Below are 115,343 nucleotides of genomic sequence, written 5' to 3'. Positions count from 1 at the left end.
TCATTATACCATTCACTAAGCCCCACCGTAAAATGGGCTTGGGTGTTGGTTTCTTTAAAAAAGCACAGAATTAGCAGCACAAATATACTCCGTTTAGGGCGTTCTGTTTTACATGAAGAACGTAAATCCATTAAAAAACGTGAGAAACAAAAGCGTGAGGCAATGCATAATCTCTATTATTTAACAGACATTGCTTTATATACTTTTGAAAGTCGTAAAGCAGAATTAAAAATAATGGTAAAGATGAGGTTTGGTCTTTACATTTACGACTTCATATTCTCCCCTAATTAGGCTGCATACCGGTTTCAGAGATTTAAGTCTTCCAACCTACCGTATGTTTCCAGCCTCTCCTCAAATTTTTTTTTAAACAAAAGCTATTATGGAAATAAAAAATATGAATTCGCAAAAGTACTTTGATTACCTAAACTTCAAATGAAATAGCACTTAAGAAGTTATTATAACTCTTATCAAAAAATGAGAGGATAAAATGCCTATAATGTACAAGCATTTTGTCCTCTCACATCAATAATTAACTCCATTTAAAAGCCAATTTTTAAAGTTAGCTATGCGCAAAAATATCCACTTCCGCCCATCCTAAAAGGTCAAGCCTAGCTCTCATAGGCAAAAATTGAAAACACGCCTTGGCAACACTTTCTCGTTCTTCACGTCTCAAACGTTCTTCAAATATAACTTTTAAACGATGCAAATATAACACATCCGACGCAGCATATTCAATTTGTGCCTGTGATAACGTTTCTGCCGCCCAATCCGAAGATTGTTGCTGTTTAGAAATATTCACATTTAGCAATTCATTACAAATTTCTTTCAAGCCATGGCGATCCGTATAAGTACGCGTGAGTTTAGAAGCGATCTTTGTACAAAAAACAGCCTCTGGCATAATACCAAATGTATGCGCTAAAATAGCAAGATCAAAACGCCCAAAATGGAATATTTTTACGACTGCATTATTTTCAAGAAGCTTGACTAGATTAGGTGCATTCTTTTGTCCTTTAGCAATCTGTATAATATCGGCAGTACCATCTCCAGAAGAAAGCTGAACAACACATAAACGATCACGATGCGGTTGTAACCCTAAAGTTTCGGTATCAATCGCAATGGCATCAGTTTTATAATTGTCTAAGTTTGGTAAATCACCTTGATGAACGCGAATCTCAGCCATTTACCCTCCTACTTGCTAAAGCAGCAAGAATACGCGCCCAAGACCGCTGCCCCTTATGAAACGATTTTAAATTATACTTTTCATTAGGAGAATGAATACGGTCATCAGCCAATCCAAAACCAACCAAAAGAGTTTCCATACCAAGAATTGACCGAAAATCTGCTACAATTGGGATCGAGCCCCCCATGGCTGTCAAGACAGCAGGCACTTCCCACTCTTGTGATAAGGCATCCTTCGCCTCCTTGATAAAAGATGAATCATCAGAAATCTGAAGTGCCGGAGAAGAACCGTGATTCTTAAATTCAACCTTACAATCAGCAGGAATTGAACTACGTACATAATCACGCAACGCTTGGCGTATTTTCTCTGGATCTTGCTTATGCACCAAACGACACGATACTTTTGCACTCGCTTGAGAAGCAATAACCGTTTTCATCCCTTCCCCTTCATAGCCGCCACTAATACCATTAATTTCCATGGTAGGACGTGCCCATACAAGCTCTAAAATGCTCCGCCCTTTTTCACCAGCTGGAACGGAAAGTCCTATAGGATCAAGAAAATTTTCAGCAGTACAATTAAGAGCATTCCATGATTGTAAAATATGGGAAGGTGTTTCTTCTACACCATCATAAAAACCAGGAAGTGTTACCCTATTATTTTCATCGTGAAGTCCTGCTAAGATTTTCGTTAAAATACGAATGGGATTAGCTGCTACTCCTCCAAAATAACCAGAATGCAAATCACGATCAGCTGCTGTGATAATAATCTCTTCTGCCATAATTCCCCGAAGAGAAAGAGCAATAGATGGTGTATCCGCATCCCACATTGACGTGTCACAAACCAATGCATAATCTGCCTTAAGTTCATCTTTATTTTCTTTTAAAAAAGGAATAAGGGAAGGAGAAGCGCATTCTTCCTCACCTTCACATAAAATAGTAACCTTAACAGGAAGCTGCCCTGTTGCTTTCTTAAATGCACGACATGCTTCAATAAAAGTCATCAACTGACCTTTGTCATCTGAAGCTCCACGAGCACAAATAACTTTCTCTCCATCTCTCTCTTTTAATGAAGGTGTAAATGGATCATCCTCCCATAAACTCAATGGATCAACAGGTTGAACATCATAATGTCCGTAAAACAACACATGCAAACAATCATCTGAAGGTCCTGGATGATGCCCAACAACCATTGGATGACCCGGTGTATCACGTCGTGAAGCCTCAAAACCGATGCTTTTTAAATCCTCTACTAACCAATCAGCTGCTTTGCGACATGCATCCTTGTAGGCCGAATCTGTAGAAATCGATTGAAAACGTAAAAGAGAAAAAAGGCGTTCAAGGCTCTTTTCTATATTTCCATCAAGATGTGTTAGTACTTTATTCAGCATAAAAAACCCCTTAAGCCTTGTGTAATTATATTATAGATACGATGACTTTAAGCCTCTTGTAAGATTTTGCAAGACACCTTATTCATTTTTGGCATTGTGAGCAGTAAAAACTTGAACGTCCAGCCTGTAAAATACGCACAATAGGCGTTCCACATTCCAAACATTGCTTGCCTTCTCGTCCATAAACTGAAAAAGCATGTTGAAAATAACCAAGTGAACCATCTATATGCATATAATCACGTAGAGAAGAGCCACCAGATAAAATGGCTTCAGAAATCACATTGCGTATATTTTGTGCTAAAGAATCTGCAAATTCACATGCACGCACCGTTTTTGATGCCAATGTAAATGCACCACGTTGTGGAGACAAACGACTCCGCCAAAGTGCTTCACAAACATAAATATTCCCAAGACCTGCAACAATAGACTGATCAAGTAAAACGCTCTTAAGAGACATTCTTTTATTAACAAAAGCCTTTTGTAAATAACGACCAGAAAACGAATTACTCATAGGTTCAAGCCCTAGCTTATTTAAAAGTTGGTGTTCATAAAGCTTGTCCGTATTGACTAACAGCATAAATCCAAAGCGACGCACATCATTATAAATAAGATGATAAACTTCACCATCCCTTGTTTGAATACCCATGACAAAATGATCATGCTTAATCAATTTACTTGTCGTTCTTAAAAGATCGTTCTCTATACGCCATGAACCAGACATTCCTAAATGACTTAAAATCGTTTCATTCTGAGAAAGATGAAATAATAAATATTTCGCACGCCGACCAAGTTCTATAATTGTTCTGCCAATAAGGCGCTCAGAAAAAGCCTCAGGAAAAGGAAAGCGTAAATCTCTACGATTAAGTTTGACAGATACTATCTTTGCATCAGTTACAACAGGCTCAAGTCCACGACGAACTGTCTCTACTTCAGGAAGTTCAGGCATCTCTCTTCTTTAATAATTATACACTTTCCAATTGTATCAACAATAAATTGACTTCTTTTCTCCCCTCAAAGAACAAAGACTTTCTCTACATCTGTTCTATAAACGACTTAAATTCTTGATGAGTGGATTTCACTTAGCTTCTTACTCATGTGAGTCACTTAATTAAAGGCTTTATAACCAAACCCTGCCTTGAATATTCACTAGGCATTCTAAAATACTTAACGTATCAATGAGGCTTACACCCCATCCTACCTCAAATGACGATATTTGAGGGCATAGCAGGATTAAGCCCACTCACCCTTACGAAATACAGGAACTCTTACACTATCTTGGGTAATGCCATCTATATCAATTTCGCCAGAACCAATCATCCAATCAATATGAATGACACTTTTATTACCACCACGTGCTGCAATCTCTTCTGACGTCAATGATGCCCCATCTAAAAAACATTTGGAATAACACTGTCCTAAAGCAATATGACATGCAGCATTTTCATCAAATAAGGTATTATAAAAAAGGAGGTCACTCTTAGAAATTGGTGAAGAATGGGGCACAAGAGCAACTTCGCCCAATCGACTTGCACCCTCATCGCTTTGCAAAACCTGTTGCAAAACTTCCTGCCCCGTTGATGCACGGGATTCAACAATACGCCCTGCTGCAAAACGTACTTCAATATTATCAATCAGTGTTCCTTGATAGGAAAGTGGCTTTGTTGAGCGAACAAAACCTTCAACCTTATGAGCATGAGGAGTCGTGAAAACTTCTTCTGTCGGAATATTCGGATTGCAAATAACACCATTTTGAGCAACGGATGCACCACCATGCCATTCATGATCGTCTGCCAAACCAACAGTTAAATCAGTCCCTGGTCCTGTAAAGTGTAAAGCAGAAAAACGCTGCTCATTAAGCCAAGATGACCGTTTCTTTAAATTCTCGTTATGGACAAACCACGCATGTATCGGATTTTCTTCTGTAACACGTGAAGCAGAAAAAATTGCATCGGCTAATTTTTTAAGCGCCTCATTCAGTGGTAAAGAAGGAAATATTGCCTCAGCCCATCCTGCTGTTGGATAAGCAACAATTGACCAATTTATAGCAAAATTCGATATTTTTTTGAGAGCAGGCTGGTAAGCTAGTGAAGTCGCCTTATTCAAACGCGCAACCTTATCAAAATCTTGATTGGAAAGGAGCAAAGGATTATCACCAACAATCGCTAAACGCGCTGCCCCATTTTCAAAAGCCTTCGCCATTCCCTCATAAAGCCAAGAAGGAGCACAATCAAAACTAGTTGTATGAGCATTTTCAAAACGTGTAAGCGATAACATATCATCACTAAAAATTGGTGTAATGACACCAGCACCAACCTTATAAGCATGATATGCAATACGCCGAACAAAAGGTAATGCTGAAACTGGAGCAGTCAAAACAAGATCTTGCCCCTCTTGTAAATTCAACCCCACTTTTACTGTAATTTCTGCAAGACGATTAAGCATTTCAGGCGAAATTGTCTCATGAATATCAAAGTACATTACCAATACCCTTCTTTAAATAAAATGCGTTCTTTACGTCGTCATATTATAAATTGTTTTTCAGATCCTTTGAGTTCACTTTCTCTACGTATATTTATGCAGATCATTACCGCTAAAAGGTTCACTTAATTGATAAACCGCAATGGGTGTATAACCCTTTTGGTCGTAAAAAACTTACCAGTTTCTGTGTCGTTTTTCTAACATTGCAACAATTGCATTTAACTGATCTGATGAAGGCAAAGCCATAATCGTTGTATTTTCCTCTTTCCTAGCTAGATTTTGAGGTACAGAGGCAGGAATAGGAACTTTATCAAGCTGTACCATAGCAAAAGACGCAGGATGTGCCGTTTTGGACTGTGCTACTTCTATCGAAGGAGATGCTCTTTTCTCTGCCTTTTCTCCTCTACTTTCTAAGCCTTCATCTATAAAGCTTGGCGCATGACCAGAACGTTCTTGAGCAAAAGCATAAGCAACATCATAAGGGCGATTATTTGTAGGAACTTGAAGTTCCCCATCACGTGATCGTTTTTCATAAAAAGCATTTCCCCCTGCAACCTGAACATAATGCATGTTTTTATACGGAAAAGACAAACCAGCGGTATGAAAAAACTTAGCGTGTCTAACTTTTTTATCTCGCTCACCCCGTAAAACAGCATCAGCCGCCTCTCTTACACGAGCAACAGATGCTTTCTCCGTCATAGGACGCGTTAAAACACCAGGAGCAAATTGCCTATATTGACCAACAACACCACAAATCGTCTTAGGATAGGCGGTTGAATTAACACGATTCATAACAACCGTCCCAACGGCAATCATTCCTTCACGGCTTGTGCGATTTGATTCAAAATACATCGCTCGCATAAGACATTGACGCTCTGTCAATGGATACGTAATTGTTTTTGTCTTATCATTACTTACTTTGCCAGTCTCTAAATGATTTGAAGCACATCCCACAACAATTAACGGCGCTACACAACAGGTAACAAAAACATTCCAACGATTTTTTTTCATCTTATGCAACACATTCCTATAATCTCTGAGCTATTCAAGTTTTGAAATGAGCTTTAAATGTATCTCTCAATAAAGTACATAGTTAATTGTTACCACTTAGTAAAATTTTAATACAAGAGGTAATCAAAAAGTATTTATGCAAAATAAAAAATAAAAAACTCTTAATTTACAGATTAATATTGTTATTCTTCATGGTCCAATATAGGCCATAATAACCCACACATTCCAATGACAATAAAGTAACACTATCCACTTTTTCTACATACGAAAAAATTTGGATACCAAAACTCTTTGCATCGATATTAAAAAAAACAATACAGATATCCCCTTTAATATAAAATTTTCACAAAATGATCTGAAAGGAAATTCCCCTAAAAAACTCCCCTCCTGCCACAATACGGGTAATGATATCATCTAGTATACAAATATGTCAAACCAAGAGTTAGCAATCTGCCATGCTTCTCTGAAAAAACTCTTCGTTGCTTCTTTGTGCTTTTCCATAAGATGGTTATCTTATTCTTTCTATAGCTGCACTGTAGAAAATACTCATATATCTACAAACTGATTTTATATATATAAGAAAAATTTTAATCTATTTTCTTCTCACCTACCCCAACTTTATAAGTAAGGTCATCGCGAGGACGATCAGAAGACATATGGTAACCCGTTATGATATAATGCAGCATTTCAGCAATATTCGTAACATGATCACCAATTCGTTCAATATTCTTTAAACAAAACAGTAAGTGCGTACAAGCCGTAATATTGCGCATATCTTCCATCATATACGTCAAAAGTTCACGAAAAAGAGAAGTATACAAAGCGTCAATCTTCTCATCACGCTCACGCACAGCGTCAACACGCTCTAATAGGCGACTCGTATAAGCATTTAAGACTTCTTTTAATTGATTGAGCGCTAAAGCTGTAATTGTTTCAAGCCCATGATAAACAGAAGCAGATTGGCGTATTTCTGAAAGTGCAACAGTCCTTTTAGCAATGTTTTTGGCCATATCCCCAATCCGCTCCAGATCAGAAGAAATACGAATGGCTCCAATAATTTCACGCAAATCAACAGCCATCGGTTGGCGTTTGCAAATAATAGCAACCGCTTTTTCATCAATGTCACGTTCTGCTTCATCTAAAAACACATCATCGGCAATCACTGTCGTTGCAAGTTGAAGATCACTACACACAACCGATGCGACAGAACGTTCAATCATCCTTTCTGCATGGCTCCCCATTTCTGTAATCCTTGCTTTTAAATATTTTAGTTCTGCATCATAAGAACGGACAGTATGGTTCATAGACATATCTTACACTCCTCAATTCACCTATCCAAAACGCCCCGTAATATAATCTTGCGTCCGTTGCTCTTTTGGTGAGGTAAAGATCATTTCAGTCGCACCAACTTCTACTAAATGCCCTAAATGAAACATAGCCGTATATTGAGAAACACGTGCGGCCTGTTGCATGGAATGCGTTACGATAACAATTGTATAATTTTGCCGTAATGCATCGATAAGCTCTTCAATCCGTGCCGTCGCAATGGGATCAAGAGCTGAACAGGGCTCATCCATCAAAATAACTTCAGGACTAACTGCAATAGCACGCGCAATACACAAACGCTGTTGTTGCCCCCCTGATAAACTGGTTCCAAGATCATGAAGACGGTCTTTTACTTCTTCAAACAAACCTGCCTGCCTCAAACTCTTTTCAACTACATCATGCAATTCAGAGCGCGTTTTAACTAAACCATGAATGCGTGGGCCATACGCAACATTCTCAAATATAGATTTTGGAAAAGGACTGGGCTTTTGAAAAACCATTCCAACACGGGCGCGCAATTCTACAACATCAATCCTCTGGTCATAAATATTCTCCCCATCTAAGGTAATAAGACCGGTTGTTTTAGCGCCCTCAATCGTATCATTCATACGGTTAAAACAACGCAAAAAAGTCGACTTTCCGCATCCTGATGGACCAATCAGAGCTGTTACTTTATGTTCAGGAATATCAAGCGTAATACCATGGAGTGCTTCTTTGTCTCCATAAGAAACCTTCACATCCTGACCTCGCATTTTAATCTTCATTACAAAAATTCACCTTACAAAAATCTTATCAAAGCTGTTGTTTTATTAAAATTACTGGCGGCGTTCAAATCGTCGACGTAAAAAAACCGCAGAAATATTCATGATCGCAAGAAAAATCATTAATACAATAATAGCACCTGATGTCTTTTCAACAAAAGCACGCTCTGCTTCACCCGCCCACATAAAAATTTGAACAGGCAAAGCTGTTGCTGGATCCATGGGGGTTGTAGGAATATTAACAACAAAAGCAACCATTCCAATCAAAAGCAAAGGTGCTGTTTCACCCAAAGCCTGCGCGATTCCAATAATTGTGCCTGTCAAAATACCAGGCGCAGCTAAAGGAACAACATGATGAAAAATCATTTGTGTTTTTGATGCTCCCAGTCCTAAAGCTGCTGCACGAATAGAGAGAGGAACAGCACGCAGAGCAGAACGTGTTGCAATAATGATCGTGGGAAGAGTCATGAGCGCTAAAACAAGACCACCAACAAAAGAGGCTGAACGTGGTAATCCTAAAAAATTAACAAAAAAAGAGAGTCCTAAAAGACCAAACACAATTGAAGGAACAGCTGCAAGATTATTGATATTAACCTCTATAAAATCTGTAAATTTATTTTTGCGTGCATATTCTTCCAAATAAAGAGCCGTTGCTATGCCTATCGGAAGTGAAACTAATAAAACGATGCCTATCATATAAAGAGAACCAATGATCGCAACACCTAATCCCGCAGTCTCAGGACGACTTGAAGCGCCAAATGTAAAAAAACCAATATTAAATGTTTTATAAAGCGTACCATCACGCGCTAAACGCTTTATCCATTCTACTTGTCGATTAGAAACCTTACGGTTTTTTTCTGCTACGCGCAAATCAATCTGTCCCTTATAAGCAGAATCAATATCCGCAGATGCCAAAACTTTGATTTTTTGCGTTGTGCCAATCAGTTTTGGATTCTTTGTCACCATTTCACGCAGTTGAACACGGATACCATTTGAAAACATACGGTTAATGTCCCGCAGAGAGGCTCGATCATTTTGATCTATATTCAGTTTCTTTACTAAAGCATTGCGTACAAGAAGTGGATAATTCGCCGTCATGAGTACTTGCGGTTTTGTTTTACGTTGACCACTTGGATCAATGATCTTTTCATCCAAATAAATCGATAATGTCATTTCACTTTGAAAAAAAGCTGTATAGCCTTGACTAATGATAGACCATAAAAGCGCAAATAAAAAAAACAAACCAATAAAAATGGCAATCAAACCATAGGCGCGAAAACGACGTTCAGCCCAATACCGACGCTTGAGGCTAATATTGCGACGAGGAAAAAAATCTTCATTCATTCATATTGTTCCCGATATTTACGCACAATATAAAGAGCCAGAATATTCATCAAAAGTGTCATAACAAAGAGCGTCATCCCTAAGGCAAAAGCCACCAGAGTTTGTGGAGAATTAAACTCAAAATCACCGGTCAATTGATTAACAATCTTAACAGTCATCGTAGTCATTGCTTCGAACGGATTGAGTGTTAAGTTTGCTGCAACACCTGCTGCTAAAACCACAATCATTGTTTCTCCAATTGCACGCGATGCCGTCAACAAAATGGCCCCCATAATCCCTGGAAGCGCTGCTGGTATAACAACTTTTTTAATTGTTTCAGATTGCGTTGCTCCTAAACCATAAGAACCTTCACGTAAAATGCGTGGAACAGCCGTAATAACATCATCAGATAAAGAGGAAACAAAAGGTATCAACATAATTCCCATCACAATTCCAGCGGTCAAAACACTTTGTGCCATAATAAAACCACCTCCATCTGAGAGAGACGCAGAGAGATCACGTAAAAATGGTCCTACAACCTTCAAAGCAAAAAAACCATAAACAATGGTTGGGATTCCAGCAAGAACTTCCAACAATGGTTTTACAATTGCTCGCAATCGCGTAGAAGCATACTCAGCCATATAAAGAGCTGAAAATAACCCTATAGGTACAGCAAAAAGCATAGCGACAAATGCAATATAAAGCGTACCAGCAAGAAGCGGTATTAAACCAAACTGTCCACCTTCATCGCTCGAACCGCTCGCGGAAAAACGCGGATCCCAAACTGTTCCTAAAAAGAAACTTGAAAAGGATACAGACTGAAAAAAGCTTACTGTCTGAAAAAGCATAGAAAGCGCAATGGCTATTGTTGTTAAAACTGCAACAATAGATGCACAAATTAATCCAATAATAATAAAAGATTCAACCTTATTGCGCGCACGTTGATGAGGCGCAATTTGCATCATTCCACAGATAAAACCAAAGGACGCAATAGCAAAAAGGAAGCCATAACCTATAAACTTAAGCTTTTCAGAAGAGAATACCCACGACTGTGCTATTTTGAACACATCATCCGATGCTTCATGAGGTAAAATCAATCCCTTCGCGAGTAATTGTGCCTGCACTTCCTTATAGGAAGAGGTAGAAAGATTCCCCTCAAAGCGATAAATCTTTTTGACGAGACTTCGAAGTGTCTCCCAAAGTAGATCGTGATTTACAGTCCCTGTTACATGCGCACTATACGCCCCAAGTTCTCGAGAGGCATTATATTCTAAATAAATTGTACTCCCAGCATCCCAAAAAATTAAAAAAATAAAAGCTGGGATAACAGTAATCAAAAATGTCCACCAGCCATAATAATACGCACGAGAATGCATTTTATGCTGTCTGTATTCAAGAGTGCGTGCTCGCATATAAGAAATACAAAAGCCACAAAATCCAAAAATCAATAATAGCAAAACAATGAAGGAAATGCGCATTTTATCTTTCAGTTTTTATAAAAAATAGCACCAAAATTTCCTATCCCAGAAATCCAACAAATTATTCCCTGCAAATTATTTCAATGTCATTATTCGACCAGCAGAAAAATCAGAACGCTGTGCTTGACGCTCCTTTTCAGGAGAAACAATCAAACCATATTCAGCCAAAGGACCCTCTGGACCAATCATTTGATCAGAAAGAAAAAAGTCAACATATTCTCGCAAACCTGAAACAATACCTAAATGTGCTTTCTTAATATAGAAAAAAAGCGGACGAGAAACTGGATATTGTCCACTAGAAATTGTCTCAACTGTTGGCGCAAAACCGTTAATATCGGCAACCTTTAGCTTATCAGCATTATTTTGATAAAAAGACAAACCAAAAATACCAACCCCTGTTTTATTAGAAGTTAGACGCGCAAATGTTTCAGAATAATCACCATCAATATCAACCGCTTTTCCATCCTTACGTACCGCAATACAAGCAGTGTGTATCTCCTTATCATCCATTCCTAAAGACTTCATCACCTCAACTGCCCCACTCTCTTTACACCCCTCAGTAAGTAATTTTTCCTCAAAAACTTCACGCGTCCCATGCTTCTCTCCAGGAATATACGCTGCTATCGTCCAATCAGGAAGAGCACTATTAACTGCACTCCATTTCAAAACATTATTTGGTTGCAATTTTCCGTCTATAATAATTCGAGCAGCAAGGGCTTTATAAACATCTACTGGCTGTAATTTCCAATCAGGACCCTTAATATCTGTTGCAAAAACAATGCCATCATACCCAATACGTATTTCCTCAACATCTTTTACACCAGCATCAAAACAAGACTGTAATTCACTCGATTTCATTACTCGCGAAGCATTAACAATATCAACGGTGTTCTCCCCAATACCACGGCAGAATTCCTTAATGCCAGCTCCTGTTCCACCCGATTCGATAACAGGAACCTTAAAATGGGGATAAATTTCTCCAAATGTCTCAGCAACAATTTTTTGATAAGGTAAAACTGTAGATGAACCAGTAATCTGTATTTGATCGCGCGCATTGCCTCCATTTGCTGACAGCAGTAGCGTAAAAATCAATCCCACTCCAATTGATAACACTCTGTTCATCTATAAACTCCCTAAAAATTGAGGACAAAGCCTCTTAATTTATATCATACAGTCATTGTAGTTCACATTTGCAACATAACAAATATAAAAAAGCAACATGGATCATTTTTTTAAAACCATGTTTTGGTCCTCTGTCAAATAAATTAATTTGAACGCCTGAACTCAATAACATCCCAAAACAAATGAGCAACATCTGTACCGCAGAAGCGTTTAATTTCACGAATTCCCGTAGGAGACGTCACATTAATTTCTGTTATATAATCTCCGATCACATCAATCCCCACAAAAAGAAGACCACGTTGCTTTAAGGCTGGACCAATGCGTTCACAAATCTCATAATCACGTTTTGTTAACTCAACATTTTCCGCACGACCTCCAACATGCATATTAGAGCGCACATCTGTTTCAGTCGGAATTCGATTAATAGCTCCAACAGGTGTACCATCAAGCAAAATAATCCTTTTATCTCCTTTTCGTACTGCCTCTAAATAGCGCTGAACAATAAAAGGTTCGTGATAAATTTCTGTAAACATTTCCAACAATGATGCTAAATTGCGATCATCTTGTTTTAAATAAAAAATACCAGCGCCCCCATTTCCATAAAGTGGTTTAACAATAATATCGCCAAATGTCTCTCTAAAAGCTGTTATTTCTTCAATATCTTTGGTAATTAATGTTTCTGGCATCAGATCAGAAAATTCAGTAACAAAAATTTTTTCTGGACTGTTGCGTACCCATGCCGGATCATTCACAACAAGTGTTTTAGGATGAATACGTTCTAACAAATGTGTCGTTGTAATATAATTGAGATCAAAAGGTGGATCTTGTCGTAAAAGAACCACATCCATATCTGTTAATTCCGTGCGAACAGGCTTTTCTAATTGATAGTGGCTTCCCTCTTTATCATGTACAATCAATGGCTCTAATCGTGCAATCACACAACCATCGCACAGAGATAAACGATCTGGTGTATAATGAAAGAGAGAATGTCCACGTTCTTGTGCTGCTAAAGCGAGTGAAAATGTCGTATCTCCTTGAATCCGAACTGTTGAAATATGATCCATCTGAATAGCAATTTTCATAAATAAATCCTCCCTATCCTAAAAGCAGACTGGTCTATGCACCATAAACTTAGTAAACAATAAAAGAACTATGACAAGAGAAAATTTATGACACAAGAAACAGATATAAAATTAAATAACAAAGAAATCGAACGCTATGCACGTCACATCATTTTGCCTGAGATTGGTGGTGCAGGGCAACAAAAGCTAAAAAAAGCACGTGTTCTTGTTGTGGGTGCAGGTGGTCTTGGTGCTCCTGTCTTAACCTATTTGGCTGCTGCAGGTGTTGGAACCCTTGGAATTGTGGATAACGACATCGTTTCACTTTCCAATTTACAACGCCAAGTTATTCATAAAACAAATGCAATAAACAAAAGCAAAACAGACAGTGCTGAAACCACTATAAAAGCAATAAATCCCCATGTTGTAGTTGAAAAACACACTCTACGCTTAGATAAAAGTAATGTGGGTAAACTGCTCAATGCTTACCACATCATTGTTGATGGAAGTGATAATTTTACGACACGCTATCTTCTTGCTGATCACGCTGCCCAATGCAAAAAACCTTTAATAAGTGGTGCTGTAGAACGTTTTAATGGCTCATTAACCGTCCTTATGCCGTATAAAGACAATAATCCTCACTATCGCGACTTATTTCCCACCCCTCCGGCTCACGGAACTATCCCAACATGCGCTGAAACTGGAATCATCGGTGTTTTACCTGGTGTTATTGGAACCCTACAAGCAATGGAAGTTATTAAAATGATCACAAACATCGGAGAGCCATTAGTAGGAAAAATTCTTCTCTATAATGGATTATTAGCGCAATTTAATATTATTACTTATAAACGCTCAAATCATAAAGAAAATGCCATAGTTATTAAGAAGCCTGGAGAATCATGATTATGTCCCCTCTCCTAATAATTTTGGCACTCTTGCAATACGTGAAATACTGATGTTTTGTCATAAGTCATCGAAACGCTGTAACTAATGAAAATTATTTATCACAAATATGGAAAACCGTTTGTGAAAAAATAATTCTCTATAATGAATTATCAACATAATTTCATGTCATCGTCTATAAATGGACAGAGACTCGTGCAAACTTAGCTGCCATTAGTATTCTTGTGTAAAAAATTTTCGAAGTAGATAAAAATACAATCAGCAGAACTCTATTCAACTATTTTACTATTCACACATAAAAATTGCCTCACATGAAAGTACTTACTTCAAACCATAACCTATAAATAATTAATCTAAGTCATATTTTAGTGATCGATACTATAAAAGGTCAATGATTTGTATCTACACCTCTAACTTCAAGAGGAAACGTCTATTCATCAAGCATCATAAAATGCAGTTTAGGATTATTGCACGTATAAGAACAATCAATAGTCTCTGTTCATAAGAAAAATACATGGTGTATAGAAGGATTAAGATAAACCTCATGGAGAGCTTTAATTACATAATTATTGCGTTCAGAAACAGAAAGCTGCGGCTCATGAATTGATAATCCTTGAACAATAATTTCACAGACAAGCATATGTAGAAAAAGTGAAGCAAACAAATCTTAAAAACCAATCTGCAGATGACAGCATAAAGAGTACATTTTTATAAAAGATCTCTTTAAAACAAGCGCGTAAATATGCAACGTTAAATGTGTTCTGTTTTGCGTGAGGAGCGTTTCCCTAACAAAACATCAATGAGAGCTCTTTTGATAACCGTAAAACTAAAATTACAAAAAAAATCAGACTTCTTTCTAAAATTAACATCTATGATATAAGTTAATTTGGCTCTTTCGCTTTATTATTATCCATTGGTAAAGGAACAGGATGATCGGATAAACTGCGTAAATAAAGCAAAAGATCGGCACGATCTTGGTCATTTTTAATTCCACGAAAAGACATAATGGTCCCAGGAAAAGCTTCACGTGGAGAGTGTAAATAACGATCTAACGTTACAAAATCCCATTTTTGATCAAAATGAGCACGCAATGCCCGTGAATAAGCAAAACCTGCTGCTGATGCCAAAGGGCGGTTAACAATCTCCCAAAGAACTGGACCAACACGCCCTGCTTCATTGCGTCCAGAAGTATGGCATATGGCACATTGGCGAAAAATTTTACGGCCATTTTCAAAATTTCCTTGTTGAAGACGGCTATTTAGTGATAGGGAAAAATCAGGTGCTTTTTGTTTTTCTTTAAATGTATCATTCTTGGCAATTGTATGATAATATTGGACTGATGTAGGATGATCGTAAATGATATTGCTGAGTGTGAAAATCCCCACAATAATGACCAGTACACATAAACAAGCACAAATAAAATAAATAAATCTCAGGCGATTCATAAAAACTCAAATATTCACGGTTTCATTACCATTTTTAGTTTAAGCTTTTTCTTTATAACACACAACATCATAAATGCATCACAGATGACATTTGGAATCTTACAATGACTCTTGAACCAATTATTCTTATTCCTGCCCGTATAGGCTCAACCCGTCTTCCTCAAAAAGCTCTCGCTGAAATTGGCGGAAAACCGATGATTGTTCATGTCGCAGAACAAGCCAAAAAAGCTGCAATAGGGCGTACAATCGTTGCAACAGATCATAATGATATCGCTAAAGCTGTTGCAGATTATGGGCATGAATGTATCATAACACGAGGCGATCATAAATCTGGATCTGATCGTATTTATGAAGCTTTGATGCGTATTGATCCGGAACAACGTTACAATACCATTTTAAATATACAAGGTGACTTACCAACAATAATGCCTCGTGAAATCATTCATGCTTTACGCCCTTTAGAAAATAGCTTTACTGATATTGCAACCTTGGGTGCTCAAATCATTGAAGAAAATGAAAAAAGAGATCCCAATGTCGTCAAAATCATTGGTACACCGCTTTCTCAAAATCGCCTTCGTGCTCTTTATTTTACGCGCGCCACAGCACCTTATGGAGATGGTCCTCTTTATCACCATATTGGAATATACGCTTATCGGCGCGAAGCACTTGAGAAATTTGTATCATTCAAACCCTCTACACTTGAGATGCGTGAAAAACTTGAACAATTACGTGCATTAGAAAACAATATGCGTATCGATGTGGAAATAGTCGATACAATTCCCTTAGGCGTAGACACACAACATGATCTCGATAGAGTTCGTGGGATTTTAGCATGAAAATAATTCAACAAACCAATAAAATTTCTTTCCAAGGAGAATACGGCGCTAATTCCCATATTGCTTGCTCCAATATGTTCCCCAATATGGATGCTGTTCCCTCTGCTACTTTCGAAGACGCCCTTAATTTAGTGGAAAGTGGCCAAGCTGATCTTGCTATGATCCCTATTGAAAATACTCTTGCGGGACGCGTTGCAGACATTCATCATCTTTTACCGCAATCATCTCTTTATATTATTGATGAATATTTTTTACCTATCCATTTTCAATTAATGGTTTTGCCCAGCGTTACATATGACGAAATTAAAACCGTCCACAGCCATACGCATGCCCTTGCACAATGCCGAAAAATCATACGAAACAACGGTTGGAAACCCGTTGTTTCGGCTGACACTGCTGGAGCTGCAAAATTTATTAAAAAAAATGCTAAACGTTCACAGGCTGCCTTAGCTCCTCTGATCGCAGCAGAACTCTATGGACTTGATATTCTTGAAAGAGATGTTGAAGATAACCCTCATAATATTACCCGTTTTGTCATCCTTTCACGCTTCAAACGACATGTTCCCAAACCTCAAAATGGCGAAAAAATCATCACCAGCCTTCTTTTTCGAGTGCGCAATGTCCCCGCTGCTCTCTATAAAGCTATGGGAGGATTTGCAACGAATGGTATCAATATGACAAAATTAGAAAGCTATCAAATTGGTGGAAATTTCAATGCAACACAATTTTTTGTTGATATTGAAGGACATCCTGAAGACCCGATGATGAAACTTGCCTTAGAAGAATTATCTTTCTTTTCTGCAGAACTGCGTATTATCGGTACTTATCCAGCACAAAACGATCGAGCATCGTATATATAAAAGCAATTAAACTGCCATCATTCTTTGCTGATACCGAAGGATATCCTAAAATCCTATAATGCAATGTGTCTTGGAGAAACTCGTTTTCCTGTGCAAAACGCGCTTTATCATGAGGCTAAAACAGAAAAAGAATAATAATATCCGCTAACAGAATATATAAATTGCTTCGATAATGTTTTTTGACAATTTACATTATGGTAAACAGTAATTCAACACGTACAAAAACCTATATGAAGAAAAGCAATAATCGAAAATGAAAGCACTTGTATCATCCATTTCCCTTCATCTCAAAGAAAGATTCTTAAGAAAACATAATCATTTCCTCTAACAGTTTATCCTAATAAAGATAACGAACTTCTAAATTAGCTCATAAAAACAATTTAACTTATCATCAGAGTATATTGAGACAACAGGTCTTTAAATCTCTTGAATTTAAATAATTTTCAACGTGCTTTTTATAAAGCTAGAAAATGCTGTTTAACCCTGTTTTTTGAATTACGTTTGGATTTTCCTATTTATAAAATCTGATTTATGATTCATTTTGTTCAAAAAGGAGAAGATAATGAAAAAAATCTTCATGCAAGGATTATTAACTGCAAATATTCTCACCTACTCTACTGTTGTGTTTGCTGGATTTGGCGAGAGAGAATGGAATTTTGCGCCAAATGAAACCGTTACAATTGGTGCACCCGATACAATCGAGCAAGGTGCTGAATATGGTTGCGAAGCATTTAAACCTGAAAAAGTATCCTTTACTTTATCATACTCATCTCCTTCTGACGTAGAAAGACTACACATCGTTGCAGACGATGAAAAGAACATAATACATGATAAAGAATATAAGATCTTTACGCTCAAAGATGTAAAATCCCTCGATATAGGTTTCCCTTCATCAGGATATTATACTTTTAAAAATATTACTAAGGAAAACGTTACTGGAATAGATTGTGATGCTGGAGATTTCTAATAATATTTCTCATCAACATCTAAGCTTCAGTACAATTATCCTGTTTTTTGTTTTTTCAAAATCTGGCGTAATGAATTATTAAAGCTGGATTTGTGGGAAGGCTTTTTTATAGATATATAAAATCAATATTTAAAGAATTTTTTCAGCAATTTAAATTGTTCTGTATTCTCTACAATCAGACTCATTTTTAAATTAGTAAAACAAGTTCTGCCTCTATAATAGATTCAGCTTAAAGCGTTATAGAACGCATTTACATAAATCACTTAGATTAAGAAAAGAAGTAACATTTTTGTCTATAGGCATGTTTCTCATTTTGCCTAATAGAATAAATTAGAAAAATGAATAGAGCTATTCCAAATACAAGCGCGTCACTGCGATCCATACGAACAACCTTCAGTACATTTTTCAGTGCTCTTTGTGCTAGAAACTACATTCTATTTTAAATCATATTCATCCAAGTTTATAAAACCAGTATTGCCTTATTCTATAGCTCTTAGTGTTGCATCTTCTCTTGCATGAGTACAGCCCCTTGAAAAATATATGAAATCTTTTCTCAAATAAGAAGAGCCCATACGTTTATCCCTCTGGAATATACAACAAATCAATGTTTATTAATAATTAAGGGAATAAAAACTCAAGAAAAAAAGCGATAACATCTACTCAATATTTAATATATGTTAAAAGAAAAAATATTACGTATTTGATATTCTCATTCACTATAGCAACAAAGGGTAACTTTATAAGTTATTGAACCATCATGATAAATTATTTATTTTCATATTAAATCAATTAAAATCGTTTCCTTGAAAGTTACAAATGGGAATGGTGTGTGAGTAAAAACGATTAAAAAAAGGAATAAAATGCTTCTTATAAAGCCTCTCAAGTGCAAGGGATCACAACATTGGGGTTTGTTAAATAGTATGAGGGCTCAATGTCTACTTTTATTAAGCATAAAGAGGATAGTGCACAATGGATTTATACCTCAAGGGAAGGGATTTATACCTTAAGGGAAGCATGTATACTATTACGAGCGGGGTTTGAAATAGAGTATTGAGCAATAGCTCTTTAAAAAGCCTGTGAATGTACAACATTAAGTTATTCTGTTTGAGATGTTCTGTTTTTTTGTGAGAGAAGCAACACCATTAAAGCTATATTTATAATTATTTAAATAGCACTCTTCCCCCCTAATTTTCGAATGTTAGCCAATTACATGATCTATCTGCTTTATTTGCTTCTTTGACTGTTGTAAATTTTTGATGGTTCAATTTCGTAAGTTTTAGAACAAACGTATCTACCTTAAAACTCTTACATATTGCAGCGAATGAAAATAATTATACATTCAAATTATCCTAAGAGAGCAAATATCTTCATACCAAATAAATATAAAGAGCTACTGTTATGAAAACTGATAAATCCACAGTCTCTTTGTTGTTTATATGTCAATAAATTAAACACAAAAGAAAATTCTTCATCGTTCTTAAGATATTTTTCGTTTCTGAGCTTGATTTTTCATTCCAAATCGACAATATGAACTTGGGAGGTTGGTGGTGGACGAACTACTCGCCAACTGGGTCAGGTCTGGAAAGAAGCAGCTCCAACGAGTTCTGGTACGGGTCATCGTTCCAGCCTCCTATTTTGCTGAAGAAATTATTTTTTATGCTGTCTTTTAGCGAGGTATTTTTAATCTTCAGAGCGGCATTTGTATGCAGCAAATGAAGGGGTTTGATTATTTTTAATCAAATTATCCTATAAATAATTTGATTAAGAAAAAATCCTTTTATATGAGACTACAGTATTGATCTATGCTTTTGTATATCAAAATGTACGCATAAAAAACTTCGAAGTTGGAAATATTCATGGAAAATGTACCGGTAGAAACAGCCTATCGTGTTCTTGCTCGTAAATATCGACCTCAAAACTTCTCTGACCTCATTGGTCAGGAAGCTATGGTGCGTACTCTCACCAACGCCTTCGAAAAAGGTCGTATTGCACAAGCGTGGATGTTAACAGGGATTCGTGGCGTAGGTAAAACCACAACAGCACGTATTTTGGCACGTGCGCTTAATTATAAAACAAAAGATATTGACCAACCGACAACCGTATTGGACTCTCTTGGTGAACATTGCACACAAATTATCGAAGGACGCCATATTGATGTTATAGAAATGGATGCCGCTTCTCATACGGGCATTGATGATATTCGTGAAATTATTGAACAAATACGCTATCGTCCTGTTTCTGCACGTTATAAGGTTTATATTATTGATGAAGTACATATGCTCTCAACACAAGCCTTTAATGGTTTATTGAAAACTCTTGAAGAACCACCGTCCCATGTGAAATTTATTTTTGCCACAACAGAAATTCGCAAAGTTCCTATTACAATCCTTTCGCGTTGCCAACGTTTTGATTTGCGACGGATTGAATCAAAAACTTTAAGTGCACATTTGCACCAAATTGCGAAATATGAAAAGGTAGAAGTAGAAGATCAAGCACTCTCTATGATTGCCCGTGCTGCAGAAGGATCTGCACGTGATGCATTATCCATTTTTGATCAAGCGATCGCCCATAGCAATGGCAATGTCAATGCCATTGCGGTGCGTACAATGTTAGGATTAGCGGATCAAGCACGTATTATTGATCTTTTTGAATTTATCATGAAGGGCGATGTTGTCAATGCATTACATGAATTACGCAGTCAATATGAGGCAGGTGCTGATCCTCTTACTGTATTGACAGAACTAGCCGATTTTAATCATCTGGTTACACGTTTACGTTTTACACCAGAAATAGTGGAAGATTTCTCACTGACTGAAGAACAACGTTTAAGAAGCTTAAACTTTTCAAAAAAACTTTCCGTTCCTGTTTTATCCCGAAACTGGCAAATGTTACTCAAAGGTTTACAGGAAGTTAATCAAACTTCACGTCCGCTTCAAGCCGCTGAAATGCTTTTAATTCGTCTTACTCACACAGCTGACTTACCAACTCTTGATGAAGCTTTAAAAAAGCTTACGCAAGAAAAAACATCTCTCACACTGGTTAAAAACTCTTCTCATCAAGAATCTACAAATGCAAATAATATAACAAAAGAAACAATGGCCGAAGCCCATGCTTCCTCGAACATTTCAAATACATTACCAGATCAATCAGATTTAAAAAAACCATTAGATCATTCCTTACAACCGGAAAGTTTAGTTAAAAATAAAACGCCTGACAACACAAAAGCCCAAGAAGTAACAGAAAGTCTTGAAACTTCTCAATCTATTGATCTTTCTGAAAAGAGTGCAAATTTAACGCATTCTGTTACGCAAACAACAGAAAAGATTACTCAACCTAAAACTCTAGTGATTAATTCTTTGCACGATATTGTTCAATTAGCCGAACAGCATAATGACACTCCTTTCAAACTCCTTGTTAAAGAATTTATTCATCCTGTTTCTTTTGAAGCTGGGCATATTACCTTAAGACTTTCTGAAAATACCCCACAATTTCTTGCTCATGATATAGAAAAAAAGATATCTCAATGGACTGAAAAACGCTGGACAATAAGTTTTGTTAATGAAGGAGGTGGACCAACCTTACAGGAGGAAAGTATAGCGATTCAAAAGACTCTTTTTTCCAATGCAGAAACAGATCCCGATATTGCGAAAATCCTCAACCATTTCCCAGAAGCAAAAATTGTCGATATTCGACTGAATAAAGAAGAAAATGATCTTGATTTACTCCCCAATACCTCTAAAAATGCTGATATTTTTAAAAATAAAAATGATATCAATGATGAATAAGGATACCTATTCCTATGCGTGAAATGATGGGCATGATGAAAAAAGCCAAAGAAATGCAAGAAAAAATGCAGAAGATTCAGGAAGAAATAGCTAATCTGCAAGCTACCGGCACTGCAGGGGGTGGTCTTGTCAATATCACTTTAAGTGGCAAAAATATTATAACAGCAATTCAAATTGATCCTTCATTACTCAAACCTGAGGAAGCTGAAATTCTCGAAGATCTCATTATGGCAGCTTATAATGAAGCCAGAACAAAAATCGAAGTCGCAATAGAAGAAAAAACCAAAAGTATAACGGCAGGGCTACCGCTCCCTTCAGGTTTCAAGCTTCCATTTTCATGAAACGGATTTTTCCCCGTGGGACAAAAATATGTCTAAATACATTGCAGGACCTGAGATTGAACATCTCATTCAGATTTTATCACGTATACCAGGTCTTGGCCCACGTTCAGCACGTCGTGCTGCGCTTCATCTTATCAAAAAAAAAGAGACATTGCTGGAGCCATTAGGAGCAGCTATACAAGCAGCTATAGAAAAAGTCGGCATTTGTTCTGTTTGTGGAAATGTCGATACCATTGATCCTTGTTCGATATGCACAGATTTACGCCGCGATGATACAACAATTATTGTTGTTGAGGATATTGCTGATTTGTGGGCTCTTGAGCGTGCAAAAACTTTAGCCGCGCGTTATCATGTATTGGGTGGACGACTCTCCCCCTTAGATGGAATAGGTCCTGACGAACTCAACATTGCCACCTTAATACAACGTGTTGTACAAAACCCCATTACGGAAATTATTCTTGCTGTCAATGCGACCGTTGAAGGTCAAACAACTGCCCACTATATCACCGATCAGCTTTCCAATTTTTCAGTTAAAATTACGCGACTTGCTCATGGTGTTCCTGTAGGAGGCGAGCTTGATTATCTTGATGATGGAACTTTAGCAGCAGCTGTACAAGCACGAACAAATCTTTAAAACTTTTTCTTCTTAACCTTTAGCTCTTTAATGACGGAGGAATATTCAAATGCTAAAGAAAAAACTCTCATTTTTCAACAGCTTTGGTCCTGGTATTTTAGTATGTTTATTCATATCAGCTTTAGCGTATGGTTTAGAAGTCGTGGAAAAGCAGCTTTTTGGGCAAGCATGGCTTGAAAGTCTTGTTTTAGCAATCCTCTTAGGATCTGTTATCCGTAGTTGTTTTACTTTGCCAACATATTTTCAAAAAGGTATAACTTTTTGTGCTAAAACACTTCTTGAAATTGCTATCGTACTTCTAGGAGCAAGCATTAGCATTAACGCAGTGCTTTCAGCCGGTTGGAATTTGCTTGCAAGCATCATATTCGTTATATTCGTAACGATTATCCTTAGCTTTGCCATTGGTCGAATCTGCGGGCTCTCTAAACATTTAGCAATGCTCGTTGCTTGCGGAAATGCTATTTGTGGTAACTCAGCCATCGTTGCCGTTGCACCTGTTATTAAAGCAAAACACGAAGAAGTAGCTGCATCAATTGCTTTTACTGCTCTTTTAGGGGTTCTTATTATTTTATTTCTCCCTTTTTTATACCCACTTTTGAATTTATCATTTAACCAATACGGTGTGCTTGCAGGCATGGTTGTTTATGCCGTACCACAGGTCTTAGCAGCAACAGCGCCAATATCTTTTGTGAGCGTTCAAATTGCAACAATTGTCAAATTAGTACGTGTTCTCATGTTGGGCCCTGTTATTTTTACTCTATCAATCATTTATCGCCGATCAGCACAAACACGCCTGCGTCTACACACCCTTGTCCCATGGTTTATCATCGGTTTTATTATCATGATGCTTATTCGTTCAAGCGGACTTATTCCTGAAACAGCTATAAACCCGATTAGACTTATCGCTCAACTGTTCACGGTCATTTCAATGGCAGCTTTAGGGTTAGGTGTTGATATCCGCTCATTAAAAAAAGCAGGATGGCGCGTTATTTTAGCTTCAACGTCTTCCATACTCCTTCTTGGCGCTTGTAGCCTTATCATGATAGGATTGATTGATCTGAACCATATAACATTTTGAAATATGCATTTATTATTTTTTTCACCGAGGCATGCAATCAATCCAAGGACTCACTAATATTAGAAGCAGTTTTTTCACAAAAGCAGCAAAAGTTCTAAAAACTGCTCATTATTCTATACAAAAAATTGAAAGAGCTGTGATATTAAGCGAAAATTATCAAATTTGCTTTTTCAATTAGCTTTTCAGTCTATAATGATTTGCAATGACGTAGTATTAAAATACGTAACCCATGCAAAACAATGCTATTTCTTTCATCTGCTCTCATTACTCTGAAGCTTTTATATAAAGACTGATAGAATATGCTCTTATTTGAAAAATAATGTGGATCATGGCTTCCCCCCATTTTTAAATTACTTTTACTTACTATGTAGTACAAGTGGCATCATCGTACTATTTGATAGCTTAAAATGTTGTGACAATCCTTACATTTAAACGATTCGTGAAAGGGGTTTTTATTCTTTTCTTCAACAATTTTTATTCACACGCTAACTCCACTTGTAATTTACAAGCCAATAACTTTAATTGTTTCATTATAGGTAGATTTAAAATAAGGGAATCTTACAATATTCAAACTAATCATTCAAAAAGTGAAAACAAATAAGAATCAAATCAACATCTCGTTCTATCCCATAAAAAATATTGCTGCTTATTGGCACTAGTAACTTTCTTACAAATAAAATATACAATAATAAAAAGAGTAAAAAAATGCAGCAGGCCTTTTGTTTATCATATTATTCAACTACAATATTTTTATGCTTATCCTTGCCATAGACACTGCTTCAATCTATTGCGCTGTTGCGCTTATTCGTCATAAATCTGTTATTGCGCGTATCGATGAGCGCATGAACAAAGGGCATGCTGAAAAACTTATTGGGCAGATTACACAAATAATGACACAAACCAATATGACTCTTGATCAAGTTGAGCGTATTGCTGTCAATATTGGACCTGGATCATTTACTGGTGTGCGTGTTGGTGTTGCAACAGCACGCGCTTTGGCATTAGCACTTGAAATACCAGCTGTTGGAGTGAGTGCCCTTGAAGCTTTAGCAGCACAAGTCATAAACAGTAAAAGTACAGCATCAGCAATTACTGTTGTTATTGAAGCAGGGAGAGAGATGTTCTATCATCAAAATTTTCATAATGATCTCACACCTTTGGAAGCGCCGAGATTAAAAACAATTGAAAATATCATCGAAGATTTGCCCCAAAAAACCCGACTGACTGGCCCAGCTGCTGATGTCGTTGTGGAGCATATTAAAAACCATAAAATAAACGAAAAAATTGTCCTAGAGAAAATCCCCTGCGAAGCGGCTGATATTGTAAGCTATGCTTATCTTGCTGCAAACAAACAATCAAAAAATTCGCCTCGTCCACTCTATCTACGCAGCGCTGATGCAAAAAAACAAACCAATTTTGCTTTACCACAAAAAAAATAATGTCCAAGTTTTCATTGACAAAAAAGAATTTTGGAATTGCTCCACTACAAGTTAATGATAGTGCTTCTCTTCATCAAATTCATCAACATTGTTTTACCCCTTCTTGGAAAAAACAAGCTTTTGATAATTTCTTAACAGATCACTCTATCTTCGGATACAAAGTTTTTCTCATTGAGAGCTCTGATCAAATTTTAGGCTTTTGCCTATGCCGTCTCATCCTTGATGAAGCAGAAATCATCACAATTGCTGTTCATCCTCATTATCGTCAACAAGGAATTGGTACCTTTCTTATCGATCGTACAGTTCACCATCTTCACGACAAGGGTGCTATAAAATTATTCTTGGAAGTAGAAGCTACAAACCTTTCTGCTTTGAACCTTTATCAACGCTTTGAATTTCAAAAAATTTCTAAACGTCTTGCCTATTACCCGTCAAAAAATGGTCGTGGTGATGCAATTATCATGCAAAAAACTTTTAAGTAAATAGATTGAGATTTGTGTAAAAAACATTTACACATGCGCTATGAATAAAGTAAATCCTAAAAATACGCCTCCTGTTGCTCCTAAAAAGGTTTTTATCAAAACCTATGGATGTCAAATGAATGTTTATGATAGCCAACGGATGACTGATAGTCTCAGTTCGCAAGGCTATGTGACAACACAAATTCCCAATGATGCCGATCTTATTCTTGTGAATACCTGTCATATTCGTGAAAAAGCAGCAGAAAAACTTTATTCTGATCTCGGTCGTTTGCGCGTTATGCGTCAAGAGCGCACACCTGATAAACCCCTGATGGTTGGTGTAACGGGTTGTGTTGCACAAGCTGAGGGAAGTGAAATTTTGCGCCGTGCTCCAACAGTGGATCTTGTTATTGGTCCGCAAATGTATCATCGCTTGCCAGAATTGTTAGAAAAAGCCAAACAAGGAAAAAAAATTATTGAAACAGACTATGCTGTTGAAGATAAATTTGCTCATTTGCCGCCCCATAATAAACATGCAGTAAGAAAACGAGGTGTGAGCGCATTTTTAACAGTACAGGAAGGTTGCGATAAATTTTGCACTTTTTGTGTTGTGCCCTATACACGCGGCGCAGAAATATCACGATCCGTTGAGCAAATTACTGAAGAAGCCCTTCAACTCATCGAAGCGGGCGTCAAAGAAATTACGCTGCTTGGACAAAATGTCAATGGTTGGCATGGACAAAGTGCTGATGGCAAAACTTGGCGTCTTGGCGATCTTCTTTATCATCTTGCAAAACTCGATGGTTTAAAGCGTTTGCGTTACACAACCAGCCACCCACGTGATATGGATGATAGCCTTATTGCCGCGCATCGAGATCTTGATATGTTAATGCCTTACCTCCATCTTCCTGTTCAATCAGGTTCAGATCGCATCTTAAAAGCTATGAACCGCCAACACCAAAGCTCTCATTACCTTCATCTTATCGAAAAAATTCGAACTGCACGACCAGATATTGCCTTTTCAGGCGATTTTATTGTAGGGTTTCCAGGTGAAACAGATGAAGATTTTGAAGAAACCATTAAACTTATTCAACAAGTACAGTACAGTTCAGCTTATTCTTTTAAATATTCCCCCCGTCCTGGAACAGTGGGAGCCACAATGAAAAATCATATTGATGAATCAGTAAAAGATGCTCGACTTCAACATTTACAAGCCCTTCTTCTTGAGCAACAAAATGCGTTTTTGCGTTCTAAAATTGATCAAAAAACAAATGTTCTCATCGAAAAACCTGGACGTCACTCAGGGCAAATGGTAGGGCGTTCCCCTTGGCTTTTACCTGTTGTCGTCGATACAGAAGCCTCTACAGGTAGCGTGATAGAAATTCATATTAAAAATGCAAGCTCAAACAGTTTTGTTGGTGAAGTGACAAATAGATAAACATGCCTCTAAGACCTTGTTAAAATAAATATTTTAGAAAACTCTTTTATTCTAAAAGAAAATGATTACATCTAAAGCATGCAGTTTTGTAAAAAATTGTCTTTTATAAAATTTACTTAACAAAATGTGCAATATTTATGTAGATATGGAGAATAGGCTGAAAGCTTCAACCGAAAAAATAAAGCGTATTGAAGAAAAAGTAAATATGTCCCTTGAAAAGGCTGATACCTTGAAACAAACAAGCGCTTCAGATCTGAGCCAAGTTGTTTTGATTTTCGAAAATAATAAATATGCAAAAGCAGTTTTTGGTAAATTTGACGAAAATCTCGCTTATATCGAAAAAAAACTCGAACTTAGTATTCATCCGCGTGGTAATGAAGTCTTAATCCGTGGAAATATTTCTGTTATAAAACGTGCGCAATATGTATTGCAGCAACTTTATGAACGTGCCAAAACACATCAAGAGCTCACTTTATCAGATATAAAAGGAGCGCTTGCTATGGCAAATATACCAAAGAAGCAGAAAGAAGACACACGAACACACAAATCTGCAACGAAACGTATACCAGCACGATTGAGTACCCATAAAAAAATAATTCATGCAAGAACTCCAACACAAGATGCTTACATACGCGCTATGGAGCATACTGAACTTGTGTTTGGTGTAGGACCAGCAGGAACAGGTAAAACATATCTTGCTGTTGCTCATGCTGCTATGCTTCTAGAACGTGGTATCATTGAGCGAATTATTCTCTCACGTCCAGCTGTTGAAGCTGGAGAACATCTTGGTTTTCTTCCTGGTGATCTCAAAGAAAAAGTCGACCCATATTTACGACCACTTTATGATGCTCTTTATGATATGATGCCTGCTGAAAAAGTCGATCGCATTTTAGCTTCTGGTGTCATCGAAATTGCTCCTCTTGCCTTTATGCGCGGACGAACACTTGCCCATGCTGCTGTTATTCTTGATGAGGCACAAAATACTACGCCCATGCAAATGAAGATGTTCCTCACACGTCTTGGAGAAGGAACACGTATGATTGTTACCGGTGACGTAAGCCAAATTGATTTGCCTACAGGGCAAAAGTCAGGTCTCATTGAAGCAATTCGCATTCTTTCAAATGTAGAAAATATTGCAATTGTACATTTTGATGAAAAAGATGTTATACGCCATCCACTTGTTGCTGCTATCGTTCGTGCTTATGATCGTAATTCCGAGATAAAAAATATAAAAAAATCATTCGCATGCGATGATGAACATGATGCATTAAAAAATGAGTTTGATTCATCATGATTATTATTGATATAATGGTTAAAAGCGCAGGGTGGAATGATGAGAAAATGCTTTATAATATTACTGAAAAAGCATTAATGACGACTATGCATCATGTTTCATTGGAAGATGTTGTAAGCGAGATTAGCCTGCTTTTTACGGATGATGAACATATGGCGCAAATCAATGCACAATGGCGCAACAAAAACAAATCTACTAATGTATTATCCTTTCCTGCTTTTCCACTTAAAGCTGGAAATCGACCTGGTCCCATGCTCGGTGATATTATTATTGCCCGAGAAACTGTTGTTTTCGAAGCAGAGAAAGAAGGAAAAACATTTCAAGATCATTTAACGCATATGATTGTTCATGGTATCTTGCATCTGCTTGGTTATGACCATGAAACTGATGATGAAGCATATAAAATGGAAAAGCTCGAAAGAGAAATTCTTCAAAAGCTTTCTATAAAAGATCCTTACGCAGAATTGTCTATCAATGATAAAATTTAACTTTTAAAATCAATATTACCAGCATACCATTTAAAGCCTCTTATTTATCTATTATAAAAAGAAAGTCTAGAAGATCTCAAAACCATGGCAAACAAAATAAATGCACAAAATAATAGTCAAGCATCTTCTAATAATGAAAAAGACCCCTCTCAACAGACGAATCATACAGAAAAATATTCCCTGATGAATCATTTATTTTCATTCTTACGTGGCCGTAATTGTGCATCTACATCACTGCGCGACGATCTTACCGTTGCACTCACGACTAACAATGAAAAAGATACCGACCTCTTCTCACCTGAAGAACGTACTATGCTGCATAACATTTTACGCTTACGTGAAGCACGCGTGGATGATGTTATGATACCTCGTTCTGAAATCGAAGCATTAGAAATAAACACCTCTCTTGGAGAAACTCTTAAATGTTTTGCAAAAATTGGTCATTCTCGTATACCCGTTTATGCTGAAACTTTAGATGATCCACGCGGCATGATCCATATCCGCGATATTCTTAACTACATGACTCGCTTTATTATCAACCCAACAAAAACCGAACAGAAATCCGATTTGCTTCAATTAAACCATACAGACTTGCATACTCCAATCGGTGAATTGGATTTGATCCGAACAGTTCTTTTTGTTCCAAGTTCCATGCTTGCAAGCAAATTATTAACACGGATGCAAACTACACGAACACAAATGGCTTTAGTTATTGATGAACATGGAGGAACAGATGGTCTCGTTTCAATGGAAGATATTGTTGAGTTAGTCGTTGGGGATATCGAAGATGAACATGATAATGTTGACAATGCTATCGTACGTGAACCAAATAATAAATGGCTCGTTGATGCAAGAACTGAACTAGAAGATGTGGAGAAAGCTCTTGGTCCTGATTTTATCGTAGGGGAATATGGTGATGAAGTTGATACTATTGGTGGTTTGATCGTCTCCATTCTTGATCGTATTCCTGCCAAAGGTGAAATTGTCGAAGCTGTACCTGGCTATAGATTTCGTATTTTAGAAGCTGATAAACGCCGGATTAAGCGATTGCGTATTTTTCGCATTCCAAGAAATGAGAATCTTGAAAACAATGCCATCCCTAAAGAATAGTCCAGCGTCTTTAAACCATTTCATCGTTTTTTTGTCCTCTGTTACCGGTTGGAAGCGCCAAGCATGGATATTTCTGTGCGGTGCTCTTACTTCTTTTGCACTTCCACCCTTTTATTTGACACCTCTTTGCTTTTTAACTTTCCCTCTCTTTATTGTTTTACTTGACTCAATACGGGCTACTAAAAACAATAAAAAACATTTTTTTACTTACGCTTTAAGCTGTGGAACCTTTGGTTTTAGTTATTTTATTTGCGGACTTTGGTGGCTATGCAATGCTTTGTTAACAGACCCAGATTCTTTTGGTTGGGCAGTCCCATTAGCCATTTTAGGCCCCCCACTCTACCTTTCTCTTTATTGGTTTTTTTCTGGTTTCATTGTCGGTTTATTATGGACAAAAGGAATAGCACGCTTTTTTGTTTTAGCCTTTGCATTAGGATTGGCCGAGTGGTTGCGTGCATTTTTATTCACAGGATTTCCATGGAATGCTCTTGGCTATACAGCCATGCCAACCCCAATGTTTATGCAATCTGATGCAATAGTGGGACTTTACGGAATAAATATTCTTGCTGTATTAGCCTACAGTTTGCCAACTGTTTTATTAACGGATGAAAAAAAGAAAGCAGCACTTTCTCTTTGCTTATCACTTATATTCATTCATAGTGGTTTTGGGTTTTATCGTCTTCATACTATAGAAAACACAGCTGAAAATCAAAAAAATGCTTATTGGGTGCGCATTGTTCAAGCTTCCATCCAACAAAATATAAAATTGCGTGATGATACACGAGAAGCTATGTTGGAAGCACATCTGAATCTAAGTGCAATACCAACAACCGATCAAAACTCAGAACCAGATTTTATCGTATGGCCCGAAGCTTCCATTCCTTACCTTCTCTATGATAACTCATCTATCACAATGCGCATTGCCTCTCTTTTAAAACCTAAGCAATGGGCTATTGTCGGAGCAATACGTGCCAGCAATGATCTACCTCATTCCCAAACACAATATTTTAATACAATTGCAGTCATTAATGCTCAAGGTAATATTTTAAACACTTCCGATAAACTTCATTTGGTTCCTTTTGGTGAGTATCTTCCGTATCAGAATCTATTGAAAAAAATTGGATTGCGTACCCTTGCCGATAATATTGGTGGATATAGTGCTGCAAGTGTGCGTAAAATTGTTACAATGCCAAACGGATTTTCTTATCTACCCTTGATTTGTTATGAAGCAATATTTCCCCATGAAATGACTTTTAAAGGCTCCCCGCCTCAAGCAATTATTAATATTACAAATGATGCATGGTTTGGTGTAACACCGGGCCCCTATCAACATCTTCAACAAGCACAGCTTCGTGCCGTTGAACTGGGAATCCCCCTCATACGGGCAGCCAATAATGGAATATCAGCTGTTATTGATTCTTATGGACGAATCGTTGTAGCTCTTCAACAAAATGCTGTGGGCATTATTGATTCGCAAGTTCCATCATCCATCACCCCTATAGGAAGCAATGAATACAGAACTTTCTCTACTTTTATCTTATTCATCCTTATGCTATTGTGTCGTGTTGGTTTTGGTTTTACAAAACAGCTTAAGTGATTCAAGTGCTCCTTGTACGGTATTATGTTGCGTGTACCAGTAATATTGGGAAAAAATATTACATATTATTTTAATTATATGATAAATCAGCTTCGTATAAATATGATGTTGGTTTAGAAGAAAAGTGCTGGAAATTAAAGAGTTGCATTATGACCGAAACTAGAAAAAAACCTGACCCTATAGATATCTATGTTGGAACTCGTATCCGTTTACGTCGTAATATTTTAGGACTCACTCAAGAGAAACTAGGCGAAAAATTAGGAATTACTTTTCAGCAAATCCAAAAATATGAAAAAGGAACAAACCGTATTGGTGCCAGTCGTCTTCAAGCGATAGCGGAAATTATGGATGTTCCTGTTTCTTACTTTTTTGATAAAGGTATTACCTCCCAGCAAGTAGAGGGGTTTGCTGAAAGTGATCACAATTTTATAGACTTTTGTTCTAGCAGCGAAGGGATTCAGCTCATGCGCGCTTTTACAAATATATCTGATGCTAAAGTGCGTCGAAAAATTATTGACTTGGCAAAAGCGCTTTCTGAAGAAGATTTGACAAATAAGCTATAAATTAAAATTATATTTTTCCCCTTTTATTCATATAAACTTTCATTGACGATTTGCTGTAGAATTAGCCAATCGTAACAACTTTAGTAAGCAATTAATTAAATCGTTGATTTTCTTTTTTGAAGGAGTTCCTATGCCGCATCAAGATTATCTTTTTACGAGCGAATCGGTATCGGAAGGACATCCTGATAAAATTTGTGATCGTATTTCTGATGAAATCGTTGATATGGTCTATAAAGAAGCTGAAAAAACGGGTACTGATCCATGGTTAATACGCATTGCCTGTGAAACTCTCGTCAGTGTCAACCGTGTTGTTATCGCTGGTGAAGTGCGTGTTCCCGATACGCTATTAAAAAAAGATAAAAATAAAGAATTTATCTATGATGAAACTGGCTTTCCACTCATTAATCCTACGCGTTTTCGTACAGCAGCGCGCCGTGCTATTCGTACCATTGGCTATGAACAAGCAGGATTCCATTGGAAAACTGTTAAAATTGATGTTCTTTTGCGCCCTCAATCAGCTGACATAGCAAGAGGGGTTGATAATGCTACGGATCGGCATGGTGAAGAAGGCGCAGGAGATCAAGGCATCATGTTTGGATATGCCTGCCGTGAAACACCTGATTTCATGCCTGCGCCAATTTATTATGCGCATAAAATTCTCAAACTTCTTGCCGCAGCCCGTCATAAAAGAGAGGGAGAAGCTGGAAAATTAGGACCTGATGCTAAAAGCCAAATAACCATACGCTATAAAAATGGAAAACCGATAGAGGTCACATCGATTGTTCTTTCAACGCAACACCTCGATGAAAGCTGGGATTCCAACAAGGTACGTACAGTGGTTGAACCTTACATTCGCCAAGCTTTACATGACATTCCCATTGCGGCTCAATGCAGTTGGTATATTAACCCAACAGGAAAATTTGTCATTGGTGGTCCTCAAAGCGATGCCGGATTAACAGGACGCAAAATTATTGTGGATACTTATGGAGGCGCAGCACCCCATGGAGGTGGTGCTTTCTCAGGAAAAGATACAACAAAAGTTGATCGTTCTGCAGCCTATGCGGCACGTTATCTGGCTAAAAATATTGTTGCTGCTCATTTAGCCGAGCGATGCACCATTCAACTCTCTTATGCAATTGGTATTGCACAACCTTTATCTATTTATCTTAATCTTCATGGAACAGGAAAAGTCGATGAAAAAGTTATTGAAGAAGCCATTCGCAAAATAATGGACCTTTCACCGACCGGTATTCGAAAACATCTCGACCTCAATAAACCTATTTATGCAAAAACAGCTGCCTATGGTCACTTTGGACGTAAACCAAAACACGATGGTTCGTTTTCATGGGAAAAAACTGATCTCGTGAAAACGCTTCAAAAAATGATCCAAATCCCATGATTAAATATAATACACGCAAGAGTGAAGCATTTTTTGGACGTCGACAAGGAAAACAGCTTCGAAACAGTCAGCTTACACGTATAAAAATGCTTTTTCCCAATTTTAATATTGATTTAAATGTCCCTCCTCCTTCAAACCTTATATCCTTATTTTCAAGTCAAGTAAGGGAAGTTCGACTTGAAATCGGCTTTGGTGGAGGTGAACATTTACTTCATGAAATGGAATATTTTCCAAAAACTGGTTTTATCGGCGTCGAGCCCTTTATCAATGGCATGGCAAAAATATTGTTGTCTCTTGAACAGCATCAAAACCATCAAAATCATCTTCGCCTCTATAATGATGATGCTACACGCCTCCTTGATTGGCTCCCTGATAACTCTCTTGATGGAATAGACCTCTTCTATCCTGATCCTTGGCCGAAAAAGAAACACTGGAAACGACGTTTCATCAACATAAAAAATCTTAACCGTTTTGCTCGTGTTCTTAAAATGGGGAAACTTTTTCGCTTTGCTAGCGATATAGACAGTTATGTAAACTGGACTTTGTACCATTGTGCACAACATGATCACTTTGAATGGAAAGCAGAGAGCCCTCAAGACTGGAAACTCCCTTATCCACTATGGAAAGGAACCCGCTATGAAGCAAAAGCTTTACGTGAAGGACGAACGCCTACCTATCTTACCTTTATCAAGAAATAAATGATCAAGCGCTTTTCTCATAAACAACTTGAAAAATTTTGAATTTAAGAGTATCAATAGTTAAATTCTTGGTCTTATGATGAAGGGTGGGCCGTTGGACCCGCTCTTTTTTAATATCATAAAACTGATGAAAACAACTTGGATAAAATGTATGAACGAAGCTGAAAAAATAAGCAATCTTGACGAACCACGCCTGTTTGAAGAAGATGGTATCGAAACACAGGTTGCTGCTCTTGTCATACCACTACTTAAACCTTTAGGTTTTCGTTTGGTTCGTGTGAAACTTCTTGGTCAAAATGGTTTAACACTTCAAATTATGGTTGAACGTGCCGATGGTTCTATGACCGTAGAAGATTGTGAAACTGTTAGTCGAACTGTTTCCCCCCTCCTTGATGTACAAAATATTATTGAACGCAAATATCATTTAGAAATCTCATCACCTGGAATTGATCGTCCATTGGTAAGGAAATCTGATTTTTTTCATTGGCAAGGGCATCTTGCAAAAATTGAAACCAAAATAACAATTGATGGGCGCCGAAAATTTCGCGGGACACTTACAAATATCACGCAAGATGGATTTATTTTAAATACTGATAAAGCTGCTTATGGAGAAGCCATGTATACCCCTATTTCCTATTGTGACATCATAAATGCACATTTAGTGCTTACCGATGAGCTTATTCGCGATGCATTGAAAAAAAATAAAGATTTAAGACAACAATTCATGGACGAAGAGACAGTTAACGACTCTATACAGACGTTCAATTTCAAAAAATAATATCACAGGGGATACCCATCGTGTGGCACAAAGAAGGAGAAAATTGATGGCTACAAGCGCTAACAGGCTTGAGATTCTGCAAATTGCAGATGCTGTTGCACGTGAAAAGTCAATCGACCGTGAAATTGTCATTTCTGCGATGGCTGATGCTATTCAAAAAGCAGCACGTTCTCGTTATGGTCAAGAAACCAATATCCGTGCTGAAATCAATTCTAAAACAGGTGAAATTAAATTACAGCGCCTGCTTAAAATCGTTGAAGTCGTTGAAGACTATACAACGGAAATTACTTTGTCTGATGCTCTCAAACATCAAACAGAAGCAAAAATCGGTGATTTTTTTGCTGATCTTTTACCTCCTATGGATTTTGGACGTATCGCAGCACAATCTGCTAAACAGGTTATTGTACAAAAAGTACGCGACGCAGAACGTGATCAGCAATATGAAGAATTCAAAAATAAAGTTGGTGAAATTATTTCTGGTACAGTTAAGCGTGTGGAATATGGTAACGTTATCGTTGATCTAGGGCGTGGTGAAGCTATTGTGCGCCGTGACGAATTAATACCTCGTGAGTCATTCCGCTATGGAGATCGTATTCGTGCTTTTGTCAATGATGTACACCGTGAAACGCGTGGACCGCAAATTTTCCTTTCACGCACACATCCTCAATTTATGGTAAAACTTTTCACTATGGAAGTGCCAGAAATTTATGATGGTATTATAGAAATCAAATCTGTTGCTCGTGATCCTGGTTCACGAGCTAAAATCGCCGTTGTTTCACGCGATGGTTCCATTGATCCTGTTGGAGCATGCGTTGGAATGCGAGGAAGTCGTGTACAAGCTGTTGTTGCTGAATTACAAGGCGAAAAAATTGATATTATTCCTTGGTCGCCTGATGCAGCAACATTTGTCGTTAATGCACTGCAACCTGCTGAAGTTTCAAAAATCATCCTTGATGAAGATGCTGAACGGATTGAAGTTATTGTGCCAGATGATCAACTTAGTCTTGCTATTGGACGACGTGGACAAAATGTTCGCTTGGCTTCGCAACTAACAGGATGGAACATTGATATTTTAACGGAAAAAGAAGAATCTGAAAATCGTCAAAAAGAATTTACTGAACGAAGTAAATTGTTTATGGAAGCCTTAGAGGTTGACGAAATGATCGGACAGGTTATGGCATCAGAGGGCTTTTCTTCTATTGAAGAAATTGCCTATATTGATCTTGGAGAAATCGCTTCTATTGATGGTTTTGACCATGATACCGCCGCTGAAATCCAAAGTCGTGCCCGCGAATATCTTGATCATAAAGAAAAAGAACTTGATGAAAAACGCAAAAAGCTCGGAGTTTCTGATGAATTGCGAACACTTCCTGGAATGACAAGTGCTATGTTGGTTGCTGTAGGTGAGGATGGTGTAAAAACAATAGAAGACTTTGCTGGCTATGCCGTTGATGATTTAGCTGGTTGGAGAGAACGCAAAGAAGGTCAAACACAGAATTTTCCTGGTATTTTAACCCCTTTTGACATTACACGCGCGGATGCAGAAGCTATGGTTTTAGCTGCACGTGTACAAGCAGGCTGGATAGACCAAGCTGATCTTGTTACAGAAAATCCTGTAGAAGATGACAATTCTCCAGAAAATGAAAAAACAGATGATTTGGATGTGGATACACTTTAAATGAATGAACGGACTTGCATTGTGACCAGAAAAAATGCTTCAGCACAAACGCTGATCCGTTTTGTTATTGGTCCCAATAACCAAATTGTTCCTGATCTTAAAGCGAAGTTACCAGGGCGAGGCGTTTGGATTTCTGCCCATCATACTGTTATCGAGAAAGCAATCAAACAAAAAGCTTTTCATAGAAATTTTAAAACAGATGTTGAGGTTGCGCCAAATCTTGTGCATGTTGTTGATACGCTTTTACTAAAAGCCGCTCTTTCAAGCCTTTCCATGGCACGAAAAGCGGGAGCAATTGTTATGGGAGCAACAAAGGTTGACGCTGCTATCCGCTCTGGTAAAGTTATTCTTGTACTTCATGCTAAAGAAACAACAGAAGATGGGAAACGAAAAATTGCACAGGCCATCCATTCAATACAACAACAAACAAATCGGACTATAAAAACCATATCTTTATTTACAAGTGATGAAATGAGAGTAGCTTTTGGCTCTAATCCTGTAATGCACGCGGCCTTATTGGACACAAAAGCTGCTGAAGGATTTCTCAAAACGACATATAAATTGATCAGCTATCGTGACGACAAGCATAGTAAGCCTAGTGAGATGACGGCACAAGCCGTGAAGGAAGTACAATGAGTGAAAATAACAACGACAAAACAACCGTCAAGAAGACACTAACTCTCAAGAGGTCTGTCTTGGAAACAAGCACGGTCAAACAAAATTTTAGCCATGGCCGTACGAAGGCTGTCGTTGTCGAAACCAAACGGCGTAAAATTACGCGACCTGATGAAAAAGCTGAAACCGCACAGCCCATTACAAAGCCGCATGTGGCCGCCCAGCGCTCTAAACCGCGTTTTGAGGGAAAAAAGCCTCAAGAATCTGTGGCCAAAAGTAATCTTTCATCAACTGAAATGGAAGCGAGACTTCGCGCGTTAGAAGAAGCACATATCCAAGAAAGAATAACGCGAGAACAAGCCGAAGAAGAAGCAAGACGCGCTAAAGAGCGTGAAGAAATTTTACAGCAAGAAATTAAAGAAAAAGAAATAAATCTCCAACAAGAAGAAGAAATATCGCCAGTCCAGACTCCACCTGTTCCCCCTCTCATTGAACAGACAGATATTTCTATTGCACCTAAAAATACAACCGTGGTTGAAAAACGCAAAATAGATGAAAATAAAGAGGAAGAACGGCATAGTCGACGTGCTAATCCTGCTAAATCAGAAATACGTGTACCAAAAGTTGTCAAAGGAGCTGATGAGCGGCGACGCGGAAAGCTAACTCTGAATAGTGCATTGGATGAAGAAGGAAGCGCACGTGGGCGCTCAATGGCTGCAATGCGGCGTAGACAAGAAAAGTTTAAGCGTGCACAAAATCAAGAACCAAGAGAAAAAATTTCTCGCGAAGTTGTTCTTCCTGAAACGATTACCATTCAAGAGCTCGCACAACGTATGACTGAGCGTTCTGTTGATGTGATTAAATTCTTGATGAAACAAGGACAAATGATGAAACCTGGCGATGTCATTGATGCAGATGTTGCCGAACTCATCGCTGTTGAATTTGGACACACTGTTAAACGTGTTTTAGAATCTGATGTAGAGGAAGGTATCTTTAATATAACAGATAATCCTCAAAACATGCAGCAGCGCCCCCCTGTTGTAACCATTATGGGCCATGTTGACCACGGAAAAACTTCTCTTTTGGATGCTATTCGTAAAGCAAATGTTGTTTCTGGCGAAGCAGGAGGTATTACGCAGCATATTGGTGCCTATCAAGTAGAACAAAACGGTCAAAAAATTACTTTTATTGATACACCAGGACATGCTGCTTTTACGGCTATGCGTGCACGTGGAGCTCGTGTTACAGATATTGCTGTTCTCGTTGTAGCTGCTGATGATAGTGTTATGCCTCAAACAATTGAATCAATCAATCATGCGAAAGCCGCCGGTGTACCTATCATTGTTGCTATCAACAAAATTGATAAACCAGCTGCAAATGCACAAAAAGTGCGTACAGAACTTCTACAACATGAAGTGTTTGTTGAAACTATGGGCGGAGAAACGTTGGACGTTGAAGTTTCTGCTAAAACTGGTCAAAACCTTGATAAACTTCTCGAAGCTATCCTTCTTCAGGCTGAAATGCTTGATCTGAAAGCAGATTCTCAACGAACTGCAGAGGGCGTTATCATTGAAGCCAAATTAGATCGTGGACGTGGATCTGTTGCAACAGTTCTTGTTCAAAAAGGTACATTACACCCTTCTGATATTATAGTTGCCGGAAATGAATGGGGTCGTGTGCGTGCTTTGATTGACGACCATGGACGCCATGTCAAAGAAGCCGTTCCCTCTACACCAATTGAAATTTTAGGCATGCAAGGAACACCACAAGCAGGAGACCGTTTTGCTGTTGTCACACATGAAGCAAAAGCACGTGAAATTTCTGAATACCGTCAACGATTAGCGCGCGATAAAGCTGTTGCGCGGCAAACTGGTTCGCGTGGTTCTCTTGAACAGATGATGACAAAATTGCAAACGACTGGTGTTAAGGAATTTTCCCTTATTATAAAAGGGGATGTGCAAGGATCAATTGAAGCAATCGCTTCAGCATTGGAAAAACTCGGAAATGATGAGGTTCGTGCGCGTATTGTACATGCTGGTGCTGGAGGAATTACCGAAAGTGATATTTCTCTTGCAGAAGCTTCCAACTCTGCTGTAATTGGTTTTAATGTTCGAGCCAATAAGCAGGCACGTGATTTTGCTAGAACACAAGGAATTGAAATTCGTTATTACAACATCATTTATGATCTTGTTGACGATATCAAGGCTGCCATGTCTGGATTACTTTCACCAGAACAGCGTGAAACTTTCCTTGGTAATGCTGAAATTCTAGAAGTCTTTAACATTACAAAAACTGGAAAAGTTGCAGGATGTCGTGTTACAGAAGGTAAAATAGAACGAGGAGCCGGTGTTCGCCTTATCCGCGATAATATCGTTATTCACGAAGGAAAGCTGAAAACACTCAAACGTTTTAAGGATGAAGTCAATGAAGTGCAAAGTGGCCAAGAATGTGGAATAGCCTTTGAAAATTATGAAGACATGCGTGCAGGAGACATCATTGAGACCTTCCGTATCGAACATATTAATCGCACATTATAAAATAATCCAATAACTTTACTTTGTTGTAAAATGAAAAAAGTTATTAGGTTTTATACACAATATCTTTTTTTCCTTATCTGAATGGTCAAAAAAGAGATCTTGTAGCAAGGATAAACTTTGATGAAAAATGCAGGGCCATCACAACGGCAACTTAGAGTAGCAGAGCAAGTGCGTCATGCAATAGCGCATATATTACAGCGTGATATTTTGCTTGATGATATCTTGAAAGATATTGTTATTTCTGTCTCTGAAGTACGCATGTCACCAGATTTAAAAATTGCTACTTGCTTTGTATCACCTCTCAGCACTCTTAAAAATGCTTCTCATACCGATATTGGTGATACCCTCAATAAACATAGTCGTTTTCTCCGTGGAGAAATCAGTCATGCGTTGCGACAAATGAAATATATGCCAGAACTGCGTTTCCGACTTGATAATAGTTTTGATAATTTTTCAAAAATTGATGCCCTCCTTCGCTCGCCTGAGGTTGCTCGCGATCTTCACCATAGTGATAAAGATGAGGATTAAAAATATGGCGCGGCAACACAAAAAAAAAGGGCGTCCTGTTTCTGGCTGGGTCATATTTGATAAACCAAAAGGAATGAAATCAACAGAAGCTGTCTCACAAATCAAATGGCTCTTTCATGCACAAAAAGCAGGACATGCGGGCACACTTGATCCTCTTGCTTCTGGTCTCCTTCCCATCGCATTGGGCGAAGCAACCAAAACCGTCCCTTACGTGATGCAAGGCAAAAAAACTTACCGTTTTCATATCGCTTGGGGAGAAGAGCGTTCAACAGATGATCTAGAGGGCGAAATAACGAAAACTTCTCTCAAACGTCCAACACAAGAAGAAATACTTGCTCTTCTTCCTCAATATACAGGTATTATTTTGCAAACGCCTCCACAATTTTCAGCAATAAAAATTGCCGGAAATCGTGCCTATGATTTAGCGCGTGAAGGGGAAGTTGTTGAAATTCCGCCTCGTGAAGTCGAAATAGAAACTTTCAAGTTATTAGAAATGCCTACCAAAGAGCACTCTGTCTTTGAGATAACCTGCGGAAAAGGAACTTATGTGCGGTCTTTAGCACGCGATATGGGACGTGATCTAGGTTGCTATGGGCATATTGCTGACTTAAGACGTGTTTCCGTCGCACCTTTTGATGAAGAAGATCTCATTACATGGGACGAACTAAAAGCGGCCATTCCGCTAAATAAAAACACTACAGATGAAAATAATCGTTCTTTTGAAAAAAACTTCACAACACTTGATGAGCTCTTAATTGAAACAAGCGCTGCATTGGATTGCCTCCCTCACTATATCCTTAATGAAACTCAAGCGCAGAGAGTTATAAGGGGTCATTCTATCCTCTTGAATCATCACAAAGTACCTCTTGATGAAGATGAGATTTTTGTCCTCTATAAAGAACAACTTCTTGCAATTGGCACCCTCGACAAAAGTTTATTTAAACCGAAGCGGATTTTCACAATTTAATCGATTCTTTTCCACCACCACCTTTTGCGGAAAGATATTTTTCTCTATCAATTAAGAAAAATATGGTGCTTTTCATTGTCTATATTTACCGTATTCATATCAAAATTTAAGTCCGTGCTATCAGCTAACACCACCACACACTTTTTCCTCTTAATGTCGTAATAATCCTTGCATTTGAAAGGATTCATAAGAGAATTTTTATTTCTTTTTCAATCGTTTTTTACTCACACTTTAGCCCTCGTTTGTAATGTGCAAGCGAAGATTTAGACTGATTTACTCTAAATATATTTGGAACGAAAAAACTTAAGATTTTCAGGACTATCATTCAACATGAAAAATGATAAATAATCATTAAAATCAATTTATTAACTATTTAAGCCGTAGTTTTTTGTTATGATTATGCTAACAAATTGATCGAAATAATATTAACATATTTAATATTTTACAAAAACTGTTTTAACCCTAAGGGAGATGATCAGAGGAGACTTTTAAAAGCATCTCATTGGCTTGGGGTATTGTTTGGCGTTCAATCATACGGTGCACTCTTATGCCGTTAGGAGCACAATTTAAATGACGCAAACGCTTATTAACTTCTGCATCCGCTTTTGTACGACGATGATTATGGCGTAAATAATCTACCCATGTTGGCATATGATAAGCCTCTGTCCAGTATTCAGGTCTTTCAAGATCTCGTAAAAGGACCCACTGACGCGCACCATCACGTAACCGGATATGGCGTCGACGCGTCATCACTTTGAGAAACTCTTCGAGATCATTTTCATGAATTTGATAATCAATCATTATCATGATCGGGCCACTTCTTGCTTTAAGGTCGAGTAATAATTCCGGCTCTCTAAAATGATCAAGAGGATTTAAATCTATCTGAGGAATTTCTTGAATTCTAAATTTTACTCCCGCAAGAGCACCAAAAATCAAGAATAGAGAACAAATACTTAAAGCAATTGTTGGAGAATAACCATCAGCTAAACCTCCCCAGATTGCACTTCCAATAGCCATCCCCCCATAAGACGCCGTTTGATAAAGTGCTAAAGAACGTGCTACAACCCAGCGTGGTGTAGAGAGTTGTACAGATGTATTAAACAATGATAATGCCAAAACCCAACATAAACCTGCAGGAAATAAAGCAATATGGCTTATAATCAGTGACCTGCTGATTCCCAATAAAAAGCAAGAAAAGGCGAAACCAATAAATGCACTTGCAATAATTGTTTCTGAACGAAAATGATGCCGTACAACTGCATTAATAATACCTGCTGTCATGGCTCCTAACCCAAAACAACCGAGCAGTGTACCATAAAGAAGGGCATTTCCTCCAAGAACTTTATGCACAACAATTGGCAAAAGTGCTAAAATCGAAATTGCTCCTACACCAAAAAGGAACGCTCGAACCATAATACTTAGAAGATTAGGTGACATCGCAACATAACGCAAACCATCTGAGACAGCTCCTAACAGCCTTTCTCGTGGCAATGGATTGTTTTTATAATTCGACTTCCAGAAAAATAACGCACCGATAAGAGGAATATAGCTTATAGCATTAAACAAAAAAGCAGCCGATGCCCCCAAAGTTGCAATAATAGCACCACCAATAGCAGGGCCAACACTCCGCATCAAATTAAAGCCGACACTATTCAAACTAACAGCAGCAGGAATATTTTCCCTGCTCACAATATCTCCTATCGTTGCTTGCCAAGAAGGATTATAAAAAGCTGTTCCACATCCAATCAAAAACGTAAAACATAACAAAAGCCAAGGTGTTAGAAATCCCATATAGGCTAAAACAGATAAACTCATGGATATGACCATCATCATAATCTGCGCACACAACATAATTTGACGCCGATTAAAATTATCAGCTAGTGCCCCTGCCATCAAAGAAAACATAACAAGTGGTAATGTTGTGGCACTTTGAACAAGCCCAACCATGGAATGCGAAGAACTAATCAACGCCATTAACCATCCTGCTCCAACAGCCTGTATCAGTCCCCCTAAATTAGAAATAAGAGTAGATGACCATAAATTTCGAAATACCGAATTACGAAAAAGTTTTAATGTTGAAATGCTCTGCATCTTTTCCCTCCAAATCGGTATTTATCATCTTTGTTACCACACACGCGCTCATAATCTTTGTATCAAAAGGATGCATAATTCTTTAAAAGACTTCTCATAAAACTCTATTTAAATCAATATTTCAAAACAAAAGCTTTTATTTAAAGAAAGACTTCAAAATGCTGTCAAGGACTAGTATTTTAACCTTCTTTCCTATATAAGGACGAAAATAGGTAAGAGTCTTCGACTCTTCTTGTTTCCTCACAGACCCTTGCTGAACGACATCTCGGCTATGGGTGACTTTATGTTTCTTCGTTTTTAGAAAGGATAATACGATGTCGATTACAGCTGAACGTAAACAAGCTCTTGTCGCAGAATACGCAAACAAAGTTGGTGATACAGGATCACCAGAAGTACAGATTGCTGTACTTTCTGAACGTATTTCTAATTTAACAAACCACTTTAAATCTCACAAAAAGGATAATCATTCTCGTCGTGGTCTTTTGAAGATGGTGTCTCAACGCCGGCGCCTTCTTGATTATCTTAAAGGAGTTGACCAAAATCGTTATCAGACACTTATCAAGAAGTTAGGTTTGCGTCGCTAAAAGAAAAATGGTGGTGGTGTTTTAAAAAACCACCCATTTTTTCAACGTGTTGCTTTTAATTAAGAATTTTAAAAACTGACAAGTTATTATGGGATAGGACTGCTCATCATCGTTTCGCATTTAAGGCAGTTTACTTCTCTTTTCTCGTAACAAAGATAAAAAGTATGTTGTCCACCCCAGAGCTTGGAAATATGCTACGCAAAACCAGAATGTGAGCAATCAAAGATTTAAACACTGGTCATTAAGGATAAAAAATGTTCAAAACGCACAAGATAGAAATTGAATGGGCCGGGCGTCCTCTCACCCTTGAGACAGGGAAAATAGCACGTCAAGCTGATGGTGCAGTGATTGCTACCTATGGAGAAACTATTGTCTTAGCAACCGTTGTATCAGCCAGAAGTCCAAAACCAGACCAGGATTTTTTTCCACTCACTGTTAATTATCAAGAAAAATCCTATGCTGTTGGTAGAATACCTGGGGGCTATTTAAAACGTGAAAGTCGACCAAGTGAAAATGAAACTTTGGTTTCACGTTTGATTGATCGTCCAATTCGTCCCCTTTTCGTTGAGGGATATAAAAATGATACACAAGTTATTGTTTCCGTTATACAGCATGATCTCGAAAATAATCCCGATATCCTTGCGATGATTGCATCTTCTGCCGCATTAACCCTGTCAGGTGTTCCTTTCATGGGCCCTATAGCAGGTGCCCGCGTTGGCTATTGTAATGGACAATATGTTCTCAATCCTCATATCGATGAAATGCCTGAAACAAAACTTGATCTTGTTGTTGCTGGAACAGAAAGTGCTGTTTTGATGGTTGAATCAGAAGCACAAGAATTACCGGAAGATATCATGTTGGGTGCCGTAATGTTTGGTCACAAAGGCCTTCAACCCGTCCTTGATGCCATTATAAAGCTTGCTGAAGTTGCTGCAAAAGATCCTCGTGATTTTGTTCCTGAAGATCTTTCTGAACTTGAAAAAGCAATGCAGAAAATGGCAGAACAGGATATACGAAAAGCTTACACAATTACTGATAAGCAAGAACGTTATGCTGCAATTGATGCACTAAAGACAGAAATCCTCAATAAATTTATGCCAGAAACAGAAGAAGACTGTAAGTTCAGTACCGATCAAATTGCAACCGTATTTAAACAGTTGCAAGCAAAAATTGTTCGCGGGAACATTCTTGATACCCAAAAGCGGATTGATGGACGCAATCTTTCTACCGTGCGCCCTATCCAATCAGAAGTAAGTATTTTACCCCGCACACATGGATCAGCACTCTTTACCCGCGGAGAAACACAAGCTATTGTCGTTGCAACACTAGGAACTGGTGAAGATGAACAATATGTTGATTCCTTAACGGGAATGTATAAGGAAACATTCCTTCTCCATTACAATTTCCCACCATTTTCAGTGGGTGAAACAGGACGCCTTGGTTCTCCTGGTCGTCGCGAAATTGGACATGGTAAATTGGCATGGCGGGCAATTCACCCCATGTTGCCAACGAAAGAATCTTTTCCCTATACCATTCGTGCTGTCTCAGAAATTACTGAATCCAATGGATCTTCTTCTATGGCAACGGTTTGTGGGACCTCACTTGCTCTCATGGATGCTGGTGTTCCTTTAGCACGCCCTGTTGCTGGTATTGCTATGGGCTTGATTAAAGAAGGAGAACGCTTTGCTGTTCTTTCTGATATTTTAGGGGATGAAGATCATCTTGGAGATATGGATTTTAAAGTCGCAGGAACAGAAAATGGTATTACTGCCTTGCAAATGGATATCAAAATTGATGGTATTACCGAAGAGATTATGAAAATCGCGCTTGAACAAGCTAAAGGTGGCAGAATCCATATCCTTAATGAGATGGCAAAAGCTTTAACCAGTGCACGTGCTGAGCTGAGTGAATTTTCTCCACGAATCGAAGTTATGAATATTTCTGTCGATAAAATCCGGGATGTTATCGGCTCTGGTGGTAAAGTTATTCGGGAAATCGTGGAACAAACTGGAGCAAAAATTAATATTGAAGATGATGGTACCATTAAAATTGCTTCTGCTGATGCTAAAACCATTGAAGCAGCAAAACGCTGGATCCATTCTATTGTTGATGAGCCTGAAGTTGGTACTATCTACCAAGGAACAGTTGTAAAAACCGCAGAATTTGGTGCATTTATAAACTTCTTTGGTTCTCGTGATGGACTCGTTCATATCTCTCAGCTTGCATCAGAACGCGTCACCAAAACAACCGATATTGTAAAAGAAGGTGACAAAGTTTGGGTTAAATTAATGGGCTTTGATGAGCGTGGAAAAGTTCGGTTATCAATGAAGGTTGTTGATCAAAAAACCGGAAAGGAAATCACCGGTGATAAAGCGATAAATGAAGAAACGTGCGTGGATGAAAAAAAACAACCTGAAAATAAGCGCCGCCGTAAGAAAAAAGAAGAGTAAGTTTTTCCTCTTAGCGTATCATGAAATGCCATCCCAACATTGGAGTGGCATTTTTCTTTGAAAGAGTCATATGTGTTATTATTTTTGCCTTTTGAAAATCATGAACTCCCGTATCCTGATCCAAACCAATGTTGGCTAAGTTTCGGTTTAACAGAAATTCCCGCTCCAGAATGGGCACAAAATTTAAAAGTTATTACGCCTTGGCGACCAGATTTTTTAAAATTTGTCGATACTCAATTTCACTGCTCTCCTCAAATAGACAAAACCTTCAGCTATGATGGTGCATTTTTACATTTGAGCAAATATCGTGGTTTTAACCAAAATTGTTTTCTTGATTTATTAGAATGCGTTAAACCCAATGGATGGATTGTAATCAGTGGGAATAAAACTGCTGGTGCTGCTTCAATGATGAAATGGGTCAAAACAATTGTGCCCATCACCAATAAATTATCTAAAAATCATGGTCTTGTATTTTGGTTGCAAGTTCCTCAACAAATTGAGAGACATAACATTGCGCAATTACGCTCACCACCGCTCAATTTTGATAAATTTCAAACCACTTCTGGTATGTTCTCACACGGACGTATTGATCCAGGATCTGCTGCGCTTGCTTCTTATATGCTCAAAGTTATTTCTGGAAAAACGGCTGATTTTGGTGCTGGATGGGGCTATCTTTCTCACGTTGCACTTGAAAGAAGTGAAAAACTCACCACTCTCGACCTTTATGAAGCAGACTACAACGCTTTGACAGCAGCAAAACAGCACCTGAAATCCATAACAGCTCCTTTTTCAATTCATTTTTATTGGCATGACCTTGTGCATGAACCTATCACAAATCTGTATGACACAATCATTTCAAATCCACCGTTTCACACACAACAAACGACAGATGTTTCATTAGGAAAAAATTTTATTATAAATGCTGCAAAGTGCTTAAAACCAGGCGGCCGTCTGCTTTTTGTTGCAAACCGCCACCTGCCTTATGAAACATTATTAAAAAACATTTTCCGCACAGTGTTGATACATGAACAAGCCCTTGGTTTCAAAATTATTGAAGCGCGTAGATAAAGAAAACAAGCGATAACTTTCAAAGAATAAAACGTGAAAGATCGATATCAGCAGCAAGCTCGCCAATAGATTTTCTCACATAATCGGCATCAATTGTAAACGATGTTCCAGCTTTATCAGGTGCCGTGAAAGAAATTTCATCCAAAACGCGCTCCATCACTGTTTGCAAACGACGTGCCCCTATATTTTCAATCCTTGCATTTAAATCTACAGCAATATCTGCTAAAGCATCAATTGCATCATCAGTAATTTCCAAATGAACCTCTTCTGTTGCCATAAGAGCAATATATTGCTTAATCAAACTAGCTTCTGGTTCTGTTAGAATGCGCCGTAAATCTTCTCTTGTTAAAGGGTTGAGCTCCACACGGATGGGCAAACGTCCTTGAAGTTCCGGTAATAAATCAGATGGCTTAGAAACATGAAATGCACCTGAAGCAATAAAAAGAATATGATCTGTTTTGATTTGCCCATATTTCGTACTAACTGTTGTTCCTTCAACCAAAGGCAAAAGATCACGCTGAACGCCCTCACGCGAAACCGCAGCACTAACTCCACCATCCCTAGTTGCAATTTTATCAATCTCATCAATAAAAACAATACCGTCATTTTCAGCAACACGAAGCGCTTCTTGAATAATTTGCTCCTGATCAAGGAGTTTTTCAGATTCATCATCAATGAGCGGCTTAAAAGCATCCCTTACTGTTGTCTTACGGACTTTTGTACGACTGCCCATTTTGCCCAAAATATCTGATAAATTCATAATACCCATTTGTGCCCCAGGCATACCAGGAATATCAAAGGTTGAAGCACTATTGCTATTATTATCGGCAACTTCAATTTCAATCTCTTTCTCATCCAATTCACCTTCACGCAATTTTTTGCGAAAACTATCACGGGTAGCGGGGCTGGCTGTTTTACCAACAAGGGCGTCTAAAACGCGCTCTTCAGCATTCACGTGAGCCTTTTCTTTTATTTCATCCCGTTTCTTTTCACGCACAAGAGAAATAGAAATTTCAACAAGGTCTCGAATAATTTGCTCAACATCACGTCCCACATAACCAACTTCAGTAAATTTAGTTGCTTCTACTTTAACGAAGGGTGCTCCAGAAAGTTTTGCTAAGCGACGTGCAATACCAGTTTTACCAACACCTGTTGGCCCTATCATTAAAATATTTTTTGGCATAACTTCTTCACGCATCGGCTCATCAAGTTGTTGTCTACGCCACCGATTGCGCAGTGCAATAGCTACAGAGCGTTTGGCATCATTTTGGCCAATAATAAAACGATCAAGTTCAGAAACAGTCTCACGAGGGGAAAATACAACACACATTTAAATAGCTTTCTCTAAAGAAGATAATTCTGCATCCAATGTTTCAATCGTAAAATGATCATTGGTGTAAACACAAATTTTAGCGGCAATAGCCATAGCTTTACGAGCAATAGTTTCTGCATCTAAATCCAAATCCATAAGTGAACGCGCTGCTGAAAGAGCAAAATTTCCTCCAGAGCCAATTGCCATAACCCCATCTTCTGGTTCTAAAACATCACCAAGCCCTGTTAGAGCCAAAGTTACTTTCTTATCAGCCACGAGCATCATTGCTTCGAGACGACGCAAATAGCGATCTGTTCGCCAATCTTTTGCAAGTTCGACACATGCACGCATAAGCTGATCAGGATACTGCTCAAGCTTTGTTTCCAATCTTTCCAGTAATGTGAAAGCATCTGCCGTAGCACCTGCAAAACCAGCAATAACCACTCCGTTCTTTCCAAGACGACGCACTTTACGTGCATTGCCTTTCATAATTGTCTGTCCAAGAGAGACCTGACCATCACCGGCCATCACGACTTTGCCACCTTTTCGTACCGTAATAATTGTTGTACCATACATTATGTCTGGCTTATGTTCTGTCATAAGGGAACTCCTTAATATTAACTTTACTTTTTAATATTGATTTCTTTTCATACAATGTAAAACTCAATTACTATTGTCCTATTTAAGAACATATACAACAAAACACAATGATTCAGCATAACTCAATTTGTTGAAAATGGAAAAATGATATCATTGTTGTCAATGTAAATTACTGCTAAATAGCTTTATATAAACAGTTTGTGCCTTTTAGAGGAAAATTATGAAAAAAATAGCCATAGGAACCTTAGGTGGAACAATTGCAATGACTGCTGATCGTTTTGGTCACATGCAACCGACTTTAACTTCAGATAACCTCATAAAAAGTGTTCCTGATTTAAATAACGTTGCTGATATTCATGCACAGACATTAATGCAAATACCAAGTGGATCTTTATCGTTTCAAATTCTTTTTGAAATAATCGAGTGGGCAAAACAACAAATAAATGCTGGTGCAGAAGGTATTGTTTTAACACAAGGGACTGATACTCTGGAAGAAACAGCTTTTTTTCTTTCTCTTTATTGGAAGGAAGCTGAACCACTCATCATAACCGGCGCTATGCGCATGCCTCATGAAGCAGGCGCAGACGGCCCCGCTAACATTTTAGCAGCCACTCGTGTCGCAGCAGCCACACAAAGTCGTAACAGGGGCGTTCTCGTTGTCATAAATGATGCAATTCATTCACCTTATTGGCTCTATAAAAGCCATACCGTCAAAGTCGAAACATTTCAATCAGGTCTTGCAGGTATTTTAGGAACTATTTTAGAGGGAAAACTTATTTATTTCAATGATCAAAAACTTTTTCCGACAACGTTTGATCTTCCCCAAAACCACGATCATCAAATTGCACTCCTCTATTCCTCTTTATCATCTGGTGCACAATTAATGAAACTATGCCTCGAAAGTGGGTATTATGCTGGTGTTGTTATTGCTGGTTTTGGTGCAGGACACTGTAGTTTTCAAGAAGCAGACCTTGTACAACAATATGCACAAAAAATACCAATCATTATTGCTAGTCGTTGTTGTAATGGCTCAACAACTCGTATAACTTATGGCTATAAAGGCTCAGAAATCGATATGATTGCTTCTGGTGCTCTCATGTCTGGTTATTTATCAGCCGTAAAAGCGCGTCTACTTTTATGGGCTTTTTTAGCGCAAGGGCACTCATTAGCACAAATCCGTGCGAACTGGAATGACTGGACTATAAGTTAATGAAAAATGATCTATTATCTTAAAGAAGAGAGTATGCAAAACAAAACTTATTTGAAAATCAAGCCGCTCATCTGTCTACTTTTAATCGATTGCTGCGGCAAAAAATTCTCGGCCAATACAAATGATTGATACGACTATACAAAAAATTAATCAGGAAGATAATCTGGTTAAATCCGTTTCTGACCGATATTCACCCTATCGTGTTTTTACTGCACAAGAATGGTCAGAGTTTCGTGCAGACACACCTCTTACTTTGACTTTTGATGAAATTAAGCGTTTACGCTCTATTGATGATCCTATCGATCTTAAAGAAGTCCAACGCATTTATCTTTCTTTATCGCGTCTGTTATCATGCCATGTTGAAGCAGTACAGGAACTTTTTCACAAACGTCAGCAGTTTCTCCATCAAGAAGAGAGTAGAAAAACGCCCTTTATTATTGGAATTGCTGGTTCTGTAGCAGTAGGAAAATCAACCACGGCTCGCATTCTTCAAGAACTGTTAAAACGATGGACATCGAGCCTTAAAGTTGATCTGATTACAACGGATGGTTTTCTCTATCCTAACACAATCTTACAGCAAAAAAATCGTATGAATCGTAAAGGATTTCCTGATTCCTATGACATTAAAAAATTGCTGTGCTTTCTTTCGGCTATAAAAGCAGGTATCGGAAATGTTCGTGCCCCGCTTTACTCACATATGACCTATGATGTTCTAGAAAATCAGACAATTACCATTGATCGTCCTGATATTTTAATTATTGAAGGTATTAATGTATTACAGGTCAGTGATCTTCCTAAAGATGGGAAAGCTATTCCTTTCGTATCAGATTTTTTTGATTTTTCAATCTATGTCGATGCTGAAACAGAAGTCATTCGTCACTGGTATTTGGAGCGCTTTAAACGTTTGCGTAAAACAGCTTTTCAAAACCCTGAATCCTATTTTCATCGTTATGCTCTGCTCAGTGAAAAAGAAGCCTCAAAAATCGCTGAGGATCTTTGGCAAACAATCAATTTAAAAAATTTACAAGAAAATATATTGCCAACACGACCACGATCCAATCTCATTCTACGAAAAGGAAAAAATCATTTGGTCGAGTATGTCGCACTTAGACGACTATAAGGAACTCATAACTATGCAGCACTATCACGTTCATTTTGCCTCAACGCGTATCGATAACAGTTGCCCTATCATCTTGGTAAACCAAAGAACTCTTGCCAACCTATCACTTGATGCGGCAACAACAGCATGGATAAAAGTTAATGACTTTACTGGTAAAGCAGGACAAATACTCTTTGTTCCTCACGAAACTGGGCATTTAAAAAAAGTTTTATTTGGAATTGGCAATGGTAACGATCCCTTTATCACAGGACGTCTTGCTCAAAAACTTCCTGCTGGTCAATGGCATTTAGAAGGTACAACCTCTGATGAAATAAATGCCTATCTTGGATTAGCATTCGGTAGTTATCAATTTAATCGCTATCGTCAAAATTCTTCTTTCAAATCATTATCCTTCCATGTCAATGAGGCCATTGATCTTAATGAACTCCAACGAATTTATGAAGCTGTCTTTTTCGTCCGTGATCTCATCAATATTCCAGCCAATGATATGACCCCTGATGCTCTCGAAAAAGAAGCACGAAAACTAGGAAAAACTTATGGTGCTCATGTCCAAAGTATTTGTGGAGATGATCTCTTAACCCATAACTTTCCAATGATTCATGCCGTAGGACGAGCAGGCAGTACTTCACCACGACTGATTGAATTATATTGGGGGCAAGAACATCATCCTAAAATAACATTGGTGGGCAAAGGGGTAACTTTTGATACGGGAGGGCTCAATATTAAATCAGCCAATAACATGTTGCTTATGAAAAAAGACATGGGGGGTGGAGCAAACGTTTTGGGATTGGCTAAGCTTATCATGGATGCCAAATTGCCTTTCCGTCTACGTGTTTTGATTCCAGCTGTAGAAAATGCAATTTCTGCCAATGCTTACCGACCAGGTGATATTCTCAAAAGTCGTAAAGGCTTAAGTGTTGAAGTAGGTAATACAGATGCTGAAGGGCGACTTGTCCTTGCCGATGCACTCGCCTATGGTGATGAAGAAAGTCCACAATTCATGCTTTGTATGGCTACTTTAACAGGGGCAGCGCGTATAGCATTAGGACCAGATCTTCCCGCATTTTATTGTAATGATTCAATATGGGCACAAAAAATTTCTGAATCTGCTCACACTGTTTTTGATCCTCTTTGGCAAATGCCCCTTTGGAAACCTTATCAAGAGATGTTATCATCACCAATTGCTGATCTTAACAATGTAACTGGAAATAGCTTTGCTGGCTCTATAACGGCTGCTTTATTTCTTAATTCTTTTGTTGAAAAAGCTGAACATTTTGCACATTTTGACCTTTATGGATGGGTTCCAAAAGAAAAACCAGGATATCCTATTGGTGGATCAGCACAAACTATTCGTGCCCTTTATAATATTTTTAAAAATGAAGTTTGACACACAATATCCACAAAGATAAACAATTTTGCAGCTTAAAGAACAATTGCTATCGTCTTAAACGGTGTTCTTAGTTTTATTTGATAATAAAAACCTTACTAATACAATTTTCATAAGTTTGGTTAAAAGGTAAGAAGTAACAAAATGAAAAGAAAAAAGATGATCTCTAAAGATCCAAGGCTTTACGCATTCAGAGATGATCTAGCGGACCAACGCCTTGAAACAGAAGTTACAGCTCAGCGCTTTGTTCAAGGTGAAAAAAGACGTGTTAATACAGCGGTTGCTGGACTTTTTAAAGAAAGTAGCAAAAAAAGTGAAAGACAAACAGAATGCTTATTGGGAGAAGAACTTCTCATTTTTGAAGAAGGCGAAACGATGTCGTGGGGGCAATCACTCAAAGATGGTTATGTTGGTTATATTGATACAACAGCCCTTTGTACATCAACTGTAAAACAAACGCATGTAGTTTCAGTACCACGTACATTTAAATATTTACACGCCGACTTACGTGGACCAATAGTGTCTCCGTTATCTATGGGAAGCAAAGTCAGTGTTGTTGATGAAATTGAAGTCCGTGACACAATGTATTCTATTCTTGAAAATGGAACAGCAATTATTACGAGCCATCTCAGCCCCATTGGACGTGTATATGAAGATTATGTCACAGTTGCAGAAACCTTTATCCGTACACCTTATCTTTGGGGTGGTGTCAGCGGTTTTGGAATTGATTGTTCGGGACTCATTCAGCTCTCTATGATGATGACCGATCAAATAGTTTTACGTGACACAGATATGCAGCAAGAAACTATAGGCAGTCCTCTTACAGATACTGATAAACTTCAACGAGGCGATTTAATTTTTTGGAAAGATCATGTTGCTATTATGGTTGATCACGCAAATATTATTCACGCAAATGGTTTTTCTATGGACGTTATGATCGAGCCCTTAGAAGAAGCAATTACCCGTATCGCTAAAAAAAATCAATATCCCATCGCAAAACGCCGTCCAATTCAAGAAACTTAATACATGCCTCCTATAAAAAATAATTAATTGAATATTTTTGTTATATAATAAATTGATTTATAAGGATAATTATCCATTATTCATTCTGTGTCAAGCATTCTAAATATCTTAAAATTCTCTCATTTCAAATCTGTTTTTCATATTGAAGCAATCAAATTTTCTTGCTTGTTCATCACAAACGAATTGATGTATAAGTAAAATGATTACGAAAAGAAAAAATATCCCATCTGAATGCTCTCAAATGCCAAGAACTATCGTAATAACATTGGGATCAGCTTACTCCTTCATAAGCGTAAAGACAGGGCTCTCAATAGATTTTACATTATTTCCATGGAGGCTCTAACGTTATACTGTTCACTAGTACCGGCACGAAATGGACTTTGGAGCGTTTCGAAATGCCTCTTTTAAATAAGCTCATGAATACGCAACACAATGCCATTCTATATTACGTAAAGAACGTACTTCTCTCAATCAAAAGCGACATTTTTTGATCTTTTCTCGTAAAGTTCATATTCATTTAGAAATCTTTATTAATATTCGCCTACCTTTAAATACTGAGAAAACTCTTCAACCGGCTTACTGAATAACATTCTAAAATATCATATAGCAATCATAAATCGTATTACATAATTTGAATCAGAATTCTTGATATTATCATATTTCACTGTTTCAAATACCTTTATTACAAACCAATAAAGAAATAAGCGTATTCTTTTCAAAAAAATAGAAATAGAAATTATTACGCAGCTTTATCATTTCTTTTCCATTCAGTTTTATATTTTTTTAATATAAAAAATAATATATTTCTCATTTATATACTTACTTAGGTAGCTTTTTTCTTCATCTCTCATACCATAGAATGTATAATACATAATTCCCTAAGAAGCCTCCGGTTCATGTTTTTCTTTTATATTTAATAATTCATTAACCGTATGTTTTATTTGTTTTAAAATTGTTGTTTAAATTACATACCACTCTTTCATTCGCACGTTATTGAACATTTTTTTGATTGACAAATCGTATACCATCAAGAAAAATAAAAGAAAATTTATGATTATGAAAACAATATGTTATTATATAATCATGTATTACAATGATGATTAAGCCTTTGATCAAGTAAAACAATCTCTAACAACAAACACAAAGCGTTTTTTTAAGAATTTTTTGAAATTTTTTCTATTATCGATATCTCAACAAAATAAATACTCCTGATATCTCTCAGTGCATCCAAACCCATCTCACAATGATACGCGTGAAAAGACATCATTACACACTTTGCCAATTCTCAATGTTGCGACAACTCTTGATTATTGGAAAGTGTTCTTTCAGCACGTATTTTATTTCTTTCTTAAATAATTTTTATCCACATAACTCTCCCCGCTTAGGAACGTGCAAAAGAATGGTTTTGGTTAATTTAACATAAAACAGATTTGAAATGAAAAAAATTACGACTTTAGGCTTTCCCATTCAACATAAAAATTATAAATTATCATTTTAAATCAATATATTGAATTATATTCAAACAATATTTCCTTCTTATAACACATTAAAGAAGATGATTTTTCAATACATGAACCAATGGTTTATCAGCATCAGGCATAGGATATTTATCAAGATCATTAATAAAAACCCATTCTAAATTTTGCCCTTCTCGTCCTTGCGCCCCCCCCTCATAATGATAACAAAGATACAACGGCATCAAGAGATGAAATGTTGTATAGCTATGGCTCGCAAACGTTAAAGGGTATAAATTATTTGCCTGAACATAAATACCAAGCTCTTCCTCTAGTTCACGAATCAATGATTCTTCCGGAGTTTCACCTTGCTCAACCTTGCCACCAGGAAACTCCCATAAACCAGCCAGTGATTTTCCTTCAGGACGCTGTGTAAGCAAAACACGATTATTCTGATCGAACAATGCGCATGCAACAACAAGAAGAATGGAACTTTTTATACACATATCACTCCCCAATAGGGAACATAAAAATAACTGTCTTTTCTATCATATCCCCTCTGCTCCTAAAAGAGCTCACATACCCCATTTTCTCTTTAAAAAATAATAAGCTGTTAAATATAGAAAGTGCATCCATTAACTCCTGTAATCGCTATTGATCATAACGTACTCTTTTGTTAAATCGCAAGACCAAACCGTTGCCGTGCTCTTACCCAAACCGATATCAACACGAATTGTGATATGTTTACCTTGCATATAAGTACCTATTGCCTCTTCACAATACTCAGGATCTCGTACGCCACTTACAGCCACACGATGCTCACCAAACCAAATCGTCAATAGATCACGATCGACTTCAACACCGGCCTTCCCAACTGCCATAACGACCCGCCCCCAATTCGCATCTTCACCAGCAATAGCTGTTTTTACAAGCGGTGAATTTGCAATTGATAAAGCAATCGTTTTCGCTGCATTGTGTGTTGTAGCGCCCATCACATTAACCTCAATTAAATGACGAGCACCTTCACCATCACAAACAATTTGTAGTGCAAGTTCATGCAGAAGTGCACTCAATTGTTTCATAAAAACCCCATAACGCGGATCAGATTTACTTGTAAGACATGGAAAATGTTCTTTTCCTGTCGCAAACAACATAAGCGTATCTGAAGTTGAGGTATCGCTATCAACAGTAATTGAATTGAAAGACCCCTCAACTGCCTCTGATAACATGGATTGGAGTGCATCCGAAGAAATAGTAGCATCACTAACCACAAATGACAGCATTGTCGCCATATCGGGTGCAATCATACCAGCACCTTTTGCAATTCCATTAATGGTAACACGCTCTCCCCCACAATCAAAAGTGCGCGTCGCAAGTTTTGGAAATGTGTCCGTTGTCATTATAGCTTTTGCAGCTTCCAACCAATTTTCCTCTTCTGCCGTCTCTGCCATACTTGGTAAAAGATTGACAATACCCGATGCATCCATTGGCTCACCAATAACACCCGTAGAAGCTATAAAAATTTCATCTTCTCTAACCTTTAAAGCGTTCGCTGCTGCACAAATGATTGCATTGGTTGTGTGCTTTCCTTTGCTTCCTGTAAAAGCATTTGCATTTCCAGAATTCACAACAACCCCCCTCGCAACCCCATGAGGAAGCGATGCACGACAATGCTCTACAGGAGCAGATGGACATTTGGAACGAGTAAAAACACCGGCCACACTCACTGGCTTATCGAATATGATGAAAAGAAGATCTGTACGATCTTTGTATTTAATCCCAGCTTCAGCTGTCGCTATCCGTACACCAGATAAAGGAGAAAGCTTCTGGATCTTTTGAGGCATCAAAGGAGAATTTTTTAAAACCACAATATGCTTTCTATAAAAACAAATGAAATGATTGCAGATTAATAACCTCTCATAGAAAACTGCTAGGCTTTTTGAACAAAACTAACCTAGCAAATTATCTATTAAAGAGGCTATCCACTTATTTTTCTTAGCTATTCCGTATCTTCTTCATCGGATGTCTCATCGGGAAGTAGCGTTCCATTTTGATGAAGTGACTCCATGATTTTTGCAACATTAGGATCAGGATATTTCACATCTATCTTGCTACGCAAATCAACAATCAGTTCTTGATAGCGCTTTTTTATAAGCTGTGTACGCAACATCTCTTTAACATCATCAAATGCAGGCGGTTGTTTTACACGACGATCTTCTAATTTAATAATATGCCAACCAAAAGGACTTTCAACGGGTTGTTTAGTGTATTCGCCAATTTTCAAACCAAATGCTGCATCTTCAAAAGGCTTGACCATTTGACCATGGCTAAAATAACCAAGATCACCCCCAACGGCAGCAGAACCATCTGTTGAACTTTTCTTTGCAATCTCTTCAAAATTTTCGCCTTTATTTAAATGCTTAATGATAGCTTCTGCTTCTTTTCTCGTTTTGACCAAAATATGACGCGCTTTAACCTCATCCTCTTTAGGTAAAGCAGCAACTTCTTGCTTATAAAGAGCTTCCAAATCAGTATCCGATATTTTGTCAACAATTGCCTGTTTAAAATAAAGCTGTTGAAGAACATTGTCACGCATGACTGCCATACGCTTATCGTAAGCTTCTGTCTTATCAAGACCTTTGCTTCTTGCTGCTTTTGCAAGTGCCTGCATATCTAAATAAGCTTTTAGAACCATCATACGGCGTTGTTCATCAGGAAAACGTGCTAAATTAGGATTTATTTCAAGCGCTAAATCATCCAATTGGCCTGCTGTAATATTTTTTCCATCAATGACCGCCATAACATGAGAAGGAGAAACGACTTTTTCAGAAGCTTTCTCCAAAGTCTTTAAATCATTCGACGATGAATTCAAACCTTCTTGGGCTCTCACCCCTAAACTTGTACTTGCCAATAAAGTTGATGCTAAAAAAAGCGTAATAAAGTTAAATTTCATAAATATACTCCTTAAAAATGAAGGCAGGTTCAAGATTCCAATTTTCTTTACCATAACACTTTAATCTTTAAACATAGAGAAATAAATTAGTAATTTATTTTAAAAAAGCATAAATTGTCCTTTTATCTCAGTCTCTCCAATCCTATCTAATGCAGATGAAAAACATAATAATAGAAAAAAATGACGTATTGTATCTTAAATTACTTTGTATTGTACCAGTTAAATAGCATACCTAAAGTTGACATAAGGCGCTTAGCCTCTTATCTCTACTTTACAATTAACGTGAAAAAATTGCACACTAGCAAGTATAATGGTACCATCTGCATTTCATGATATCTCTAATGATATTAGATAACTTGAAGAAAATGTAGAGTATGGGGAGAGCGTATGAATTACCCAACAAGAGTGACAACAATTAAAAGAAAGGGCCAGAGATGGTCAGTTTAGGTGTTTTTGCCCGTAAGTTTTTTGGTTCAGCTCATGAGCGACGTCTCAAAGCACTCCGCCAAAAAGTTGCACAAATTAATGCTTTGGAAGAACAATTCGTAAAATTAAGTGATGAGCAGCTTTGCCAAAAAACAGATGCCTTTCGTAAACGTCTTAGTGAAGGTGAAAGTGTTGATTTGCTCTTACCAGAAGCTTTCGCAATTGTTCGTGAAGCTGCAAAACGTGTTTATGACATGCGTCCTTTTGACGTACAACTTATTGGTGGAATGGTCCTTCACGACTGTGGCATAGCTGAAATGCGTACTGGTGAAGGTAAAACATTAATGGCAACTCTACCAATTTATCTCAATGCATTGGAAGGTAAAGGCGTTCATGTTGTGACAGTAAACGATTATCTCGCCAGTCGTGATGCTGAAACAATGGGAAAAATTTTTAGTTTTCTAGGGCTTACAACGGGTGTGATTCTTCATGATCTTGATAGCGATGCCCGCAGAGCAGCCTATGCATGTGATATCACCTATGCGACAAATAATGAACTAGGTTTTGATTATTTGCGTGATAATATGGCTTTCGATCATAGTCAAATGGTTCAACGAGGACATCATTACGCAATTGTCGATGAAGTGGATTCTATCCTCATTGATGAAGCGCGTACGCCCCTTATTATTTCTGGTCCTCTAGAAGATCGTACTGACTTTTATAACCTTATTGATACATTTATTCCTACCTTAATTCCAGAAGACTATGAAATAGATGAAAAACAAAAAACAACGACCTTTACCGAAGTTGGTACTGAAAAAATTGAAAAAATGCTCGAACAAGCTGGACATCTTAAAGGTGAAAGTCTTTATGACATAGAAAACGTCGCTATCGTTCATCATGTTAATAATGCTCTAAAAGCCCATAAACTGTTCGTTCGCGACAAAGATTACATTGTTCGCAATGATGAAATTGTTATCATTGACGAATTTACAGGCCGAATGATGCCTGGACGGCGTTATTCTGAAGGACTTCATCAAGCGTTAGAAGCTAAAGAGCATGTTGCTATTCAACCAGAAAATCAGACACTTGCTTCCATTACTTTCCAAAATTATTTCCGTATGTATAGGAAATTATCTGGAATGACTGGAACTGCAACAACAGAGGCCGAAGAATTCAGAAATATTTATGGTCTTGACGTTGTCGAAGTTCCTACCAATTTACCAGTACAACGTCTTGACGAAGATGATGAAATTTACCGAACAGCAGAAGAGAAATATCGGGCAATTGTGCGTGATATCCGTCAAGCACACGAAAAAAAACAGCCTATTCTTGTTGGAACAACCTCTATTGAAAAGTCAGAACAATTGGCAGAGCGTTTGCGAAAAGAGGGCATTACCGATTTTAGAGTCTTAAATGCTCGCTATCACGAGCAAGAAGCATACATCATTGCGCAAGCAGGCGTTCCTGGAGCTCTCACCATCGCAACCAACATGGCAGGACGCGGTACGGATATACAGCTTGGTGGTAATGTTGAAATGCGCATCCGACAAGAATTACAGGATACCACTGATGGACCAGAGCGGACGGCTAAAATTGAAGAAATCAAAAAAGATGTCAAACAACTTAAAGAAAAAGCTTTAGCGGCTGGGGGACTTTACGTTATCGCAACTGAACGTCATGAAAGCCGTCGTATTGATAACCAGCTTCGTGGGCGTTCTGGTCGCCAAGGCGATCCTGGTCGCTCAAAATTCTTTCTTTCTCTTCAAGATGATCTTATGCGTATCTTCGGCTCCGACCGTATGGATAGCATGCTGCAAAAACTTGGATTGAAAGAAAATGAAGCTATTATCCATCCGTGGATTAATAAAGCCCTTGAAAAAGCACAAAAAAAGGTCGAAGCACGGAACTTTGAAATTCGTAAAAATCTGCTAAAATATGATGATGTCATGAATGATCAACGCAAGGTTATTTTTGAACAGCGTATGGAGGTCATGAACGCAGATGATTTATCAGAAATGATTCATGAAATGCGCAATGAAGTCGTGGAAGATCTTGTAGAGACTTATATTCCTTCTGGGACATATTCTGAAAAATGGGATGTAAAAGCTCTCGAAGAAGAGCTTCAACAACTCTTTAATCTTGAGCTTCCTGTGGAAGAATGGGCAAAAGAAGATGGAATTGCCGAAGAACAAATTTTAGAGCGTATCTTGGATGCTGTTACAAAACTTGAAAATGAGTGCATTGAACGCTACTCTCCAGAGGTTATGGCTTATTTTCACAAAGCAGTGTTGCTCGAAACTATTGACACGTTATGGCGTGAACATCTGGTGAGTTTAGACCATTTGCGTTCTGTTGTTGGTTTTCGTGGTTATGCGCAGCGAGATCCACTCAATGAGTATAAAACAGAATCTTTTGAACTCTTTCAAAGTATGTTGAAAGATTTGCGCCGAATTGTCACTTCTAAACTTATGCGCTTTGAAATTATTCAACAACCTACCGAACCGACTATGCCTGAGCAAACTAGTTCTGATTCTTCTGTCTTTAATGATCAAAGTCAAGAAAATGCTCCCACCTTATGGGCACGATCACAAGAAAATAGATTTGTTAATCCACAAGATCGTGACCCTAACGATATAACCACATGGGGAAAAGTTGGACGTAATGAGCGTTGTCCTTGCGGTTCAGAGAAAAAATACAAACACTGTCATGGAGCCTTTGTTTGAAAAGCAAACTATGAAAATGAATAAAAAGCGAAATTATGAGCAAGAATTGCGCACAGCTGGTTTAAGAGTAACACGTCAACGACGAGTTATTCTTGATATTTTGACTGATACAAATGATCATCCCAATGCATTTGAAATTTTTCAGCGTGCAAACAAAATAGATTCGAATATTTCACTCTCAACTGTTTATCGAACCATGAAAATATTAGAAGGAAATGGAACAATTCATCGCCATAGCTTTAGCGGTGGTCCATCTCGTTTTGAGCAAGCAAATGGGCAACATCATGATCATCTCATTGATATAGAAACAGGACAAGTTATCGAGTTTCATTCGGATGTTATTGAAAAATTGCAAGAGGAAATTGCAAAATCCCTTGGCTACGATATTATTCATCATCGTCTTGAACTTTACGGGAAAAAAAACTCTTAAAGAGATGGTTATATACCATGAGATGAAGATATCTCAGACAAGTCGAATTTTATAAAAATTTACCTTGAAAATAGAATAGTTTTCATTGGCAAAAAAGCTTTTCTGCTTTATTACCCCTTTTTGTATGATGCTGTACGGTAATTCATTGCCAGTGTTGTAACAAAAAAACATTGCAATAAAATATTATAAAAATTGTATTATGAAAAATTAGGCTAATATTATCATGGTTTCTTTGCCACAAGATCGCATAAAACAGCTTGAAAAGCGCTTTGAAATAATTGAAAGCCAAATGACGACTAATCCAAATGCTGAAACATATGTCAAATTAGCTTCTGAATATGCAGAACTACAACCTGTTATTGCCTCTATACGCGCATTAAATGCTCTTTACAGAGAGATTACAGAATTAGAAACGATTATCAACGATAAACAAACAGATATAGAGATGCGTAATCTTGCCCAAGAAGAGCTACCATCGTTATATAAAAAAGTAGAGCAATTTGAAAAAGAACTCCAGATTTTGCTTTTGCCTAAAGATGTTGCTGATGAAAAAAACGCTATTGTTGAAATTCGAGCAGGAACGGGTGGATCAGAAGCAGCCCTTTTTTCCGGAGATCTTTTCCGCATGTATGAACGTTATGCCCATGCTCACCATTGGAAAGTAGAAGTTATTTCACTCAGTGAGGGGGAAGTTGGCGGATATAAAGAGATTATTGCTACCATCTCAGGAAAAGGTGTCTTTTCTAAATTGAAATATGAATCAGGGGTTCATCGTGTGCAACGCATCCCTGAAACAGAGACAGGTGGACGTATCCATACATCTGCTGCTACCGTTGCTGTGCTTCCAGAGGCTGAAGAAATCGATATTAATATTCGTCCTGAGGATATTCGTATTGACACAATGCGTGCATCTGGAGCAGGAGGACAGCATGTTAATACAACAGATTCAGCTGTTCGTATCACGCATATTCCAACAGGAATTATGGTCGTACAAGCAGAAAAATCACAACATCAAAACCGAGCGCGAGCCCTTCAAATTTTACGGGCACGCTTATTCGATATCGAACGACAAAAAGCGGAAAGTGAACGTTCAGCTTCTCGTAAAAGCCAAGTTGGTTCTGGCGATCGTTCAGAACGTATTCGTACCTATAATTTTCCACAAGGACGCGTCACGGATCACCGTATTAATCTAACCTTGTATAAGCTTGATCGCATTCTAGAGGGAGATCTTGATGAGCTTCTTCATGCACTCATCTCAGATTATCAAACAACACAGCTGATGGAAATAGATAATAATTGAGCAAATATTCTTTCAAGAATGTCATCCAACAAACGCGAGAAAAATTGCGTACGAAAGGAATTTTGGAAGCCGATCTCGATGCGAAAATACTCGTTGAATGGATAACAGGAATAAATGCTGCTGAACGAATTTCTAAACCAGATATGCATCTGTCTTCTGAGCATATTATACAAATAGAACAGGCTGTACAACGGCGTATTGCAGGCGAACCCGTCTACCGTATTATAGAGATGAGAGAATTTTATGGTATATCTTTTACATTGTCTCAAGAGACGTTAGAACCCCGTCAGGATACAGAAACACTCATCGATCTTGTTCTTCCTTTTCTCAAAAAACAGGTCGAAAATTCGAGAAAAACAACATTCCTTGATATGGGGACAGGAAGTGGTGCCATTGCCATTGCACTCCTTAAACAAATTCCCCAATCCTATGCGGTGGCGGTCGATATTTCTGAAGATGCCCTTAAAACAGCAAAAAAAAATGCAAAAAATGCTGAAGTAATACATCGCTTCACACCTCTTCTTAGCGATTGGTTTGATTCTGTCACAGGTCCCTTTGATTTCATTGTTTCCAATCCACCTTATATTCCCGCAAAAGACATCAAAAAACTTGCAAAAGAAGTGCGCTTACATGACCCATTGCGCGCTCTGATAGGAGGGGAAGATGGACTTGATTTTTATCGAAAACTCGCCCATGAAGCAGCCAACTACTTAAAAGAAAATGGCTATGTCGCTGTTGAAATTGGTTTCTCTCAAGAAAATGAAGTCTGTAATTTGTTTGAAAAAAATGGTTTTCAATGTTTAGAAATGCGCAAAGATCTGAGTGGAATACCCCGCGCACTTCTATTTGCATGCAAACATTAAAATTCCCAATCATCATCCGTGGTAGCAACCGCCTTGCCGATGACATAAGAAGAACCTGCCCCTGAAAAAAAGTCATGATTTTCGTCAGAGTTTGGTGATAAAGCTGCCAAAATAGCGGGATTAACACGACAAACCTCAGGGGGGAAAAGAGCTTCAAAACCTAAATTCATTAAAGCCTTGTTAGCATTATAATGAAGAAAAATTTTAACATCTTCTGTCAATCCAAGCGCATCATAAAGATCTTCAGTATATTTGCATTCGATGTTATAAAGGTCAAAGAGCAGGTTAAAAGCAAAATCTTTAATTTCTTGTCTTTTGGCTTCATCAAGCTTTGCAAAGCCCAATTGGAATTTATAACCTATATAATAACCATGGACTGCTTCATCACGAATGATTAATCGAATGAGATCTGCTGTATTGGTCAACTTAGCGCGACTGGCCCAATACATGGGCAAATAAAAACCAGAATAAAATAAAAAGCTTTCCAGTAAAGTCGAAGCAATTTTTTTCTTAAGTGGATCATTTGCTTCATAACGCTCAAGTACTAATCTAGCCTTTTTCTGCAAATGAATATTTTCTTCTGACCATCTAAACGCATCATCAACTTCTACCGTCGAACAAAGGGTTGAAAAAATAGAGGAATAAGAACGCGCATGAACCGCTTCCATGAAGGCAATATTCGTCAAAACTGCCTCCTCATGCTCTGTTATCGCATCAGCCAGAAGCGAAATGGCTCCTACAGTGTTTTGAATTGTATCTAGAAGCGTTAATCCTGTAAAAACACGAATTGTGAGTTTACGTTCCTCATCCGTTAAGCTTGACCATGAAGGAATATCATTGGAAAGTGGAACCTTCTCAGGTAACCAAAAGTTTCCAGTTAAGCGGTTCCATACTTCAAGATCTTTCTCATCATGTAATCTATTCCAATTAACAGCGCACACAACAGGATTTTTGGTTGTAATCTTTGTCATATGATGATCTCCTATAAACTACACGAAACACAGCCATCAACTTCTGTTCCACTTAATGCTACTTGCCGTAATCGTACATAGTAAATACTCTTTATACCCTTTTTCCAGGCATAAATTTGTGCGCGGTTAATATCACGTGTGGTAGCGGTATCAGGAAAAAATAATGTTAATGAAAGACCTTGATCAACATGCTGTGTTGCAGCAGCATAGGTATCTATAATTTTTTCAGGACCAATCTCATAAGCATCTTGGTAAAAATTCAAATTCGTATTATCCATATAAGGAGCCGGATAATAAACCCGCCCAATTTTTCCCTCTTTGCGAATTTCAATTTTTGAAGCAATTGGATGAATAGAAGAAGTAGCATGATTAATATAGGAAATAGATCCCGTAGGTGGAACTGCCTGCAAATTGCGGTTATAAAGCCCATACTCAATAACTAATTTTTTGAGTTCCTGCCAATCCTTTTGATCTGGGATAACAATATTGTTCCGTGCAAAAAGCTCTTGCACAAGCGCAAATTGTGGTTTCCATTCTTTTTCAATATATTTGTCGAAAAAACGTCCATCTGCATAAGCTGATTTTTCAAATCCTGCAAACATTTCTTGACGTTCACGTGCAATTAAATTGGAAGCACGTATTGCATGGTATGTCACAATATAAAAATAGATATTGGTAAAATCTATCGCTTCTGGAGACCCATAATAGATCTGCTCACGTGCTAGAAACCCATGCAAATTCATTTGTCCCAAACCAATCGCATGACTTTCAGCATTGCCTTTCGCAATGGAAGGCACACAGGAAATATTGCTCATATCTGAAACCGCAGTAAGAGCACGAACAGCAGATTCCACGGTCTGTCCGAAATCAGGACTTTCCATTGCTTTGGCAATATTCATGGATCCAAGATTACAGGATATATCACTTCCAATCGTGCGATAAGTTAAATCTGTCTCCAGTTCACTCGCCTCACTCACCTGCAAAATTTCTGAACATAAATTGCTCATACTTATGCGCCCAGCTATCGGATTCGATCCATTAGCAGTATCCTCAAATAAAATATAGGGATAACCCGACTCAAATTGAATTTCCGCTAATGTCTGGAAAAAAACGCGTGCACTTATTTTCTTTTTACGAATCTTTGCATTATCAACAAAAGAACGATAATGCTCCGTTAAAGAAATATCGCTAAAGGGCTTACCTGTCACACGCTCGATATCATAAGACGAGAAGAGATACATATCCTCATTATTCCGTGCAAGCTCAAAAGTAATATCAGGAATAACGACACCAAGAGAAAGCGTTTTGATTCTAACTTTTTCATCAGCATTTTCACGCTTTGTATCCAAAAACTTCATAATATCTAAATGATGGGCATGCAAATAAACAGCCCCCGCCCCCTGCCGTGCCCCAAGCTGATTGGCGTAAGAAAAAGAATCTTCTAAGAGTTTCATCACCGGTAAGACACCTGAGGACTGATTTTCTATTTGCTTAATTGGTGCCCCAGCTTCCCGCAAATTGGTTAAACAAAGCGCCACACCTCCACCACGTTTTGAAAGCTGCAAAGCCGAATTAACCGCACGACCTATCGATTCCATATTATCTTCAACACGTAGCAAAAAACACGAAACCAATTCACCACGTTGTTTTTTCCCAGCATTTAAAAATGTCGGGGTTGCCGGTTGAAAACGTCCTGTAATAATTTCATCCACAAAATTTTCAGCAAGAGCTTTATTCCCTTGTGCCAAATATAAAGCTACAAGACAGACACGATCTTCATAACGTTCAAGATAACGTTTCCCATCAAAAGTCTTTAACGTATAGCTGGTATAATACTTAAATGCGCCTAAAAAGGTAGGAAAACGAAACTTAAATGCATAAGCACGTTTAAAAAGTTTTTTTATAAAAGAAAAATCATAAAGCTCAAATAAAGCTTTTTCATAATAACCTTCTTCTATTAAGTAATCTATTTTTTCCTTCAGGTTATGAAAAAAAACTGTATTTTGATTAACATGCTGAAGGAAATACTGCCGTGCGGCAAGCCGATCCATATCAAATTGAATATGACCATTTTCATCATAAAGATTAAGCATTGCATTCAGCGCATGATAATCAGTAATCTGATCCGATTTCTGCGATTGTCCTATACCAATTGTTTCCAAAATCTTTCCAATCCCTTTTTTACATAAATAACGTCTTCATCAGTTCCACGCAGCTCAAAACGATAAAGGCAAGGTACACAACATTTTTCAGCAATGATTTTACTTGCTAAATTATAATAGCAACCAAAATTACGATTCCCACCGCCAATGACACCACGAATTAATTTTCGGTTCTCAACTTCATTAAGAAAATGGATAACGGCTTTCGGCACTGCCCCTCTTCCTTCACCATCTGCATATGTAGGAACGACCAGCACATAAGGTTTACCAACCAATGCAGAAGGCTTTCTTTTATCAATTTTGAAGAGTTGTTGACCAAGCTGCGAGACAAAATGTTCTGTATTACCCGTTGCACTCGAATAATAAACAATAAGCCCCATTAAGCACAAAGACCACTAATCATATCTGGTCTAAAACCAGACCAATGATTTTCACCACAAACAACGACAGGAACCTGACGATACCCCAGTGATTGAACAAAACTGTATGCTTGTTCATCACAAGAAATATCAACAACACGATAATGAATGCCTTTTGCATCAAAAGCGCGGCGTGTAGCATCACATTGGACACAAGATGGTTTACTATAAATAGTGATCGACATTTTCTTCAACTTTCACAATTCCAAACAATCAACCCTACAAGGTTAATCTAATAATTTTATAGGTACTCAAGAATAACAAAAAACAGAAATTGTACGCAAAACATGTGGTTATTTTCAATAGTACGCAACTTCCCGAACATAACAAAATTCCTCATCAAATAACGTCAAAGACTATGATGAGAATAAGCGATTATTCTACAACTTAAATGGCACCGCCCCCTAGTTATAAAACAATCTTTTGCTTGGCAAACAATTCCCTCCTGCTGTCTAAAAAACTTACGTTCTAAACTACCGTTTTTCAAGAGCTCTATTTGCTCTTTTACGGCAAGAATCGATTACAAAAACGAAAGGAAATCCTTCCAAAAGAGATCCTTCAGTAAAAATACTGCTATGCCCTTGGTCAATAAACTCTTTACAATAATGGAAATAACTTAGATACCAAACGAAACACACTAACACCCTCTCTTGTGCTTATTTAGAATCACCAATCATTTTGATACTATATATAGTATATACTCTCTCTCTTTCGTCAAGGTGAATTCAATTATTATTTTTAATTTTCCACGATCTTCCCACTAAAATTTTCAGTCCTCAAAACTATGTAATAATATAACATTTTATTGACAAACGTTATATTATTACATAGTTTCCAAACTAATAAGCAACGATGGTAAAGAATATGGATCTGCACTTCAATAAGACAACATTAGGCTATGGGAATAGGGTAGCAATAAAGAACTTTTCAGCAAAGTTAAAAGCTGGTTCATTGGTCGCAATAACAGGTGATAATGGCGCAGGAAAATCAACATTGCTAAAAGCCATCGCCGGATTGCTTAAGCCTCTTAAGGGAAAAATTACAAAACCAAAAAAAAGCCGCATTGCTTATCTTGCTCAGCAATGTGATATAGATAAAACATTTCCAATTGATGTAAAAACGCTTGTAAAAACAGGACTGTGGTCTTTTTGTGGATTATGGAAAAACCAGCGCCCTTATGATTCTAAAGTTCAAAATGCGCTTGAAATGGTTGGACTTACAGAACTCGCACCCCGTTCGCTTGAAACATTATCAGGTGGGCAATTACAACGTGCTCTTTTTGCACGTGTTATTGTGCAAGATGCCAATATTATTTTACTTGATGAACCTTTCAATGGTGTAGATAATAATACCCAAAAAGACCTTCTTGCACTGATCACATACTGGCAACAGCAAGGACGCACAGTTCTCACCGCACTCCATAACCCTCTCATCGTGCAAGAATTTTTCCCCCAAATGATTCAAATTGATCAACAAAACGCCTTTTATGGAGAAACAACACAGTTTTTAAACAACACCATTCATCACGTTATGCCACTTCTCACATCCAATTCTTTCCCTATTAGCGCACAAAAACAAAATCTTCCCATCAATGATCCTCTCTTTCTTAGGTTATAAGACGTGTATGCATTTTTTCTTGCCCCCTTTGTTGATTTCCAATTTATGCAAAACGCCCTTATCGGTTCTATTTTTCTGTCTATTAGCGCTTGTCCTGTTGGTGTATTTTTGATGCTCCGTGGAATGAGCTTGACAGGAGATGCTATCTCTCATGCCATTCTTCCTGGTGTTGCAACTGCTTTTCTGATTTGTGGCTTTTCCCTCATATCTATGACACTTGGTGGCATCTTCGCTGGTATTATCGTGGCTTTAGCAACCATTTTGATTTCACGAAATAGCTTTCAGAAAGAAGATGCATCCATGACTGTTTTTTATCTTATTGCACTCGCGGCAGGTGTCATTATTATCTCACTAAAAGATTCAACAATTGAGCTGCTTCATCTCTTATTCGGATCGGTTCTTGCACTTGATGCACAAGCCCTCTGGTTAATTACTACTATAATGCTGATTACACTATGCAGTCTTTATATTTTTTGGCGTGCACTCGTTTTAGAAAGCTTTGACCCCCTCTTTTTTAAATCACTCTCTCCATTGAGTAAATATATTCATATTTCATTGCTTGGACTTGTGGTGTTGAATCTGGTTGGAGGCTTTCAGTCACTAGGAACATTACTTTCCGTTGGCATTATGATGATTCCAGCTATTACAGCCCGTTTTTGGTTTTCACGGCTAGGCCCTATTTGCGCGCTTTCCACTCTTTTTGGAATCATTTCTAGCGTATGTGGTCTCCTGCTTTCTTTTCATCTTTCACTTCCCTCCGGCCCTGCTATCATCATTGCCGCAGGATTTATTTATCTTGTTTCCTGCTTAATAAGTCCACGTAGCTTTATTGTAACATGGTTTCCCCACCTCTTTTATACCTCCTCACTTTAAGGAAAAAAATGTGCCTAAGTTTGCTCAAACAATTGTTTTTCTTGGAGCTTTATTGCTTGCCCTTTCTCCATTTTCTGCTTCTGCACACAATAAAATCAAAGTTGTTGCGAGCTTTTCTATTCTTGCAGATCTCGTAAAAAATGTAGGAGATAACCATATCTCTATGACCACTTTTGTCGGTCCCAATGCGAATACCCACACTTATGAACCTACCCCCCATGATGCTCAAGCTCTTAGAAATGCTCAAATTATTTTCATCAACGGACTTCATTTAGAAGGATTCATTGATCGCCTCATTACAGCAAGCGGTACAAAAGCACTTCTTGTCGAAGTTAGCGCTAACATTCCCTCCCTTAAAATGAAAAATCAAGAACATAATGCCTCTCACCACCACAGCGTTATTGATCCACACGCTTGGCAAACAATTCCCAATGTCAAAATCTATGTAAAGAATATCGCTGCTGCTTTCTGTAAAATCGATCCACAATCCTGCCCCAACTACAAAAAAAATGCCGAAACCTACATCAAAAAACTTGAAATAGCACAAGATACCCTGAAAACAAAAATTGCTACTATTCCTAAAGATAAACGTATCATTATCACATCTCATGATGCCTTTGGCTATTTTGCCGAGGAATATGGTTTTACTATCCTTGCCCCTCAAAGTGCTTCAACAGAAGCTGAAGCAACCGCAGCCGATGTTGCTAAACTTATCAAACAAATTAAAGCGAATAAAGCAGCTGCACTATTCGTTGAAAATATCTCTAATCCCCGTCTCATAAAACAGATTGCAAAAGAAACAGGTTTAAAAATTGGTGGGACACTTTATTCTGATGCATTGTCAAACAAAAATGGCCCTGCAGCAACTTATCTCGATATGATGGAACATAATGTGAATACCATCATTGATGCCATCACAAAACATTAAGATCTTCTACAAAAGAGATAAAAAAGAGTTCATAAAATCCTAAGTCTATGATTATGTTACTAATGATACCCAATATCTATAATTGATAACATTGATATGAAATAAAGTTACTTTTAAAGAGAAATTTATACTCAATAAATGCTAAGATAGATAAAGTAAGTGAATTTATTGCCTCATGGTGCCCAGATCGTCAGCGGCATCATTCTATTTCCAACGCTTCTTTTACAATAACTCTCAACACTTGAAACGATTCATAAGAAGCATTTGGGGTCTCTTTCTTAAAGTATTTTTATCTACCCAACTCCATTTATAACATGCAAGTAAAATTAATGTATGAATAAAAAAAACTTGAAAGAAATACCTCTTATGACGAGTCCAACACAATAATTGTTGCAATGTTGGAAACTGGCAGAGAGTACGATGATGACCCAAGCTTGCATTTTATAAGCATAAAGATGGAGATACACTATGGATTTTATATTATACTACTCATAAACGACTGCGTGAGAAAATAGTTGGAACAACCTTACAAGATATTTTTAAACAAGTGCGTGAATTGGCAACCTAATAGCCTTCTGTTTAGGTGTTCTGTTTTGTATGAGAGATGCAACTCTATTCAAAGAACGTAATAAAAAATGTGTTCGGCAATGCGTAATCTCCATTATGTAAGAGACATTAGCTCAGATGTTTTTGAGAATTGCAATACTAAATTAAAAGATGATGCTAAAGATAGGAACTATTTTTTATCTTTATGCTTCCATATTCCCCTAAATTAAGCAGTCCCCTCATTGTAGAAATTACACAAGCAGATAAGTTTATTCCACTCTGATATATAAAAACTGAATATAGCACTGAACCGTCTTCATATTTGTCTCAAACATACTGCTATATAAAGTTTAGGTTGATTTATAAGCAATAAAAAAGCCCGTGCTTTATAAGAAAGCAATATCATAAAACCATTAATAGACTGGCAATATATTTAAAAAATATACCAGCTTTTATAAAATGCTTTGCAAAACAACAATATAACTGTCTTTGTCCCTGCTGATTCTTATAGGTGTTCGCACCAATCCCTTATGTCATATTCATAAAGATCTGTTTGAAGATGATCTATAGGCAATTTTAAACTCAAGAATATAGAAAAATCGATGGGATGTTACAGATGTGTTTCATCTGCTTTTATCATTAAAAGTAATGAAAATTCTAAAACAAGCGCGTCTTCTATCTCTCAGTGATTTCTTTTGCAACTGATCGGATATCCTCGCGGAGAATTGCATAGTGATTTACATGAGAAAAAATAAACTTGCAGCATGCGCACATAGGTTTCTCTCTAATCTATGTGATTGCTAGAAAAAACAAATGCTTCTTATAGGAGCTCTGAAACCATTTTATATCACATAGTCAGTGGTAAAATAGAATGTGCCTATTCTCGTAAAGGATATTTAGAACAGCGTCGTATTTTGGGGAATCAAATAGACTTCTTATGTTAGGGATTAAAGCTAAGATATGGAGCACATCTCCTCTCAACTGTGAATTATTGTTTCCCTCATTTCTCTCATTTACTTTTTATAAGTTACATAAATTATTACATCAAGAAACATATGATAATATATTGTTTTTTATGAAAAAAAATTATAAATGAGCAAAATATGGTTAATAAATGGTTATTTTATATTGATATTTTTTCATAATGAAAATGATTTTATTATGTTTGAGGTTTGAAAATAATATTCTTCTCACAGACCGTGAAAATACACATTTTGTTCATATAAATGTTTTGACATTCTCAGCGCCATGGGACAATGGATCATTACCAAAACTTTTAAAATTTTATTTTTAATCCCATCGGTTACAATCTGATTTTGTAAATGTAATCGAGAAAATCGAAACGCAACATTATCATGACGCAACATAAAAGAAAGTCGTGTCACATCAATTAATGCTTACTTATTATTTGTGCGCTTTCCAGTGTTTTTGTTAAAAGTATGAAAATTCTGATGAGCGACAGTGAAACTTAGTTTTTGCCCATAGTCGTGTGTCAAGCGTTCTTTTATTTCAATCGTAAAGATGATATTATTCCAACGCGTTAAAACATGGCAACCTGTTCCAATAGGCTTGATAAGCTCAATTTTTGTGTGAAAGACAGGTCCTTTATCTGGATGTTCGCCCAATAAGATTATTTCAGGTCTGAATGCTAAAAGATCAGTTTCTTCGCCGTAAGAAAATGAATGCCCTAAATGTTGTTCTAAGACATGGCGATCAAGAAAATTCATAGGAGGAGAACCAATAAAATCAGCAACAAATGTTGTTGCTGGAGTGTCGTAAATTTCCATTGGTGTTCCAATTTGCTCGATAGCTCCTTTATTCAAAACGACTATTCTATCAGCTAATGTCATAGCTTCTAGTTGATCATGGGTAACATAGAGGCTCGTTGTTCCTAATGAACGCTGTAGTGTTTTTATTTCAATACACATTTGCGCCCGTAATTTTGCATCAAGATTTGAAAGTGGTTCATCAAAGAGAAAAACACGGGGTTGACGTACAATCACACGCCCCATTGCAACACGCTGACGTTGTCCTCCTGATAATTGTCGTGGTTTACGATCCAGAAATGATTCTATCTCCAAAAGTTTTGCAGCATGTGCGATGCGTTTTTTAATTTCTTCTTTAGGGGTTTTACGATTTTTAAGACCATATTCTAAGTTTCCACGAACTGTCATATGGGGATAAAGAGCATAATTTTGAAAAACCATTGCAATATCACGATCAGCTGGTTCACGATCATTGATACGTTCGTTATCAATACATAATTCACCTGAGGTAACTTGTTCAAGTCCTGCTATAATACGCAATAAGGTTGATTTTCCGCATCCTGAAGGACCGACAAGAACAAGAAGTTCTTTATCAGCAACAGTTAAGTTTAAATCATCAATGACCAGAATGCCGTTGTCATACCGTTTTTTTATATTTGATAACTGGATTATGGCCATAATTACTTCTCCGTTTCAATAAGGCCTTTGATAAAAAGCCGCTGCATGAAGATAACAACAAGAACAGGAGGAACCATAGCAACAACCGATACTGCCATGAGTATATTCCATTGAGGATCATGTTGAAGAGATTCGACAACAAGCTGCTTTAAAATAATAAGGATTGTTTGATGATTTTGATCCGTTGTGATGATAAGAGGCCAGAGATATTGTATCCATCCATAAATGAACATAATGATAAATAAAGCAGCGATATTGCTTTTACTAAGAGGAAGAAGAATATCCTTAAAAAATTTAACTGGACCAGCACCATCAACACGCGCCGCCTCTAAGAGTTCATCTGGAATAGTCAAAAAAAACTGGCGAAATAAAAATGTAGCGGTTGCAGATGCAATAAGTGGAATAATCATTCCACCATAGGTGTCGACCATCCCCAATTTCGCAACAACCTCATAGGTTGGAAGAATACGAACTTCGACAGGGAGCATCAATGTAACAAAAATAAGAACAAAAGCAGTTTTTCGGAAGGGAAAACGCATGTAAACAATTGCATAAGCAGACAAAAGTGAAATAATAATTTTTCCTATACTAATCCCAAGCGCCATAATGAGTGAATTCATTAAGAGTGGCCAGAGGTTGGGCAGACCGAGTTGTGCAAGGCCATCACCAAAGATTGTTTTATAATTTTCCAAAGCATATTTCCCAGGTAAGAGAGGAAGTGTTCCTGAGTTGAATGCTGCTGAACTATGGGTTGATGCAATGATAGCAACATAAACTGGAAAGCAAATAATGATAATGCCAACAATGAGAGTAATATGGGTTAGAAATTTCAAAACAGGGCGATTTTCAACCATAATTTACTTCCTAATATTGTACACGGCGCTCAATCCAGCGAAACTGGATAAAGGTTAAGACAATAACCATCAACATCAATATTGTTGATTGTGCTGCGGATGCACCGATTATTTGATTTTTAAAGCCATCGTCATATACTTTATAGACAAGGATGCTCGTTGCACGCGCAGGACCTCCAGAAGTTGTATTATCAATAATACCAAAAGTATCAAACATAACATAATTGACATTGACAATAAGAAGGAAAAACGTCGTTGGTGAAATTTGCGGGAAGACCACAGTCCAAAATCGTTTAAAGGGACCAGCACCATCAATGGCGGCTGCTTCTATTTGAGAACGCGGAACAGACTGAAGACCTGTAAGAAAAAAGAGAAAATTGTAAGAAATTTGTTTCCAACTAGCCGCAATGACAATAAGAATCATTGCTTGAGTGCCATTAATACGATAATTCCATAGCACCCCTATTTTCTCGAGAAGAAAAGGAATAATTCCGATAGTGGGATGAAAGATAAACAGCCATAATATACCTGCCAACACTGGAGCAACAGCATAGGGCCAGAGCAAAAGCATTGTATAAGCCTTTTTTGCACGGATGACACGATCAACACAGACAGCTAAGAGAAGTGATATTGTCATTGAAGCGACAGTAACGGAGATGGAAAATACTGCGGTTGTAAGAAGCGATTGCCGATAAGTAGGATCAGAAAGAACGGTTAGATAATTTTCAAAACCAATAAAGGTTGTTGTAAAACCAAAAGGGTCTTCACGCTCAAAAGATGATTTTATTGCCTGAGCAGCAGGCCAAAAGAAAAACAAAAAAGTCACAAGAAGCTGAGGAAAAAGCAGTCCGTAAGAAAGTAGACTATTTTTAAAATATGCATGTTTTTCTTGCATTCGTAGGGCTCTTTAAATGTAGAGACTTTAAAAAGATAAACAAAAAGGACTCAACTGTTTTTGTTGAGTCTTTGAATGTTTAACAATAAAACGAAATTAATGATTAGACTTTTCAAATTCACGCAAAAGTTTATTTCCACGTTCAACGGTCTCATCTAAACCATCTTTCGGTGTTTTTGAACCACTAAGAACAGCTTCCAACTCTTGATCAAGAATGGCACGGATTTGTGGTAAATTACCAAATCTTATCCCCTTCGAATTAACTGTTGGTGGATTAAGATTAATCTGTTTGATAGCTATATCCGCACCTGGCGTTTTTTCATAGAAATGTTGTTTTTTGCTCAATTCATAAGTCGCTTTTGTGGTTGGAAGATAACCTGTTTCCTGATGCCATTTTGCTTGATTTTCTGTTTTTGAAAGAAATTTAAGAAAAGCGGCTGCCCCTGCATATTCCTTTGGGGTATGACCCTTAAATGCCCAAATAGAAGCGCCCCCAATAACTGAATTTTGGGGTGTTTCTTCTGTATCCTTATAGTACGGTAGCATACCAACCCCCACATTAAACTGAGCTTCAGAAACAATTCCAGCATGTGATCCTGAAGATTGCATAAAAATTGCACAATTTTGTGCCATAAACATTGGTGTTGAATCTAATGCACCTGCTGGACCACCATAACGGAAAATACCTTGATCAGACCACTTTTTCAGGTCAGTCCACATACGCACTTGTAAAGGTCCATTAAATGTAAGTTCTGAATCAAGTCCTTTAAAGCCATTTTCCTTCGTTCCAAAAGGAACATTATGCAATGCTGAAAAATTTTCTATACCAATCCATTGAGCGGCATAAGCCATTGTAAAACCACAAGTTGCCGCTTTAGTCTCAAGAATTTTTTTGGAAAAGTCTTCTATATCTTGCCACGTTTTAGGAGGCTGTTCTGGATCAAGCCCGGCTTTTTTAAAGATATCTTTGTTATAATAAAGGATGGGTGTTGAAATATTGAATGGCATAGAGACGATACGTCCCTGTTCATCGGAGTAATAACCACTAATAGCAGGGAAGTAATCTGTAGGATCAAATTCTTGTTTTGTATCAGCCATAAGTTGATAAAATGGGTAGATTGCACCTTTTGCAGCCATCATAGTTCCCGTACCAACGTCATAAATTTGAGCAAGCACTGGCTGTTTCTTTCCACGAAATGCTGCAATGAGTGAAATCAACCCCTCTTCATATTCGCCACGAAATGAAGGAACAACCTTATACTCAGATTGACTTGCATTAAAATCGTTAATGAGACTTTCAGTTTGCTTTCCTAATTCACCACTCATAGAATGCCAAAAGCTGATTTTTGTCTGCGCAAAACTTGCTGTTATTCCCGCTGTGGACATTATGATAGCAACCGTGGCCGCTATGGAAAGATAAAAACGACTCATGGTTCACCCTTTCTGAAGTGATGGAATACAAAATACCCCTAAATTTATAGTATTACACATGAACATGCTATGACAGTTTTATTTCAGAAATATATTCTCTCATTTAAACAGGAACCACCAAAAGGTCAAATGAATTTGTTTAAATTTATTCGTTTTCTTTTATAAGCTTTCTTATGTATTAACGAGATAAGCGTTTGTAACTATCTGAAAAAATGAAATGGCTTAAATAAGCAAAGTCACTTGGTAAACAGATATAGATCGTAAATGTCATTCAATGACTATTTTAATATCTGCATTTACTTTTTTAAAAAGAATTGTTTATTCTTTTGTTATTTGTCTTATAATTTTCGGCTTATAACTTTAACACGATGTTGCTATTGAAGCTAACGAAGAGGCAAATAGAATTTTTCTTAAAACTACGAAAATCATTTTGAAGCGCTTAATAGGCCCCTTCCCTGTAGTGAGATCACGCCCCTCACGCAAAACAGAATGACATTGTATGACCAATTTTCATGCTGTTAAAAAATCTTTCAATACATCTACATTTCATGATAGCGCCTATAAAATAAGCCATAAAGCCTCTCCACTAAAGTATATAAAACTTTTTGTATGCCATCATTTTTATACTTCATAAAAGTGCAAAATGACACCATTATATGAGCCCCTAATGCTTCAACAAGTCTTGCATTTGAAATACGTTAAATGAATATTTTTATTCTTTTCTCAATAACTTTTATCCACACACCAACCCTGCTTGTAATGTGCAAACGAATGATTTTGATTAATTCATTGGAAAAAGATCTGAAATAAGAGAATCTTACGTATTAATGTCTCTTGTTTGCATAAATAAACTATTAATTATCATTATAAATCAACGTATTATTGTTATATATTAGATAATTTTTCTTCTTTCATTACGCTAGCTTTATGAGGATATATAGTTCCTTTTGTATTGATGTATTTTTTACCTTTGTGCACGCAATTGCAATGCGAGATCAGGTTGATCTGTCGTAATGTAATGTACAGGCATATCAAGCCAATGTGATAACTGAGCTTTTCCATTAATTGTCCATACCCCTACAGTAAAACCAGCCTCAAGAGCTGATTCAATAAAGTTCCGTGAAACAATAGAGCCATCTAAACTTAGATCAGAATAACCTAATTGCTTCCATTCAGAAAAATGACGGTACATATCACCTTCAAAATTATCAACACATGGACCAGATGGTATTCCCGCTTCAATAAAAGGACGAAGGATAAAAGGATCAAAACTAATTGCAGAAACCCGTTCTGATAAATTTCGGTTTTTTATTAGCGCAAGCGCTTTTTGGGATAATATTGTTTCACGCTCCACTTCACCACATGTCTTGATTTCAAGATGCAATGCAACATTCGTTGGTGCTAAAAGATCAAGCACCTCTTCTAATAAAGGGGGGGCTTCTTGGCTTCCTTTTACGCAGAGCTGTTTGCGTGTTTCATTATCAATGTCGTGAATATACCCCTTTTTTCCAACCAATTGGTCTAGACGGAAATCGTGAAAGACAACCACTTCACCGCTTTTCAGCAAATGAACGTCACATTCAACTTCATCGACACCTAACGCTATAGCATTATTAAATGCCGAAAGGGTATTTTCAGGATAAAGATGCGCTCCACCACGGTGTGCAACAATTTTTTTCTCAGACATGCAAGATTCCACACTTCTCAATTTTAAACGATATTGACGCACAGATTGCCAGATACCGGCTTATATCATATGAAAATACACAATCATTTTTAAATGATTTTTTCTACACTTTTCGAATATCAAATACTCAGTCATATTTTATTCTTAAAAAGACTTACCCTTCATCTTTAATTATTCCCATTCAATAGTACTAGGAGGCTTTGAGGTTACATCATATACAACACGATTAATCCCTCTAACTTCGTTAATAATACGTGCTGCCGTCTTACTTAAAAACGCCATATCATAGGGATAAAAATCAGCAGTCATTCCATCTACAGATGTGACGGCGCGAAGAGCACAAACAAATTCATAAGTGCGACCATCGCCCATCACGCCAACAGTTTGAACAGGAAGAAGAACAGCAAAAGCCTGCCAAATTTCGTCATAAAGACCGGCTTTACGGATTTCCTCAAGATAGATAGCATCTGCTTCACGTAAAATTTCTAATTTTTCACGGGTCACAGTACCTGGACAACGAATTGCAAGACCGGGACCTGGAAAAGGATGGCGACCAATAAACTGCTCTGGTAATCCTAACTCTCGCCCCAGTAAGCGAACCTCATCCTTAAAGAGCTCACGCAACGGTTCTACAAGTTTCATATTCATCTTTTCTGGTAGCCCACCCACATTATGATGGCTTTTAATGGTTACCGTTTCACCAATAGCAGACACACTCTCAATAACATCTGGATAAAGTGTTCCTTGTGCTAAAAACTCTGCACCTCCTATTTTTTTAGTTTCTTCTTCAAAAACTTCAATAAAAAGACGACCTATCGTTTTGCGCTTTTTTTCTGGATCTGTCTCACCTTCTAAAGCATTAAGAAACATATCGGCAGCATTAACGTGAATAAGCTCTATATTATAATGATCACGAAAGAGCGTGAGAACTTCTTCAGCTTCATTCTTGCGCATCAGCCCATGGTCTACCAAAATGCATGTCAATTGATCTCCTATGGCTTCATGAAGGAGTACCGCTACAACAGATGAATCCACTCCCCCTGAAAGACCACAAATTACACGACTTTTCCCAACTTTTTGTCGTATCGTAGCAATTGCCTGCTCACGATAAGAAGCCATTGACCAACTACCTTTAATAGCAGAAATTTTATGAATAAAATTTTGTAAAAGTTTTGTACCATCTGGTGTATGGATAACTTCAGGATGAAACTGTACCGCATAAAAATGTCTTTTTTCATCAGCAATAGCCGCATAAGGAGCTCCTTTTGAAGTTCCTATGACACGAAAACCTTCTGGTAAAGATGCTACACGGTCACCATGGCTCATCCATACTTGATAACGAGAACCTTTTTCCCACACTCCATCAAAAAGGGCACTCTCTTCTTGCACTTCCAAAAAAGCACGCCCAAATTCACGCTCATGTCCAGCTTCAACCTTTCCTCCAAGCTGAACACACATGACTTGTTCACCATAGCAAATACCCAGAATCGGAATACCCGCCTCAAAAATTTCCATTGGAGCACGCGGAGAGCCCTCATCAATAACGGAATAAGGACTCCCTGATAAAATAATAGCTTTAGGATTTATGCGGCGCACAACTTCTAAAGCCAATTGAAAAGGAGCAATTTCACAATATACCCCCATTGCTCGTACCCGTCGTGCAATAAGTTGTGTAACTTGTGAACCAAAGTCAATAATAAGAACAGTGTCTGGATGTGATATGCTCATAGAAAACCAATCAATAATTGTAAAAGAAAACTCATGAGAGTTATGATTCAATCTTTCTCTTTTCACAAGCCTGTTTTCTTAAGAAAAAAATTATTCTCGTAAAATTTATGATAAAAAATGCAAAAATATGGATCAATGTTTTTTTTGCAACACAGATAAAAAGAAACCATCTGTTTGTGTTGTTGCGGGCGATAATGTCAGTCCATAATTTGAAAAAACTGGTTGCACCGGAGAAAAACTAAAATGTTGTTGCCAAAGTGCTGGCATATCTATTGGAGAAAAATGAGTATGTTGTTGAAGGAAATGGGCAATTTGTTCCTCATTTTCATCTGCAAAAAGAGAACAAGTAATATAGACTAGGCGCCCATTTGGCTTAAGATAAGCTATCGCTTCATTCAAAATAGCTCTCTGTTCTGTTTGGCGTTGTTTTACCTGCTCTAATGTTAAACGCCATTTCGCATCTGGACGACGACGCCATGTTCCTGTCCCACTACAGGGTGCATCCAGTAGAACTCTATCCATCTGACCCATTAATGATTTTAATTCTTCTTTTTGTGCTCGTATTTGTACATTACGAACACCAGCGCGTCGAAGACGATCAAAAATAGGAGCCAAACGAGCTTTGTCTGAATCATAAGCATAAATTTGCCCACGATTATTCATATCGGCAGCTAAAGCTAATGTTTTACCCCCAGCACCTGCGCAATAATCTAATACCTGCATGCTTTCTCGCGCTTCCACAAGGTGAGCAACAATTTGAGATCCTAAATCCTGTATTTCAAAGTGTCCTTTTTGAAAAGCTGGTTCCACTTGAACATTAGGGTGACGATTAAACTTTTCAATTGGTGCAATTCTTAAAGCTTTCCCAAACCATGGAAAAGATTTAAGTCTAATTTTTGCTAATTCTTTCAGCACCTTCTCTGGTGTTGCTTTTAAGCTATTTACCCGCAAATCTAAAGAAGGACGCGTTGCTAGCGCAGCCGCTTCAATGATCCAATTATCGCCAAATAAAGGACGCAGATGCGCTTGACACCATTGCGGAATATCACCACGAATATAATCTGGAGCATCCACTAATTGCTGACCTTGCCACGATTTACGCTGTTTAGCCCCTAATAACTGCGGCGCAAACCGATCTTCGGCCAACTCACCGTCAATTTGCTCCAGCGTCATTTGTCCAGCATCTAATAAGGTAGCGAAAACAATATCTCGGATATCATCACTTTCTATACGCCATTGTAAAGAATAACGTCGTCTTAAAACATCATAAACGATTGTACCAATGGCTGCGCGATCACCTGCTCCAGCAAAGCGATGAGAAAGCCCCCAATCCTTTAAAGCTTCTCCTACTGGGCGATGCCTTATTTCTATCTCTTTGAGAACATCTATTGCTGCTTGCAAACGCCCACCTAATCGCATTCATTTCTCCCATTGAAATAATAAAATTTTAAATCGTCTAAAAAAATAATATTATCGTCTTCTTGCCAATGAAGCCTTCTTAAAGCCATAAAAAAATTTACATTCAACATTAAAATGATCTGATCATACTTTTTTATAAGATCCAATTTAGAGTATCTAGATTTTTCCTTTCATCTTCTGCCCATTCGCTATTCGCTTTTTATCCTTCTACCTCTCATACTAAAAGACACGCAGCCATCCATAAAGAACTTATCTCCGCCATGCCTTACGAAAAAACTAAACTCTTTGATTTTTGCGTAAAATAAAATTTACAAAGATTATCTGAATAACAGAAAAAATCAAATATCTCCCATCTTTTGATGGCGATCCTTCTGAAAAAATAGAAAAAATCTTCTCATAAAGTTAAACAAGTTCATCTTACGCTCACCAAAAAATTAACTTTTTAGAAAATGCTTGGAACCACTATTTGGCATGACCGTTTTTACTCTAATGGCAACTGCCAGACAATTTAAAAGGAGAAAATAATGACTTATAATAATGGAAAAACAACTTCATCTAAAAGCCGTCATAACACAATGCCCTCAAACAACGGAAAGAAATCCGTCCAAAGTGATCAGACAAACACTCGCCAACGTGCGTCAAAGACAGGACGGAAGACAACAAAAAGTTAATTCTAATTTTATATAACTTATTTCATATAGTCTTAACAGAAAGAATTAGAGTTTTGACCTCTAATTCTTTCCTTTTTGGGATTATTACACCAAATCACAAACAGAAAAAAGCGCAGTCTCTCATTCTTGTTCGCGGAAGATTTTATATTTATGCAATATGACATTAGGCTCTTGTATCTTCAAACTGGCCCGCGATAGTTTGGACTCTCCCGTGTGATAGAAACATCATGCGTATGACTTTCATGGAGTCCCGCATTCGTAATACGTACAAACGTTGCTTTTTCACGAAACTCTCCGAGATCTTTTGCTCCAACATACCCCATTGAAGCACGAAGTCCACCAGCAAGCTGGTGTAGAACTGATGCTATAGGACCTTTATAAGCCACCTGCCCCTCCACACCTTCAGGAACCAGCTTCAGTTCATCACGAACATTATCTTGAAAGTAGCGATCTGCCGATCCTCGTGCCATAGCACCAACAGATCCCATACCGCGATAGGCTTTAAAAGATCGTCCTTGATAAAGATAAACTTCACCGGGACTTTCTTCTGTACCCGCTAAAAGAGATCCAATCATCGCTGCACAAGCCCCACCAGCTAAAGCTTTAGCAAAATCACCCGACGCTTTGATTCCACCATCTGCAATGATGGGAATGCCCGCTTTTTCAGCAACTTCTGCAGCATTCATAATGGCTGCAAGTTGAGGAACACCGACACCAGCAACAATACGCGTTGTGCAAATAGAGCCCGGACCAATACCAACTTTTACCGCATCTGCACCACTGTCAATCAATGCCTGTGTTGCTTGAGCGGTTGCTACGTTCCCAGCAATAACAGCTGGAGAGGAAGCTATCTTTTTAATTCTTTCAACAGTTTCTAGCACACGTTGAGAATGTCCATGCGCTGTATCAATGACCAACACATCAACACCTGCATCAATTAATCGTTCAGCCCGCTCAAACCCATCGTTCCCAACACTACTGGCCGCCGCAACACGTAAGCGCCCTTGAGAATCTTTAGCAGCGTTTGGATTTAATTTTGCTTTTTCAATATCCTTAACTGTTATCAGTCCAACACAACGATTTTGTTCATCCACAACTAATAATTTTTCAATACGATGATGATGTAAAAGATATTTTGCTTCATTAAGTTGGACATTTTCACGCACTGTGATCAAATTTTCATGCGTCATTAATTCATAAATTTTTTGTTTTGGATCCGATGCAAAACGGACATCTCTATTGGTTAAAATGCCAACAAGTCGTCCCGCTGTCTCACCTTCAATACTATTTTCAACAACCGGAATACCTGAAATGCCATGAGAGCGCATCAAAGATTTTGCTTTTTCAAGTGTTGCATCTGGTCCAATGGTGACTGGGTTAACAACCATACCAGATTCAAACTTTTTTACTTGTCGGACTTCTTCTGCCTGCTCTGCAGGAGACATATTACGATGAATAACCCCAAGACCACCAGCTTGAGCCATCGCAATTGCCAAACGCGATTCTGTTACCGTATCCATTGCCGCAGAAAGCAATGGCAAATTAAGCTTAATATCCGCTGCAATGCGCGTACTGAGATCCACTTGACTAGGCATAACAAGAGAATGACCGGGTTGTAAAAGTACATCATCAAAAGTCAGTGCCAATGCACCTGTACCCGTTTCAACAATCTTTGCCATAGAAAAATTCCTTTTATAATAAAACACCGCAAGGAGCTTTAAAGTACAACTGCGGTTCTCATACATGGTAGATTGGCAAAAAATTATGCCATGCTACAAACAAAATGAAAAGAAAAATAAATATTTTTTTTAAGTGTGGTTTATAAAAATTTACAATTGTGATTCAATAGGTAACCAACTTATTATTTTTGCAAATGCGCGACGCCAAAATTTGCTTTCTGGCTCATAGTCAATGCTATATTTTTTTTCATTTTCAATAAAATCCCAATAAATACGATTATTATCACCAAGACGCAGATGATAGCTCATTTCCCCTGTGGTTTCTTCAGAAAACAACAAATCTAGCCTTGCTGTAATAGGAGCACATTCAAAAAGAATGCCCATTTCTGTATTTAATGATGCTGACCTGGGATCAAAATTTAAGGATCCAATAAAAGCTGTTTTACGATCAATTAAAAAAGCTTTGGCATGTAAACTTGCCTTACTCGATCGAAACAATCGTAACCCATGGGTGTCACCCTCCGCTTTTAATTCATAAAGATTAACACCACTTTTCAACAATGCCTTACGATAAGGTACATAACCACCATGCACCAATGCTACATCAGTAGCCGCTAAAGAATTTGTCAGAATTTTGACATCAACACCCTTTGAAACCAAATTACTAAAATTCTGCGTGCCAACCTTACCAGGAACAAAATAAGGTGACGTAATCTGAACCGTTTTTTGGGCATTTCCAATAACCTTTGAAAGTGCCTTCATAAGCCAATTGCTTGCTTTTTTACGCAATGCTTTTTCTGGAGGGTCAGAAAGAACAACAACTTTGTCTGCTAAAAATAACCGCTTTCCTGTTTGGATAAAACAATTGAAGTTAATGTGCTCTTTGACATAATCTAAATAAACTTTTGCAACCTTGGAATCACGAAATTTTCGTAATTTATCCTTCCAATAGCTAAGATCACTTGCGCTTTTAGGAACAACCAAAGTATGAATTGGCAAAACAACAGCACTATTCCAAAAATCATCAAAAATACTTTCCACCTTTTTAACTGAGGGACCAATTAACATCAAATCTAAATCTCGAAAATGAGATTCTTTACCAGCATCAAAATAAGAATCTGCAAGATTACGTCCTCCTACAAAAGCGACCCTGCCATCAACAATAAAAGCTTTATTATGCATTCTACGTGTTACAGTAATTGCCCGTAATATAATTTCTAAACCACGGCGTAAACCACCTTTACGCGATCGCCCTGGATTAAACATTCTCACTTCAATATGCGGATGTTTATCTAGCGCAATATAAGCTGGATCACGTGCCTGAGCATTAATATCATCCAAAAGAAGCCGTACCCGAACACCCCGATCAGCTGCCTCAACTATTTCACTTAATAATAGGCGCCCCGTTAAATCATCGTCCCAAATATAGTACATCAGATCAAGGCTACGCCCAGCCTCTGCAGCTCCTATTGCACGAACACAAAACGCATCCAAATTGCTGATAATGAGGGAAAGGGCATCTTTATCCATCCCCAACCCATTTTCTTCCTCAGCTAATTGACTGACGATACGATCAAGCTTAGTTTCATCTTTCTGAATAGGTAACGCATAAGAACATTGCCCCCTAGCATTTTTCATAAAACGCCCATAGGTGTAGATTGCCAACATAGATGCAATAAAAAAAAAGAGGACAAAACCAACAACAATCTGTAAAAGAGTCAAAGAGGGCAAACTTTCTATTTTAAACTATCGCATCATCAGCAATGCAAACGATAACATTCATCACTTTATCTTAATCGTGTAGAAGATAAAATGCCACTTCTTGCTTAAGAGAGTATAAATTTAATATCGATGATACAAAAATTTTAGCGGTAGTATTTAAAAGTTTTTAAAAATGCCTCTCTGCTTTAATAAATGTAAAATTAACTAAAATTGTATAAATTGAAACAAACGATTAAAATATTCACATAAAATTTATATTTGATTTAAATCTACAAAATAATCCTCTATAGATAAATTTTATAATAAATGATTGTTTTCTAAGCCTCCCACGAACTTTAGCAAAATCCACTCTATTTTTTTGAATCTCATGCTTGCCATGAAGAGAGATTTGTTATGAATTTTACTTTCGTTCTTGATTTCTTATTGCTCGCAATTCTTCCATTTTTCTATAAAGTGTAGAGCGACCAATATGAAGGCGGCGCGCAATCTCACTCATATGTCCTTTATAATGTTTAACCGCTTTCTCGATAATATCATGTTCCATCTCTGCAAAAGTACGCACATGCCCATCAGTATTCAAAAATTGTATCGATTCTTGTTCATTATTTTCTTGCATATTACCCTCAATGATATTTGGAACACTCATTAATGCATTTCCCATTAATTGCGGAAAATCTCGAACAGTTAATAACGGTCCTTCACTGAGTAAAATCGCACGAAATAAAAAATTTTCAAGCTCATTTCTATTGCCAGGCCAATCATACTGCATAAGTAAGGAAAGAGCAGACCCTGCTAAACCATGGACATGTGATCGCCCTGTTTCTGTGATAATGCGATCAATCAAACGTTGTGTGATCTCTGGAAAATCATCCCTTAATTCTCGTAAAGCAGGAACACTGATAGACAAGTTAGAAAATTGTTCAAACAAACTATGCAAAAAAAAGTTCTCTTTAACCAAGTCCTTTAAACGCGATGTTGAAATAGCAATGATCCGAAAAGGAAAAAATTCTCCTTTTGTATCCCTTTCTCTTTCTTTAAGATAATGAGCAAGTCGTTTTTGCTGTATAGGCTCAAGTCGATCAATATCACAAAGGCAAAGTGTCCCTTTTTCAAGAGAAGAAACCAATGGTAGGAATTCTTTAAACCACTGCTGATTTTCTTCTTCTGGATCAACGATGGCTGAACATTGAAAGCGAATAAAAACACCCTCCGAAAATAATCCCTCATGATGAATCATCCGAGCTAATGTCTCACGTCCTGTTCCAACTTCCCCCTCTATCAAAAGATTCTGTAAAGAAGTTGCCGCTTGTCTCGATTGTTCTAACACTATCTGCATAGCTCTACTTTTTATGCAAAGATCAGAAAACCGTAAATGATTCTCTTTTTTCCGCCGAATATCTCGAACCTCATGCTCCAAGGCAGAAATAAGAGCAAGAATATCCAAAGTAACCCTTACGCGTAATAATGTTACTGGATGGATCCAATAATCAATAGCTCCAGCTGTTAAAGCTTTCTGGAGTAAAGGCTGATTCTCTTGTTGTGCTATAACGACAATAGGAACAGAAACACCAGCAACTCTAATCATTTTTATCAAATCACTCACACTCAAATCACTCATAACGACATCAAGGAGCGCAAGCACAATGTTTTTACGCCTGTGTAAAAGATCAATCGTACGGAGACCATTTTCTGCTTCAATGACACGATAACCAAAACCTCGCAGCATAGCAGAAAGTTCTATACGTCTTCCATAATCTTCACTCGCAACAAGAATGGGACCAACCATAATGTTAATAATCTCCTTTGAGACCACTCAGCGGCTTAATATAAAAATTGTTGTAAACCATAAGAAATATTTCACCTCTTGTGTTTCACTTACAAACTTCATCAAGCTATCAATTAAATACAACATTAAGGCATTTTTTTCCATTTTTTTGCTTTTTCATTGATTTTCATCAAATTTTTCATATTGACTCATGGGATAATTTAATAATGTTATAGAAACTAGAGAGCAAAATAATCTAAATAGAGTGCAATAAATGAAACATACCTATCATATTTTATGTCTTACAATCACCGCCTTGCTATTAAGCGCCTGTAACTTTTCGCAATATTATAACTCGAATATGCCAACTGGAATTGATGGAAAATGGGTTGATGAGAATGGTATTATTTCTTCTTTCCACAATGGTGTTTTTGAAACACGTGCAGCAGATACAGAAGAAAAACTATCAGAAGGGGCATATAATTATCTCAATGCCCAAAATATAGAAATTGAAATACGTTCTATTCTCCGTGGAACAATTTCTAGAGTCAATTGTACAATGTCATATGACGCCACACAACTTCTCTGCACCTCACATACAGGAGCACAGTTTTTCCTTAAGCGGAAATCTTAAACAAAGTACAAGGGAAGCCTCTCTTAAGAACAGAGCAGAGGGAGCGCATACATTAAGCAGGAGGCGATCCTTTCTCCTCCTGATAGAAAATCCTCTCTAAAATACGCAAAGAGGCTGGTATAATCTTTATTCTGAGAATTTTCTAAACATTATGAAATGCGTAAAATAATCGTTTTCTTCCACCAAACATCAGTAAAGCCCCCTCACAATAAAATTGTTACTTTGTACCATTCAATCTATTTAAACCTAAAATAACATTTTATTTGATAGAGAACTTTAATCTAAGCAGCACCAATGCGCAAAAGATCATGAAAATGAACAATTCCTATCGGTTTTTTATCTTCAACCACGAAAAATGCACCAATATGATGATCATTAATAAAAGCTGTTGCTGCACCAACGAGTGTATTTGGTTTTACAACTTTAGGAGCTTTGGTCATCACCTCGTCAACATTAAATTTTGATAAATTAAAATGCATGTTACGTGCAAGATCGCCATCGGTTACAATTCCGATTAGTTCGCCTTCTTGGTTCACAACACCAACACAACCAAAATGCTTTTCCACCAAAACATTCATCGCTTCAGTCATAGCTGTTCCCTGCATAACCAAAGGAATATTATCACCTTCATGCATAATATCACATACGTATTTAAGTCTTGCACCAAGAGAACCACCAGGATGATATATTTTGAAATCCGTTGCGGTAAAACCACGCATTTCTAAAAGAGAAACCGCTAATGCATCTCCCATTGCCAATTGCATAATTGTTGAAGTTGTAGGGGCTAAACCATGGGGGCAAGCCTCTTCTATCTTTGGTAATAATAGCACAATATCAGCTTGTCGTCCTAATACAGAGTGCTTACTTGATGTCATCGCAATAAGGGGGATACGAAAACGCGCCGCATAACTCATAATACCACTTAACTCTTGAGTTTCACCAGACCATGATAAAGCAAGAATAACATCACCAGATCCAATCATACCAAGATCACCATGATTGGCTTCTGCAGCGTGAACAAAAAAGGCAGGTGTTCCAGTTGAGGCTAAGGTTGCTGCAATTTTTGTCCCTATATGACCACTTTTTCCAAGACCCGTAATGACCACATGTCCACGAGCATTTCGAATAGTTTGAACAGCTGCTTCAAAAGAAGAAGAAAGACTTCCCAGAAGAGCTTTTTCAAGGGCTTCAAGCCCCTGCTTTTCACTGGCCAGTGTTTTAAGCGCTGATGCAACAGCACCTTGCAAAGCCATATGAGGAGACGGTGTTATCATAATAAAATTCGATCAATAAAATTAAACGAGAGACCTATATCATTTTTCAACAGTAATGGTTTCCAGTAAATTTTTCAATGAAGCAGAAACGTGGCTGTGCATATCAGCGCACGCCAAAGAAAACGCAACGTTGGCTTCAATGAAACCAGCTTTAGAACCGCAATCAAAAGTGCGCCCTTCTACTTGCAAACCCCAAAAATCCTGTTCGTTTGAAAGCCTTATCATCGCATCCGTTAGTTGAATTTCATTTCCTGCTCCTCGTTCTTGAGTGGAAAGAATATTAAAAATTTCTGGCTGCAAAATATAACGCCCATTGATGTACAAATTTGATGGTGCCGTTCCAAGCGCTGGTTTTTCTACCATTTTTGTGATTTCAAAACCATTTGCAATCTGTTTGCCTTTCCCTACAATACCATATTTATGGGTTTCTCTAGGATCGCATTCTTGAACTGCTACAATATTTCCTCCACCCACCTTTTCATAAAGACTAATCATCTCAGAAAGACATCCCTTTTTGGCTTGAATCAGCATATCGGGTAATAACAAAGCAAAAGGTTCACCTGCAACTAATTCACGCGCACACCAAAGAGCATGCCCTAATCCCAAAGGTTGCTGTTGCCGAGTGAAAGAAGTTGATCCTGGTAATGGCTGTAAACGGTATAAATGTGCAAGATCTTCTTTCTTTCCACATTCAGCAAGTGTCGTGTATAATTCAACTTGCGCATCAAAATAATCCTCAATAACTGCTTTGTTACGTCCAGTCACAAAAATAAAATGCTCAATACCAGCTTCCCTCGCCTCATCCACAACATATTGAATAACAGGTTTATCAACAACTGTTAGCATTTCTTTAGGAATCGTTTTGGTCGCAGGAAGAAACCGCGTACCAAGACCTGCTACTGGGAATACTGCTTTCCGGATTTTACGCACACTCACCCTCCTCAATGAATTCATATAACTTTTTTGTTTTATTTATCATATGTTTTTACGAAATGGTAAAAAAGATATCTTATTGTTTTGATTATCATTATAATGGGCAATAAAAAATGTAAAAAGAGTATGAGAATTTATTGAAAGGATTAAAACGAATTATTTATTTCAGTTTTCTCCCCTTCTTGATCATATTATCGATTAAACTAAATACAAAATAAAGTTATTGCACATCTAATAAATTGAATATTAATGGGGATTTCAAAATGCAAAAACCAGAATTGAAGACTTTCTCTTTTTTAGAGAAGTCCATAAATTGGAGAACTCTTCTCCCTGGCTCTGCCGTTATTTTTTCTGCTTTTTTAATGTTTTTTGTATCCCTTTCATATGCTGATAGCGGATTTAAACACTGGATTAAAGAATTTAAAAAAATAGCTATTGCTCACAATATTACCCCTTCTACGTTTCATATGGCGTTTAAAGGTGTTAATGCCATTGATCCAGAAGTTCTAAAAAGCGCCGCATACCAACCGGAATTTGTTGCTCCTTCATGGAACTATTTCGATAATCGTGTCCATGATATTGCAATTGAGGAAGGACGGCGCCAAACTCAAAAATGGAACAAATGGCTTCTTCAAATTGAAAAGCGTTTTGGTGTTGACCGCAATATTCTGCTTGCTATTTGGTCAATGGAAAGCAACTATGGGAAAGTTTTAGCTAATAAAAGTGTAATGCGTGACACCATTCGCTCTCTTGCAACTTTAGCCTATGCTGATAAAAAACGTACAAAATATGCATATACACAGCTGATTGCTGCTATGAAAATTCTACAAAGTGGCGAAATTAAACGCTCTCAACTCACTGGATCTTGGGCCGGTGCATTGGGGCATACACAATTTATCCCAAGCAGTTATCTTGCCTATGCAGTTGACATGGACCAAGATGGACGGCGTGATATCTGGAACTCTGTTCCAGATGCTCTGGCTACTGCTGCTAACCTTCTCCACAAAAATGGCTGGCAACCTAATCTTATTTGGGGAGTAGAGGTAAAAGTGCCGCAGGGGAAAAACCTTCCTGAAGGGTGGTATTCCTTTGAACAATGGAAAAAATTAGGTGTAAAACACGCAAATGGGCATCCTCTTCCTACATTAGCTGAACAAGCAATATTAAAATATCCAGACGGATCAAAAGGACCCGTATTTTTAGTCACAAAAAATTTCTTTGTTCTGAAACATTATAATAATGCAGATCGTTATGCATTTGCTGTTGCCCTTCTTGCTGATCGCATCGCTGGACATCCTGGATTGGTGCATGATTGGCAAAGACCTTTTCAACCTCTCACTTTCCAAGAATGTAAAGAACTGCAATCTCGCTTAAGTGCACTGGGCTATTATAAAGGGAATGTTGACGGAAAAATCGGAACATCTTCTCGCCAAGCAATTAAAGCTTTTCAATTGCGTCACGGTCTAAAAGCAAATGGATACCCATCATCTCAAGTGCTTTTTCTCCTTCGCAAACAATAAAGGAGACGAAGGTTTTGTCTTCTTTTCGCCTGATATACTTGACATTATTGCTATTTTCACTTTCTATTGTGGGGATCTTACAGCCATCCCCAAGTAAAGCAACAAACTTCTTCAAATGGCTATCACAACATAACAAACAGACACAACAACTACCGCAAATTATAGAACAAAAAATAGATAAGCCGCAAAAAAAGATCGTAACACAAAAAAACATACAAAAACTAAAAAATGAGAATGCAAAGCGCATTCTTGTCATAGGGGATTTTACAGCTTCTGCTGTTGCCGATGCACTTAAGAAGTTTTTTATAAATAATAGCGATATCGTTATCATGAACAACACAATACCAGCTTCCGGCTTAGTTCGAACGGATTATTATTCTTGGCAAAGCAATATTTCTACACTCCTTGATCAAAATAACCCCGATGTTATTATCATGATGATCGGTGCAAATGATAATCAACCAATCACAGAATCTTATAGCGCAATTAACACAGATCAATCAGAATGGCTGCACATCTACAAACAAAGAATTATCGAAATTGCTGAAAGTCTTCATGCCTCTGGAAAATCATGGATATGGATAGGTCAGCCTTCTTTTGGAAATGACCTTTTGACACAAAAAATGAAAATTTTTAATGCGCTCTACAAACAAGAAACAGAAACAGCAGGAGGATATTTTCTCGATATCTGGAGCGGCTTTAGTGATGAGGCAGGAAATTTTTCTTTTTCAGGCTATGATATTAATGGAAAAATAACCAAATTACGCACCAATAATGGCATGCATTTCACCTCTGAAGGAAAGAAAAAACTTGCCTCTTATTTAGAAAAACCATTGAAAAATATTTTAAATTTTTATGCTTTTTCCCATGAAAATCCTTACTCAACCGATCAAGCTATTCAAAAACTTACACAAGAGTCAGAGAATCAAAAGCGGAGCAATAGTATGCGCCAGCCTCCGATGAGCCTCGATGATATAGCACAACAAAACACTCACCTTTTAGGCAAAAGAACGACAAGTTTTATAAAAAAATCATGGTTTCCACCAAATGGCTATCAAAAAGATCGAGCTGATAATTTTTCTTTCCCATATTAAAATACAAAATTTAATTTCCTCTGTAAACAAAAAGCGAACAAGATAAAAAAACTCTGTTTACAGAGCTAATGAAAAGAGCTTTTACATAAATCGCAACTACATCTTTCGAATAATATGAAAACGGCATGGTGTTAACCATACCGTTACATCTTATACTTATAGTCCACGTTTGTTAATCATTGCCTCTGGTAAAGGCATCCGTCCTCGAAAAGCTTTATAAAGCTCCTCTGGATCACGACTTCCTCCAGCGGAGTAAATAAAACGTTTCAACTTATCAGCAAGCTCTGAATTAAAAACATCTCCTGTTTCTTCAAAAGCTTGAAAAGCATCAGCATCAAGGACTTCCGACCACATATAAGAATAATAACCAGCGGCGTAACCATCCCCTGCAAACACATGCATAAAATGTGGGGGACGATGACGCATAATAATTGTGTCAGGCATTTGCAGCTTTTCTAATTCTTGGCGTTCAAACACTGTTGGATCAGTGACTGTTACGCCTTGATGAAAAGCCATATCCACGAGAGCTGATGACGTAAATTCAACTGCAGCAAAACCAGCATTAAATGTCTGTGCTGACAAAACCTTATCCATTAATGCTTTCGGCATAGGATGTCCTGTTTTTGCATGCGTAGCATAAGTCTGTAAAATCTCTGGTACAGTTAACCAATGTTCATAAAGTTGAGAAGGCAGCTCAACAAAATCACGCGAAACCGATGTTCCCGATACAGATGGCCATGTGACATCAGAAAGCAAACCATGCAATGCATGCCCAAATTCGTGGAAAAGCGTACGCGTATCATCAAGTGATAAAAAAGCAACTTCCCCTTTGGGTGGTTTAGCAAAATTACAAACATTGTAGATAATAGGCTTTTGTCCGCCATCCAATTTATGTTGTGATTGCAAACTACTCATCCACGCACCGGACCGTTTTGAAGAGCGTGCAAAATAATCACCAATGAAAAGCCCAAGTAAACTTCCATCAGATTGCTTTACTTCCCACAAACGTGCATCAGAATGCCAAAGTGCAACAGTGTTTTTTTCTTCAAATGTAATGCCAAAGAGTTTTTCTGCTACCCCAAAAGCTGCTTTAATCATACGATCAAGCTGAAAATAATATTTAATCTCAGCACTATCGAAAGAAAGTTTTTCAGTGCGAAGTTTTTCAGCATAATAACGCCAATCCCAAGCAGCTAAAGATTCATTGCTGCCCTGCTTGTTGGCAAAATTTTGTAATTCAATTTGCTCAGTAGAAGCCTTCGCTCTTGCGCGCTCCCATACAGGCATAAGCAAATCCATAACGGAATCAACACTTTTAGCCATGGTATTATCGAGTTTCAAATCTGCGAAAGATTTATATCCCAATAATTTAGCCTGCTCATCTCGAAGCGCAACAATCTCTACAATAATTGTTTTATTATCATTCTTGTTATTATTTTCACCACGTTTAGCCCAAGCTTGGAATGCAACCTCACGCAAATCACGACGATCAGAGAATTTTAAAAAAGGTTCAACAATCGAACGTGCTAGTGTTAATGCATACGCTTCTTCATTGCTTCTTTCACACGCAATTTCCTTCATTGAAGCAATGAGATCTTGCGGTAAACCAGATAAGTCTGCTTGTTTTAAAAACAAAATCCATTCAGCTTCATCATTTAAGACATTTTGTCCAAAAGTAGCATTTAAGAAAGCAAGTCTTTCATTAATTTCCAAAAGCCGTTTCTTAGCTTTTTCATCGAGTTTTGCCCCATGACAAACGAACTTTTTCCACCATAATTCAAGAACACGTGTTGTTTCACTCTCAAATATGCCCAGCTGCGACTGTTTATAAAGCACATCTATTTTCGCAAATATCCGCGCATCCATCATCATTTTTGAAGAATAACGAGAAAGTTTTACAACAAACTCTTGTTCTAGCTGTTGAATTAGTACATTCGTATGAGCACTGGAGCGCAAGAAAAATATTGAACAGACACGATCAAGTGCTTTGCCACAAAGCTCAAAAGGCTGCAAAAAATTCTCAAGCGTTGGTGGTTCTTGCACCATAGCAATCGCCTCTAGTTCTTCTTCGGCTTCTTGAAGTGCTTGTTCAAAAGCAGGTTTAAAATCTTCATCACTTATAGAAGAAAAATCAGGAAGACCTGAAAATCCTTTCCAATCCAGCACTGCTGCTTTTGTCATAATACTTTATGTCTCCATTATAAATTTAAGTTGTAACAATTATCTTTATGACACAAATTGATAATATACTAAAATTATTTCGTGAGTTTCAAAACTACCTTTCAAAACGCTATTGAATAAAAAACCTGAAAATTGTAAAATTCTTTCATTTCAAACCATATTATATTGAAGAAATAAAGATTATTCGCTCTCACATCACAATAGAATTGCATATTAATAAAAACACTCAAAGAAAGGCATAATCTTCACTCTTTATAAAAGATTGCTGTAGATTCTTTTGAAAATCGCAAAATTACATTAAAGAAATGATGATAAAAATCAGAACTGATTTTTACATTTATGCTTTTATATTATCCTCAAATTAAGCTGTATTCTCGTTTTAGTGATTTAGAAACTTGTTTATAACTTATAATTTACCCTTGACTTTACTTGAAATATTAACAATTGGGAATATAGCTGGGGAGATTTTTTAAAAAATCTTTCATAAACTTTTGTTTTTATCTCATCTATTATCTAGATTTACAATTCTCCAACTCTTCAGGAGGTACTTTATCATGACTGAAATCAAAACGGCCTTCGACTTCAAAAATTTTTCTCCTGAAGCTCTCGCTGAAAAGTTAAAAAATCAGCATTTTGCAGACTCTATTGATATCATCAATGACCTCGATATCATGGAGCGTGTAACTATTCTTAGTCTTCTGCCTCTTGATTATGTTATCGAACTTTTTGATAAACCAGAGCTTGAGCAACCTGCTTCTATCCTAGAACTTCTTCCTATAAATCGTGCTGTTGAAATTCTTGATGGCATGTCTGCCGATGCTGCTGCAGACGTCTTTCAAGAAATGGATAAAGAAACCCGCACACGACTTTATGTCTTGCTTAAACCCTTAACGCGCGCTGAACTTAAAAAACTCACCAGTTATCCTGATCATACAGCAGGGGCACTGATGACAACAGAATTTATAGCTGTTCCTTCAAACTGGACCATACAAAAAACTTTGGACCACATTCGTGAAGTCGAGCGAACACGTGAAACAGTTTATACCAGCTATGTAATTGACCCTAAAACAGGGACTCTTCTCAAAGCTGTTTCACTGCGTAACCTTATTCTTGCCTCACCTGAAGAACAAATTCTTAATGTCCCTACCCATGACTCACCCATTACAATATCGCCCTTCACGCATCATGAAGATATCGCACGTCTTTTCCAGCGCCATGATCTTCTCTCTGTGCCTGTCGTTGATGAAAGTAACCATGTCATTGGCATTGTAACCGTCGATGACGTGCTTGATACTATGGTTGATGAGATGAATGAAGATGCCTATAAATTTGGGGGTATGGAAGCGCTTAATAAGCCCTATATGCAAATTAAGTTTCCTGAAATGATGAAAAAACGTGGAGGATGGCTCGCTTTACTTTTTATCGGTGAAATGTTGACAGCAAGCGCTATGCAACATTTCGAAACAGAACTCGAAAAAGCGATTATTCTTACACTGTTCATACCTCTCATTATGAGCTCAGGAGGAAATTCTGGCTCACAGGCTACATCCCTTATTATCCGTGCATTGGCTTTACGTGAACTCACGTTGAAAGACTGGTGGAAAGTGTTCATTCGTGAAATTCCAACAGGACTATCTCTTGGTCTCTTACTCGGAATTATTGGCATTACGCGCATTGCTCTTTGGCAACAATTCGGTATCTACGACTATGGGCAACATTGGATTGCTGTTTCGACAACAGTAGGTACAGCTTTAGTCGGAATCGTTACCTTTGGTTCTCTTTCTGGATCTATGCTGCCTTTTATTCTTAAAGGTTTAAAATTTGATCCAGCAAGTGCTTCTGCGCCTTTTGTGGCAACTTTAGTAGATGTCATGGGCATTATAATCTATTTTTCTGTAGCTTCCATCATTTTGTCAGGAACTCTTCTTTAAACATGTAAAGTAAAAACTCTTTCTTCTGGAAAGACTTTGTCATGTAACCTAAGATCTTTCCAGAAGAGAATAAGCTCCATTAATTTATTTTCTAGTGCACCGCTCCATAGACAATTTATTATTTTATTGAATAACAGCTCTGAATATCGTAAATTTATCTCTTCATAAAGCGTCTCACATTAAATCAATTAAAGTCGTCTTCTTGCCTATCACAAACGAGATTGGTATATGGCTAAAAACTATTCAAGAAAAAATTTAAATACTTCTTATATCCTCTCTCTCGTATCAAAAACTGTCACAATATTGACAGCTGAGAAAGAATAATAATGATATGCTCAATAGGCTTTATATTTCTTCATAAAGGCGTTGATCGTATACTATTCGCGTATATTATATTATTTATGATCCCTATCATGGAATGGATGTAGTGTACGTTAAGAAATCTCTCTTAAGTACATGTATATGCAACAGCAAATGTATTCTGTTTAAAGCGTTCTGTTTGGCATAAAAAACATACTCTAGAGAACGCGATAAACAAAAGTTGTGAAGGCAATACACTATCTCTATAGTTTAAAAGATATCGCTTAAATGCTTTTGAAAGCATAAATTTGGCTTAACAGCAAAGATAAGAATTTTCTTTTGATGCCTTCATATTCTTTCTAAATAAGACTGTATTCCGGTTTCATAAATAAATAAAACAGATATAACGCTTGCCACAATCTGGCATACAAAAGTGAGAGCTTCTTATAAAATTCTTAATCGTCTCAATATTTACCTCAAATACACGGTTGCATTAGATCTGGATTTGGGTTGACAAGTTATAGAATAAGAAAAAGCTTTATTTAGAATAAAAATGTTGTACAGTTATCAATAAATTGGCTATGGACTGAGAGATATTCAGGATTTTTATCAATCTCTTTGTAAAACAACAACAATAATACGGTTAGCTTTATACTTACTCTTACAAGCGTTCATATAAATTCCTTGCGTCATATTGATAAAAATCAAATTGACGGTGATTTTTATGGACAATTCTTAGCTCGAGAATAGAACACACACGAACGATAAAGTTCTTTTACGAAACTCCAGCAATTAAGGCTTCATAGAGCATTAAAGACTTGGATGAATCGTTTTGCCATAAAAATATGGTCTCCATCTTCCAAAATTATAAAAAAACATGTAAAAGGTTTTTTAATAGTCAGGCAAAGAATGTAAAGACTTTGCCTCAAATGAAATTTCATTAAACGAAAAGAAGAAAATTTATGCAATTGCGTAACATTGCCATCATTGCCCACGTTGACCATGGGAAAACAACGCTTGTAGACGAACTTCTCAAGCAATCAGGAAACTTCCGTGATAATCAGCGTACAAGCGAACGTATGATGGATTCAAACGATATTGAAAAAGAACGTGGAATTACAATCCTAGCGAAAGTGACATCTGTTGTTTGGAAAGATACTCGAATTAATATTGTTGATACACCAGGACACGCCGACTTTGGTGGAGAAGTTGAGCGCATTCTAAATATGGTTGATGGAGCCATTGTACTTGTTGATGCTGCTGAAGGACCAATGCCACAAACAAAATTTGTCGTTGGCAAAGCCTTGAAAGTGGGCTTGCGTCCTATTGTTGCTATTAATAAAATTGACCGCCCTGATGCACGCGTTGATGAAGTCATTAATGAGGTTTTTGACCTTTTCGCTGCTCTTGATGCAACCGATGAACAGCTTGATTTTCCTATTCTTTATGGATCTGGACGCGATGGATGGATGGCTGAAGCCCCTGAAGGACCAAAAGATCAGGGATTAGGACCTTTATTTGATCTTGTAACGCAGCATGTCCCTTCTCCTAGTGTAGCAGAAGGACCGTTTCGCATGATTGGAACTATTCTTGAAGCGGATCCGTTTTTGGGACGAATTATTACAGGGCGGATTCATTCTGGCTCTCTAAAACCCAATCAAAATGTCAAGGTTCTTGGACAAGATGGAAAACTTTTAGAAACTGGGCGTATTTCAAAAATTTTAGCATTTCGTGGCCTGGAACGGCAACCTATTGAAGAAGGAAATGCTGGTGATATTGTTGCGATTGCAGGTCTACAAAAAGGTACCGTTGCTGATACTTTCTGTGATCCTACTGTTAATGAGCCCCTTACTGCCCAACCAATTGATCCTCCTACTGTTACTATGAGTTTTCTCGTCAACGATAGTCCCCTTGCTGGAACTGAAGGCGATAAAGTAACAAGTCGCGTCATTCGTGACCGACTGTTAAAAGAAGCAGAAGGCAATGTCGCTCTTAAAATTGAAGAATCAGCCGATAAAGATTCTTTCTACGTTTCAGGACGAGGAGAATTACAGCTTGCAGTTCTCATTGAAAATATGCGCCGTGAAGGATTTGAGCTTAGTGTTTCACGTCCACGTGTTGTTATGCAAAAAGATGAAAATGGAATAACTCTTGAGCCAATCGAAGAAGTTGTTATTGATGTTGATGAAGAATATTCCGGTACTGTTGTACAAAAAATGTCTGAACGTAAAGGCGAAATGGTGGAATTACGTCCTTCTGGAGGTAATCGTGTCCGCCTTGTTTTTTATGCACCAACCCGAGGACTCATTGGTTATCAATCTGAACTTTTAACGGACACACGTGGTACAGCAATTATGAATCGCCTTTTCCATGCTTATGAACCTTATAAAGGAGACATTTCTGGTCGTGTTAATGGCGTTATGATTTCAAATGACAACGGTGAATCTGTCGCTTATGCTCTTTTTAATCTTGAAGATCGTGGACCTATGATCATCGATGCGGGTGTGAAAGTCTATCAAGGTATGATTATTGGCATCCACTCACGAGATAATGATTTAGAAGTCAATGTGTTAAAAGGAAAAAAACTCACCAATATGCGTGCTTCCGGAAAAGATGAAGCCGTTAAGCTAACGCCCCCCATTAAAATGACACTAGAACGTGCCTTATCGTGGATACAAGATGATGAACTTGTGGAGGTAACCCCTAAAAATATTCGTCTCCGCAAACTCTATCTTGATCCTAATGAACGTAAACGTTTTGAAAAAACACGTGCTTCAATTTCAAGTTAATTTCATAATCTCTTTGGTAAAATATTTAATTGTATTGAGCCTCACTATATTCCAGAAAGGATGTCTCTATGAATATTAAGGAAATACCCGTAGGCAAAAATCCACCAGAAGATATTAACGTTATTGTGGAAGTCTCCCTTGGTGGTCAACCAATAAAATATGAGATGGATAAAAAGTCTGGTGCATTATTTGTTGACCGTTTTCTTCATACATCAATGGTTTATCCTGGAAATTACGGTTTTGTCCCTCATACGCTTTCAGATGATGGTGATCCTATTGATGTCCTTATCTGTAATACCCGTCCACTTATGCCTGGTTGTGTTATCAATGTTCGCCCCATCGGAGCTCTGATGATGGAAGATGATGGTGGTAAAGATGAAAAAATTATTGCCATTCCCACTACAAAATTAACAAAACGCTATATTAATATTCATGACTATACAGATCTGCCCGAAATTACACTCAAACAAATTGAACATTTCTTCAAGCATTACAAAGATCTAGAACCTGGAAAATGGGCTAAAATTGAAGGATGGCGAGATAAAAACTTTGCTCATGAATTAATTACGCAAGCTGTTGAGCGCAATAAAAAATTATAACGATTTTAATAAAATAAAGCCTGTTTTTTAATAGGCTTTATTATTTTTTTTCTACGAGATGCAATCTCTAAAGGATTGCCATATCTGCTTTAGATCTTCTAAATGTGTTGAAAAGTAAAGTTGTTTGTAGCGAGATACTGCGCCGTTTTTCAGAGAAATAGAAGAAGATGGTATTTTCCACTGCTTCGCAAGAAATTTAATGAGAGCTTTATTCGCTTTTCCATTTTCAGGAACAGCACGAAGGCGTATAACTAAATATTGCTTTTCACCATCCCTACATTCAACCCCTATTATTTTGTCAACGGATGATTTAGGAATGAGATATACAAACAAAATCAAGTTATTTTTATCAACTTGATAAAACATGTATTCGCCTCAAGTAATATTTTTATATATACATGTTTGCGTAAGCGCGCCACATGAAAGTACGAATAAAATAAATAATAATGAAAACTACAATAGGTGAAATATCAATTGTTCCCAAATTTGGTAAAATTCGCCGGACACGGCTTAGAACAGGATTTGTAAGACAGTTTAGAAAGCTTCCTATCAAAATAACAAAGCGATTGCGCGGATTTACGATATTAAAGACATAAAGCCAAGAAAAAATGACACTAGCGATTAAAATATCAATATAAATATTAAAAATCAAATCAATCGTTCGAAGCAATGCATAAGTCATGCGTCATCCCTTTCAATCAAGGAAACAGAAGAGTGTATTGAAAACCTTCATTGTTTTAATTTAATATACGAACAAACTAAAAACGGCCTTAAAAAGGCCGCTTTTATTTTGAAATTATTTCTGCAAAGCAGTCAAACGGTTGAGAGCATTGCTAAAACCATTGAGCTGAACAAATAAATCATTCAAAGCTGGTTCACCTGCAGCAGCGATTGTCATTGCCAACTTTAACTGTTTTCCAGAACGTAAAGCTGCTACGTGATTTTTGTCAAAAACGACAGGAACCATACAACCTGCTGGTACACAAGTCCGAATACCGGTTTCGATAACAGCTTTTCCCTCATCAACTTGTAAACGAACAGGCTTAGAAACCAAAATGCCAAAAGGAACTGTTAAATTACCAGATACAACACCCTCAGCATCAAGAGTAAGTCCCATAGCCACAACAACACGCCCCTGATCATTCACTTCTTGACGGTGCATAAAACAAATTCTTTTCCCTTCTTGTATACCACAGTTAATAGTCCACAAACCGTAGGTTTCAGTCAAAGAAGAAGCTCCATTTGGCAATGTCGCTGCAGCATCTTTTGATGCAGGAGGCTTTGAATTTGTTGCAAATGCAACAGATGAAATACTCAAGAGAGTAAAAACTATAAGTAAATTAAATAACTTTTTCATTTTATATTCCTGTTCTTTACATAAAAGAGAAACATGTTTATTATTTATAAATAATATAAAGCATCTTAATAAAAAAAGCTCTCTCATAATCATATAGCTTTTATAATGGTCTAAAGCTACCTCGAAATTCGCTGACAACTTTCATATAAACATGCTTTTTGAAAGAAACCGCAATCAACGGAAGGGTTTTTAGATCGATCCATTTCCATTGATCGAATTCCGCTTTATTGCCATCTGGTGGCGGATTAATCGCAATTTCAGAAAGCTTTCCTGTAAACTGGAAAGCAAACCACTTTTGTATTTGCCCACGATATTTATTGGTTAATGTGCACCCAATAAGTTCTTGTGGAAAATCATAATGGAACCAATTTTCTGCTTCTTTAATTAACTTTACAGATCGAATACCCGTTTCTTCATAAAGTTCACGATATGCTGCATCCAATGGTTTTTCATCTTCATCAATCCCTCCTTGAGGAAGCTGCCAACGATGAGATATTTCAGTATCTGCATGAATGGGCATCTTTAAACGACGCCCAACCCACACTTGACCCTCATGGTTAAAGACAACAATCCCAACACATTTGCGATATGGAAGAATCTTCAAATCAATACCTGCATCCATTTAATATTCCTCAAAATCGCAAACTATAGATATCAATTCTCACTTTAACACATCCTTATTGGGATCTGGTGGAAATGCTGCATTTGCCATTTCACCTCGTAACAATTTATAAGCCTCATTCAATTGAATATCATCTTTAGGGTCTTTGGGAACAAAAGCAGCTGAACCAGATCCTTTATTACTCTCTCTTTTTCCTTTGATATGTCCTTTTAATGCAGACTCACCAATTTTTACATCATAACCCTTATATTTTTCAGGGAGTGGTTGCTCTACAATAATATCAGGCGTAATCCCTGTTCCTTGAATAGACGTGCCAGATGGCGTGTAATAAAGTGCTGTTGTTAAGCGTAAAGCTCCATTTTCACCCAAAGGAATAATTGTTTGAACGGATCCTTTACCAAAAGACTGCGTTCCTAAAATTGTTGCACGACGATGATCTTGTAATGCACCAGCAACAATTTCAGAAGCACTTGCCGAACCACCATTAATAAGGACAATGAGCGGTTTTCCATTGATGACATCACCTGGCTTCGCGTCAAATCTTGTCACATCACTCTTTTTGCGCCCACGAGTCGACACAATTTCACCTTTATTGAGAAAAGCACTCGAAACATTAACAGCTTGATCTAAAAGCCCACCCGGATTAAGCCGCAAATCAAGGACATAACCTTTTAGCTTATCTTCAGGAATTTTAGATTGGATATCTTTAATTGCCGCCAGAAGATTATTCAATGTCTGCTCAGAAAACTGGATAACTCTTAAATATCCAATGTCACCCTCAACCCTATATTTCACCGCTTTTACTTTGATAATATCACGAACAATCTTCACTTCAAATGGCTTATCAACGCCAGAACGAATAATTGTTAAGGTAATTGGTGTTCCAGGAGCACCTCGCATCTTATTAACAGCTTCATTCAATGTTTGACCATTCGTTTGTACATCATCAATTTTTGAAATAAGGTCTCCTGCTAGAATACCTGCTTTTGAAGCGGGAGTATCATCCATTGGTGAAACAACTTTAATTAAGTTTTTTTCCATAGTGACCTCAATACCAAGACCTCCGAACTCTCCTTTCGTAGAATCCCGCATATCTTTAGCTTCTTCAGCATTCAAATAAGATGAATGAGGGTCCAGTGATGTGAGCATGCCATTGATAGCATTTTCAATAAGCTTTTTATCATCTGGAACTGTAACGTATTGCATACGCACGCGCTCAAAAACATCGCCAAATATAGCTAGCTTTTTATATGCATTATCTTCATTATTTGCAGCAACAGACTGCACCATAATCATTGAACAGGCGCCGAGAAATACCCCAGCGACCAAAAGAATAACTTTACGAATCATTTTGGCTCCTTCTTATTTTTTCAGTCTGCCACCAAGGAGTTGGATTTACAGGTTTTCCCTGCTTTCTAAACTCAATGTAAAGCATTGGAGAAGTTTTTCCTATATCCAATGCAACACTGTTTGAAATAAATTGCATCTCCATTATACCCAGAGGCTCACCTGAAAGAACAAACTGCCCCTGTTTTACATTAATTCTCGACATTCCAGTAAGAATGATATGATAACCATTTCCAACATTGAGAATAATTAAGTGCCCGTAAGAACGAAATGGCCCAGCAAAAGCAACAAAAGCATCCACAGGTGATATAACAACAGCTCCTGACTCTGTTTCTATCATTTCACCAAAGCGCGTAATCTGCGAACTTTTGTTAGAGCGATGTATTCTTTTTCCTGAAACAGGAAAAAGTAAAGAACCTTTTCGGCTTTCAAAATTGGACTGTTCTAACAATTGCAAACTCTTCCGTATCTGTACTGATGCATCAGAGCTAAGTTTTGACTGACGGTCGAGCTCTAAAATCAATTCTTCCAAAGACTGCGCTTTTTTAACAAGAGCAATATTTTTTTGTTGCTGTTCTGTAAGTTCTTTTTCTGATTTTTTTTGTAGTTTGTTTTTTTGGTCTAATAAAAGCTCTAGACGTTTTCGCTGCTCTGCTTGATTTTGCAGTTTTGTCTTTAATGCCTTATATTCCGTAGTAATGGAATTACTCAAATTGGTCAACTCCTTGAGTTTTTCTGTTAAATCTCGTGTTTTCTCCTGCATCTGAGGAATAACAGTACCTAATAAAACAGAACTACGTATAGAAGCCAACGCATCCTCTGGCTGTATCATAAGAGCAGGAGGTGAATTCAATCCCATACGTTCTAAAATTGCAAGAACTTCCGCAAATTCAGCGCGACGATTTTTTAAACTTTGATAGACTTGTACCCGCTTTTCTATCATTTTTTTAAGCTTTTCTTCCCTTTTAGCAATATCATCTGCTACTGTACGTTCTTCTTTAGCCGCCTTTATGAGTGCATCACTCAAAACACGTTGATCTTTTTTTAAATGCTCAACTTGATGCATAAGAAAAACAACACGCTCACGCGAAAGTGAAATATTTTGGCGAATTTCTCCCAATTCTTTATGTACTTCCGTACTTCCCATGGTATCTTCCGCATGCGATACAGGGGAGCAAAAAAACATACTCAAGAGCAAAATGACAAATATCACGTACTCCCCATATAAATATAGCATCTTTCTATGAAGAAGCTTTTTCATTTGCCCAACCATGACACCTCATCGTATACATTAGAGATGCTTTAAATGGTGTCAGCTAAAACAATATTAATAAATATATAAATAAGTGCTAAAAATTGCACAAAAATATTAAAAACGATGATACGGATGATTGTTTTCAATTGTTACAGCTCGGTAAAGTTGTTCTGTAAGAAGAATACGTGCAATTTGATGTGGCCACGTCATCAAACCAAACGATAAAAGAAAATCAGCACGCTTCCTTATTTGTTCATTATGCCCATCAGGTCCTCCCAAAGCAATGACGACATCTCGAATGCCCCCATCACGATAACACCTCAATTTTTCAGAAAAAGAAGTTGAAGAAATCGATTCTCCACGCTCATCTAACACAATTAATCGACATTTTTCAGGTAAAAATTCAATAAGTTTTCTCCCCTCTTCCTCCGCACGTTGACAAGCTGTTTGAGCACGACTTTCTGGTATCTCGCGTAACTTTTTTAAATGAAAGCCTACATCTCCAGAAATTTTAGAAAAACGATCCAAATAATGCTGAACTAATTTTTGCTCCGACCCACTTTTCATACGACCAACCGCAAAAATAGAAATTTGCATTTTAATGCTCTCCGAAGAGAAGCAAAGCTGTATCGTTTAAATCCGGAGTCATCCATATTTTTTCTAAATTATAAAAAAGACGAATTTCTGGACGAAAAAGATGAATGACAATATCACCTGTATCAATCAATACCCAGTCGCCTCCAGCAAGTCCTTCTACACGTGCAAGCCCCTGCCCACTATCTTTCCAAGTACGTAATAAATGATCAGCAACAGAAGATACATGACGCTGCGAATTTGCTGAAGCTATGACCATATAATCAGCCAAAGATGACTTCCCCCGAATATCAATAGCAACAATATCTTCTGCTTTTGTATCTTCTAAGCTCTTGAGAATAACTTCAAGACTCTCACTAACAGAAAAAACTTTTTTTTCTTTTGAAGGCATAATATCGTAAGAGTGTTTGTGTGCAATATTTTTCAGATCAATATCCTTTCTTATCGTTGTGGAATCTAAAAAGAGATTTCTCTAAAGAGAAGCAGAATCTTATGAAATGTTCAAGAAAAATCATTTTTTTTCAAACGCAGCTTTGTTGAAGATTGAAAAGATAAAGGTCCATGCAAATAAGTCCAAACTGGTGGCTTGATAAAAGGTAATCGCTTACTTTCTCTCTCATCCAAACGAAACCGACGATAAATATGTGCCATGGGGCAAGAAAGTGCCGACAGATTGCCTAAAGGACGATCAATAATCGCAATAGGCAGCATTGAGACGATATCATGCCATCGATACCAATGATGTATCGTCGTAAAACTATCTGCCCCCATAATCCATACAAAATTCACGCCACTGTAATGGGTAAGAATATGAAAAATCGTATCTACTGATACTTTGCTCCCTATAGCCTGTTCAAAACCTGTTAAGCGAATTTTTGGATGATCAATCAGTTTAAAACTTAATTGCATTCTCTCCTCTAAAGAGAGCAACTGTGTACAATCCTTTAAAGGATTTCCTGGAGTGATCATCCACCATAACTGATCAAGATGCAAACGCCGAATGGCAATTTTTGCAACAAGAAGATGCCCCGCATGCGGTGGATTAAAGGAACCACCAAAAAGACCCACAACATTGGATCTTTCAACATGTGGCATACAATTTTTCCATGGAAAAAATGGCGTTTTCAAGCTCTAACCTGACCATTTCCTTTAACATGATATTGAAATGAAGTTAGCTGTTCAACACCTATCGGGCCACGTGCATGCATTTTTCCTGTTGCGATACCAATTTCCATTCCAAAACCAAATTCACCTCCATCAGCAAATTGTGTGGACGCATTGTGCAACAAAATAGCTGAATCTAAATGATTAAAAAATTTCTTTACCACTTCCAAATCCTCAGCAATAATCGATTCCGTATGTCCTGATGAATAACGCTTGATATGAGAAATGGCTCCCTCAACACCCTCAACCGTTTTAACAGAAAGAATAGCATCAAGATATTCATGCGACCAATCTTCTTCAGAAGCTAATTTGACATCTGTCATAAGAAAAACAATATCTTCTGTAGCACGAATTTCACACCCCTTCTCCTGTAAAGCAGTTAAAACAGGAAGAAACTTTTCTAATGCTTGGCTGTCAATGAGAACTGTCTCAACAGCACCGCATATCCCTGTCCGTCGCAACTTTGCATTTAAAACAATATTGCGTGCCATATCTAGATCTGCCGATTTATCAATATAAATATGACAAAGTCCCTCCAGATGAGCAAAAATTGGAACACGTGCATCAGACTGAACGCGGGAAACAAGGCTCTTTCCACCACGTGGTACGATCACATCAATCGCCCCATCCAATCCTTTGAGCATTTCCCCAACGGCAGCGCGATCTGTCGTTCCAACCATTTGGATAGCATCTTTAGGTAAACCAGAGCGTTCTAAACCTTGTACCAAAGCTAAATGAAGAGCATGAGAAGAATGAAAGCTATCCGAACCACCGCGCAAAATCGCAGCATTACCTGCTTTTAAACACAAAGCACTCGCATCAACTGTAACATTTGGACGACTTTCATAAATAATACCAATCACACCAAGAGGTGTTCGTACACGACTTATATGAAGCCCATTTGGACGTTGCCACGCACTCATGACCTGTCCAACAGGATCAGATAAACGAACAACTTGGCGAACACTGTCTATCATTGCACGTAAACGCAAGTCATCTAATTTTAGCCGATCAATCATTGCAGCTTTCAAATTATTCTGAGCAGCATTCTCTAAATCTTGACAATTCGCTCGTAAAATTTCATCTGATTGAGCCTCTAGACTTAAAGCGATCATTTCCAATGCATTATTCTTTTGCTCAGAAGAAGCAACGGCCAACGCTGCAGCGGCATAGCGTGCTTTTTGTCCCATATCTTTCATTTGTTCTTCTAAAGTCATCGTATTATCCACTCTGCGAAAACAATAAAAACAAAAGTAACTTTTTTAAACAGAATTGGTCAAGCAACGTACAATCATATCATTACGATGCACCATAGCAGAACGCGCCTCATACCCAAGAATAGCTTCAATTTCTTCACTTTTATGTCCTATAATGCGTACAGCCTCATCTTTGTCATAGCTTACAAGTCCACGTGCAATCTCAACTCCATCTGTACCAACAATTGCAACCGTATCCCCACGCTGGAAATTTCCCTCAACGCCAATAACCCCTGCTGCTAATAATGATTTTCCTGATTCAAGAGCCCTAATGGCTCCTTGATCAATCATCAAAACACCAGATGGATCTAAATGACCAGAAATCCATGTTTTCCAAGCATTGACAGATTTCTTACTTGCCGCAAAAAAACTCTTGCGTTCACCTTTGTCAATTGCAGCAAGGGGATTCATACGCTTGCCTGAGGTGATAATCATCGCCGTTCCAGCAGCATTAGCTATTTTTCCGGCATCAAGCTTGGTTTTCATTCCACCCCGTGAAAACTCTGAAGCAGCAACATCTGCCATTTTTTCGATATCATGCGTAATGGATGCAACAAAAGGTATAAATTCAGCCGTAGGATCACCATGGGGAGACTTTGTATAAAGACCATCAATATCGGATAAAAGTATTAAAAGATCTGCCCCCATCATTGTTGCCACACGTGCAGCTAAACGATCATTATCACCATAACGAATTTCATTTGTCGCAACAGTATCATTCTCATTAATAACAGGTACTGCTCTAAAACGTAAAAGCACATTAATTGTCGCACGTGCATTGAGGTAACGCCTTCGCTCTTCCGTATCAAAGAGAGTAAGCAAAATTTGACCTGTTTTGAGCCCATGTTGTGCAAGCGCATCCCCATAGGTTTTTGCTAACTCAATTTGCCCCAAAGCAGCACATGCCTGACTTTCTTCCAATTTCAAAACCCCCTTAGGAAGCTGTAGCAATGTCCTTCCTAAAGCAATAGCGCCTGAAGACACCAACAATATCTCTACGCCTCCTTTGTGCAATTCAACAACATCATTGATCAAGCTTTTAAGCCATTCAACCCGTAAACCTGTCTGAGGATCAACCAAAAGGGCAGATCCAATCTTGACCACAATACGTTTATAGTGTGTAAGTTTTTGCGATCCAACAGCCATCTCAATCAACCTTGCTATCCCTACTAATCTCCTTTTTGCGTGACATTTCAATAATATGTGCACCAGCACGCAGCACATTTTCTAAACCTTCGCGACTAACCGCAGAAAACATCATAACAGGTTGATCCGTTACACTTTGCAAAGCTTCCCGTTTAGCTTCACGCTCTTCAATTGTCAGAGTATCTATCTGGCTTAAAGCAACAATTTCAGTTTTATTACTTAGATTATTTCCATATGCCTCAAGTTCATGACGCACAATTTGATATGCTTTTGCTACATCTTCTTCTTGAGAAGAAATCAGATGAAGCAGTACACGACAACGCTCCACATGTCCTAAAAAGCGGTCTCCAATTCCCACACCTTCATGCGCTCCTTCAATTAACCCTGGAATATCAGCCAAAACAAATTCACGACCATCAATACGTACAACACCAAGATGGGGATATAGAGTGGTAAAAGGATAATCTGCAACTTTTGGTTTTGCAGCCGTTACAGAAGCTAAAAAAGTTGATTTTCCAGCATTGGGTAAACCAATAAGCCCAGCATCAGCAATTAACTTCAAACGAAGCCATACTGCACGCTCTTCTCCAGCCAAACCTGGATTTGCACGACGCGGTGCCCGATTTGTCGATGTTGTAAAATGAAGATTACCAAAACCGCCATTCCCTCCTTTTGCAAGACGATAGCGCTGTCCCACCTCCGTTAAATCACAGATTAACGTTGTATTATCTTCTTCAAAAATTTGCGTCCCAACCGGAACTTTAAGGATGACATCATCACCCTTTTCACCCGTCATATTACGCCCCTTGCCATGTCCCCCTGTTTTTGCTTTAAAATGCTGTTGGTAGCGATAATCAATCAGCGTGTTAAGCCCATCAACAACAAGAGCCCAAACATCACCACCCCGTCCTCCATTCCCCCCATCAGGTCCCCCAAATTCTATGAATTTTTCACGACGAAATGATACTGCTCCAGAACCTCCATTACCAGAACGAATATAAACTTTAGCTTGATCAAGAAATTTCATTGGAAGCACTCACTGAGGAATCAATCTCTCTACCTCTATAGGCAATACATTAGTTTTACCAGTTTTTCATCATTGATAACAGAAAAACTGTCAATATTGCCGATAACTCTTTGAGAAAAAATCATCACATCTAAATAGGTTAAGTAAAGTTAAGGCTTCTTAAAAGAAGGCGCTATTCTTGTATTTTTGTTTTTCCCTTAAATTCAAGAGCTAGAAGATAAAGCTCTACTGATTCTGATCGGCTTGCGGGTGGTTTAACATGATAGACTTTTTTAAAATGCTGTTTTAGTATCGTGAGAAGAGTATTTTCTGCTCCTCCTTGAAAAGCCTTTGCTAAAAAATGTCCCCCAGGCTTAAGAACCGAAAGAGCAAAATCAGCCGCAACTTCACATAAATAAATCGTTCTTAAATGATCCGTCTGACGATGACCTGTTGTTGGTGCTGCCATATCAGAAAGAACCACATCCGGGTTTGTCCCTAAAGTTTCAATTAATTTCTGCGGTGCATCTGTATGTAAAAAATCCATTTCCAACATGGCGACTCTAGGCAATGGATCAACATGTAAATAATCAATACCAACAACGCTAGGATTTTCATTACTTGACCCTACTATACGCTCAGCCACCTGACACCAGCCCCCAGGTGCTGCTCCTAGATCAATAACCTTTTGGCCTTTTTTCAAAAACCTATAACGCTCATTAATTTCTATGAGTTTATAAGCCGCACGCGAACGATAACCATCTACTTTTGATTGATGTACATAAGGATCATTCAGATGCCTCTCTAACCATCGTCTTGATGAAGCTTTAATGGTTCCTGCTTTCTTTTTTACGCGCTGATATAATTCATGTGACCCTGAACCTCCATAGCCACCCCTCGGTGTTTTTGTTGTTTTTTTCATCGTTATTCATTGTCTCCATATTTAATTCTCTAACGCTTGAAATTTCTGCTCTTTCTACGACGACACCATACCCCATCGCGTAACATCAGCTCTATCAAAATTCCTTCCCTTAATCCACGATCAGCAACTCTTAAACGCTGACTTGGCCAAACTTCCCGAATAACATCTAAAATTGCACAACCAGCCAAAACTAAATCTGCTCTCTCGCGCCCAATAAAAGGACTTATGATACGCTTTTCTATGTCCCATGATAATAGGCGTTGTGTCATAAGAGTAATGTCTGCATCATTCATCCAGATACCATCTACTTTTTTCCTATCATAACGCTCTAAATTAAGATACATTCCTGCTAAAGTCGTAACCGTACCGGAAGTTCCCAAAAGATGAAACTTCGAACCTTGCGCTAACTCTCCTAATTTATGACGATCTGAAAAATTATTTAATAACCCTCGCACATAGCTTTTCATTTTTTCAAAATCGTCTAAGCTAATATCATTTCCTCCAAAACATTCAGCAAGCGTAACAACGCCAACAGGAAGAGAAGTCCAAGCAATAATTTGTCTCGCTAAACGAAAAGAACGCCTTTGAGAAACATCAAGTAGCACAATTTCTGATGATCCTCCTCCAATATCAAAAAGTACAATTGCGTCAGTATTTGGTTCAACAAGTGTACTACACCCTGTAACAGCAAAACGCGCTTCTGTTTGCCGATCAACAATTTCCAATTCAAGACTTGTCTCCTCCAAAACACGCTGAATAAAATGTCTACCATTTTCTGCAGAACGACAAGCTTCTGTTGCAATCAAGCGATAACGCTTAATATGCCTTTGTTTTAGCTTTAAATGACAAATCTTTAATGCTTCAATCGCACGATCCATAGCTTGTGTATTAAGAAAACCGTTATTTATTAAACCTTCTCCCAATCGTACAATACGAGAAAAAGCATCAACAACACGAAAACATCCAGGTCTACTGGGAGATGCGATAAGAAGACGACAATTATTCGTTCCAAGATCAAGTGCCGCGTAAAGAGGTGGAGATTTTACTGGAGGGAAGCGCCGAAGAAAAGGGGCTTTGAGTTTTTTTGTTTTTTGAGCACCTATCATTATCTGATTATGAAACTCAAAATCTGTCTCAGATTGAACAAAACCCTGTTTCTGTTCACAATGTTTTTTCCTCTGTTGCCTCTTTATATCAACAAAAACAGAGTATGCCTCTGTTCATGGCAATACAGAACGATTATTTGTATTACTACCGCACTGATCATACAACTGATCTGCTTTGGTATCGTATACTTCTCCTCGCTTTAACTCTTTTGAACCATCATTTAACGGGGGCATTTCTCTTATCCCTTGAGCGTTTCCCCCAATAAATAAACGCAAAAATTCTTCTGCTCATTCTTAAATAAAGCAATAACGCAGCATCAAATGATAAATACAAGAAATCATTCTTTCTTTGCCTATCATTAAAATTTTCTACACTAGCATCATTCAGATTTTTGTATAATCTTTTGGTTGTTTCCGTGAAATCATGCTTCTCTTTATGAACTTAAAACTATAAATTAATCGTTTACGTTCGCATCAATTTTTATAAATTTTGCTCTTTTCTTTATACCATTTACACGGAGCACACCTCTATTGTAACAAACCTACATTATCGTACTATTTGCTGACTCTTAAGGTCACAACAACCTGTACATTAGTACGGTTTATAAAAATTTTTTTCAATCTCGTTATCCACACAGGATCCTCGTTTGTTGTATGCAATGAAATAGTTTTGATTATGCTGGGAATAAAAGTTCCGTAGTACTACAAAATGCAATTACAATAGCGTTATTTTGTGAATAATAATAAAAACTATTGTTCAAAAAAATCTCTAGGATTATAAATTTATCTGAAAAATATTAGTGCTTAATCAGACCGCTCTAAAAATCCATTTAAAGCTTAAAAAAAGAATTTAGATTACTTATTATTGTAAGGAAGCCATCTTTTTAATTATTTTAAATCGAGTATTTCTAATCTTTTTTACTTTTAATAACTAACGAAATTACTATTTAAACTTTATGGAAAATACTAACTTGATTTTCTATTACATGTAAAGAACTTATTATGACTTTACATTCATATAACTCTCAATTTTTCCAATAAATCTCCTCGATATCATATTATATAAAAATTCTTACTTATTTGACTTTATAATTTAAACTCAAAAATATAATATAACGATTTATGAAAAAATGACTCTTATTGAAAATACTCGATGGATTCTAAGGACGTAAAGAATTAAGTGCTGCATTTAACCCTTTAAACGGTACAGTGAAAGAAAATACCTTTCCTTCTTTAATTTTATAGGAAATACGTACTTTATTGTCCTGCTCTATTTGTTTAGTCAAAACCGGACCTACAGGCGATTGTGCCAAACAAACGGTTTCATTACATTGCGTATAATGAATAAGAACAGGTTTTTTAACACCTTTTACAAACATTTGAATCGGAACATTTATATCAGAATTTGGCAATGTTCGAAAAAGCATCACTGCTTGACCACTTGTCGTAGAAACAAGAGACCAACTAAAAATGGTATTTCCTTCTTGATCATGAACAGTCTGTGTCACATTACATATACCTTGCTTATGTTTAAGCTTTTGTTTTTCATCACAAATCAAAGTCCAATCATAAAACTGCATAATAATTCGACGTGTTTCGCCAGGTTCTCCCTTAGGTATCGATAAGTGCGGTGGATGCACTGTATAAATATTATTGTTCTCGTTAGCAAAGCTTTCGCTCTTGCCTATTAAGGCAAGAGCAAACAGAACCTTTATTAACATACTTCTCTTTTTTACAATAACAGCCATTTTTTCTATTATCATCTCAACCTCAGAGTAATTCCAGCACCTATCCCCCAGTGCCCTCCAGCACTTGTCACTGATACATTCGAGCGAATATTTCCATCTTCAGATGTATAACCAGCTCCAATAGCAAATGCAGACTGACTGCGCCATAAACCACTCCCAAATGAAACACTTAAAGATCCTGGTATATCATA

96 protein-coding genes, 1 other RNA gene and 2 pseudogenes (1 of these 99 cut by a window edge) are annotated in these 115,343 nt (G+C 37.6%); 48 read left to right on the top strand and 51 right to left on the bottom strand.

Going from position 1 to position 115,343, the window contains the following annotated elements; genetic code table 11:
- Positions 1 to 284, top strand: a pseudogene (locus PVV60_RS01375) (hypothetical protein); its annotated part reaches 101 nt to the left of the window's first position; the annotation flags it as partial.
- A gap of 275 nt (positions 285 to 559) precedes the next feature.
- On the opposite strand, the gene PVV60_RS01370 reads toward PVV60_RS01375, so the two are convergent.
- The 11 genes from PVV60_RS01370 to gshB form a co-directional block, all read right to left on the bottom strand.
- Positions 560 to 1,180 carry a ribonuclease D gene (locus PVV60_RS01370; RefSeq protein WP_273722581.1) on the bottom strand — a complete coding sequence of 207 codons (621 nt, stop codon included), beginning with the start codon at positions 1,178 to 1,180 and terminating at the stop codon, positions 560 to 562.
- Positions 1,173 to 2,567: a M20/M25/M40 family metallo-hydrolase gene (locus PVV60_RS01365; protein ID WP_273722580.1), complete on the bottom strand. Its 1,395-nt coding sequence runs from the start codon at positions 2,565 to 2,567 to the stop codon at positions 1,173 to 1,175. Before PVV60_RS01365 ends, PVV60_RS01370 begins: the two co-directional genes overlap by 8 nt.
- Before the next feature lie 82 nt (positions 2,568 to 2,649).
- Positions 2,650 to 3,513 (bottom strand): bifunctional DNA-formamidopyrimidine glycosylase/DNA-(apurinic or apyrimidinic site) lyase, encoded by an 864-nt coding sequence (gene mutM / locus PVV60_RS01360; RefSeq protein WP_273722579.1) that lies wholly within the window; start codon positions 3,511 to 3,513, stop codon positions 2,650 to 2,652.
- 284 nt (positions 3,514 to 3,797) lie between these two features.
- A complete protein-coding gene (locus PVV60_RS01355) occupies positions 3,798 to 5,045 on the bottom strand; it encodes an aminopeptidase (RefSeq protein WP_273722578.1) in 1,248 nt (415 codons plus the stop codon).
- 174 nt (positions 5,046 to 5,219) lie between these two features.
- Complete coding sequence (locus PVV60_RS01350) at positions 5,220 to 6,056, bottom strand: cell wall hydrolase (RefSeq protein WP_273722577.1); 837 nt, start codon at positions 6,054 to 6,056, stop codon at positions 5,220 to 5,222.
- A gap of 587 nt (positions 6,057 to 6,643) precedes the next feature.
- Entirely contained in the window at positions 6,644 to 7,366 is a 723-nt protein-coding gene (phoU, locus tag PVV60_RS01345; RefSeq protein ID WP_273722576.1) for a phosphate signaling complex protein PhoU, read from the bottom strand.
- 21 nt (positions 7,367 to 7,387) lie between these two features.
- The gene (gene pstB / locus PVV60_RS01340; RefSeq protein ID WP_273722575.1) at positions 7,388 to 8,146 is read right to left on the bottom strand and encodes a phosphate ABC transporter ATP-binding protein PstB; all 759 of its coding nucleotides are present in this window, start codon (positions 8,144 to 8,146) and stop codon (positions 7,388 to 7,390) included.
- A 51-nt stretch (positions 8,147 to 8,197) separates the two neighbouring features.
- On the bottom strand, positions 8,198 to 9,487 hold the full coding sequence (gene pstA / locus PVV60_RS01335; protein ID WP_273722574.1) for a phosphate ABC transporter permease PstA: 1,290 nt from the start codon (positions 9,485 to 9,487) through the stop codon (positions 8,198 to 8,200).
- The gene (gene pstC / locus PVV60_RS01330) at positions 9,484 to 10,944 is read right to left on the bottom strand and encodes a phosphate ABC transporter permease subunit PstC (protein WP_273722573.1); all 1,461 of its coding nucleotides are present in this window, start codon (positions 10,942 to 10,944) and stop codon (positions 9,484 to 9,486) included. Before pstC ends, pstA begins: the two co-directional genes overlap by 4 nt.
- 75 nt (positions 10,945 to 11,019) lie before the next feature.
- Positions 11,020 to 12,066, bottom strand: coding sequence for a substrate-binding domain-containing protein (locus PVV60_RS01325; RefSeq protein ID WP_273722572.1), 1,047 nt, complete (start codon positions 12,064 to 12,066; stop codon positions 11,020 to 11,022).
- Between the two features lie 143 nt (positions 12,067 to 12,209).
- The gene (gene gshB, locus PVV60_RS01320) at positions 12,210 to 13,148 is read right to left on the bottom strand and encodes a glutathione synthase (RefSeq protein WP_273722571.1); all 939 of its coding nucleotides are present in this window, start codon (positions 13,146 to 13,148) and stop codon (positions 12,210 to 12,212) included.
- 87 nt (positions 13,149 to 13,235) lie between these two features.
- Between gshB and PVV60_RS01315 the strand changes: the two genes are divergently transcribed.
- On the top strand, positions 13,236 to 14,030 hold the full coding sequence (locus PVV60_RS01315) for a molybdopterin-synthase adenylyltransferase MoeB (protein WP_273722570.1): 795 nt from the start codon (positions 13,236 to 13,238) through the stop codon (positions 14,028 to 14,030).
- 881 nt (positions 14,031 to 14,911) lie between these two features.
- Here the strand turns inward: PVV60_RS01315 and PVV60_RS01310 are convergent.
- Positions 14,912 to 15,475, bottom strand: coding sequence for a cytochrome c family protein (locus PVV60_RS01310; protein ID WP_273722569.1), 564 nt, complete (start codon positions 15,473 to 15,475; stop codon positions 14,912 to 14,914).
- Between the two features lie 104 nt (positions 15,476 to 15,579).
- On the opposite strand from PVV60_RS01310, the gene PVV60_RS01305 reads away from it, so the two are divergent.
- The 24 genes from PVV60_RS01305 (at position 15,580) to truB (ending at position 41,566) form a co-directional block, all read left to right on the top strand.
- A complete protein-coding gene (locus PVV60_RS01305) occupies positions 15,580 to 16,311 on the top strand; it encodes a 3-deoxy-manno-octulosonate cytidylyltransferase (RefSeq protein WP_273722568.1) in 732 nt (243 codons plus the stop codon).
- Positions 16,308 to 17,171, top strand: coding sequence for a prephenate dehydratase (locus PVV60_RS01300; protein ID WP_273722567.1), 864 nt, complete (start codon positions 16,308 to 16,310; stop codon positions 17,169 to 17,171). The genes PVV60_RS01305 and PVV60_RS01300 overlap by 4 nt, the downstream gene beginning before the upstream one ends.
- Positions 17,172 to 17,733: 562 nt before the next feature.
- Positions 17,734 to 18,138 carry a hypothetical protein gene (locus tag PVV60_RS01295; protein ID WP_273722566.1) on the top strand — a complete coding sequence of 135 codons (405 nt, stop codon included), beginning with the start codon at positions 17,734 to 17,736 and terminating at the stop codon, positions 18,136 to 18,138.
- Positions 18,139 to 19,674: 1,536 nt separating this feature from the next.
- Positions 19,675 to 19,772, top strand: an RNA gene (ffs, locus tag PVV60_RS01290) — signal recognition particle sRNA small type.
- Positions 19,773 to 19,994: 222 nt separating this feature from the next.
- Positions 19,995 to 21,923 carry a DNA polymerase III subunit gamma/tau gene (locus PVV60_RS01285; protein WP_273722565.1) on the top strand — a complete coding sequence of 643 codons (1,929 nt, stop codon included), beginning with the start codon at positions 19,995 to 19,997 and terminating at the stop codon, positions 21,921 to 21,923.
- Positions 21,924 to 21,937: 14 nt separating this feature from the next.
- On the top strand, positions 21,938 to 22,264 hold the full coding sequence (locus PVV60_RS01280; protein ID WP_273722564.1) for a YbaB/EbfC family nucleoid-associated protein: 327 nt from the start codon (positions 21,938 to 21,940) through the stop codon (positions 22,262 to 22,264).
- Between the two features lie 28 nt (positions 22,265 to 22,292).
- The gene (gene recR, locus PVV60_RS01275; protein ID WP_273722563.1) at positions 22,293 to 22,898 is read left to right on the top strand and encodes a recombination mediator RecR; all 606 of its coding nucleotides are present in this window, start codon (positions 22,293 to 22,295) and stop codon (positions 22,896 to 22,898) included.
- Positions 22,899 to 22,947: 49 nt separating this feature from the next.
- Positions 22,948 to 23,976 carry a YeiH family protein gene (locus PVV60_RS01270; protein WP_273722562.1) on the top strand — a complete coding sequence of 343 codons (1,029 nt, stop codon included), beginning with the start codon at positions 22,948 to 22,950 and terminating at the stop codon, positions 23,974 to 23,976.
- Positions 23,977 to 24,728: 752 nt separating this feature from the next.
- Entirely contained in the window at positions 24,729 to 25,415 is a 687-nt protein-coding gene (tsaB, locus tag PVV60_RS01265) for a tRNA (adenosine(37)-N6)-threonylcarbamoyltransferase complex dimerization subunit type 1 TsaB (RefSeq protein WP_273722619.1), read from the top strand.
- Positions 25,415 to 25,897: a ribosomal protein S18-alanine N-acetyltransferase gene (gene rimI / locus PVV60_RS01260; RefSeq protein WP_273722561.1), complete on the top strand. Its 483-nt coding sequence runs from the start codon at positions 25,415 to 25,417 to the stop codon at positions 25,895 to 25,897. The genes tsaB and rimI overlap by 1 nt, the downstream gene beginning before the upstream one ends.
- Positions 25,898 to 25,937: 40 nt before the next feature.
- Positions 25,938 to 27,314 carry a tRNA (N6-isopentenyl adenosine(37)-C2)-methylthiotransferase MiaB gene (miaB, locus tag PVV60_RS01255; protein ID WP_273722560.1) on the top strand — a complete coding sequence of 459 codons (1,377 nt, stop codon included), beginning with the start codon at positions 25,938 to 25,940 and terminating at the stop codon, positions 27,312 to 27,314.
- A gap of 157 nt (positions 27,315 to 27,471) precedes the next feature.
- Positions 27,472 to 28,608, top strand: coding sequence for a PhoH family protein (locus PVV60_RS01250; RefSeq protein ID WP_273722618.1), 1,137 nt, complete (start codon positions 27,472 to 27,474; stop codon positions 28,606 to 28,608).
- Positions 28,605 to 29,096, top strand: coding sequence for an rRNA maturation RNase YbeY (gene ybeY / locus PVV60_RS01245; RefSeq protein WP_273722559.1), 492 nt, complete (start codon positions 28,605 to 28,607; stop codon positions 29,094 to 29,096). The genes PVV60_RS01250 and ybeY overlap by 4 nt, the downstream gene beginning before the upstream one ends.
- Before the next feature lie 84 nt (positions 29,097 to 29,180).
- A complete protein-coding gene (locus PVV60_RS01240; protein ID WP_273722558.1) occupies positions 29,181 to 30,206 on the top strand; it encodes a hemolysin family protein in 1,026 nt (341 codons plus the stop codon).
- On the top strand, positions 30,169 to 31,803 hold the full coding sequence (lnt, locus tag PVV60_RS01235) for an apolipoprotein N-acyltransferase (protein ID WP_273722557.1): 1,635 nt from the start codon (positions 30,169 to 30,171) through the stop codon (positions 31,801 to 31,803). The genes PVV60_RS01240 and lnt overlap by 38 nt, the downstream gene beginning before the upstream one ends.
- A gap of 149 nt (positions 31,804 to 31,952) precedes the next feature.
- Entirely contained in the window at positions 31,953 to 32,366 is a 414-nt protein-coding gene (locus PVV60_RS01230; RefSeq protein ID WP_012754634.1) for a helix-turn-helix domain-containing protein, read from the top strand.
- Between the two features lie 130 nt (positions 32,367 to 32,496).
- Positions 32,497 to 33,765, top strand: a complete 1,269-nt coding sequence (gene metK / locus PVV60_RS01225) for a methionine adenosyltransferase (RefSeq protein WP_273722556.1) — start codon at positions 32,497 to 32,499, stop codon at positions 33,763 to 33,765.
- Positions 33,762 to 34,463: a tRNA (guanine(46)-N(7))-methyltransferase TrmB gene (locus PVV60_RS01220; RefSeq protein WP_273722555.1), complete on the top strand. Its 702-nt coding sequence runs from the start codon at positions 33,762 to 33,764 to the stop codon at positions 34,461 to 34,463. The genes metK and PVV60_RS01220 overlap by 4 nt, the downstream gene beginning before the upstream one ends.
- A gap of 127 nt (positions 34,464 to 34,590) precedes the next feature.
- Complete coding sequence (gene rimP, locus PVV60_RS01215; RefSeq protein WP_273722617.1) at positions 34,591 to 35,241, top strand: ribosome maturation factor RimP; 651 nt, start codon at positions 34,591 to 34,593, stop codon at positions 35,239 to 35,241.
- A gap of 46 nt (positions 35,242 to 35,287) precedes the next feature.
- The gene (nusA, locus tag PVV60_RS01210; RefSeq protein ID WP_273722554.1) at positions 35,288 to 36,919 is read left to right on the top strand and encodes a transcription termination factor NusA; all 1,632 of its coding nucleotides are present in this window, start codon (positions 35,288 to 35,290) and stop codon (positions 36,917 to 36,919) included.
- Entirely contained in the window at positions 36,920 to 37,555 is a 636-nt protein-coding gene (locus PVV60_RS01205) for an RNA-binding protein (RefSeq protein WP_273722553.1), read from the top strand. It abuts the gene before it with no gap.
- Positions 37,552 to 40,071, top strand: coding sequence for a translation initiation factor IF-2 (gene infB, locus PVV60_RS01200; RefSeq protein WP_273722552.1), 2,520 nt, complete (start codon positions 37,552 to 37,554; stop codon positions 40,069 to 40,071). Before PVV60_RS01205 ends, infB begins: the two co-directional genes overlap by 4 nt.
- 120 nt (positions 40,072 to 40,191) lie before the next feature.
- Positions 40,192 to 40,599: a 30S ribosome-binding factor RbfA gene (rbfA, locus tag PVV60_RS01195; RefSeq protein ID WP_273722551.1), complete on the top strand. Its 408-nt coding sequence runs from the start codon at positions 40,192 to 40,194 to the stop codon at positions 40,597 to 40,599.
- 4 nt (positions 40,600 to 40,603) lie between these two features.
- The gene (truB, locus tag PVV60_RS01190; protein ID WP_273722550.1) at positions 40,604 to 41,566 is read left to right on the top strand and encodes a tRNA pseudouridine(55) synthase TruB; all 963 of its coding nucleotides are present in this window, start codon (positions 40,604 to 40,606) and stop codon (positions 41,564 to 41,566) included.
- Between the two features lie 462 nt (positions 41,567 to 42,028).
- Here the strand turns inward: truB and PVV60_RS01185 are convergent, their stop codons facing one another.
- A complete protein-coding gene (locus PVV60_RS01185) occupies positions 42,029 to 43,657 on the bottom strand; it encodes an MFS transporter (protein WP_273722549.1) in 1,629 nt (542 codons plus the stop codon).
- A gap of 314 nt (positions 43,658 to 43,971) precedes the next feature.
- Between PVV60_RS01185 and rpsO the strand changes: the two genes are divergently transcribed.
- The 3 genes from rpsO to PVV60_RS01170 all read left to right on the top strand — a co-directional run bounded on the left by rpsO (position 43,972) and on the right by PVV60_RS01170 (position 47,759).
- Complete coding sequence (rpsO, locus tag PVV60_RS01180) at positions 43,972 to 44,241, top strand: 30S ribosomal protein S15 (RefSeq protein ID WP_005774142.1); 270 nt, start codon at positions 43,972 to 43,974, stop codon at positions 44,239 to 44,241.
- 254 nt (positions 44,242 to 44,495) lie between these two features.
- Positions 44,496 to 46,691, top strand: a complete 2,196-nt coding sequence (pnp, locus tag PVV60_RS01175) for a polyribonucleotide nucleotidyltransferase (protein ID WP_273722548.1) — start codon at positions 44,496 to 44,498, stop codon at positions 46,689 to 46,691.
- 72 nt (positions 46,692 to 46,763) lie between these two features.
- Complete coding sequence (locus tag PVV60_RS01170; protein ID WP_273722547.1) at positions 46,764 to 47,759, top strand: class I SAM-dependent methyltransferase; 996 nt, start codon at positions 46,764 to 46,766, stop codon at positions 47,757 to 47,759.
- A 19-nt stretch (positions 47,760 to 47,778) separates the two neighbouring features.
- On the opposite strand, the gene hslU is transcribed toward PVV60_RS01170, so the two are convergent.
- Together hslU and hslV are read right to left on the bottom strand one after the other, a co-directional pair.
- On the bottom strand, positions 47,779 to 49,089 hold the full coding sequence (gene hslU / locus PVV60_RS01165; protein ID WP_273722546.1) for an ATP-dependent protease ATPase subunit HslU: 1,311 nt from the start codon (positions 49,087 to 49,089) through the stop codon (positions 47,779 to 47,781).
- Positions 49,090 to 49,671: an ATP-dependent protease subunit HslV gene (hslV, locus tag PVV60_RS01160; protein ID WP_273722545.1), complete on the bottom strand. Its 582-nt coding sequence runs from the start codon at positions 49,669 to 49,671 to the stop codon at positions 49,090 to 49,092.
- A 220-nt stretch (positions 49,672 to 49,891) separates the two neighbouring features.
- On the opposite strand from hslV, the gene PVV60_RS01155 reads away from it, so the two are divergent.
- The 4 genes from PVV60_RS01155 (at position 49,892) to PVV60_RS01140 (ending at position 54,411) form a co-directional block, all read left to right on the top strand.
- The gene (locus tag PVV60_RS01155) at positions 49,892 to 50,881 is read left to right on the top strand and encodes an asparaginase (protein ID WP_273722544.1); all 990 of its coding nucleotides are present in this window, start codon (positions 49,892 to 49,894) and stop codon (positions 50,879 to 50,881) included.
- Between the two features lie 121 nt (positions 50,882 to 51,002).
- Positions 51,003 to 52,001, top strand: coding sequence for a type I pantothenate kinase (coaA, locus tag PVV60_RS01150; RefSeq protein ID WP_273722543.1), 999 nt, complete (start codon positions 51,003 to 51,005; stop codon positions 51,999 to 52,001).
- 13 nt (positions 52,002 to 52,014) lie between these two features.
- Positions 52,015 to 53,388 carry a M17 family metallopeptidase gene (locus PVV60_RS01145; RefSeq protein WP_273722542.1) on the top strand — a complete coding sequence of 458 codons (1,374 nt, stop codon included), beginning with the start codon at positions 52,015 to 52,017 and terminating at the stop codon, positions 53,386 to 53,388.
- A gap of 159 nt (positions 53,389 to 53,547) precedes the next feature.
- A complete protein-coding gene (locus tag PVV60_RS01140; protein WP_273722616.1) occupies positions 53,548 to 54,411 on the top strand; it encodes an NlpC/P60 family protein in 864 nt (287 codons plus the stop codon).
- A gap of 1,546 nt (positions 54,412 to 55,957) precedes the next feature.
- On the opposite strand, the gene mutT is transcribed toward PVV60_RS01140, so the two are convergent.
- From mutT to PVV60_RS01125, 3 genes are all read right to left on the bottom strand, one after another.
- Positions 55,958 to 56,371 (bottom strand): 8-oxo-dGTP diphosphatase MutT, encoded by a 414-nt coding sequence (mutT, locus tag PVV60_RS01135; protein ID WP_273722541.1) that lies wholly within the window; start codon positions 56,369 to 56,371, stop codon positions 55,958 to 55,960.
- A gap of 129 nt (positions 56,372 to 56,500) precedes the next feature.
- The gene (gene argJ, locus PVV60_RS01130) at positions 56,501 to 57,733 is read right to left on the bottom strand and encodes a bifunctional glutamate N-acetyltransferase/amino-acid acetyltransferase ArgJ (protein ID WP_273722540.1); all 1,233 of its coding nucleotides are present in this window, start codon (positions 57,731 to 57,733) and stop codon (positions 56,501 to 56,503) included.
- Positions 57,734 to 57,864: 131 nt separating this feature from the next.
- Positions 57,865 to 58,818 (bottom strand): peptidylprolyl isomerase, encoded by a 954-nt coding sequence (locus tag PVV60_RS01125; RefSeq protein WP_273722539.1) that lies wholly within the window; start codon positions 58,816 to 58,818, stop codon positions 57,865 to 57,867.
- Positions 58,819 to 59,252: 434 nt separating this feature from the next.
- On the opposite strand from PVV60_RS01125, the gene secA reads away from it, so the two are divergent.
- The 4 genes from secA to prmC all read left to right on the top strand — a co-directional run bounded on the left by secA (position 59,253) and on the right by prmC (position 64,563).
- Positions 59,253 to 61,970: a preprotein translocase subunit SecA gene (gene secA / locus PVV60_RS01120; RefSeq protein WP_273722538.1), complete on the top strand. Its 2,718-nt coding sequence runs from the start codon at positions 59,253 to 59,255 to the stop codon at positions 61,968 to 61,970.
- Complete coding sequence (locus PVV60_RS01115) at positions 61,909 to 62,400, top strand: Fur family transcriptional regulator (protein ID WP_273722537.1); 492 nt, start codon at positions 61,909 to 61,911, stop codon at positions 62,398 to 62,400. Before secA ends, PVV60_RS01115 begins: the two co-directional genes overlap by 62 nt.
- Before the next feature lie 223 nt (positions 62,401 to 62,623).
- Positions 62,624 to 63,700, top strand: a complete 1,077-nt coding sequence (gene prfA, locus PVV60_RS01110) for a peptide chain release factor 1 (protein ID WP_273722536.1) — start codon at positions 62,624 to 62,626, stop codon at positions 63,698 to 63,700.
- Positions 63,697 to 64,563, top strand: a complete 867-nt coding sequence (gene prmC, locus PVV60_RS01105) for a peptide chain release factor N(5)-glutamine methyltransferase (RefSeq protein ID WP_273722535.1) — start codon at positions 63,697 to 63,699, stop codon at positions 64,561 to 64,563. The genes prfA and prmC overlap by 4 nt, the downstream gene beginning before the upstream one ends.
- Here prmC and nrdF read toward each other — a convergent pair.
- Genes nrdF through nrdH form a run of 4 tightly spaced genes read right to left on the bottom strand, consistent with a single transcriptional unit; the run spans position 64,560 to position 68,300 of the window.
- Positions 64,560 to 65,534, bottom strand: a complete 975-nt coding sequence (nrdF, locus tag PVV60_RS01100; RefSeq protein ID WP_273722534.1) for a class 1b ribonucleoside-diphosphate reductase subunit beta — start codon at positions 65,532 to 65,534, stop codon at positions 64,560 to 64,562. The two genes, prmC and nrdF, sit on opposite strands and share 4 nt — an antisense overlap.
- Positions 65,535 to 65,545: 11 nt before the next feature.
- Complete coding sequence (gene nrdE / locus PVV60_RS01095) at positions 65,546 to 67,696, bottom strand: class 1b ribonucleoside-diphosphate reductase subunit alpha (protein ID WP_273722533.1); 2,151 nt, start codon at positions 67,694 to 67,696, stop codon at positions 65,546 to 65,548.
- Positions 67,678 to 68,076 carry a class Ib ribonucleoside-diphosphate reductase assembly flavoprotein NrdI gene (gene nrdI, locus PVV60_RS01090; RefSeq protein ID WP_273722532.1) on the bottom strand — a complete coding sequence of 133 codons (399 nt, stop codon included), beginning with the start codon at positions 68,074 to 68,076 and terminating at the stop codon, positions 67,678 to 67,680. The genes nrdE and nrdI overlap by 19 nt, the downstream gene beginning before the upstream one ends.
- Positions 68,076 to 68,300 (bottom strand): glutaredoxin-like protein NrdH, encoded by a 225-nt coding sequence (nrdH, locus tag PVV60_RS01085; RefSeq protein WP_005774163.1) that lies wholly within the window; start codon positions 68,298 to 68,300, stop codon positions 68,076 to 68,078. Before nrdH ends, nrdI begins: the two co-directional genes overlap by 1 nt.
- 679 nt (positions 68,301 to 68,979) lie before the next feature.
- Between nrdH and PVV60_RS01080 the strand changes: the two genes are divergently transcribed.
- The 4 genes and pseudogenes from PVV60_RS01080 to PVV60_RS10810 all read left to right on the top strand — a co-directional run bounded on the left by PVV60_RS01080 (position 68,980) and on the right by PVV60_RS10810 (position 73,448).
- Positions 68,980 to 69,732, top strand: coding sequence for an ABC transporter ATP-binding protein (locus PVV60_RS01080; RefSeq protein WP_273722531.1), 753 nt, complete (start codon positions 68,980 to 68,982; stop codon positions 69,730 to 69,732).
- 3 nt (positions 69,733 to 69,735) lie between these two features.
- The gene (locus PVV60_RS01075) at positions 69,736 to 70,605 is read left to right on the top strand and encodes a metal ABC transporter permease (protein WP_273722530.1); all 870 of its coding nucleotides are present in this window, start codon (positions 69,736 to 69,738) and stop codon (positions 70,603 to 70,605) included.
- 10 nt (positions 70,606 to 70,615) lie between these two features.
- Positions 70,616 to 71,533, top strand: coding sequence for a metal ABC transporter solute-binding protein, Zn/Mn family (locus PVV60_RS01070; protein WP_273722529.1), 918 nt, complete (start codon positions 70,616 to 70,618; stop codon positions 71,531 to 71,533).
- Positions 71,534 to 73,229: 1,696 nt separating this feature from the next.
- Positions 73,230 to 73,448 (top strand): annotated as a pseudogene (locus PVV60_RS10810) (DNA-binding protein).
- Between the two features lie 28 nt (positions 73,449 to 73,476).
- Here PVV60_RS10810 and PVV60_RS01065 read toward each other — a convergent pair.
- The 7 genes from PVV60_RS01065 to PVV60_RS01035 form a co-directional block, all read right to left on the bottom strand.
- The gene (locus tag PVV60_RS01065; RefSeq protein ID WP_273722528.1) at positions 73,477 to 74,523 is read right to left on the bottom strand and encodes a sn-glycerol-3-phosphate import ATP-binding protein UgpC; all 1,047 of its coding nucleotides are present in this window, start codon (positions 74,521 to 74,523) and stop codon (positions 73,477 to 73,479) included.
- 2 nt (positions 74,524 to 74,525) lie between these two features.
- Positions 74,526 to 75,377, bottom strand: coding sequence for a sn-glycerol-3-phosphate ABC transporter permease UgpE (ugpE, locus tag PVV60_RS01060; protein ID WP_273722527.1), 852 nt, complete (start codon positions 75,375 to 75,377; stop codon positions 74,526 to 74,528).
- 10 nt (positions 75,378 to 75,387) lie between these two features.
- Positions 75,388 to 76,272: a sn-glycerol-3-phosphate ABC transporter permease UgpA gene (ugpA, locus tag PVV60_RS01055; protein ID WP_273722526.1), complete on the bottom strand. Its 885-nt coding sequence runs from the start codon at positions 76,270 to 76,272 to the stop codon at positions 75,388 to 75,390.
- 96 nt (positions 76,273 to 76,368) lie between these two features.
- Positions 76,369 to 77,703 carry a sn-glycerol-3-phosphate ABC transporter substrate-binding protein UgpB gene (gene ugpB / locus PVV60_RS01050; RefSeq protein WP_273722525.1) on the bottom strand — a complete coding sequence of 445 codons (1,335 nt, stop codon included), beginning with the start codon at positions 77,701 to 77,703 and terminating at the stop codon, positions 76,369 to 76,371.
- 964 nt (positions 77,704 to 78,667) lie between these two features.
- A complete protein-coding gene (locus tag PVV60_RS01045; RefSeq protein WP_273722524.1) occupies positions 78,668 to 79,390 on the bottom strand; it encodes a glycerophosphodiester phosphodiesterase family protein in 723 nt (240 codons plus the stop codon).
- 171 nt (positions 79,391 to 79,561) lie between these two features.
- Entirely contained in the window at positions 79,562 to 81,118 is a 1,557-nt protein-coding gene (guaA, locus tag PVV60_RS01040; protein ID WP_273722615.1) for a glutamine-hydrolyzing GMP synthase, read from the bottom strand.
- Positions 81,119 to 81,250: 132 nt separating this feature from the next.
- Positions 81,251 to 82,537, bottom strand: a complete 1,287-nt coding sequence (locus PVV60_RS01035; protein WP_273722523.1) for an RsmB/NOP family class I SAM-dependent RNA methyltransferase — start codon at positions 82,535 to 82,537, stop codon at positions 81,251 to 81,253.
- A gap of 524 nt (positions 82,538 to 83,061) precedes the next feature.
- Here PVV60_RS01035 and PVV60_RS01030 point away from each other — a divergent pair.
- Positions 83,062 to 83,208 carry a hypothetical protein gene (locus PVV60_RS01030; RefSeq protein WP_273722522.1) on the top strand — a complete coding sequence of 49 codons (147 nt, stop codon included), beginning with the start codon at positions 83,062 to 83,064 and terminating at the stop codon, positions 83,206 to 83,208.
- Positions 83,209 to 83,387: 179 nt separating this feature from the next.
- Here the strand turns inward: PVV60_RS01030 and guaB are convergent, their stop codons facing one another.
- The 3 genes from guaB to PVV60_RS01015 form a co-directional block, all read right to left on the bottom strand.
- Positions 83,388 to 84,887, bottom strand: coding sequence for an IMP dehydrogenase (gene guaB, locus PVV60_RS01025; RefSeq protein WP_273722521.1), 1,500 nt, complete (start codon positions 84,885 to 84,887; stop codon positions 83,388 to 83,390).
- A 150-nt stretch (positions 84,888 to 85,037) separates the two neighbouring features.
- On the bottom strand, positions 85,038 to 86,609 hold the full coding sequence (locus tag PVV60_RS01020; RefSeq protein WP_273722520.1) for a phospholipase D family protein: 1,572 nt from the start codon (positions 86,607 to 86,609) through the stop codon (positions 85,038 to 85,040).
- 400 nt (positions 86,610 to 87,009) lie between these two features.
- Positions 87,010 to 88,395: a sigma-54 dependent transcriptional regulator gene (locus PVV60_RS01015; protein ID WP_273722519.1), complete on the bottom strand. Its 1,386-nt coding sequence runs from the start codon at positions 88,393 to 88,395 to the stop codon at positions 87,010 to 87,012.
- A gap of 253 nt (positions 88,396 to 88,648) precedes the next feature.
- Between PVV60_RS01015 and PVV60_RS01010 the strand changes: the two genes are divergently transcribed.
- The gene (locus tag PVV60_RS01010; protein ID WP_273722518.1) at positions 88,649 to 89,008 is read left to right on the top strand and encodes a hypothetical protein; all 360 of its coding nucleotides are present in this window, start codon (positions 88,649 to 88,651) and stop codon (positions 89,006 to 89,008) included.
- 281 nt (positions 89,009 to 89,289) lie between these two features.
- Here PVV60_RS01010 and PVV60_RS01005 read toward each other — a convergent pair whose 3' ends face one another.
- Positions 89,290 to 90,282: an SIS domain-containing protein gene (locus PVV60_RS01005; RefSeq protein WP_273722517.1), complete on the bottom strand. Its 993-nt coding sequence runs from the start codon at positions 90,280 to 90,282 to the stop codon at positions 89,290 to 89,292.
- Between the two features lie 39 nt (positions 90,283 to 90,321).
- Entirely contained in the window at positions 90,322 to 91,212 is an 891-nt protein-coding gene (locus tag PVV60_RS01000; protein ID WP_273722516.1) for a UTP--glucose-1-phosphate uridylyltransferase, read from the bottom strand.
- A gap of 266 nt (positions 91,213 to 91,478) precedes the next feature.
- Here PVV60_RS01000 and PVV60_RS00995 point away from each other — a divergent pair, with 266 nt between their 5' ends.
- Entirely contained in the window at positions 91,479 to 92,735 is a 1,257-nt protein-coding gene (locus tag PVV60_RS00995) for a lytic murein transglycosylase (protein WP_273722515.1), read from the top strand.
- 14 nt (positions 92,736 to 92,749) lie between these two features.
- Positions 92,750 to 93,829, top strand: a complete 1,080-nt coding sequence (locus PVV60_RS00990; RefSeq protein WP_273722514.1) for an SGNH family hydrolase — start codon at positions 92,750 to 92,752, stop codon at positions 93,827 to 93,829.
- A 156-nt stretch (positions 93,830 to 93,985) separates the two neighbouring features.
- On the opposite strand, the gene PVV60_RS00985 is transcribed toward PVV60_RS00990, so the two are convergent.
- Positions 93,986 to 96,010, bottom strand: a complete 2,025-nt coding sequence (locus PVV60_RS00985) for a M3 family metallopeptidase (RefSeq protein ID WP_273722513.1) — start codon at positions 96,008 to 96,010, stop codon at positions 93,986 to 93,988.
- A gap of 554 nt (positions 96,011 to 96,564) precedes the next feature.
- On the opposite strand from PVV60_RS00985, the gene mgtE reads away from it, so the two are divergent.
- The 3 genes from mgtE (at position 96,565) to ppa (ending at position 101,629) form a co-directional block, all read left to right on the top strand.
- Positions 96,565 to 97,941, top strand: coding sequence for a magnesium transporter (mgtE, locus tag PVV60_RS00980; protein WP_273722512.1), 1,377 nt, complete (start codon positions 96,565 to 96,567; stop codon positions 97,939 to 97,941).
- Between the two features lie 1,262 nt (positions 97,942 to 99,203).
- On the top strand, positions 99,204 to 101,030 hold the full coding sequence (gene typA, locus PVV60_RS00975) for a translational GTPase TypA (protein WP_273722511.1): 1,827 nt from the start codon (positions 99,204 to 99,206) through the stop codon (positions 101,028 to 101,030).
- Between the two features lie 68 nt (positions 101,031 to 101,098).
- The gene (gene ppa, locus PVV60_RS00970; protein ID WP_273722510.1) at positions 101,099 to 101,629 is read left to right on the top strand and encodes an inorganic diphosphatase; all 531 of its coding nucleotides are present in this window, start codon (positions 101,099 to 101,101) and stop codon (positions 101,627 to 101,629) included.
- A 51-nt stretch (positions 101,630 to 101,680) separates the two neighbouring features.
- On the opposite strand, the gene PVV60_RS00965 is transcribed toward ppa, so the two are convergent.
- From PVV60_RS00965 to PVV60_RS00890, 16 genes are all read right to left on the bottom strand, one after another.
- A complete protein-coding gene (locus tag PVV60_RS00965) occupies positions 101,681 to 101,995 on the bottom strand; it encodes a DUF167 domain-containing protein (protein WP_273722509.1) in 315 nt (104 codons plus the stop codon).
- A gap of 22 nt (positions 101,996 to 102,017) precedes the next feature.
- Positions 102,018 to 102,311, bottom strand: a complete 294-nt coding sequence (locus PVV60_RS00960) for a YggT family protein (RefSeq protein WP_273722508.1) — start codon at positions 102,309 to 102,311, stop codon at positions 102,018 to 102,020.
- Between the two features lie 114 nt (positions 102,312 to 102,425).
- A complete protein-coding gene (locus PVV60_RS00955) occupies positions 102,426 to 102,986 on the bottom strand; it encodes an invasion associated locus B family protein (RefSeq protein WP_273722507.1) in 561 nt (186 codons plus the stop codon).
- Between the two features lie 100 nt (positions 102,987 to 103,086).
- The gene (locus PVV60_RS00950; protein WP_273722506.1) at positions 103,087 to 103,608 is read right to left on the bottom strand and encodes an RNA pyrophosphohydrolase; all 522 of its coding nucleotides are present in this window, start codon (positions 103,606 to 103,608) and stop codon (positions 103,087 to 103,089) included.
- Between the two features lie 39 nt (positions 103,609 to 103,647).
- Positions 103,648 to 104,958, bottom strand: a complete 1,311-nt coding sequence (locus PVV60_RS00945; protein ID WP_273722505.1) for a S41 family peptidase — start codon at positions 104,956 to 104,958, stop codon at positions 103,648 to 103,650.
- Positions 104,948 to 106,228: a murein hydrolase activator EnvC gene (locus PVV60_RS00940; protein ID WP_273722504.1), complete on the bottom strand. Its 1,281-nt coding sequence runs from the start codon at positions 106,226 to 106,228 to the stop codon at positions 104,948 to 104,950. Before PVV60_RS00940 ends, PVV60_RS00945 begins: the two co-directional genes overlap by 11 nt.
- A gap of 96 nt (positions 106,229 to 106,324) precedes the next feature.
- Complete coding sequence (gene rlmH / locus PVV60_RS00935; RefSeq protein WP_273722503.1) at positions 106,325 to 106,807, bottom strand: 23S rRNA (pseudouridine(1915)-N(3))-methyltransferase RlmH; 483 nt, start codon at positions 106,805 to 106,807, stop codon at positions 106,325 to 106,327.
- A 1-nt stretch (position 106,808) separates the two neighbouring features.
- Complete coding sequence (gene rsfS, locus PVV60_RS00930) at positions 106,809 to 107,195, bottom strand: ribosome silencing factor (RefSeq protein WP_273722502.1); 387 nt, start codon at positions 107,193 to 107,195, stop codon at positions 106,809 to 106,811.
- A 110-nt stretch (positions 107,196 to 107,305) separates the two neighbouring features.
- Entirely contained in the window at positions 107,306 to 107,899 is a 594-nt protein-coding gene (locus tag PVV60_RS00925) for a nicotinate-nucleotide adenylyltransferase (protein WP_273722501.1), read from the bottom strand.
- A gap of 29 nt (positions 107,900 to 107,928) precedes the next feature.
- Entirely contained in the window at positions 107,929 to 109,185 is a 1,257-nt protein-coding gene (locus PVV60_RS00920) for a glutamate-5-semialdehyde dehydrogenase (RefSeq protein WP_273722500.1), read from the bottom strand.
- Positions 109,186 to 109,230: 45 nt separating this feature from the next.
- On the bottom strand, positions 109,231 to 110,370 hold the full coding sequence (gene proB / locus PVV60_RS00915; protein WP_273722499.1) for a glutamate 5-kinase: 1,140 nt from the start codon (positions 110,368 to 110,370) through the stop codon (positions 109,231 to 109,233).
- A 1-nt stretch (position 110,371) separates the two neighbouring features.
- Entirely contained in the window at positions 110,372 to 111,397 is a 1,026-nt protein-coding gene (gene obgE, locus PVV60_RS00910; protein WP_273722498.1) for a GTPase ObgE, read from the bottom strand.
- 172 nt (positions 111,398 to 111,569) lie between these two features.
- Entirely contained in the window at positions 111,570 to 112,298 is a 729-nt protein-coding gene (locus tag PVV60_RS00905; RefSeq protein WP_273722497.1) for an RlmE family RNA methyltransferase, read from the bottom strand.
- A 29-nt stretch (positions 112,299 to 112,327) separates the two neighbouring features.
- Positions 112,328 to 113,491, bottom strand: a complete 1,164-nt coding sequence (locus PVV60_RS00900) for a Ppx/GppA phosphatase family protein (RefSeq protein WP_273722614.1) — start codon at positions 113,489 to 113,491, stop codon at positions 112,328 to 112,330.
- Positions 113,492 to 114,564: 1,073 nt separating this feature from the next.
- Complete coding sequence (locus PVV60_RS00895) at positions 114,565 to 115,167, bottom strand: invasion associated locus B family protein (protein WP_273722496.1); 603 nt, start codon at positions 115,165 to 115,167, stop codon at positions 114,565 to 114,567.
- The coding region (locus tag PVV60_RS00890; RefSeq protein ID WP_273722495.1) for a YadA-like family protein at positions 115,164 to 115,343 on the bottom strand (180 nt) is incomplete at its 5' end. The genes PVV60_RS00895 and PVV60_RS00890, both read right to left, overlap by 4 nt.

This window comes from Bartonella sp. AU18XJBT (genome assembly GCF_028618595.1).
Taxonomy (GTDB): domain Bacteria; phylum Pseudomonadota; class Alphaproteobacteria; order Rhizobiales; family Rhizobiaceae; genus Bartonella.
Note: the sequence above shows the minus strand (reverse complement) of the source record. Positions and strands in the feature narration are given on the sequence as shown.

Excerpts from the sequence above, each read along its gene's own strand:
- lnt (WP_273722557.1), top strand. The coding sequence starts at position 30,169 with ATGAGAATCTTGAAAACAATGCCATCCCTAAAGAATAGTCCAGCGTCT.
- rimI (WP_273722561.1), top strand. The coding sequence starts at position 25,415 with ATGTCCAAGTTTTCATTGACAAAAAAGAATTTTGGAATTGCTCCACTA.
- PVV60_RS01300 (WP_273722567.1), top strand. The coding sequence starts at position 16,308 with ATGAAAATAATTCAACAAACCAATAAAATTTCTTTCCAAGGAGAATAC.
- ugpB (WP_273722525.1), bottom strand. The coding sequence starts at position 77,703 with ATGAGTCGTTTTTATCTTTCCATAGCGGCCACGGTTGCTATCATAATG.
- PVV60_RS00965 (WP_273722509.1), bottom strand. The coding sequence starts at position 101,995 with ATGTTTTATCAAGTTGATAAAAATAACTTGATTTTGTTTGTATATCTC.
- nrdH (WP_005774163.1), bottom strand. The coding sequence starts at position 68,300 with ATGTCGATCACTATTTATAGTAAACCATCTTGTGTCCAATGTGATGCT.
- PVV60_RS01185 (WP_273722549.1), bottom strand. The coding sequence starts at position 43,657 with ATGCAGAGCATTTCAACATTAAAACTTTTTCGTAATTCGGTATTTCGA.
- rsfS (WP_273722502.1), bottom strand. The coding sequence starts at position 107,195 with ATGCCTTCAAAAGAAAAAAAAGTTTTTTCTGTTAGTGAGAGTCTTGAA.
- nrdI (WP_273722532.1), bottom strand. The coding sequence starts at position 68,076 with ATGGGGCTTATTGTTTATTATTCGAGTGCAACGGGTAATACAGAACAT.
- PVV60_RS01155 (WP_273722544.1), top strand. The coding sequence starts at position 49,892 with ATGAAAAAAATAGCCATAGGAACCTTAGGTGGAACAATTGCAATGACT.
- ugpE (WP_273722527.1), bottom strand. The coding sequence starts at position 75,377 with ATGGTTGAAAATCGCCCTGTTTTGAAATTTCTAACCCATATTACTCTC.
- proB (WP_273722499.1), bottom strand. The coding sequence starts at position 110,370 with ATGGCTGTTGGATCGCAAAAACTTACACACTATAAACGTATTGTGGTC.
- gshB (WP_273722571.1), bottom strand. The coding sequence starts at position 13,148 with ATGAAAATTGCTATTCAGATGGATCATATTTCAACAGTTCGGATTCAA.
- PVV60_RS01045 (WP_273722524.1), bottom strand. The coding sequence starts at position 79,390 with ATGTCTGAGAAAAAAATTGTTGCACACCGTGGTGGAGCGCATCTTTAT.
- PVV60_RS01355 (WP_273722578.1), bottom strand. The coding sequence starts at position 5,045 with ATGTACTTTGATATTCATGAGACAATTTCGCCTGAAATGCTTAATCGT.
- PVV60_RS00945 (WP_273722505.1), bottom strand. The coding sequence starts at position 104,958 with ATGATTCGTAAAGTTATTCTTTTGGTCGCTGGGGTATTTCTCGGCGCC.
- PVV60_RS01325 (WP_273722572.1), bottom strand. The coding sequence starts at position 12,066 with ATGAACAGAGTGTTATCAATTGGAGTGGGATTGATTTTTACGCTACTG.
- metK (WP_273722556.1), top strand. The coding sequence starts at position 32,497 with ATGCCGCATCAAGATTATCTTTTTACGAGCGAATCGGTATCGGAAGGA.
- PVV60_RS00985 (WP_273722513.1), bottom strand. The coding sequence starts at position 96,010 with ATGACAAAAGCAGCAGTGCTGGATTGGAAAGGATTTTCAGGTCTTCCT.
- PVV60_RS01370 (WP_273722581.1), bottom strand. The coding sequence starts at position 1,180 with ATGGCTGAGATTCGCGTTCATCAAGGTGATTTACCAAACTTAGACAAT.
- PVV60_RS01310 (WP_273722569.1), bottom strand. The coding sequence starts at position 15,475 with ATGAATCGCCTGAGATTTATTTATTTTATTTGTGCTTGTTTATGTGTA.
- ybeY (WP_273722559.1), top strand. The coding sequence starts at position 28,605 with ATGATTATTATTGATATAATGGTTAAAAGCGCAGGGTGGAATGATGAG.
- PVV60_RS01065 (WP_273722528.1), bottom strand. The coding sequence starts at position 74,523 with ATGGCCATAATCCAGTTATCAAATATAAAAAAACGGTATGACAACGGC.
- PVV60_RS01365 (WP_273722580.1), bottom strand. The coding sequence starts at position 2,567 with ATGCTGAATAAAGTACTAACACATCTTGATGGAAATATAGAAAAGAGC.
- tsaB (WP_273722619.1), top strand. The coding sequence starts at position 24,729 with ATGCTTATCCTTGCCATAGACACTGCTTCAATCTATTGCGCTGTTGCG.
- mutM (WP_273722579.1), bottom strand. The coding sequence starts at position 3,513 with ATGCCTGAACTTCCTGAAGTAGAGACAGTTCGTCGTGGACTTGAGCCT.
- PVV60_RS01220 (WP_273722555.1), top strand. The coding sequence starts at position 33,762 with ATGATTAAATATAATACACGCAAGAGTGAAGCATTTTTTGGACGTCGA.
- PVV60_RS01125 (WP_273722539.1), bottom strand. The coding sequence starts at position 58,818 with ATGAAATTTAACTTTATTACGCTTTTTTTAGCATCAACTTTATTGGCA.
- PVV60_RS01005 (WP_273722517.1), bottom strand. The coding sequence starts at position 90,282 with ATGATAACACCGTCTCCTCATATGGCTTTGCAAGGTGCTGTTGCATCA.
- PVV60_RS00925 (WP_273722501.1), bottom strand. The coding sequence starts at position 107,899 with ATGCCACATGTTGAAAGATCCAATGTTGTGGGTCTTTTTGGTGGTTCC.
- PVV60_RS01015 (WP_273722519.1), bottom strand. The coding sequence starts at position 88,395 with ATGGTTGGTCCCATTCTTGTTGCGAGTGAAGATTATGGAAGACGTATA.
- typA (WP_273722511.1), top strand. The coding sequence starts at position 99,204 with ATGCAATTGCGTAACATTGCCATCATTGCCCACGTTGACCATGGGAAA.
- PVV60_RS01145 (WP_273722542.1), top strand. The coding sequence starts at position 52,015 with ATGCAGCACTATCACGTTCATTTTGCCTCAACGCGTATCGATAACAGT.
- obgE (WP_273722498.1), bottom strand. The coding sequence starts at position 111,397 with ATGAAATTTCTTGATCAAGCTAAAGTTTATATTCGTTCTGGTAATGGA.
- ugpA (WP_273722526.1), bottom strand. The coding sequence starts at position 76,272 with ATGCAAGAAAAACATGCATATTTTAAAAATAGTCTACTTTCTTACGGA.
- PVV60_RS01315 (WP_273722570.1), top strand. The coding sequence starts at position 13,236 with ATGACACAAGAAACAGATATAAAATTAAATAACAAAGAAATCGAACGC.
- pstA (WP_273722574.1), bottom strand. The coding sequence starts at position 9,487 with ATGAATGAAGATTTTTTTCCTCGTCGCAATATTAGCCTCAAGCGTCGG.
- pnp (WP_273722548.1), top strand. The coding sequence starts at position 44,496 with ATGTTCAAAACGCACAAGATAGAAATTGAATGGGCCGGGCGTCCTCTC.
- guaB (WP_273722521.1), bottom strand. The coding sequence starts at position 84,887 with ATGGCAAAGATTGTTGAAACGGGTACAGGTGCATTGGCACTGACTTTT.
- truB (WP_273722550.1), top strand. The coding sequence starts at position 40,604 with ATGGCGCGGCAACACAAAAAAAAAGGGCGTCCTGTTTCTGGCTGGGTC.
- prfA (WP_273722536.1), top strand. The coding sequence starts at position 62,624 with ATGGTTTCTTTGCCACAAGATCGCATAAAACAGCTTGAAAAGCGCTTT.
- PVV60_RS00905 (WP_273722497.1), bottom strand. The coding sequence starts at position 112,298 with ATGAAAAAAACAACAAAAACACCGAGGGGTGGCTATGGAGGTTCAGGG.
- PVV60_RS01280 (WP_273722564.1), top strand. The coding sequence starts at position 21,938 with ATGCGTGAAATGATGGGCATGATGAAAAAAGCCAAAGAAATGCAAGAA.
- PVV60_RS00920 (WP_273722500.1), bottom strand. The coding sequence starts at position 109,185 with ATGACTTTAGAAGAACAAATGAAAGATATGGGACAAAAAGCACGCTAT.
- PVV60_RS01030 (WP_273722522.1), top strand. The coding sequence starts at position 83,062 with ATGACTTATAATAATGGAAAAACAACTTCATCTAAAAGCCGTCATAAC.
- mutT (WP_273722541.1), bottom strand. The coding sequence starts at position 56,371 with ATGTGTATAAAAAGTTCCATTCTTCTTGTTGTTGCATGCGCATTGTTC.
- PVV60_RS00995 (WP_273722515.1), top strand. The coding sequence starts at position 91,479 with ATGCAAAAACCAGAATTGAAGACTTTCTCTTTTTTAGAGAAGTCCATA.
- pstC (WP_273722573.1), bottom strand. The coding sequence starts at position 10,944 with ATGCGCATTTCCTTCATTGTTTTGCTATTATTGATTTTTGGATTTTGT.
- PVV60_RS01205 (WP_273722553.1), top strand. The coding sequence starts at position 36,920 with ATGAATGAACGGACTTGCATTGTGACCAGAAAAAATGCTTCAGCACAA.
- PVV60_RS01080 (WP_273722531.1), top strand. The coding sequence starts at position 68,980 with ATGGATCTGCACTTCAATAAGACAACATTAGGCTATGGGAATAGGGTA.
- phoU (WP_273722576.1), bottom strand. The coding sequence starts at position 7,366 with ATGTCTATGAACCATACTGTCCGTTCTTATGATGCAGAACTAAAATAT.
- PVV60_RS01240 (WP_273722558.1), top strand. The coding sequence starts at position 29,181 with ATGGCAAACAAAATAAATGCACAAAATAATAGTCAAGCATCTTCTAAT.
- guaA (WP_273722615.1), bottom strand. The coding sequence starts at position 81,118 with ATGAGCATATCACATCCAGACACTGTTCTTATTATTGACTTTGGTTCA.
- mgtE (WP_273722512.1), top strand. The coding sequence starts at position 96,565 with ATGACTGAAATCAAAACGGCCTTCGACTTCAAAAATTTTTCTCCTGAA.
- PVV60_RS00955 (WP_273722507.1), bottom strand. The coding sequence starts at position 102,986 with ATGAAAAAGTTATTTAATTTACTTATAGTTTTTACTCTCTTGAGTATT.
- coaA (WP_273722543.1), top strand. The coding sequence starts at position 51,003 with ATGATTGATACGACTATACAAAAAATTAATCAGGAAGATAATCTGGTT.
- PVV60_RS01295 (WP_273722566.1), top strand. The coding sequence starts at position 17,734 with ATGAAAAAAATCTTCATGCAAGGATTATTAACTGCAAATATTCTCACC.
- PVV60_RS01230 (WP_012754634.1), top strand. The coding sequence starts at position 31,953 with ATGACCGAAACTAGAAAAAAACCTGACCCTATAGATATCTATGTTGGA.
- PVV60_RS01350 (WP_273722577.1), bottom strand. The coding sequence starts at position 6,056 with ATGAAAAAAAATCGTTGGAATGTTTTTGTTACCTGTTGTGTAGCGCCG.
- nrdF (WP_273722534.1), bottom strand. The coding sequence starts at position 65,534 with ATGACAAAGATTACAACCAAAAATCCTGTTGTGTGCGCTGTTAATTGG.
- infB (WP_273722552.1), top strand. The coding sequence starts at position 37,552 with ATGAGTGAAAATAACAACGACAAAACAACCGTCAAGAAGACACTAACT.
- hslU (WP_273722546.1), bottom strand. The coding sequence starts at position 49,089 with ATGTGTGTTGTATTTTCCCCTCGTGAGACTGTTTCTGAACTTGATCGT.
- PVV60_RS00960 (WP_273722508.1), bottom strand. The coding sequence starts at position 102,311 with ATGACTTATGCATTGCTTCGAACGATTGATTTGATTTTTAATATTTAT.
- PVV60_RS01270 (WP_273722562.1), top strand. The coding sequence starts at position 22,948 with ATGCTAAAGAAAAAACTCTCATTTTTCAACAGCTTTGGTCCTGGTATT.
- hslV (WP_273722545.1), bottom strand. The coding sequence starts at position 49,671 with ATGACAGAACATAAGCCAGACATAATGTATGGTACAACAATTATTACG.
- PVV60_RS01305 (WP_273722568.1), top strand. The coding sequence starts at position 15,580 with ATGACTCTTGAACCAATTATTCTTATTCCTGCCCGTATAGGCTCAACC.
- PVV60_RS01115 (WP_273722537.1), top strand. The coding sequence starts at position 61,909 with ATGAGCGTTGTCCTTGCGGTTCAGAGAAAAAATACAAACACTGTCATG.
- PVV60_RS01285 (WP_273722565.1), top strand. The coding sequence starts at position 19,995 with ATGGAAAATGTACCGGTAGAAACAGCCTATCGTGTTCTTGCTCGTAAA.
- rpsO (WP_005774142.1), top strand. The coding sequence starts at position 43,972 with ATGTCGATTACAGCTGAACGTAAACAAGCTCTTGTCGCAGAATACGCA.
- PVV60_RS01035 (WP_273722523.1), bottom strand. The coding sequence starts at position 82,537 with ATGCGATTAGGTGGGCGTTTGCAAGCAGCAATAGATGTTCTCAAAGAG.
- pstB (WP_273722575.1), bottom strand. The coding sequence starts at position 8,146 with ATGAAGATTAAAATGCGAGGTCAGGATGTGAAGGTTTCTTATGGAGAC.
- PVV60_RS00895 (WP_273722496.1), bottom strand. The coding sequence starts at position 115,167 with ATGATAATAGAAAAAATGGCTGTTATTGTAAAAAAGAGAAGTATGTTA.
- PVV60_RS00940 (WP_273722504.1), bottom strand. The coding sequence starts at position 106,228 with ATGGTTGGGCAAATGAAAAAGCTTCTTCATAGAAAGATGCTATATTTA.
- nusA (WP_273722554.1), top strand. The coding sequence starts at position 35,288 with ATGGCTACAAGCGCTAACAGGCTTGAGATTCTGCAAATTGCAGATGCT.
- miaB (WP_273722560.1), top strand. The coding sequence starts at position 25,938 with ATGAATAAAGTAAATCCTAAAAATACGCCTCCTGTTGCTCCTAAAAAG.
- PVV60_RS01140 (WP_273722616.1), top strand. The coding sequence starts at position 53,548 with ATGATCTCTAAAGATCCAAGGCTTTACGCATTCAGAGATGATCTAGCG.
- rimP (WP_273722617.1), top strand. The coding sequence starts at position 34,591 with ATGAAAACAACTTGGATAAAATGTATGAACGAAGCTGAAAAAATAAGC.
- rbfA (WP_273722551.1), top strand. The coding sequence starts at position 40,192 with ATGAAAAATGCAGGGCCATCACAACGGCAACTTAGAGTAGCAGAGCAA.
- PVV60_RS01010 (WP_273722518.1), top strand. The coding sequence starts at position 88,649 with ATGAAACATACCTATCATATTTTATGTCTTACAATCACCGCCTTGCTA.
- rlmH (WP_273722503.1), bottom strand. The coding sequence starts at position 106,807 with ATGCAAATTTCTATTTTTGCGGTTGGTCGTATGAAAAGTGGGTCGGAG.
- PVV60_RS00950 (WP_273722506.1), bottom strand. The coding sequence starts at position 103,608 with ATGGATGCAGGTATTGATTTGAAGATTCTTCCATATCGCAAATGTGTT.
- secA (WP_273722538.1), top strand. The coding sequence starts at position 59,253 with ATGGTCAGTTTAGGTGTTTTTGCCCGTAAGTTTTTTGGTTCAGCTCAT.
- ppa (WP_273722510.1), top strand. The coding sequence starts at position 101,099 with ATGAATATTAAGGAAATACCCGTAGGCAAAAATCCACCAGAAGATATT.
- recR (WP_273722563.1), top strand. The coding sequence starts at position 22,293 with ATGTCTAAATACATTGCAGGACCTGAGATTGAACATCTCATTCAGATT.